This window comes from Tateyamaria algicola, assembly GCF_047715485.1.
Classification (GTDB): Bacteria; Pseudomonadota; Alphaproteobacteria; order Rhodobacterales; family Rhodobacteraceae; genus Tateyamaria.
Genome location: NZ_CP180422.1, coordinates 4,071,943 through 4,184,315 on the forward strand (window position 1 = coordinate 4,071,943; position 112,373 = coordinate 4,184,315).

Consider the following 112,373-nt stretch of genomic DNA (forward strand, 5'->3'; position numbering starts at 1 on the left):
GGGCAAGGTCGTGATTGACGGTACGCGCATTGCTTTGGTGCCCGTATTTGATACAGGCCCTTGATGCCTCAACATCCTTTCTGAAACATTAACGCAATGCAACCTCGGGTCGTAAGGTGTTCGCCCCCTTTACCTTAGACGGTTGTCCCCGATACACCCCCGCGCAATGACACTGACCCACGACCCTGAGTTTCGCGTTGCCCTTGCACGTGGTGACGCCGATCTGCGCGCGGCGCAGGCGCTGCGCTATGACGTGTTCGTGCGCGAGTTGGGCGGGGGCGGTGCGCTGGTGGATCACGATCAGGGGTTGGAGCAGGATCGGTTCGATCCGTTCTTTGATCATCTGCTGCTTTATGATGATGCCGCGGGGCAGGTGGTAGGTGTCTACCGGATGCTGCGCGCGGAACAGGCCACAGCGGTCGGGCAATTCTATTCCGAGGATGAATACGACCTGACCCCTTTGCGCGCCACGGGGCGGCGGCTGTTGGAACTGGGGCGGTCCTGCCTTCTGCCTGCCTATCGCGGCGGGGCGGCGATGTATCATCTGTGGAACGGCCTTGCAGACTATGTCGCCCGCCACGAGATCGAGATCATGTTTGGCGTCGCCTCCTTTCACGGCACCGATGTGCAGGCGCTGGCGCAACCGCTGTCCCTGTTGCATCACCGCCACCTTGCCCCTGAACACTTGCGCGTCACGGCGCGCACACCTCACGGGGCCGACATGAACCTGATGGCCGCAGACCAGATCGACCGACGGGCCGCGATGGTGCAGATTCCGGCGCTGATCAAGGCCTATCTGCGCCTGGGGGGCGTTGTGGGTGCGGGGGCCTATGTGGATCATGCCTTCAACACCACCGATGTCTGCTTGATCATGGACACAGACGCGATGTCCGGGCGCCAGAAACGTATCTATGGGGCTGCATAATGACGATGACATGGGACGGGGGCGAGCCGCCGGAACCGTTGAAAATCAGTGCCTTGGGATGGGTGCGTGTCATCGCGCGGGGCGTGATGATCGTGCTGACGATCCTGTTGGGGCTGGCCTTGCTGCTGCCCCTGCGCCTGATCGAACGGCCACTGTTCGGCATGGCCCGGCCGTGGACGCCGTGGATCACGCAAGCTGTCTGCCGGATATCGCTGTTCTGGATGGGCATGGGGTTCGCGCGCAAGGGCGCGCCGATGCGGGGCCAGGGGGCGGTTGTGGCCAATCACTCCAGCTGGCTCGATATCTTTGTGCTCAACGCATCGGATCGCGTGTGTTTCGTATCGAAATCCGAAGTGTCGGGCTGGCCCGGCATCGGGTTTCTGGCCCGCGCTGTCGGCACCGTGTTCATCGCGCGTGACCGGCGCGAGGCACAGGCCCAGACTGCTCTGTTCGAGGATCGTTTGCAGGCCGGGCATCGCCTCTTGTTCTTTCCCGAAGGCACCAGCACGGACGGTCTGCGGGTGCTGCCATTCAAATCGACGCTCTTTGCGGCCTTCTTTCGCCACGAGTTGCGGGCGACACTTTCGGTGCAGCCGGTTTCGGTCACCTATCACGCGCCCGCAGGCCAGGATCCGCGTGCCTATGGTTGGTGGGGCGATATGGATTTCGGCGCGCACTTGCTGAGCACGCTGGCGCTGCCCCGGCAAGGCCGGGTCGAAGTGGTCTATCACCCTGCGCTGTCTGTGGCACAAGCGTCCGATCGCAAGGCCCTGGCCGCAGAGGCTGAGGCCCTTGTGCGTGCGGGTCACGGGCTGGCAACGGCGCGTGTGGGCGCATCCGAACAGGTCTGAAAGCAGTCTCCTCAAATGGCGAAACGTGGTTAAGAAAACTGCACGTGTTGCGCATCCTGCCAAACCGGCGTGCGCCGTCCATCAGGGCTGACGTTGACATTCCTTAGCTGTGCACGTGCCTTACCCAAAAGAATCTGCACAGCGCACGACCGCAAAGCAGACTTGGCCCTTGCCATTGCCCGCATAACCCCCTAAAGCGCGCCCATTCAATCCGCAGTTCGGGGCGGGCGCATGGGGGAGACATCCCCATATCGTCCACCGGTTGGTGCATCCGCACTGATACCCCGGGCAAGGCGAAAACCGGAAAAGGAAAACGCACATGGCTCTTCCCGAGTTCTCCATGCGCCAGCTGCTCGAGGCAGGCGTACACTTTGGTCACCAGACACAACGCTGGAATCCCCGTATGGGCCCATTCATCTACGGCGCGCGTAACGGCATCCACATCATGGATCTGACCCAAACCGTTCCCATGCTGGATCAGGCCCTGCAGGCCATCCGCGACACCGTTGCCAAGGGCGGTCGCGTGCTGTTCGTGGGCACCAAGCGCCAGGCGGCACAGCCGATTGCGGACGCGGCAGAAAACTGCGCCCAGTACTACATGAACCACCGCTGGCTGGGCGGCACGCTGACCAACTGGCAGACAGTGTCCAAGTCGATCCAGCGCCTGAAATCCATCGACGAGCAGGCCGAGATCGGGTTCGAAGGCCTGACGAAGAAAGAGCGTCTGGGCATGGAACGTGACCAGGGCAAACTGCAAGCCTCGCTGGGCGGTATCCGCGAAATGGGCGGTCGTCCCGACTTGCTGTTCGTAATCGACGTGAAAAAAGAAGCGCTGGCGGTTGCCGAAGCCAACAAGCTGGGTATCCCGGTTGTGGCCGTGGTTGACACCAACTGCTCGCCCGATGGTGTGGATTACATCATCCCCGGCAACGATGACGCGGCACGCGCCATCGCGCTGTACTGCGATCTGGCGGCCCGTGCGGCGCTGGACGGCATGAGCGCCCAACTGGGTGCGGCTGGTGTTGACCTCGGTGCCATGGAAGAGGCCCCCGTCGAGGAGGCCGTAGCCGAAGAGGCACCTGCCGCCGAAGCGGCAGCCGAAGAGGCCCCCGCAGCGGACGCGCCGACCGCAGGCTGAGCCCTGTCACGAACCTGATACATGCGGCGGTCATAGGCACCGCCGCACACCACTCGTATTTTGAGGAGAGCCAAGATGGCAATCACAGCAGCATTGGTCAAAGAACTGCGCGACTCGACAGGCGCGGGCATGATGGACGCAAAGAAAGCGCTGACAGAAACCGACGGCGACATGGAAGCCGCCGTAGACTGGCTGCGCACCAAGGGCCTGGCCAAGGCCGCCAAGAAATCGGGCCGTACCGCTGCCGAAGGCCTCGTCGCCGTTGTTGTGGACGGTGGCACCGGTGTCGCGGTCGAAGTGAACTCGGAAACCGATTTCGTCGGCAAGAACGCCGAATTCCAGGAGATGGTCGCCGGTATCGCCAAGGCCGCACTGGGTGTTGACGATGTCGAGGCGCTGGTCGCTGTCGACATGGGCGGCAAAACTGTCGGCGACGTGGTCACTGACAAGATCGCCACAATTGGCGAGAACATGAGCGTGCGCCGCATGGCCAAGCTGTCGGGCGGCACCGTCGTGTCCTATGTCCACAACGCGGCAACCGCAGGCATGGGCAAGATCGGCGTGCTGGTCGCGATGGACGGCGGTGACGAAGCGTTCGGCAAGCAGGTTGCGATGCACATCGCGGCTGTGAACCCGGCCTCCCTGTCCGAAGACGATCTGGACGCGGCTGTCGTCGAAAAGGAAAAGCAGGTCCAGATGGACATCGCCCGCGAAAGCGGCAAGCCCGAAGCGGTCATCGAGAAGATGATCGTGGGCCGCATGAAGAAGTTCATGGCGGAAATCACCCTGCTGAACCAATCCTTCGTGGTGAACCCCGACCTGACCGTGGCCAAGGCTGCGGAAGAGGCTGGCGCGACCATCACAGGCTTTGCCCGCCTCGAAGTGGGCGAAGGCATCGAAGTCGAAAAGGAAGACTTTGCCGCCGAGGTTGCCAAAGTCGGCCAAAGCTAAGCAAACCGCTTGCATCTGAAATGAAACGGCGTGCCCATAGGGTGCGCCGTTTTGCTTTTGGAGGGTCTTTCATGTTCGACGTCGGGAATGGTCATCGTATCCACGTCGAACAAGCCGGGCAGGGGATGGATGCCCTTGTCCTGCATGGCGGGCCGGGATCGGGGTGCCAGCCGGGACACTACGATCTGTTCGACCTGGGCTGTTACCGCGTGACATTGATGGATCAGCGCGGCTGTGGGCGCAGTCTGCCCCACGCTGGTCACGACCTCTCGGCCCTGGATCATAACACCACCGCGCATCTGATCAGTGATATCGAGGCTGTGCGCGTGGCCTATGGGATCGAGGCCTGGGTGCTTTTTGGCGGCTCGTGGGGATCAACGCTGGCCATGGCATATGCTCAGGCGCATCCGACCCGCGTGCGTGCCATGGTGTTGGCGGGTGTGGCGACAACGGCGGCGCGGGACCTGCAGTGGCTCTATGGGGACGTCGGCAATATGTTCCCCGAGGCCCATGCCGCGTTCTGCGCGCATGTGGCAGAGGTTGGCACGTTGCCTAGCGACACGCCTGCGCGCATCGCGGCCTATGCCGCGCGGCTGCGCAACCCGGAACAGGCACAGGCGGCAGCGGACGCATGGTGTCAGTGGGAGACAGCGATTTTCGGTGGTGATATCCACGACCCCGGTTCGCGCTATGCTGACCCTGCATTCCGGCTGGGGTTTGCCCGGATCGTCACGCACTACTTTGCGCACAATGCATGGTTCAGCGACGATCAACTGCTGCGACAGGCCGCGCGCATGGCGCACATCCCGTGCACAATGATTCATAGCCGTTTTGATCCGTCCTGCCCCTTGCGCGGGCCGTGGGAACTGGCGCAGGTCTGGCCCGCCGCGACGTTACAGGTGCTCGGAGGCACAACACATTCGGCCCTCGATACAGACATGCGCGCCGCCATACGCGCGGCCACGGATGCCTTGCCGGTTTAAAAAAGATCTCTGCAAACGAAAACGGACGGGATCGCGTTTGGGGTCGCGATCCCGTCCTTTTTGTCGGCGTCCTTGGCCACGGGGATGAGACACGTGGACGCTTTCAAAGTCCGACCCGCCTGTGGATGAATACACAGACGAGCCGGGTCCGGTTAGACCGGTCAGGACAGCCTGCCTTTGAAATCACAAAGGGTCTGCCCCGCTGTTCCCTGGCTAAAGCCACCACTCACGGAACATGGCTAGATTGCCAAATTTACCTTACGTTAAGAAAGTGGGGGATTCCTTACCTCTCGGTCAAAAAATTTCTAATGACGTTGGGTAAAGGGTTCTTTTCTGTCGTGCGGCGACAGTCTGACGGGTCAGAAATCTCTTACACGATTGCCGAGTTTTCCGGGATCAGTGTTTCGATTTCAAGCCACATGCTCAGTGGTTTAAGTGATTGTCGGTAAAAGGAAAAATAGTTGCCTCCACCACCAGAACCCTGGTCGAATTCGCGGCTGATCGGCTGGCCAGAGAAGGCACAATAGAGCAGTGTTCCGACCGCCCCATGCCCTACGATCAAGATGTCTCCGGTCGGTGCAATTTTAGTGATTTTAGTCACACTTTGAACGATGCGTTCTTGTGCATTTTCCGCCTTTTCCCAACCATGGATTGAAATCTTCGGCTGCGCAAAAAACGAATCTGCTGTGGTTTCGAACGTTTCTGGCGGCAAATACCCGGTTGCGGAACGGTCGTTTTCATAGCTGTCTTCGGCAATCTGCACAGGACAGCCGAGAGCCCGCGCCAAAGGTGCCGCCGCATCGCGTGCTTTTCGTTCGGGACTGGTAAAAACGCTCGTGGTCCCGGCAAGGGCCTGTTTGGCCACAGCGCTCAGTGCGTCGATGCGTGCAGTCCCGACATCGCTCAACGCCCATTCCGTAATCGGCACATTCGGATCTACCACGACCTGCGGATGGCTGAGGTAACGCACAAGGGCAGGACGCGACATCGCCTAGGCCTCGAGGATGAACATCTGGTTGGCGAACGCGGCCTTGAGCACAGCCTGCGCGGTTGTTTCAACGGCGAGGGCCTCACGCGCAAGGCGCAGATGTTTTTCGACCGTGGCCGAGGTCAAACCCATCAGAACTGCAATATCCTGCATTGTTTTGCCATCGCCGACCCATTCAAGCGCCTCGCGCTGCCGCTTGGTGAGCGACCGATTTGGCGCGGTGTAGGGCAGGGTGAGAATCTTGAGATGGGCGACATTGTTCATAAGGTGAATGTCACGGCCATGTTCGGCCCAGATCGCATCCACCTCGTCCTGGGTCATGCCCTTGCGCGCCGTCAGCGCGATGGCGCCTTTTGAGCGGGCCGAGACCGATTTGAAGCTGATCGTGTACCCGGCTGTCACATCCATCGAGTAGTTGAACTCGAGCACGCGCTGTTCGGCGGGTGTCAGCGTCTTGGTCGACTGCATCTGGGCCAGGATACCCCAACTGCACGCGCCTTCGTTGTTGAGCGCCCAATTGACCATGGGCGCATGGACATAGTGCTGCTCGCCCATGAACACGTTCGAATAGGATTTGTCATGGTTGGTCAGGATGATGAAGTCTTCGGGATCACCCAGCGAGTTGCCGGAACGGTAGCGGGTAAAGCCGTATATTAGTCGATCGAAGCCATACTGGTTCATCTTGCGCGTGTGGGCTTCCCAAAGCTCTTCTATAGTTTGGCAATTTGAAAGCCTGTGCAGATAGCTTTTCACGTGGTCCTCCCCAAATGGCCCAGCAATGCGTCAAGCGCCAGAGTATAGCCAGCGGCACCAAATCCGCAGATCATGCCCACTGCCACAGGAGCAATAAAGCTTTTGTGCCGGAATGTCTCGCGCGCGTGTATGTTTGACAGGTGCAATTCAACAACCGGCAATTGTGTGCCGACGATGGCGTCGTGCAACGCAATGGAGGTGTGAGTGTAGGCACCTGCATTCAGCACAATGCCGTCATGTTTACCCTTGGCCGCATGAATGGCGTCCACCAACGCGCCCTCATGGTTGGATTGCAGGCAGGTCACGGCAAACCCGTGCGTTTCGGCGTGGGCCGCGCACATGTCCTCGACATCCGCGAGCGTGGTGTGCCCATAGATTTCGGGCTGCCGCGTGCCAAGCAGGTTCAGGTTTGGTCCATTGAGAACAAGGACGGAAGTCATTGGAAAATACCCTTGATTTGCAACGGTGTTAGCGAGTTATCGCATGGTCTGTCCAGTGCCGCATTCAGCCGGGTTGGTCAAAGATTGCCAAACCGAGCCATTCTGCCACAAGTGCGGGGGTGTCTTGGCCGTCGATCTCGATCGTCAGGGTGGTCTCGCGCATCAATTCCGTGGCCGCGCGCATGTGGACGCCAGTCAGCGTGAACCGCCCCCGCAGACGGCTGCCTGCCCGCACCGGTGACAGAAATCGCAGGCGGTTGAAGCCGTAGTTGATGCCCATGGTTTGCCCCGGCAGCACTGGAAAGCAGTCATAGGCAAAGCGGCTGGCAAGGCTGAGCGTCAGGAACCCATGCGCGATCGCGCCGCCAAAGGGCGTTTCGCGCGCGGCGCGGTCCGGGTCTGTGTGAATCCATTGCGTGTCATGGGTGATGGTGGCGAACTGGTCGATCATGGGCTGATCGACAGTGATCCAGTTCGAGACACCGACCTCTTGCCCGATCTGTGCGCTCAGCGCTGCGTGGGCGTCTTTGATGCTCATGTCGGATCTGCCCCGACCCGTACCATGCGTTTGCCGCGATTGTCGCCGCTCAGCAGGCCGATCAGGGCGGCGGGTGCGTTTTCGAGCCCGTCGACGATGTCCTCTGTCACCTTGATCTGACCGGAGGCCACCCAGCGTTGCAGCGCGCGTGTGGCCTTGGCGTCGTTATGGGCGAAATCCATCACGATGAACCCTTCCATCCGCAGCCGTTTCACGACGATCACGCCGGGCAGGTTGCGCGGACCTGTCGGGGTGGTCGTGTCGTACTGGCTGATCGCACCGCAGCAGACCACGCGTCCGCGTTCATTCATCAAGGCCAGCGTGGTTTCCAGGATGTCGCCGCCCACATTGTCGAAATAGACATCGACGCCGTCGGGGCAGGCGGCGCGCAGTGGTTTGAAGATGTTGCCCGCGCGGTAGTCGACACAGGCGTCAAAGCCGAGTTCGTCCGTCACGTAGGCGCATTTCTCTGGCCCCCCTGCGATGCCCACGACACGGCACCCCAGCGCCTTGCCGATTTGACCCACATAACCGCCCACGGATCCGGCTGCGGCGCTCACCACGATGGTTTCGCCGGCCAGCGGTTGGCCGACACTCAACAGCCCGTGGAACGCGGTCTTGCCCGCAATACCATAGACGCTGAGCAGATGGCTGAGCGGTTGCACCTTGGGCAGTTTCTGCACCTTGTGTGCGGGCCGCGTGACGTGGTCGGCCCAGACGCTTTCGGCGGCCACGATGTCGCCGGGCGACAGGCGGGGCGAGCGGCTGTTGATGACTTCGCAAATCGCATAGGTGGGCATGGGATCACCCGCCTTGACCGCATCGCGATAGGTCGCCCCCTGCATCCACGAGCGGTTGGCGGCATCAATGCTCATCAGGATGGTGCGCAGCAGAACCTCGCCGTCCTTCGGCTCGGGCCTGGGCGCGTCCTGCATCTCAAAGTGCTCGGGCCCCAGCGCGCCTTGCGGCAAGGCGGCGACAGTGATCTGGCGGTTGGTCATCTCGAGGCTCCTGTGTATGAGGGGATATGACGCAGGAATACCGCCAACCCGTTTATGCGCCACCCAAAGGGGCGGCTGAACTCTATCTGATCCGACATGGGGAAAGCGCGCCTGCACGGGCCGGAGAAAGTTTTGCGATGCGCGATGGGCACGGCGACCCGCGCCTGCATCCGCAGGGCGAGCGGCAGGCCATCGCCGTTGGTTTGCAATTGCAAAAGACAAGCTTTGCAAGGCTCTACGTGACGAAGTTGATCCGAACTCATCAGACGGCGGCCCCATTGGCAGCGCATCTGGGGATGGAGCCGGTTGAAAACCCGGACTTGCACGAGGTGCATCTGGGCGACTGGGATGGCGGCCTCTACCGGATCAAGGCGGCAGAGGGTGACCCCGTCTACCGCAAGGTGTTTGAAGCGCAGGACTGGTCGCCCATACCGGGGGCCGAAACGCGAGACGCGTTCTTTGGCCGGGTGCGGCGCGGGCTGATGGAGATTGCCGCCAACCACGCGGATGAACGTGTTGCGGTGTTTGTGCATGGTGGTGTGATCGGCGCGGCGATGGCGATGGCCACGGGGTCCGAACCCTTTGCCTTTCTGGGTGCGGCCAACGGCTCGATCAGCCGCCTTGTGATCCACGGCGAGCGGATGATCGTGCGCGGGTTCAACGAGACGCAGCACCTCGACCACCTCTAAGGGGCCGTAAGAACGACTTTGCCCAGCACCTTGCGCTCTGCAATCAGGTTCAGGGCCTCGGCTGCATCTGTCATGGGAAAGCTGGCCGAGATGCGCGGCTTTACCAGACCTTTTCCATACATCTCAAACAGTTCCGACATGTTCTGCATGTGGCCTGCCGGGTCGCGATAGATGGAGGCACCCCAGAACACACCGACAATCTGGCAGGACTTGAGGAGGGTCAGGTTCAGCGGGATGGCCGGGATGCCCGCCGGGAACCCCACGACTAGGAACCGCCCGCCCCAGGCCATCGAGCGGATCACCGGTTCTGCATAATCCCCACCCACCGCGTCATAGGCGACGTGGACGCCATCGGGCCCGGCCACTTTCTTGATCTCTGCCGAAAATGCCTTTTGCGCAGAGCGATCCATATCGCGCGGGTAGATGATCGTCTCATCCGCGCCGAGGTCCTTGCAAAACGCCGCCTTGTCCTCTGAACTGACACCGGCAATCACGCGCGCCCCCGCGGCCTTGCCCAATTCGATGGCGGCCGCCCCGACACCGCCAGCCGCACCAAGGATCAGAAGTGTTTCACCCGATTGCAATTCCGCCCGATTTTTCAATGCGTAATGCGACGTTCCGTATGTAAAGACAAAGCAGGCAGCCTCGTCAAACGGCATGCCATCGGGGATGGGCAAGCACGCGGTCGCAGGCGCACAGATATGCGTGGTGAAGCCGCCAAAGCCGGTCATGGCGATCACGCGGTCGCCCTCGGCCAATCCGGTCACACCCTCGCCAATGGCGTCCACGACGCCTGCCACCTCTCCGCCCGGCGCGAAGGGGCGCGGCGGCTTGATCTGGTAGAGGTCGCGGATGATCAATGTGTCGGGAAAGTTCACGCCCGCCGCCTTCACGGCAATCCGTACCTCGCCCTTTTTCGGCGTCGGGTCGGGCTGTTCGGTCCATTCCAGCGTCTCCGATCCGCCGGGTGCCGTGCTGAGCATTGCGTGCATTTTCAGTGATCCCCCTCGTGACGTAACGGCAGGGGTGCAATACACCTACCCATGCGGGCATCGTGGCCTTGAGCGGCGTGCCTGTAAAGCGGCGCAGGCGGCGACGTTGCGACAACGCGCCCAAGGGAGGAGACGATCATGGACCCCAACACATTGTTTTCATTGGAAGGAAAAGTTGCCCTTGTGACCGGCGGCGCAACCGGCATCGGGCGGATGGCCGCCACTGGCCTGATGATGGCGGGTGCGCGGGTCCTGATTGCGAGCCGCAAGGGCGATGCCTGCGAGGCAGTCGCGGCAGAGCTGAACGCCATGGGCGGTGCGGGCTCAGTCGAGGGGTTTGCGGGCGATGTCGGCTCGGAAGAAGGGATCGCGGCGCTGGTCAAGGAAGTCACAGACCGCACCGATAGCCTGCACATCCTGATGAACAATTCCGGCGTCACCTGGGGCGCGCCCATGGGACAGTTCCCCCATGCGGCCTGGGAAAAGGTGATGAACGTGAACGTGGCGGGTCTGTTTCACCTGACGCAATCCCTGCTGCCTGTCCTGATCAAGACGGCAACGCCAGACGACCCCGCGCGCGTGGTCAATGTCGGGTCTGTCATGGGCGAGGTGGCCTTGGGCGACGGTGCATATTCCTACGCGGCCTCCAAGGCGGCGGTGCTGCACATGACCAAGATCATGGCCAAGGAGCTTGCACCCTATCAGGTCACCGTCAATGCCCTCGCGCCGGGCCCCTTTGTCAGCAAGATGACCGCCTTCGCCACCGCCGATGAGGGGATGCGCGAAAAGGTGGGCGCGGATGTGCCTTTGGGACGTGTAGGCCGGGACGAGGATATCGCGGGCTGCATGCAGTTCCTGTGCGGCAAGGGCGGGTCCTACCTGACCGGGGCTGTGCTGCCAGTCTCGGGCGGTGTGCAGGTGATGAGCGGGCCGAACCTGTTTCGCGCAGCGCTAGAGGGCTGAGTGATGATCCGTTTCGACAACCGCGTCGCGATCGTTACGGGGGCTGGGGCCGGTCTTGGGCGCTGTCACGCTTTGGGTCTCGCGGCGCGCGGTGCGCATGTGGTGGTGAACGACATGGGCGCGGGGGCCAATGCAGTCGTTGCCGAGATTGAGGCCGCAGGTGGCACCGCTATGGCATATCATGCCGACGTGTCGGATGAGACCGCCGTTGCGGCTATGGTTTCACAGGTCATGAACCGTTTTGGGCGCATCGACATCCTGATCAACAATGCGGGCATCCTGCGGGACAAGACATTCGCCAAGATGGAGATGGCTGATTTCCGCAAGGTGATCGACGTGCATTTGATCGGCAGCGCCAATTGCTGTCACGCAGTCTGGCCGATCATGCGCGAACAGGGATTCGGGCGCATCGTGCTAACGGCCTCCGGCTCGGGCCTTTACGGCAATTTCGGCCAGTCGAATTACGGGGCGGCCAAGGCGGCCATGGTCGGGCTGATGAAGGTGCTGCACCTCGAGGGCGCGCGTGACGATATCCGGGTGAACACGCTGGCCCCCACTGCGGCGACGGCGATGACCGAAGGATTGCTGCCAGAGGTTGCACTGGCCCTGCTCCGGCCCGAAACGATCACGCCCGGTGTGCTCTACCTCGTCAGCGATGACGCGCCCAGTCGCACGATCCTGTCGGCAGGCGCTGGCACATTCGCCGTGACACGCATCACCGAAACGCAAGGTGCGCTGATCGAAGGCGATATCACGCCCGAGGCCATCGCCGACCACTGGGATCAGATCACCGATCCGAAAGATGCCGAAGACCTCGAAAACGCTTTTGCCCAGACGCGCAAGTACGCCTTGCGTGCTGCCCGAGCGCAGGGCGTGACACTTGACTGGTAGGACAGGGTGCTCCTTCATCTTGCCAGATAAACTCCGGGGAGTGTGAGGGGCTGGCCCCTCACGCCCAACCTTGAAAACACAGAAAAGAAGGATGCCAGATATGCGCGACGCCGTCATCGTCTCCACCGCCCGCACCCCCATCGGTAAGGCCTATCGCGGCGCGTTCAACGCCACCACGCCCCAGGCACTGGCGGCACATGCCATTGAACATGCCGTGTCGCGGGCGGGTGTAGAGGGGGGCGAGGTGCAGGACGTGATCCTCGGCGCCGCGCTCCAGCAGGGGCACACGTCCAGCAACATCGCACGGCAAGCGGCGATCCGCGCCGGGCTGCCGGTGACAGTCGCGGGCATGAGCGTCGATCGCCAATGCGCCAGCGGCATGATGGCAATTGCCGCAGCCTCCAAACAGGTGGTGCAGGACGGCATGGACGTGGTCATCGGCGGCGGCGTCGAAAGTGTGTCCATGGTCCAAACACCCGAGATGCGCGCCCATGGCGATCCCTGGCTCAAGGCGCACAAGCCCGAGATCTACATGACCATGCTGGAAACGGCCGAGACGGTGGCCGTACGCTATGGCGTAAACCGTGAAGAACAGGACCGCTATGCCGTTCAGTCCCAGGCCCGTACGGCCGCTGCGCAAGAGGCGGGCAAGTTCGATGACGAGATTGTGCCGCTAGGCACCGTGATGAAGTTTCAGGATCGCGAGACCAAGGCGATCTCGGAACATGAGGTCACGCTGGACAAGGACGAAGGCAACCGGCCAGGCACGACATATGAGAACGTCGCGGGCCTCAAACCAGTCTTCTCGAACGGAATCCACATCGACCAAGGCGCGTTCATCACGGCTGGAAACGCGTCGCAGCTCAGCGATGGCGCCTCGGCCGCCGTGGTGATGGAGGCGACGCTTGCCGAGAAAAAGGCCTCACCCCCCTGGGGCGGTGCGTCGGAGTGATGGCGGCGGGGTGCGAGCCGGACGAGATGGGCATCGGGCCGGTCTTTGCCGTGCCCAAACTTCTTGAGGCGCATGGGCTGACGATGGACGATATCGGCTTGTGGGAGTTGAACGAGGCCTTTGCGGTGCAGGTGCTTTACTGTCGCGACACGCTGGGTATCCCGGACGACTTGCTGAACGTGAATGGCGGTGCGATTTCCATCGGTCACCCTTACGGCATGTCCGGCGCGCGCATGGTTGGGCATGCGCTGATCGAAGGAAAACGGCGCGGCGCGCGCCATGTCGTGTGCACCATGTGTGTGGGTGGCGGCATGGGGGCGGCTGGCCTGTTCGAGGTGCTTTGATCGTGGCGCCGCTGTCCGATGTCGGAGCCTCCGGCGGGGATTTTTTGGGAACAGAGACTGTAGGACCGATATGCGAGATATGACGTCTGTGCCCGCTTTGCCGATGGCTTTGCAGGGGTTGCGCATTCCGATGATTGCGGCGCCTTTGTTCATCATCTCGGTGCCTGAACTGGTGATTGCGCAATGCAAGGCGGGCATCGTCGGGTCGTTTCCGGCTTTGAATGCGCGCGAGGCGGACGGCGAGCCACCGCTGCTGGATTCATGGCTGACCCAGATCAGCGAAGAGCTGGACCGCCACAATCAGGCCAACCCGGACCATCCCGCAGCACCCTTTGCGGTGAACCAGATCGTGCATCGATCGAATGCCCGGCTGGACCGCGATCTCGAGATTTGTGTGCGCCACAAGGTGCCGATCTGGATCACATCGCTGGGCGCGCGGGTCGAGGTGAACGAGGCCGCCCATTCCTGTGGCGGTGTGGTTCTGCACGACATCATCAACAACACATTCGCGCGCAAGGCGATTTCCAAAGGCGCCGACGGTCTGGTGGCCGTGGCCGCGGGGGCAGGTGGGCATGCGGGCCAGCAATCCCCCTTTGCGCTGATCGGCGAAATCCGCGAATGGTTCGATGGCCCACTGGCCCTGTCTGGCGCCATCGCGACCGGTGAGGCGCTGCTGGCCGCCCGCGCTATGGGGGCTGATTTCGGCTATACCGGCTCGCCCTTCATCGCCACGGACGAGGCCAATGCCCAGGCCGACTACAAGCGCATGATCGTCGACAGCGGGGCCGAGGACATCGTGTACTCCTCGCTTTTCACCGGGGTTTGGGGCAACTACCTGCGCGGCTCTGTCGAAAATGCGGGCATGGACCCCGACAACCTGCCACAAGCGGATGCGTCTTCGATGAACTTCTCCTCCGGGTCCTCCAAACCCAAGGCGTGGAAGACGATCTGGGGATCGGGGCAGGGCATCGGGGCCGTCAAATCCGTAGGCCCGGCAGGCGACATTGTGGATCGCATGGCGCAGGAATACCGCGCGGCTGGCCGCGCATTGGCGCAGGAGTTCAGGGACTGATATGAGCGACACACAATCACTCGATACGCGTGCGGTTGCCGCCTTTCTCAAGAATCGCTTGCCGGGGTTTGACGGCCCCGTAGAGGCGGTGAAGTTCGAAGGGGGCCAGTCGAACCCGACGTTCCTGCTGAAGACTGGGGCGGGCAATTATGTGTTGCGGCGCAAGCCGCCAGGGCAGTTGCTCAAATCCGCGCATGCGGTTGATCGCGAGTTTCGCGTGCAAAGCGCGCTTTACGGCTCTGACGTACCGGTCGCGCGCATGCATGTGCTTTGCGAAGACCCGGATGTGATCGGGTCGGATTTCTACGTGATGGACCACGTGGCGGGCCGTAACTTTAACGAACCGACCATGGATGGCATGACGCCAGAGGGGCGTGGCGCCGTCATTGATGACATGAACCGTGTTCTTGCGGCGTTGCACGAGGTGGATATCGACGCGGTTGGCCTCACGGATTATGGCCCGCCCGGTCACTACCTTGCGCGGCAAGTGGGACGCTGGAGCAAGCAATACCGTGCCTCGCAAACCCAGGATATCCCGGCCATGAACACCCTGATGGACCGGCTGGCTGCCGAGATGCCTGCAGATGATGGGCAGCGCACCCTGGTGCATGGCGACTACCGGATCGACAACATGATCTTTGAGGCCGAGGGCACCAAATGCCTCGCCGTTCTGGATTGGGAGCTGAGCACGATCGGCCACCCCTACGCCGATCTCGCCAGTGTCATCATGCAGTGGCAACTGCCTGCGGGCGCGCAGGGCCGAGGGTTGATGGGCGTGGACCGCGCCGCCCTTGGCCTGCCTTCGGATGAGGCCTTCATCGCCGCCTATTGCGGACGCCGGGGCCTGAGCGGGATTGACGATTTCGGCTACTATCTCGGCTTTTGCTTTTTCCGCATGGCGGCGATCATTCAAGGCGTGCTCAAGCGCGCGCTGGATGGAAACGCCTCCAACCCGGAGCGGGCGATGCAAGTCGGCGCTTTTGTGCCGGTCTTTGCACAGAATGGCTTGAAAGCGCTAGATAGTGATTAAAAACAATAGGTAGGAGGCTGTAGCTAAAGTCGGTTTTCTGCTGCCGATTATGCTCGTAAAGATTGAATTTCCGTAAGCCAGAACGCTTGACATATCCCGTACGTGTGCAACGCTAGCACCATCCCGAACTTGAATTGCGCGATCAACAGCGCACCCGCTTCGGGACCATGTTCTAGGGAGGAACTCATGCGTACATCCATCACGCTTGGCGTGGCCACGGCCCTGACACTGTCTGTCAGCGCATTTGCGGCGACCGCTGACACCGTCAAAATCGCCTTTATCGATCCACTGAGCGGCCCCTTTGCGGGCACCGGTGTGAACGGCCTGCACCAGTATGAATTCGCTGCCGAAGAACTCGTGAACAAGAAAGGTGGCGTGCTGGATGGCGACATGTTCGAAATCGTCGCCTTCGACAACAAGATCAGCCCCAAGGAATCGCTGATCCAGCTTCAGGTCGCCATCGATCAGGGCATTCGCTACATCGCGCAGGGCAACAGTTCTGGCGTGGCCAACGCCCTGACCGAGGCCATCAACAAGCACAATCGCCGCAACCCGGAGGATCGGGTGCTGTTCTTGAACTATTCCGCCGTCGATCCGGCCCTGACCAATGACAAGTGCAACTTCTGGCACTTCCGCTTTGACGCCAATGCCGACATCAAGATGGACGCGCTGACGGATGTGATCGCCAAGGATGACGCGATCAAGAAGGTCTATATCATCGGGCAGGACTATTCCTTTGGTAAGGCCGTTGCCTCGGCTGCGGTGCGTTTCCTGGGCGAAAAGCGACCCGATATCGAGATTGTCGGGAACGAGCTGCATCCCATCGGCAAGGTCAAGGATTTCACGCCCTACAGCCGCAAGATCGTGGCATCGCAAGCGGATGCGATCATCACGGGAAACTGGGGCGCTGATATGCTGGGTCTGGGCAAGTCGGTGTTGGAAAACGGCTATCAGGGTCCGATCTTTACCTACTATGCCGCCGCTGATGGCATCACGGCCGCCTTTGGCGAGACGGGCGATGGATCATTGCGTCTTGTAGCCGAGGGGCAGATCAACCCGCCTGCCAATGATGCCGCTGCCGCCTATTACGAGGCGTTCAAGGCCAAATATCCCGATGGCAATATCAGCCAGGCGCGGATCACCAACGTGATCGAAATGCTGGCCAAGGCCATCAACGAGGCGGGCACGGCCACCGACGTCGTGCCGGTCGCCTACGCGCTGGCGGGGATGGAGCATGAAAACATCTGGGGCGGCACCGTGAAGATGCGCGAGATCGATCATCAGTTGATCCAGGATGTCCATATCCACGCCCATACCGATGACGGCATCACCTTCGACTATGACAATTCCGGCTACGGCGTGAAAGTCGAGGAAACGGTGACGATGGCGGCCATGGACAGCGAAACCAGCTGCAAGATGCGGCGCCCGTAAATGCTTGGGTGCGGCGCGCAACACGGGCCGCACCTTACTTCTTCTGACCCGAAATACCACGGGGGAGCCCGCAAGGGCGGGGGCAGAGCCCCCTGAAAAATCGCGTGGCGCAGCCTCAATTGGATCAAGCAGAGAAGGCCCTAGATGGATCTCATCCTTGTTAACCTGATCGACGGCCTTGTGACGGGCTTGCTCTTGTTCATGCTGTCGGCGGGGCTGACGCTGATCTTCTCCATGATGGGCGTGCTCAACTTTGCCCATGCCAGTTTCTACATGCTGGGGGCCTATTTCGCCTTTCAGATCAGTCTGGCCCTCGGCTTCTGGATGGGGCTGCTGCTTGCGCCGCTGATCGTCGGGGTCATGGGCGCCGGGGTCGAACGGTATGGCCTCAGGCGCGTGCATCAATATGGCCATGTGCCCGAGCTGATCTTTACCTTTGGCCTTGCCCTGCTGATCGAGGAACTGGTGCAATTCATCTGGGGCAAGAACCAGATGCCCTATGCCGCGCCCGAGATCCTGCAATTCACTGCCTTCTCCATCGCGGGCAATTCGATCCCGGCCTACAAGATTTTCATGATCTTCATCTCGGTGGCGATCTTTATCGGCCTTTTGTGGGTACTGACCCGCACGCGCGTTGGCATGATCATCCAGGCGGCCCTGACCTATCCCAAGACGGTCGAGGCACTGGGCCACAACGTGCCCCTGATCTTCATGGGCGTCTTTGGCGTCGGCACGGCCTTGGCCGGTGTGGCGGGGGTAATCGCGGGGCCTGTTCTGGGCACATTCCCGGGCATGGCCTTCGTCCTCGGCTCCATCGTCTTTGTCACCATCGTGATCGGGGGCTTGGGCAGCCTTTGGGGCGCGCTGGTCGCCTCGCTGCTGATCGGCTGGATCACCACCTTTTCCAAGGCCTACAACCTGCGGATGGAGGATGTGCTGACCACGCTGGGTTTCACCAAGCCCGAGAACATCTGGGACAGCCCGTGGCGCGATTTGTGGAGCATCACCAGCCCCCAGATCGCTGACATCCTGCCTTACATCCTGATGGTGTTGATCCTGATTTTCCGCCCCTACGGCCTGTTCGGAAAGCGTGACGCATGAGTGATCAGCTGACTACGGACCCGACCAAACCCGCACAGCGCATGCGGGCCGGATCGCTGAGCATTCCGCTCATCCCCTGGGTCATTGCCGCACTGCTGTTGTGTGTGATGCCTTTCATCTTCACCAACAATTCCGCCATCACGATCATGAACCAGATGGCGATCACCATCATCTTTGCGCTGGCCTACAACATGCTGCTGGGGCAGGGGGGCATGCTGTCCTTCGGCCATGCGGTCTATGCCGGGGTGGGTGGCTTTGCCTGTATGCACATCATCAATTCGGATGATTTCTTTTCCTCCCTACCACTGCCCGTGTTGCCGATCTTTGGCGGTCTGTTCGGCATGGGGCTTGCGATGATTGTGGGCTCATTCTCGACCCGCAAGGCGGGCACGGTATTTGCCATGATCAGCCTTGGCGTGGGTGAGTTGATCGCGGCCTGTTCGGTCATCATCGTTGCGTTCTTCGGGGGTGAGGAAGGCATATCAGGGGATCGCACCTATGGCCTGCCCTTCTTGGGCGTCGAGTTCCTGCAGCAGATCGAGGTCTATTACCTGATCGTGTTCTGGCTGATGCTGTCAGCCGCGCTGATGTACCTCTACTCTCGCACGCCCATGGGGCGCATGGCCAATGCTGTGCGCGACAATCCCGAACGGGCCGAGTTCCTGGGCTATTCCGCGCGCTGGGTGCGGTTTTACAGCTTTGTCGCCTCCGGCTTTTTCGCAGGGATCGCGGGCGCGCTTTTTGCCATCAACTACGAAATCCTGACCGAGGAGAACCTGAACACGACCCAATCCGGTATCATCCTGTTGGTGACGTTCCTGGGGGGTGTCGGTTTCTTCTTTGGCCCGATCCTCGGGGCCATCGTTTTCACGCTGGTGCAGACCGTGCTCAGCCTTCAGACGGAATTGTGGGCCTTCTATCTCGGCATCATTTTCGTGGCGACGGTCATGTTCTTTCCCGGCGGGTTGGCCGGTCTGATCATGATGCACGTACCCGCAATGCGGCTGGGCAAGTTGGGGCGCTTGTGGCTGCCCTATCTCAAGACGCTGGGCGGCGGGGCCATCGGGGCATTTGGGGCGGCCGCACTGATCGAGATGACCTTTCATGTGCGCCATGCCTCGACCGGCGATCACGAGATGACGCTGTTCTGGACCAGCTTTGACAGCCACACGGTACTGCCCTGGATCGTTGCTGGCGCGGTCACGGTTGCAGGCTTTGCCCTTGCCAAAGTCACGGCCCCCGGGCTGGTCGAAGCCTGGAATGAGGCCAACACACCTGACGGGGCCACGCGATGACGGCGGCGCTGGAACTGGACGGGCTCAAGAAGTCCTTTGGCAAGACAGAGATCATTCGCGGTGTCGACCTCTCCATTGCCAAAGGGGAACGCCACGCGGTGATCGGCCCCAATGGCGCGGGCAAGTCGACGCTGTTCAACCTGATCACGGGCCGGTTTCCCCAGACCGAGGGCGCGATCCGCCTGCATGGGCAGGATCTGGCGGGCAAGGCCCCGTTCGAGATCAACCGCATGGGCCTGTCGCGCAGTTTCCAGATCACCAACATCTTTCCCAAAATGAGCGTGTTCGAAAACGTGCGCTGTTCGCTGCTCTGGTCGATGGGCTACCGCTATAACTTCTGGTCGATGGTTGGGCGCAGTCGCGCGCTGACCGACGGGGCCGAAGAGATCCTCGAACAGATCAACCTGACCGCCCGGCGCGATCTGCCCGCCGGTGTGCTCAGCTACGCCGAACAACGCGCGCTCGAGATCGGGATCACCATCGCAGGCGGCGCGGATGTGATCATGCTGGACGAGCCGACGGCGGGGATGAGCCATTCCGAAACTGACTACATCGTCGAGTTGATCCGCACGGTGACAATGGGCAAAACGCTGGTGATGGTCGAACATGATATGGGCGTCGTCTTTGGCCTGGCCGATCAGATCTCGGTGCTGGTCTACGGCGAAATCATCGCCTCGGGCACGCCCGAAGCGGTGCGCGCCGATCCGCGTGTGCAAGAGGCCTATCTTGGCGCCGCGTTGGAGGATCACTGATGCTGGATGTGACGGACCTGCACGCCTATTACGGCAAATCCCATATCCTGCAGGGTGTGAACCTGCGGATCGGCGAGGGGGAAATCGTGGCCCTTCTGGGCCGCAACGGCGTAGGCCGCTCGACCACCTGCAAGGCGGTGATGGGAGAGGTGGAACCGCACGGATCGGTCATGTTCAAGGGGCAGGAGATTGCTGGGCGCAAAGCCTTCGAGGTGGCCAATCTGGGCATCGGGTATGTGCCGGAAAACCGCGACATCTTTCCCGGGCTGACCACACGGCAAAACCTGATCCTGGGGCTGAAGCCGGGGCAAAAGGATGGGGCCGGGCGCTGGTCGATGCAGGACATGTTCGAGATGTTCGAAAACCTCCAGACCCGCGCGGATGTCGAGGCCTCGGTGCTGTCGGGGGGCGAGCAGCAGATGCTGACCATGTGCCGCACGCTTATGGGCGACCCGGATCTGGTGATGATCGACGAACCCACCGAAGGTCTCAGCCCGCAGATGGTGCAGCGTGTGGCGCAACTGCTGCAAGAGATCGCGCGGCGCGGGATTGCAACCCTGCTCGTGGAGCAGAAGCTGTCCATCGCGCTGGATATCGCGCACCGCGTCTATGTGATGGGCCATGGGCAGGTCGTGTTCGAGGGCACGCCGGCCGAGTTGAAAGCGCGCGAGGATGTGCGCAAGGAATGGCTGGAAGTCTGAGGTGCGCGGAGACCGACACGGTCTCCGGCTGTTTTCCGAAGCGGAAAACCGCTCGTGGAAAGCGTGTCGCTTTCCAGCCGGTCTTTGTGTCAAAGACCGCCTTCGTTACAGCGCTGCCGCCTTTTGATAGGCGGGTCGTGCCTCCAGCCGTTCGATGTAGGCGCGCAAGGATGGCAGGTCGGAAAAGTCCAAACCGATGGTGCGCGCGCTCATGACCGCTGATCCGGTCATGATATCGGCCGCGGAAAAGTCTCCCGCCAGATAGTCCCGCCCCTCCAGCGCGTCCTCCACCGCACCCAACATGTGTCCCAACAGCTTCTTGGCCCGCTTGGCATGTACCTCCGACTGCCGTTCAGGCGGCAGGAAGAACGTCTCGACCATGTAGGAATTCACTGGCGGCATCAGCATGCCTTCGGCGTAGTGCAGCCATTGCAGGTAGGCCGGATAGTCAGCGCTGTCCGCGGCGGGGCGAAACCGACCATCGCCATGGCGCGTAATCAGGTATTCGAGGATGGCGCCGCTTTCCATGACCCGCACATCGCCATCCTCAAGCACGGGCACGCGGCCCATCGGGTGGATCGCGCGGAATTCAGGCCCGCGCATGGCCGGATCACCCAAGGCATAGCTGATCAGCTCGTACTCCAACCCCAACTCTTCCAGCATCCACGCTGCGCGCACCGCGCGGCTTTTGGGGGCGAAGTAAAGTTTGAGCATGGGGAACCCTCCTGTTCGCGCCCACGCTATCGCCCCAGGTTTTGCCTTGGCAAGCGGTAGTGGCGCGGTATCGTGCAGGCAGACAACTCACGAGGCGCGCATGGCACTGACACTTGATCCCACCCGGCTGGCGCGTATCCCCACCTGGGCCCAACGATATGTGGACGCGCGCAAATATGCGGGCCTGTCGGTGCTGATCCGGCAAGGGGGAGAAGAGGTGTTTTTCGACGCACAAGGCCTGCGCGATATCAGCGCCGAAACCCCGTTTGCGCGCGGCACGGTGGCCCGCATTTATTCCATGACCAAGCCTGTGACATCGCTGGTGCTGATGATGCTGGTCGAGGAGGGGCGCTTGCATCTGGATGCGCCATTGTCCCGTTTCTTGCCTGAATTCGCGACCCCCCGCGCGCTGGTTCCTGGCGCAACGACATTGTCGGAGACACAGCCCTGCGCGGTGCCCACGCTGCACCAGCTTCTGACCCACCAATCCGGTCTCAGCTATGCGTTCAATCCAGGCCTCGTGCCCGAGGCCATGGATGCGGAAAAGGTGTTCTTTTCGCCCGGTTCACCCGCTTCGGCCGATCAATGCGCTGCATTGGCTCAATTGCCGCTGGCCTTTGCGCCGGGCGCGCGGTGGGAGTACTCGGTCGGGATCGACGTCATTGGCCGCGTGATCGAAGTGGTGACGGGACAGAGCCTGTCAGAGGTGTTTCAGTCCCGCGTGTTTGATCCGTTGGGGATGCGCGAAACGGCCTTCGCCGTCCCCACTCATGCACGCGACCGGTTTGCAGCGCTCTATACGCCATTGGCTGGCAACGCGATGGCCTTGGGCAGTGCCGAAACGGGTGCCGATCCTTTGCGTGAAGTGGATGGTGCGACCCAATCCCCTTTCTGAACCCGACCTGCCTGAGCGGCGGCGGCGGGTTGGTCGGCACCATTGACGACTACATGACCTTCACCGAATGCCTGCGCGCGGGTGGCAAGGGCCTCGTGTCACCCTCCGTCGCCGATTTCATGATGTCCAATCACCTGTCGGGCGACATTGCCAGCCGCGGCCCCTCCAGCTTTGCCGAGCAGCCCATGGAAGGCATGGGCTTTGGCATCGGCGGGGCTGTGGTGATTGATCCGGCGCGCAGCCGCACGCCCAGTTCGGTGGGGGATTTCAGTTGGGGCGGGATGGCGTCCACGTTTTTCTGGATCGACCGGGTGCATGACATCTCTGCTGTGATGTTCACCCAACTCAGCCCCTCGTCGAGCTATCCTGCGCGCGCGGAACTCAAGGCGCTGGTGCATGGCGCGTTGATGTGACAGGCAAGGCCAGCAACAGACGGAGCCTGCAATGACCGACGCACACCAGACATTGATGGACCTGTTGGCTGTGGAGCGGCTTGAGGTGGATTTGTTTCGCGGCACGGGGCAGGGCGGCGAGACGCCCACGCGTATTTTTGGCGGGCAGGTGATCGGGCAGGCGCTGGCGGCGGCCTATCGCACGGTCGAGGACCGGTTGTGCCACAGCCTGCACGCCTATTTCATCCGGCCCGGTGATCCGGCCATTCCCGTGGTCTACCAAGTGGACCGCGCCCGCGATGGTGGCAGTTTCACCACGCGGCGGGTCGTGGCGATCCAGCATGGGCGGCAGATTCTGAACATGTCGGCCTCGTTCCACGTGGCCGAAGAGGGCTGGCACCACCAGCACCCGATGCCCGAGGTCGAGGGCCCGGACGATCTGGCGGACCGCAACACGCTGCGCCAGGGCGTTGTTGATCGCATCCCCGAAAAGTATCACGAGGAATTCCTGCGTCCGCGCCCCATCGACATCCGCGAGGTCGCGCCGCGCGATTTCTTTACGCCCGATCCAGTGGAGGATCGTAGCCACCTGTGGTTCCGCATGGCCGCCGCGCGCGGCATCAGTCCGCAATTGCAGCATTGCCTGCTGGCCTATGCCTCAGACCTGAACCTGCTCGGCACGGCCCTGCGCCCGCATGGGCAGACGTGGTTCACGGGGCGGGTGATGGCCGCCAGCCTTGATCACGCCATGTGGTTTCATGCCCCGGCCGAGTTCTGCGATTGGCACCTCTACACGATGGACAGTCCATGGTCGGGCGGCGGGCGCGGGTTCAATCGCGGGATGATCTATGACCGCAACGGCACCTTGGTGGCGTCGGTGGCGCAGGAGGGGCTGATCCGACCCATCACGCCAAAAAGCTAGCGGTTGCCGTAGATGCGGTTGAGTTTGCGCATACCGCCGATCCAGCGGTCATAGTCGGCCGTCTTGTGGCGCATGTACTCGCGCACATTGGGGTGGGGCAGGACAAGGAACGTCTCCTCGCGGATCGCATCCACACAGGCCTGTGCTGCGTCATCCGGTTCTAACATACCGTCGATGGCGGCCACATGTTCTTCGAACCCATCGGTCATGGCGGTGCGCACAGCCTGTGGGCACAGCACGGACACCTTGATCCCGTCATCGCCGTGGGTCATCGCCAACCATTCGGCCAGTCCAACAGCAGCGTGCTTGGTGACGCCGTAAGGGGCTGACCCGATCTGGTTCAGCAGCCCGGCGGCAGAGGCGGTGTTGAGCAGGTATCCACCGCCGCGCGCAATCATGCGCGGGACAACGTGGCGCGCCGCCCAGACATGGGCCATCACGTTGATCTCCCACAGCTTTTGCCATTCGCCATTCGGAACCTCCATACCGCCTTCGGTCAGGACGCCCGCGTTTGAACAGAACAGGTCAATCGGGCCAAGCGTTTCTTCGACTTGCTCGATCATCGCGGCAATCTGTTCTTCATGTGATACATCCACTGCGAATGCCAAGCCTCTGATTTCGCTGGAGATAGACTGAGCGCCGGCCAAGTCACGATCCACGCAGGCGATAGCTTTGGCGCCTTCAGTCGCGAACGCGGAACACAACGCGCGCCCGATCCCGCTGGCCGCGCCCGTCACGACGATGATCTTGTCCTTGATCTCCATAACGCCACCTGTGGTTCTGCGGTTTGTGCCGCTTTCAGTAAGGGTTACAATTCGATTTGGCGCAAGCCTGACCCTGCGACGAATCCCATTGCGCCGCGCCTGTGGATTCCCGACAGTGCGCAGATGTGATCCATCCAGCGACGGGGGCAAAGATGAGTGGTTCGGCATATGACCCCGGTACGGATGGGGCCAAGATGCAGTTCAAGGATGCGATGTCCTATGGGGACTATCTGCACCTTGATGGTCTGCTGACCAAACAGCATCCGATCAGCGCCGCCCATGACGAGTTGCTGTTCATCATCCAGCACCAGACCAGCGAGTTGTGGATGAAGCTGGCCATTCACGAGATGAATGCCGCCCGCGATGCGCTGATTTCCGGAGATATGAGCCACATGTTCAAGATGCTGGCGCGGGTCAGCCGCATCTTTGAGCAACTCAACAGCGCATGGGACGTTCTGCGCACGATGACGCCCGCCGATTACACGGCCTTTCGCGAGACGCTTGGCCCGTCCTCGGGCTTTCAATCGCACCAGTACCGCCTGATCGAATACATCCTGGGCAATCGGAACCCGAACATGCTCAAGCCACACGCCCATGTGCCCGACCTGCAAGCGGGTCTTGAGGCGGAACTGGCGCGTCCGAGCCTTTATGACGAGGCTGTTGTGTTCCTGTTTGCCGCAACGGGTGGTGGCGCGCCGCCCGCACCGCAACTGCGCACGCCACATGCTGCTGACCCTGCGATCCAGTCCAGGTGGAAACTGGTCTATGAGGATGTGGACACGTATTGGACCCTTTACGAGTTGGGAGAGAAGCTGGTGGACCTTGAGGACTACTTTCGCCGCTGGCGCTTCAACCACGTCACAACGGTCGAACGGATCATCGGGTTCAAGCGCGGCACGGGCGGTACGTCTGGCGTGAGCTATCTGCGCCGCATGCTCGAGGTCGAACTGTTTCCCGAACTCTGGCACCTGCGAGGAGAGCTGTGAGCATGGCACAATACCTGCCCAAGACCGAGATGTTCGATATCCCCGATGGGATCATCTACCTCGACGGCAATTCGCTGGGGCCGCTGCCCAAGGGGGCAGGGGCGCGGGCTACCGAGGTGATCGCACAGGAGTGGGGCCAGCAGCTGATCAAGGCGTGGAACACGGCCGGTTGGATGGCGCTGCCCGCCAAGGTCGGCGATCAGATCGCCGGTCTGATCGGCGCCCCGGCGGGGTCGGTCGCCACGGGTGACACGCTGTCGATCAAGGTCTACCAGGCGCTGGCGGCTGCACTGAAGATGCGTCCGGAGAGGCGCGTGATCCTGTCGGACGACGGCAACTTCCCCAGCGATCTCTACATGGCCGAAGGGCTGATTGGTACTATCGACAAGGGCTATGCCCTGCGCACCCCTGCGCCCGAGGACGTGTTGGGCGCGATCACGGATGAGGTCGCGGTTGTCATGCTGACCCAGGTCGATTACCGCACCGGGCGCATGCACGACATGAATGCGATCACCAAGGCCGCACATGCCGCCGGGGCCGTAATGATCTGGGATCTGGCACATAGTGCGGGTGCGGTGCCGGTGGACCTGACAGCCAGCAATGCCGAATTCGCGGTCGGGTGCAGCTACAAGTATCTCAACGGTGGCCCAGGCGCGCCGGCCTTTATCTATGCGCGTCCCGATATCACGCTTGATCTCGAACCCGCGCTGTCAGGCTGGTTGGGGCATGACGCACCCTTTGCGATGGAGCGTCATTACCGTCCTGCCATGTCGACCGAGCGTTTGCGGGTCGGGACGCCGTCCATCGTGCAACTGGCCATTCTGGAAGAGGCGCTCAAGATCTGGGAAGGCGTGGACATGGCCGAGCTGCGCGCCGCCTCTATCGAGCTGTCCGAACTGTTCATCGCCGAGGTCGAGGCCCGGTGCCCCGCGCTGACGCTTGCCTCACCCCGGGATGCACCCGTGCGCGGCTCGCAAGTCTCGTTCGGGTTCGAGCATGGTTATGCCGCGATGCAGGCGATCATTGACCGCGGCGTCATCGGCGACTTTCGCCAGCCCAATATCATGCGCTTTGGCTTTACGCCGCTCTATCTCGAAAAGGCGCAGATCGTGCGTGCGGCGGAAATCATCGAAGAGGTGATTGGCCAGGAACTCTGGCATGATCCCAAGTACCAGGTTGTGTCACGCGTGACCTGATCCTTTGGCGTCGGGCTGCGCCAATCCCCGTCGCATTTGCACGTCAGCAACTGGTTCCGAGTGGCTTTTGTGCGATTCGAAGTGATTGCTAGACCGTCCTCCTTCCGTTCTCGGATTGGGATGGGCCATGCCTTGGCTCTTCTCTGAGGAAAGGGTCAGAATATTTAAAAGCAACGCCTTAGGGCACGTATTTGAAGTGATTTTCGGCGCGGGGTAACTTTGACTTGCGATTTGTGGAACGTTCCAGTAGTTATTTGTGGAACGTTCCAGTTCCGAGCGAACGTGCGGGGGCAACCATGAACAAAATCGTTCCAGTCGATGAGGCAGTGCGCCGTATTCCGGACGATGCCGTCTTGTCTGTGTCCTCGTCCTCGACCCTTGGATGTCCTGACGCGGTCCTCAAGGCGATAGGCGCGCGGTTTGACGGCGAAGGGCACCCGCGCAACATCACGTCACTGCATCCGATCGCGGCGGGCGATGTCTATGGCGTCAAGGGCATGGACCATATCGCGAAAGACGGCCTGCTGACACGCGTTCTGGCCGGGTCTTATCCTTCAGGTCCGTCGAGTGTGGAGATGCCGGAGATCTGGAAAATGATCGTTGAGAACCGCGTTGCGGCCTACAACGTCCCGTCCGGCATCATGTTCGACATGCACCGCGAGGCGGCAGCGCATCGCCCGGGCGTGTTGACCAAGGTTGGTCTCGACACATTCGTGGACCCGATCCGGCAGGGATGTGCGATGAACGACCTCGGCGCCTACACGCCCATCGTGTCGCGTACCGAATTTGCGGGCGACACCTGGCTGCACTTTCCCAACATCGTGCCCGATGTCGCCATCATTCGCGCCACGACGGCGGATGAACGGGGCAACCTGACATACGAACACGAAGGGGCCTATCTGGGCGGCCTCGAACAGGCGATTTGCGTGCGCAACAATGGCGGCCTCGTCATCGCGCAGGTCAAGCGCGTGACGGCCAAGGGCAGCCTACGGCCCCATGACGTGCGCGTGCCCGGCCATCTGGTCGATTGCGTGGTGATCGACCCGGATCAGAAACAGACGACCGAGACCCTCTATGACCCTGCGATTTCGGGTGAGATCATGCGCCCATGGGACAGTTTCACGGCTGCCGAGATGGGGGTCGAGAAGGTCATCGCGCGCCGTGCGGCGCAAGAGCTGCGCCGCGGCATGACGGCCAACCTCGGCTTTGGGATCAGCGCGATGGTGCCGCGCATCCTGCTGGAAGAAGGGCACCCGGACGCGGTGACCTGGGCCATTGAGCAGGGTGCCGTTGGCGGCGTGCCCCTGACCGGGTTCGCCTTTGGCTGTGCCTCGAATGCGGATGCGTTCATGCCCTCGCCACAACAATTCATCTATTTTCAGGGGGCCGGGTTCGACATGTCCTTCCTGTCCTTTCTCGAGGTCGACACCGAAGGCAATGTGAACGTCTCGAAACTGGGCAAGAAACCCTATCTGACCGCTGGCTGCGGCGGGTTTGTCGATATCACGTCGCGCGCCAGAAACATCGTGTTTTCGGGCTGGTTCGAAGCCGGGGCCAAGATCAACCTGACCGAGGATGGCATCGACATCGCCGCGCCGGGCAAGTTCACCAAGATGGTGGACGAGGTCGAGCATGTCACCTTTTCAGGCCGTCGCGCGCGCGCGCAGGGGCAGAACGTGATCTATGTGACGGAGCGCTGCGTTATCCGTCTGACGGGCAACGGGTTGCTGGCCACCGAGATCATGCCCGGCATCGACCCGCAGGCCCACATTGTCGGCCCGTCACAGGGCCGTGTGCAAGTGGCAGAAAACGCCACGGTCATGCCCAAATCACTGTTGGCCGACAAACCGATGGGGTTGCAGCTGTGAGCGAGGTAACCTGCACATATGTCGGCAACGTGGCGGTTCTGACCCTCAGCAACCCGGCCAAGTTGAACGCGCTGACCACCCAAATGCTGCGCGCGCTCGAGGCTCATCTGATCGACCTTGAACGCAATGACGACGTGCGCGCCGTGATCGTGACCGGTGCGGGCCCCAAGGCGTTTTGCTGTGGTGCGGACATTGCCGAATGGGGTGCGCTTGGCCCTGCGGAGTTTGCCCGCCACTGGGTGCGCGAAGGCCACCGCGTGTTTGATCGTCTGGCGCGGTTTTCCAAACCGACCATTGGCGCCCTCAACGGCCACGCCTTTGGCGGTGGCCTGGAACTCGCCGCCTGTTGCGACATCCGCGTGATCGCACCCCGTGCGACGCTGGCCCTGCCAGAAGCAAAGGTTGGTATCGTTCCGGGCTGGTCTGGTACGCAGCGCCTGACGCGCCTGTTGCCCGAACCAGTGGTCAAGGAACTGGCGCTCTTTGGTTGTCGCATTCCGGCGGACCGCGCCGTTGCATTGGGCTTTGCCGCTGAGGTGGCGGACGACACCTTGGGCGCCGCCAAGGAGATCGCGGGATCCCTGGCCGAGACCTCTCCGCGCGCCAATGAATTGGCCAAGGCGATGATCCATGCCGCTGTTGGCGAAGATCCCGGCGCCGCCATCGAAACGCTGGGCAGCGCGGCCGCCGCGGCCAGTGCAGATCGCGACGAAGGCGTGCAGGCCTTTCTCGAAAAACGCGCCCCCAAATTCAACGGACAGTGACCCATGAAAGACCTCACCATAAATGACGCCATCGCGTTCGACCTGCCGGCGGTCTTTGAGGGCAGGCACCTGATCGCAGGGGAATGGGTCGACAGCGCAGAGACGTTCGAGCGCCGGTCGCCCTCCCACGACATGGTGGTCAGCGTCTCCGTCAAGGGAGACGCGGCTGTGACCGAGCGGGCAATCCGCGCCGCACGCCATGCGTTCGATACCGGGGAATGGAGCCGCCTGTCCGGCAAGGACCGGGCCACGGTTCTGCTCAAGGTCGCGGACCTGATCGAGGCGAATGTGGATCGCATCGCCCTGCAGGAAACACTGGAAAGCGGCAAGCCGATATCGCAATCGCGCGCTGAAGTTGGCGGGGCCGCCGATCTGTGGCGCTATGCTGCGGCGCTGGCGCGCACCATGCACGGCGACAGTCACAACACGCTGGGCGACGATATGCTGGGCGTTGTGCTCAAGGACCCCATCGGCGTTGTGTCCATCATCACGCCGTGGAACTTTCCGTTCTGGATTTTGTCGCAAAAGCTGCCCTTTGCGCTGGCGGCGGGCTGCACCGTGGTTGTGAAACCGTCTGAGATGACGCCGTCTTCGACCGTGATGCTGGGCGAGTTGCTGATCGAGGCGGGCCTGCCGGCCGGTGTGTGCAACATCGTACTGGGATATGGCGCGCCTGTTGGCAGTCTGATGTCAACGCATGATGCCGTGGACATGGTGACGTTCACCGGCTCGACCGCCGTTGGCAAGCTGATCACCCAAGCCGCGTCCCATACACTCAAGAAGGTTGCGCTGGAACTCGGCGGCAAGAACCCGCAAGTGATCTGCCCCGATGCCGATCTGGACAGCGCGGCGGATGCCGTGACCTTCGGTGTCTATTTCAACGTTGGCCAGTGCTGCAACTCGTCCAGCCGGATCATCGTGCACGAGGACATCGCCGAGGCGTTTGTCAAACGCGTGGTCGACCTGTCCCGCCACGTCAAATTCGGCGATCCGCTGAACCCTGACACGCAAGTCGGGGCCATCGTCACGCCAGAGCATACCGCCAAAATCGACGCTTACGTCAAGGCGGCGGTCGCCGACGGGGCCACGCTTGAACTGGGAGGCGGTGCGCTGCCGGTCGGCGGGTTGGGCGCACAATTCTATCAGCCGACCGTCATCAGCAATGTCACACCCGACATGGCCATCGCGCGCGAAGAGGTGTTTGGCCCGGTTCTGGCGGTGCTGACATATCGCACGCTGGACGAGGCTATCGCCCTGACGAATGACAGCGAATACGGGCTTTCCGCAGGTATCTGGAGCGAAAACGTCCACACCTGCCTCGCATTCGCGCGCCGCGCGCAGGCTGGCACGGTTTGGACGAACACCTGGATGGACGGCTACCCCGAGCTTGCCTTTGGCGGGGTCAAGCAATCCGGGCAGGGCCGCGAGATCGGCCGCTACGGTTTCGAAGAATTCCTCGAGGTCAAATCACTGGTCATGCGCGTCGGGCGCAGCCGGACACCTTGGGTACAACATGGCGGCTGACACAGGCGTCAAAACCAGGACACGCAAAATGGGAGGATACCATGCGTTCATTCTTGAAGACGAAGACGGCAATTGCACTTGCACTGTCCGTGACAGCGGGCACTGCGTCTGCTGATGGTCATGGCGGCGTCGAGGTGCTGCACTGGTGGACATCCGGTGGTGAAGCGGCTGCGCTGAATGTGCTGAAGGAAGACCTCGAAGGGCAGGGGATCGGCTGGACCGACATGCCCGTGGCCGGTGGCGGGGGCGAGCAGGCGATGACCGTTCTGCGCGCCCGCGTGACGGCCGGAAATGCGCCTACAGCTGTGCAGGGCCTCGGCTTTGACATCCTCGACTGGGCGAACCAGGGCGCCCTGGCGAACCTGAACGACGTGGCTGCTGCCGAAGGGTGGGACGAGGTCATTCCCGCCGCCCTGCAAGGCTTTGCCAAGGTCGACGGCCAATGGGTGTCCGCACCCGTCAACGTGCATTCGACAAACTGGGTCTGGGCCAACAAGGCCGTGCTGGACGCCAATGGCATCGCGCAGCCCACCACATGGGACGAATTCGTTGCCGCACTCGCCACGTTGGAGGCGGCAGGCATCACGCCGATCGCCCATGGTGGTCAGGCCTGGCAAGAGGCCACTGTGTTCGACAGCATCGCAATGTCGGTGCTGGGGCCGGACGGCTACAAGGCCGCGTTCATCGATCTCGATTCCGAAACCCTTGGCGGCGACGGTATGAAAGAAGCGTTCGAGCGCATGGAAGTGATCCGCGCGAATGTCGACGATAACTTTTCCGGGCGCGACTGGAACCTCGCAACATCCATGGTCATCAACGGTGAGGCCGGTTTCCAGATGATGGGCGACTGGGCCAAGGGTGAATTCATCAATGCGGGCAAAGTCCCGGGCGAGGACTTCCTGTGCTTCCGCTTCCCCGGCACATCCGAACAGGTGACGTTCAACGCCGACCAGTTCATGATGTTTGACCAGGGTGGGGCCGTGTCGCCCGAGCAGGCCGCATTGGCCACGGCAATCCTGTCGCCCTCGTTCCAGTCTGCGTTCAACGTGGTCAAGGGCTCGGTGCCTGCGCGCACAGACGTCTCGGACGAAGCGTTCGATGCCTGCGGCAAGAAAGGCATGGCCGATCTGGCAGCCGCTGCATCCTCGGGCAACCTGTTCGGGTCCATGGCGCATGGTCACGCGAACCCCGCGTCGATCAAGAACGCGATCTACGACGTGGTGACCGCGCATTTCAACGGCGAATACGACAGCGAAACGGCTGTCGCGGAACTCGTCGATGCGGTTGAAATCGCCAAGTAAGCGCTGCGGGGTGGGGCGGCACCTGCCGCTCCACCCCGCGTACCTGCCCCTGTCCAATCAGCCCAAGGAGGGTGCGTGATGGCCATGTCTGCCAACGCGGATTTCAAAACACGGCTGCAGTCATGGCTGCCCAAGCTGGTGCTGTCGCCGTCCTTGGCCATGGTGCTGGTCTTCGTCTACGGCTTCATCCTCTTTTCGGTGTACCTGTCATTCACTGACAGCCGCCTGCTGCCTTCATTCGGCTGGGTGGGATGGGAGAACTACTCAAAACTCTGGCGTCTCAGCCATTGGGAAATCTCGCTGATGAACATGGGCGTCTTTGCCGCGCTCTACATTGGCATCTGCACGATCCTGGGCCTCGGCCTCGCCATCTTCCTCGATCAAAAGATCCGGGGCGAGGGGATGATCCGCACGATCTACCTCTACCCGATGGCACTGAGTTTCATCGTGACGGGCACCGCTTGGAAATGGTTCCTTGACCCCGGAATCGGCCTTGAAAACGTTATGCAAAGCTGGGGGTGGACCAGTTTCGAGTTCGACTGGATCAAGAACCGGGACTATGCGATCTACACCGTCGTTCTGGCCGCCGTCTGGCAAACCAGTGGGTTTGTCATGGCGATGTTCCTGGCCGGACTGCGCGGCATCGACAACGAAATCCTTAAGGCCGCGCAAATGGACGGGGCCTCGAACTTCAGCTTGTACCGGCGCATCATCATCCCGCAACTGCGCCCTGCATTCCTGTCGGCCTTCGTGATCCTGAGCCATCTCGCCATCAAGACATTCGATCTGGTGATCGCCCTGACAGGGGGCGGGCCGGGACGGGCGACGGAACTGCCCGCGACGTTCATGTATTCCTACACGTTCTCACGCAACCAGATGGGGATCGGGGCCGCCTCGGCAACGATCATGCTGATGACGATTGCCGCCATCATGATCCCCTACCTCTATGCCGAACTGCGGGAGAAGAAGTGATGTCAGTTGCATCCCAGGATACCGCCATTCGCACAGGCCGCGTCATGCGCACGCTGATCTACCTTGTGCTGCTGCTGTTTGCACTGTTCTACATGCTGCCGCTTTACGTGATGCTGGTGAATTCGGTCAAACCGCTGGATGAGATCACGGGCGGGGGCATGATGAACCTGCCGCAGGTCTTCACGCTCGAACCATGGGCCAAGGCCTGGTCATCGGCGCAGATCGGGGTAGAGCCGACAGGCCTTGAGCCCTATTTCTGGAATTCGATCAAGATGGTTGTGCCAGCGGTTGCCATCTCCACCGTTCTGGGTGCGCTCAACGGTTATGTGCTGACCAAATGGCGGTTCAAATACGACACGATCCTGTTTGGACTGCTGCTGTTTGCCTGCTTCATTCCATTCCAGATCGTTCTGATCCCCATGGCCAAGATGCTCGGGCTGATGGGGGTGGCGGGAACGACCTGGGGTCTGGTGCTTGTGCACGTGGTCTATGGGATCGGGTTCACGACGCTGTATTTCCGCAACTACTACGCTGTCTTCCCAACCGAACTGGTGCGTGCCGCGCAAATTGACGGGGCCGGGTTCTTCCAGATTTTCTGGCGCATCCTGCTGCCGTCTTCGGGGCCTATCGCGGTTGTGTCGATCATCTGGCAGTTCACCAATATCTGGAACGACTTTCTGTTCGGGGCGTCCTTTGCGGATGCCAACAGCCAGCCGATGACAGTGGCGCTCAACAACCTGGTGCAGGCCAGCCACGGCGTGAAGGAATACAATGTTCATTTCGCCGGCGCGATCCTGGCCGCACTGCCAACTCTCCTCGTTTACATCGTCGCGGGTCGCTATTTCGTGCGCGGTCTGATGGCGGGCTCAGTCAAAGGATAAGACCCATGGGCTTTCTCGAAATAGACAACACCACCAAGTCCTATGGCGCGGTCGAAGTTTTGCACAAGGTCGACATCTCGATTGAGGAAGGGGAGTTCCTTGTCCTCGTCGGCCCCTCGGGATGCGGCAAGTCCACGCTGCTCAACATGATTGCGGGGCTCGAGGAAATCTCGAGCGGGGAAATCCGGATCAAGGGCGATGTGATGAACGGGGTGCATCCCTCGCGGCGCAACATCGCGATGGTGTTCCAATCCTACGCGCTCTACCCGAACATGACGGTCGGGCAGAACATCACCTTTGGTCTCGAGATGCACGGCACGCCCAAACCCGAACGGGAAAGGGCGATGAAAGAGGTGGCGCAACTGCTCCAGATCGAGCCGTTGTTGGGGCGCAAGCCCGGCGCCCTGTCAGGCGGTCAGCGTCAGCGGGTGGCAATGGGGCGCGCATTGGTACGCAACCCGGATGTGTTCCTGTTTGACGAGCCGCTGTCGAACCTTGACGCCAAGCTGCGCGTCGACATGCGCACCGAGATCAAGAAGCTGCACCAGAAACTGGGCACGACCATCGTCTACGTCACCCACGACCAGATCGAGGCGATGACCCTCTCGACCCGGATCGCGGTGATGAACGGCGGCTATGTGCAACAACTGGGCACGCCTCAGGACATCTACGACGCGCCTGCCAACATCTTCGTGGCCACCTTCATGGGCTCACCCGCCATGAACGTCGTCTCCGCCATGGTCGCGATCGAGAACGGCCGCCCCGTGGCGCAGGTGAGCCTGCACGATGGCGTCATCGCAACCTTGCCGTTCAGCCAGGACAACATGGCCGAGTGGGCGGGGCAGGACATCCTGCTCGGCATTCGGCCCGAGACGATCACGGACGAGGACGCGGCGGATCGCAAATCCTCGAACATCGCCCATATGACCAACCGGATTGTCGTCACCGAACCCGCCGGGTCCGACACGTTTGTGACAATGACGCTCGGCGGCAAGGACGTGATTGCCCGCATGCGTTCGGATGCGGATGTGCGCCCGGGGGCCGATTTCACCTTTGCTGTGAACATGGAAAAGGCCGTCGCCTTTGATCCCGCAACCGAGGCGCGGATTGCCCCCTGATGCAACCGGATGTCATCATAATCGGCTCTGGCATGGGGGGCGCATCCCTGGCCGCCGCACTGGCCCCCTCGGGGCGGCGCATCCTGATCCTTGAGCGGGGTGTGCATTTGCAGGCCTCTGCCCAAGACCGGGATACGCGCGCGATTTTCGCGGATGGCGTCTTTCGCCCGGATGAACAATGGCTGGATGGCACAGATACCCCCTTCAATCCCGGCAATTACTACAATGTGGGCGGCAATTCGAAGTTCTACGGTGCGGCCCTGATCCGCTATCGCGCGAGCGATTTCGCACCGGTGCAACACATGGGTGGAACGACGCCCGGTTGGTCAATCGCTTACGATGATCTTGAGCGTGACTATCAGGCGGCCGAGCAGCTTTATGCCGTTCGCGGAGCCGTTGCAGGCGACCCGACAGAGCCGCAACATTCCGAAAGCTACCCCCATGGCCCCATCCCTGATGAGCCTGACATTGCAGCCTTGCGCACGCGCTTGAAGGCGGTCGGTCTGCATCCGTCCTCGATCCCTTTGGGCGTGGACCTTGATCGCTGGCTCGCGGCGGGGCGGACCACGTGGGATGCCTATCCCGACACCTGCGGCGGCAAGATGGATGCGGAAAGCTGCGGGCTGGAGGCCGCGCTTGCGCATCCCAATGTCGAACTGCGAACAGGCTGCCACGTGACAGCGCTCAAGGCGGCATCTGACAGCCGCATCACCGGGGTTGTGGTCGCGCAGGGTGGCCGGTTGCAGACCATGACCGCTCCGATCATCGTGGTTGCCGCAGGCGCCGTGCAAAGCGCAGCGCTGTTGCTCGCCTCGGCCAACGACAATTGCCCAACGGGCCTTGCGAACCGCTCGGACCAGCTTGGGCGCAATTTCATGAACCACAACTGTTCTGCCGTCTTGGCGATGCATCCCTTCAGGCGCAACCGGGCAATCTATCAAAAGACGCTGATGGTAAACGACTTTTACCTCCGCGCGGGTGATGAACCGCCCTTGGGCAATGTGCAGATGCTGGGCAAGATCACCGGGCCGATCCTGGCCGCCAACTCGAACCTTCCGGGATGGCTGGCCCACATGGTCGCCGCGCGCAGCTTTGATTTCTATGCCATGTCCGAAGACCTGCCTGACCCGAACAGCAGGGTCACCTTGCAAAACGGGCAAATCAAGCTCGATTGGCAGCGTTCAAACTGGGACACGCATTTGCGTCTCGTCGCCAGGCTGAAGCAGTCGCTGCGCAAGGCGGGATTTCCGATAGTCATGTCCCAACCCTTTGACCGGCGCACCCCGTCGCATCAATGCGGCACTGCGCGCATGGGGATCGACCCGGCGTCCAGCGTCGTCGACACCTTCTGCCGCAGCCACGATCACAAGAACCTGTTCATTGTTGATGCGTCCGTGCTGCCGACATCGGCGGCGGTGAACCCCGCACTCACCATCGCCGCCCTCGCGCTGCGCACTGGTCGGCATATCCTTCAGACGGAGTTTGCCGCATGACCGGGACGGGATACGACTTTATCGTGATTGGCGGCGGTTCTGCCGGGTCCGTTGTCGCGGCCCGTCTGTCCGAGATGCCAGAGGCGCGTGTCCTGTTGCTGGAAGCGGGGGGCAGTGACCGGCACCCGTTTTTCCACCTGCCCGCGGGCTTTGCCAAGATGACCAAGGGGATCGGCTCTTGGGGATGGTCCACGACACCGCAGCGCGCGATGCAGAACAAGGTGTTCAACTACACCCAGGCCAAGGTGATCGGGGGCGGCTCGGCCATCAATGCACAAATCTACACCCGTGGCGCCGCGCAGGATTATGACGAATGGCTGCAGATGGGCTGCGTCGGGTGGAGCTTTGAGGATGTGCTGCCCTATTTCAAAAAGTCCGAGGACAATGACGTTTATGCCGGAAAGTATCACGGCACAGGTGGCCCTTTGGGCGTGTCGATGCCTGCGGCCCCTCTGCCCATTTGCGATGCTTTCATCGCGGCGGCGGGGCAGGTGGGCATCCCCACAACCACGGATGTGAACGGCGCCCAGCAGGACGGGGCAGGGTATTACCAATTGACCCAGCGCAATGCGCGCCGATCCTCGGCCGCCATGGCATTTCTCGCACCGGCCAGATCACGCCCGAACCTCACCATCCAGATGAACGCACAAGTGCGGCGGATCACGGTCGAACATGGCCGGGCCACGGGCGTCGAAATGGCGGATGGCAGCAGGATCACGGCGGATCGCGAGGTGATCTTGTCCTCGGGTGCGATCGGGTCGCCCCGTTTGCTGCAACTCTCGGGCATCGGTCCTGCCGATGATTTGAAAGCGCTCGGCATCAATGCAGTGTTGGACCAACCCGAGGTTGGGGCCAATCTGCAGGACCATCTGGATCTCTACGCGATTTGCGAGGTCACGGGCCCGCACACCTATGATCGCTTTGCCAAGCTGCACCTGTCTGGGCTGGCCGGGCTGCAATACCTCTTCACCCGCAAGGGGCCCGTGGCCTCCAGCCTCTTTGAGACGGGTGGCTTCTGGTATGCCGACGAAAATGCGCGCTCTCCCGATATCCAGATGCATCTGGGCCTCGGTACGGGCATCGAGGCGGGGGTCGAAGCCATGCCCAATGGCGGTGTGACGCTGAACGCATGCCACCTGCGCCCGCGTTCCCGAGGCACCGTGCGCCTGCGCAGCGACAACCCCGCCGACATGCCATTGATCGACCCGAACTACCTGTCGGACCCCTATGACCGCGAAATGTCGATCCGGGGGCTGAAACTGGTGCAAGACATCCTCTCTCAGGACGCGCTGAAACCTTACATCGTGGCCGAGCGTCTGCCGGGGCCGGATGTGAAAACGGATGAGGACTACTTCAACTTCATCTGCGTGCACTCCAAGACGTCGCACCATTGCGCCGGAACCTGCCGTATGGGGGCCGATGCAAAGGCCGTTTTGGACCCGCGCCTGCGCTTTAACGGGATCGACGGGCTTCGGGTGGTTGATGCCTCGGTCATGCCGACCGTCAATTCATCCAACACCAACGCCCCCTCGATCATGATCGGGGAAAAGGCCGCAGACATGATCAAACAAGACCAGGGACTGACACCATGATCCGCCACATCGTTCTGACCCGGTTCAAACCGGACACGCCCGAAAACAAGATCGCGGACATCTATGCGGGCCTCTCTGCACTGGCCGACAGGTTGCCGGGCGCGCAGAACTTTACCGGGGGCGTTCAGAAAGCCCCGAACAGATCGAACGCGGTTACATGCACGGCTTTGTCATTGATTTCGACAGTTGGGACGCGTTGCAGACCTATGCGGACAACGCAGAGCACAAGGCCTTGGGTGGCCAGCTTGTCGCGAATGCCGTGGGCGGGATCGACGGAATCCTCGTGCTTGATCTGGACGTTTGAAGGCAATCTCGCTTAGCAAGGTCGGTGCAGGATGAGTGCAATCAAAAGGCGGCGGAATGAAGGCTCGACCCACGATCTTGGATGTTGCAAAACAGGCTGGGGTGTCAAAATCGACCGTCAGTCTGGTTCTCCAGGGCAACTCCGCCGTCAAGGAAACAACGCGCGTGGCCGTGCGTCAGGCAATGGCGGATATCGGCTATGTCTACAACCGCTCGGCCGCTACGCTGCGATCTTCATCCTCGGGCCTCATTGGTCTGGTGATCAACGATCTGCGCAACCCGTTCTTTACGGAATTCGCCGCGCTGTTTCAGATGGAGCTTGCCCGCAACGGGTTTGCGACCGTCCTGGCCAATACGGATGAGGATCCCGATTTGCAGACCCGCATGATCTCTTCCCTGGTTGAACACGGCGTGTCCGGCTTCATCATTTCGCCCAGCTATGGCGGTGAGGCGGATACGCTGAGCGTGCTGAACACGGCGAATACGCCGACGCTTCAGGTGTTCCGCTCGATCAAACCGGACGATCCCAAGTTTCCGTTCATCGCACCGGATTACCTGCGTGGTGGGCGCCTCGCGGCGGAACATCTGCTCGAGATGGGGTGCAAACGGATCGCCTTTCTTGGCGGGCTCGACGGGCGCCCCGTGACCGAAGAGCGCATGAACGGATACTTGTCCGTGCTGGCCGAGATCGGGGCAGAGCCCATAGTGCTGACCGGGCAGGCGACGCGGTCCTTTGGCAAGGTCATGGCGGCAAAGCTGCAAACCGACTATCCGGATGTGGACGGTGTGATCTGCTTCAACGATCTGGTCGCCCTCGGTGTCTTGTCAGCCTGCCCCGAACTAGGGGTGCAGGTGGGCCGCGACCTGCGTGTCGTGGGCTTTGACGATATCGAGGATTGCCAGGACAGCTATCCGCCCTTGACCTCGGTCAGCTGCAACATCCCCGATTTCGCAAAGTCGACGGCGGCGCAGATATTGGCGTGGATCAAGGATGGCAAAGCCCCGCAAATGGCAGCGCGCAGCCCCGTGGAACTGATAAAGCGCGCCTCAAGCGGGGCCTGAGGGAACACGTGAAACACCAAGGTTTTTCACAGCTGAATTATGGAACGTTCCACACAGGAACATGACAAAAGGAACAGGGATATGACAGAGGTAAGAGTTGCTGTTTTGGGCGCATCCGGATGGATGGGCAAGGTGCACACGATGGCTTATCAGGCCTTTCCCCATTTCTTTGGTGACGGGGGTGGTACAGCCCGCGTGGTCGCGCTGGTCGAGGCGAATGCGGATGCGGCCCAGGGTCTCGCATTCCGCGCACCGGGCGCGAAGATACTGACCAACTGGCAAGAGGCCGTCGCGGACCCGGACGTTGATCTGATCGACATCTGCCTGCCGGACCTTCTGCACTATGACGTGGCCAAGGCGGCGTTGCTGGCGGGAAAACACGTCTTTTGTGAAAAGCCGCTGGCCGACACCGCGGCACAGGCGCGCGAACTGGCCGACATCGCGCGCGAGAAAGGGGTGATCACGCGCGTCGGGCACGCCTTTCCCCGCAATCCCATCCACGACGTCGCCAAGGATATCATCGAGGCGGGCGAGATCGGCGAGATCAAGATGTTCAAGGCCTGCCAGCACGTCGACATCTTTGCCGATCCGCTGGCCCCCTACATGTGGCGCGCCAATGGCGATCTTGCCCCGACCGGCATTGTTGGTGACACGGGCAGCCATGTCTTCAGCTTTATGGAGTTTCTGGTCGGCAAGGTCAGCGCGCTGATTGCCGACAACTTCATCGTCACCCCCAGGCGCCCTGTTGTGGAGGGTGTCGATTTTGGCGGCTCAGCCGAGTTGACGGGCGACGAGACGTGGTCCGAGGTCACCAATCCCGATGGTTCGAACATCCTGTGCAGTTTTGCCAATGGCGCGCGCGGGCTGGTCGATTTCAGCCGGGTCGCCACCGGGCGCAAGTTCATGCAGACCTACGAGGTCTATGGCACGAGGGGCAGCCTTGCCTACACGTTCGACGAGGTGAACCGCCTGCGGTTCTACTCCAACGACGACGAGGTCGGGCGCCGCGGGTATCGCGAGATTGATGTTGGCACCGAACATCCGACCTACCGCGCGTTCCTGCCACTGCCCAACTTTGCGCTGGGTTACAACGAAAGCAAGATCATCGAAGTGGCGGAGGTCGTGCGCTCCATCGTCTCGAACCAGCCGATGTGGCCCACTTTCGAAACAGGCCATCACATTTGCCAGATCGTGGACGCCTGTATGGAATCCTCGCGCCTCAAGCGTTGGGTTGAGATTGATTGAGCCGTAGCGCGCATAACAAGGAGGCTGCGGTATGAGCCTGTCCGTTCCCCAACATATCCTCGATGCGCTGACCGATGTGGTCATGCCGCGCCTTGGCCCCGAACCGGGGGCCGTGGGCCATGTCGCGGTGGCGGGCCATGACATTCCGGTGTTCCAGTGCGGCAGCCTCGTGATCGGCAGCGGCGCGGCCGGACTGCGCGCGGCTGTCGAGATGAAGCGGCGCGCGGTGGATGTAACAATCATCAGCCAAAGCGCCTGGGGTGGCACCTCTGCCTGTTCGGGGTCGGACAAACAGACCCTGCACACCGCCAATACCAAGGATCAGGGCGACAATTTCCAGGCCATGGCCCAGTCCATCCGGGCCGGTGGCGCGATGGACGAGGATACGGCCTATATCGAGGCGGTGGGATCCATCCGCGCCATGGCGTCGCTGCAATATCTGGGCCTGCCGCTGCCGCAGGATCACTTGGGCGGCACGTTGCGTTATCAGACAGACCATGACGAGGTGGGGCGCGCCACCTCCTGCGGGCCGCGTACCTCGCGCCTGATGGTCAAGGTTCTGGCCGAAGAGGCGTTGCGGCTGCACATTCCGTTTTACAACCACACCACGGCCGTGAAGGTGCTGACCGACGGGCAGGGGGATCAGAGCCGCGTTGCGGGTGTGCTCACCATCCGGCCCAAGACTGCGACTGACACCAACCCGCTGGGGCTGGCGCTGTTCACATGTGCGGCACTCGTCTTTGCCGCTGGTGGCCCGGGCGAGTTGTACCGCGACAGCGTGTTTCCCAATGGCTGCTTTGGCACGCTTGGCCTTGCGCTGGAAACCGGGCTGGAACTGGCGAACATCACCGAAAGCCAGTTCGGCATTGGCACCCGCCGCGAGGGGTTCCCCTGGAACCTGTCGGGCACCTATGTGCAGGTGATCCCGCACATCTATTCGCGCGATGCGGACGGAAAAGAACATCACTTCCTCGCAGACTATTACCGCAGCACGCAAGAGATGGCGTCGAACATATTTCGCAAAGGGTATCAGTGGCCCTTCCACGCCAGCCGGATGCTGGACTTTCAATCGAGCCTCGTCGATCTGGCGATTTTCCGGGAAGGCCAGAAGGGGCGGCGAGTCTTCATGGATTTCAACCGGAACCTGCTGCCTGTGCCCTGCGATCAGGACTTCAGCCTCGATCGGCTCGACGACGACGTCCGCAGCTACTTGATGAACGCAGGTGCAAAGCACGCTCTGCCTATCGACAGGTTGCGCCACATGAACCCGCTCGCGATCGAACTCTACAAGCGTTACAAGGTCGATATCACCACCGACCCCCTCGAATTTGCGGTGAACAATCAGCACATGAACGGTGGCATCGCGGTCGACACATGGGGGCGCACGAATGTCGCGGGCATCTATGCGGTGGGCGAGGCTGCTGGCACGCATGGCGTGACCCGTCCGGGTGGATCGGCCCTGAATGCCGGTCAGGTCTTTGGCACGCGCGTGGCCGAACATGTCGCTGCCAGCGGCCGGGCGCATGTGCGCTCCACGCAGGATCTGACGCGCCAGACCGGCAAGGCCCTCGCTGAAATAGATGCAGTCCTCAAGGCCGACAGCCCGCACAGCACCCGCGACGTGCGCGCCGACATTCAGGCCCGGATGAGCGATCATGCAGGCATCTTGTGCACCCCGCAAAACGTGGCGCAGGCGCGGGCAGAGGCGGCACAGCTGAACAGCGCCATCCGGCAGCACGGCATTTCACATACGCGCCCAAACGAGGTCGCGCGTGTCGTGCAATGGCAGCAGATGGCGTTGGCATCCGAGGCCGTATTGGCAGCCCTCGACCACTACATCGCGAACGGCGGCGGAAGCCGGGGCGCACGCGCAATCTGCGATCCCGACGGCAGCGCCTTGCCACAGGCCCGCACTGGCCCGCTGCCCGATGCGCGGTTCCGGCCCGAGCGCACAGAGGACATGCAGGCACAAATCATCGTCCGTCTGGACAAGGACGAGATGGTGATCACCACCCGTCCCAACCGCGCCTTCGATGCGACCGCAAAGTCGTTCTTTGAGCGCGATTGGCCCGCATGGTTGACCGGCGCCATCTACGACTGCGACGCAGACCAGTCCGGTTAGTCGCGAGGCGGCACGCTCACGCCTTGGCATAGTCCTCCATCGGTGGGCATGTGCAGGACAGGTTCCTATCGCCCCAGACGTTGTCCACGCGGTTGACGGGTGGCCAGTACTTGTCGACCCGGAAGGACCCGGCAGGGAAACATGCGCTTTCCCGGCAGTAGGGGCGATCCCAGTCCCGGACCAGATCCTCCATCGTGTGGGGGGCGTTCTTGAGCGGGTTGTTTTCGGGGTCCATCGTACCGTCCTCGATCGCGCGAATTTCCGCGCGGATGCCCAGCATCGCGTCGCAGAAGCGGTCCAGCTCGGCCTTGGTTTCGGACTCGGTGGGTTCGATCATCAGCGTACCCGCGACAGGCCATGACATGGTCGGCGCGTGAAATCCGCAATCAGCGAGCCGCTTGGCGATATCATCCACCGAGATATGAGCGCTGTCGGCAAAGGGGCGCGTGTCGATGATGCACTCATGCGCGACCCGCCCTGTCGGACCCTTGTACAGCACGTCGAACGCACCCTCGAGGCGCTTGGCGATGTAGTTGGCATTCAGGATCGCAACCCGCGTCGCCTGTGTCAGCCCCTCGCCGCCCATCATCAGGCAATAGGCCCATGAGATCGGCAATAGGGACGGGGAGCCAAAGGCCGCCGCACTGACAGCGCCTTCACCACCGTTTGGGTCGCCCGGCAGATGCGGGGTCAGGTGCGCCTTGACCCCGATGGGGCCCATGCCGGGGCCACCGCCGCCATGCGGAATGCAGAAGGTCTTGTGCAGGTTGAGGTGGCTGACATCGCCGCCCAGGTCGCCCGGACGGCTCAGACCCACCATGGCATTCATGTTGGCTCCGTCGATATAGACCTGCCCGCCCGCGTCATGGGTGATCCTGCACACCTCGATCACCGTTTCCTCGAACACACCGTGGGTCGAGGGGTAGGTGATCATGCACGCGGCAAGGGTGTCCTTGTGCTCTGCAACCTTGGCCTTGAAGTCATCTACGTCGATGTCCCCGTTCGGGGCTGATTTCACCGGCACAACCTTCCAGCCGACCATCTGGGCCGAGGCCGGGTTGGTGCCATGTGCGCTCATCGGGATGAGGCAGATATTGCGATGGCCCTGCCCATTGGCCCGGTGCCAGCTTGCGATGCTCAAAAGGCCGGCATATTCGCCCTGCGCGCCCGAATTGGGCTGCATCGAGATGGCGTCATAGCCGGTGATATCGCACAGCTTGGCCGACAGATCGTCGATCATTTCGATGTACCCGGCGGCCTGATCCTTGGGGCAATATGGATGCAACAGTGAAAACTCGCGCCAACTGACCGGCATCATCTCGGCCGCCGAATTCAGCTTCATCGTGCAGGATCCCAGCGGGATCATCGCGCGGTCCAGCGCCAGGTCGCGGTCCGCCAGCCGCCGCATGTAGCGCATCATTTCCGTCTCTGCCCGGTTCATGTGAAAGATCGGGTGCGTCATGAAATCCGACGTGCGGATCAGCTTGTCGGGCATGTTGTAATGCGGGGTGTAATCCTTGTCCTGCCGCTCGACCCCGAAGGCGCGCCAGACCTTTTCAATGGTTGCGGGCCGGGTGCGCTCGTCCAGCGTGATCCCGATAGAGGTCTTGCCGACGGCCCGCAGATTGATCCCTTCATCAACCGCAGACTTGATCACCGCCGATTGCAGCGGCCCCACATCCACCGTGATCGTGTCAAAGAAGGTCGCGGGGCGCACATCGAACCCGGCCTGCTTCAGCCCCTCGGCCAGCCGCGCGGTCTTGCGGTGGATGCGTTGGGCAATTGCCTTGAGGCCGTCGGGGCCATGAAAGACGGCGTAAAAACCCGCCATGACGGCCAGCAACGCTTGTGCTGTACAAACGTTGGATGTCGCCTTTTCCCGGCGGATGTGTTGTTCGCGCGTTTGCAGCGACAGGCGATAGGCGCGGTTGCCAAGGCTGTCGACAGACACGCCCACGATGCGGCCGGGCATGCTGCGCGCATAGTTCGCTCGCGTCGCCATATAGGCCGCGTGCGGGCCGCCATATCCCAAGGGCACTCCGAAGCGTTGTGTCGTGCCCACAGCAATATCCGCGCCCATCGCGCCCGGCTCTTTCAACAGGGTCAGCGACAGGGGATCGGCAGAGATGATGCCGATGGCTTTATGCGCATGCAGCCCCTCGATCTGGGTCGTGAAATCCCGAATGTGGCCATACGTGCCGGGATATTGGAAGATCGCGCCAAACACTGTGCTCGGGTCCAGATCGTCGGGACTGGCAACCGTGATCTCGATGCCGAGCGGCTGGGCCCGCGTCTTCATTACCGCGATGTTCTGCGGGTGGCAATTTTCGTCGATGAAAAAGCCGTTCACTTTCGATTTGCTGATCCGCTGCGCCATGGTCATCGCCTCGGCACAGGCGGTGGCCTCGTCCAGCAGGGACGCATTGGCGATCTCCAGCCCCGTCAAGTCAGACACCATGGTTTGGAAGTTCAGCAGCGCCTCAAGCCGCCCTTGGCTGATTTCGGGCTGATAGGGCGTGTAGGCGGTGTACCATGCCGGGTTTTCAAGAATATTGCGCTGGATGGCAGGGGGCGTGACCGTCCCGTGATACCCTTGCCCGATCAGCGAGGTCAGCACCTTGTTCTTCGATGCCGTCACGCGCATGTGGTGCAGCAATTCGCGTTCCGACTTGGCCTTGCCGAAATCCAGCGGCTCTTTCTGCCGGATATCCGCGGGAATCGTGTCGTCGATCAACGCGTCGAGGTCTTTCGCCCCCACCACTGTCAGCATCTCGTCCATTTCTGCGGGGGATGGCCCGATATGGCGGCGGTTCGCGAAATCATAGGGCAGGTAGTCGGTGGGTTTGAAAGTCATCGGGCGCGTTCCTCAGCCGATCATTGCGGTATAGGCGTCTTCGTCCATCAGGCCGTCGACCTGGGATGCGTCGGACGGTTTGATCTTGAAAAACCAGCCCTCTCCCAACGGGTCGCTGTTGGCGAGGCTGGGGTCTTCTGCCAGCGCCTCATTCACCGCGGTGATGACGCCATCTACCGGCGCCATGATGTCCGAGGCAGCCTTCACGCTTTCGATCACGACGATTTCGTCGTCCTTGCTGACCTCTGTGCCAACCTCTGGCAGCTCGACAAAGACCAGATCGCCCAGCTGTGATGTCGCATGTTCGGTGATGCCGACCACATAGGCGTCTCCATCGGCGCGCAGCCATTCATGCTCTTCAGTGTATTTCATCGGTTTTCCTTTCCCTTATCTTTTGAAATTGGCAGGTGTGAAGGGCAGTTGCGCCACCGTCAGGGGGTGCCGTTTGCCGCGCAATTCACCGAATAGCGGTGTGCCGAGGCGCGCGTGATCCACGCCGACATAGCCCATGGCCACCGGCCCGCCGATTGTCGGCCCAAAGCCACCAGACGTGATTGCGCCGATGGTATCGGTCGCATCCTCGCTTGCAAACAGGGCCACGCCTTCGCGCATGGGGGCGCGGCCCGTAGGGCGCAGCCCAACGCGCTTGCGCGCTGCACCGTGCGCCATTTGCTCAAGGGTGCGCGCGGCCCCGGGAAATCCGCCCGCCCGCGCACCGTCTGCACGCCGCACCTTCTGGATGGCCCATGTCAGCCCGGCCTCGACCGGCGTGGTGGTGGCATCAATGTCGTGCCCATAGAGGCACAGGCCCGCCTCGAGCCGCAGGGAGTCGCGTGCACCAAGGCCAATGGGCGCGACATCCGGGTGATCCAGCAATGTCTTGGCGATGGCCTCGGCAGCATCGGCCGGTACCGAAATCTCGTACCCGTCTTCGCCCGTGTAGCCCGAACGCGAAATCCACGCCTCGACACCCTGCACATCAACCGATGCCACATCCATGAACGCCATGTCCGCCACCCGCGCATTCAAGGTGGACAGCACCTGTTCGGCGGCAGGGCCCTGCAAGGCCAACAAGGCGCGGTTGGTGATCTCTGTCACCGTCACGTCCGGTTCCAGGGCGTCCTTCATGCGGGCAATGTCTGCGGCTTTGCAGGCAGCATTCACCACGGCGAAAACGTGATCGCCCCGGTTCGCCAGCATCAGATCATCCTCGATGCCCCCATCGGCATTTGTGAAAACCCCATACCGTTGCCGGTTGTCGGCGAGGCCCAGAACATCGACCGGGATCAACGTCTCGAGCCCTCGTGCCGCCGCCTCGTAGGTCCGGCCTTGGATGATGACCTGGCCCATATGGCTCACATCGAACAGACCGGCCTTCGCCCGGGTGTGAAGATGTTCCTTCATCACGCCCAATGCATATTGCACCGGCATGTCATACCCGGCAAAGGGCACCATCTTGGCCCCAAGTGCCAGGTGCAATGCGTGCAACGGGGTCTGTTTGAGATCGGACATATCGCACCGCCTTTTTCAAGCCGACGTGATTTGTGTCAAATCAGGCGGCACCAGATCGTGCGCGGACCATCGCCCGCGCGTCGGTGCCTCCTCTGTCCGGGGTGCCTGAGATCATTATCCCTTCGGCGGATGCGCGCGGCATCACTCTCCAGAGTACTCTGCGAAACGTTGGTCCTTTGGCCTGAGAGTTTCCGAGGCAGTTGCTCCTTCGGCACCAGTGATCTGGTTCTCCCAACGTCCGGCTTTGTAAGTTTCGTATAGGAAACTTCAGCAATCTGGCAAGTGGAATCTGTGACCTGTTCGCGCAGCCGCACGCCCTACGCGATGCGCCGCCCACGTTCACAGGCCCTTGCGATACCCCAAACCTGCCTAGGCAAAATCCCGGCTAAAGCGCGTCCACATCCATCTCCGCCGGTCGCAACCTGATCGCAAACAGCACCGCCACAAGCCCTGCGGCGGACGCGGCCAGCATCAGGATCAACAGCATTCGCGCCGGGTCGTCGGGCGGCAGCACAGCCCCCGTGAGCGTGGTCAGAATGGCCCCGCCTGACACGACCAGGGCACCGTTCAAACCCGCCGCGCTGCCTGCAAGGTTGGGGCGCACCGACATGGCCGCGGCATTGCTGCTCGGCATCGTGATGCCGTTGCCAAGGCCCACGAAGATCGTGCTGCCAAAGAAGACAAGCGGTGACAGGACTCCCGCGAGGATGGCCAGAACACCCAGCGAGAGACCGGCGCACGCGACCAGCCGCCCGGCCATCATCATGGTCGTCGGCGCATACCGCGCCGCAACGCGCCCCGCTATGAAACTGCCCGTTACGAAACCGCCCGTAATGGTCCCGATGTAGAAACCCAGCTCCGCCGTCGACACGCCAAATTGCGACTGTGCGACCAGCGGCGCGCCCGTTAGAAAGATGTAAAACGCCCCGGTCGAGAATGCGCTGCACAGGGAATAGGCCCAGAACAGGGGGGCAGTGAGCAGATCAGCCACGCGCTCGGGGTGGGCGCCATCGGCTTTGCCGCCCGCCTGCCGTGTCTCTCCCAGATCCACCCAGCACAGCGCAAACAGCGCAACACCCACAAGCGCATAGAAACAGAAGGTCGCACGCCACCCAAACGCCGTGTCGAGCACGCCGCCCAGCATCGGCCCCAACATCGGCGCGATGGCCATCGCCATGCTGATGTATCCGATCAGCCCGGCCGCCTTCCGCTCGGAATTGGTGTCGCGGACAATCGCCAGCGACAGAGCGTATCCGGCGATCATGCCGCCCTGCAACATCCGAAAAAAGAGAAAGGTCCACACATCCGTCGCAAGGGCGCAGGCAAGCGATGCAACCGCGAAAACGAGCAATGAGGCCAGCAGCACAGGACGACGGCCCACCCGGTCCGACAACGGTCCAACGACCAGCTGGATCACGGCCGTCACCGCGAGGTAACCCGCAACGGCAAGGCTGACCGTAGAGTAACGCGCATCCAGATCCGTCGCGATATTGGCAAGCGAGGGCAGGAACATGTTCAGCGACAGCGTCGACAGCGCGGTCAAAAGGATCAGCGTCAACAGGGTAGGAGGGGTCTTGGCGTTGGTCATTTTCGTCTGGCCTTGGTCCTGAAACAAAAAACCCCCGAACGAGGTTCGGGGGGCGCATGGAAACGAGTATGGAAACCGTTATCGGACCATGCACCTCTCGGATACGACGACAGCGATTGCAGGTTTCATTTCACGTCTCCTTTGGTGGTGAGGCTAGTGATAGTTCGGCGACATGGCAACGCCTGCGTTCCGGACGGGTTAGGTTCGGAAACCAGACATGGTTCATCGTCGTGTTCGAGGTCCGCGCGGCATTGTGGTGGGTCGCGTTAGCGACGGCGCTACCCTCGGCTCCTTTGACCAAAGAGACATTTGAGGTTGCTTAATTTCCTGGCTGAATGAAAGCCAGCGCAGCGAATAAAGCTACTGTTCGGTTCAAAGCTCGCGGTAGCTGATCAGTTCTATGCCAAGCTCTTCAATGCGCGCTCGCAGCACCGCGCTTGTCAGTGTCTCCAGACACGTCACACGATCTTCTGCGACGTCCTCGTAACCATCGTGCCCCGTTGCGCTCAACTCGGGTGAGGCAACGGCCGGATGGTCGATGAAGATGTAGGTGCCAGCGTCAAGCTCATCGAGTTGCTGCGCGAAGGATTTGACCCTCCGCTCAGTGTCCCTCGGGAACTTGGGATAGCCTTCGATCCGGGGAAGGCCGTGGCCAAACGCGTCGTCTTTGAGGCCAAATTCCCTGCAAAGATCAGAAATAACATCACCAAGCCGCGCGTCGAAGTCTTTGAAGTGCTTCAACATGTGGGAGCTGACATGCGACGCATTTCGGAACCTTGCGACTCCAAGCGAGATTTGAGCCCTGAATTCATTGGCAATCTCGTCGAGTGACCAATCCGCATTTGCCAAACACTGCGTTCCGTCACCGTCGCGTGGGGTCAGCATTGGCAGGAAGTTCCCTATGTCGTCGGTGAAACTCTTCGCCTGTGTCAGCGGTCGCCACTTCACCGCGTCCCACTCGCTTGTCAGGGTCAAGTGAATACCGACGTCTATGTCAGGCTGGTTGTTCAGTATCTCCGCGGCATGGAAGGTCCATGCACAGGGCATCATCACCTCCACACTTCGCGCAATACCCTCGGTGCAGGCGCGCAGACACCCGACGTTGGACGACCAACTCGATCCTGCGTCATCTACCCTTACAAGTATCCGAACTTTGCGCATCACCATCCAACCCAATCATTTTCTCAAAGATCAGAATTACACGCGAAGGTCCTGGTTGCACGCAACTCACTTGCCCTGAAATGTCGCGCCGCGCCCACCATTCGGCGAGCGCGCAACTTGCTTGCGCGTTGTTGGGTTTGATTTAACATGGATTTAAATCACACAGGCCATCCCACATGACCCTCGATCTCGACTTTGTGCGGGCACAATTCCCCGCGTTTTCCGAACCCTCGCTGCAAGGGCAGGCGTTTTTCGAGAATGCCGGGGGCAGCTATGCCTGTCGACAGGTCATCGACCGGCTCACCCGGTTTTACACGCAACGCAAGGTGCAGCCCTATTCCGACTACGACGCGTCCCGTCTGGGCGGGGAAGAGATGGATGAGGCGCGCACGCGCATGGCTGCCATCCTGGGTGTTGAGGATGACGAGTTGAGCTTTGGCCCGTCCACCACGCAGAACGCCTATGTGCTGGCGCAGGCCTTTGCCGAGATGATGCAGCCGGGCGAGGCGATTGTGGTCACCAACCAGGATCACGAGGCCAATTCCGGCCCTTGGCGCCGACTTGCGGATCGCGGGATCGAGATACGCGAGTGGCAGATCGACCCGGGCACTGGCCATCTTGACCCCGCAGCGCTTGAGGATCTGCTGGACGAGTCCGTGCGCCTTGTCTGTTTTCCCCACTGCTCGAACGTGGTGGGAGAGATCAACCCGGTGACCGAGATCACGGCATTGGCCCACGCCGCAGGTGCCTTTGTCTGCGTGGACGGGGTGTCCTATGCGCCGCACGGGTTCCCGGATGTGGGCAAACTTGGCCCCGACATCTACCTGTTCTCGGCATACAAGACCTATGGGCCACATCAGGGTCTGATGGTGATCCGGCGCGCCTTGGGGGAACTGCTGCCCAACCAGGGGCACTATTTTAACGCGGGCAGCCTTTACAAACGTTTCACCCCTGCGGGCCCGGATCACGCACAGGTCGCGGCCTGTGCGGGTATGGCAGATTATGTGGACGCCTTGTTTGATCACCATATGGGTGGGGAGGACACACAAGTGTCCCCGCGGGGACAGATCGTGCATGACCTGATGCGCGTCAGAGAGGTGGAGGCCCTCGCGACCCTCATGAGTGCCCTGAGGCAGCGCAACGATTTGCGCGTGATCGGCCCAACGGATGCCGCGACACGCGCGCCCACTGTCGCTCTTGATCTGGGCCGTGACCCGGTTGCGGTGGCCGCAGACCTCGCCGGTCACGGCATCATGGCGGGGGGCGGTGATTTCTATGCTGTGCGCGCCTTGCAGGCGATGGGGGTTGACCCGAACCGAGGTGTTTTGCGGCTGAGTTTCACGCATTACACGAACGACGCGGAAATCGAACAGCTGCTGCATGCGCTTGACGCAGTGTTATGACGTCCTGGCGTTGATCCATACGCGCGCGGGCTACGTAAGTCTTAGCAACAAAAGGGTTACGGGCGTTGAGCAGCACTCCGATTATCATGTGGTTTCGTCGCGATTTGCGGCTAAGCGATCATCCCGCATTGAGCGCGGCCTGCGCCACTGGCCGCCCCGTGATCCCCGTGGTGATCCGCGACGCCCAGGTTGATGCGCTGGGTGCCGCGCCCAAGTGGCGCTGGGGGCTGGGTGTGTCCCATCTGGGCGAAACGCTGAAAGGCGCTGGCAGCCGCTTGATCTGCCGCTCCGGTGACGCGCTGGAGGTGCTTGAAGCATTGATCCGCGACACCGGGGCAGGGGCCGTGTACTGGACACGTCTTTACGATCCGCAGGCCGTGGCGCGCGACACCAAGGTCAAAAGCACGCTCAAGGAGGCAGGCATCGAGGCGCGCAGTTTCGGCGGGCATCTGATGTTCGAGCCCTGGACAACCGAGACGAAGACGGGCGGGTTCTACAAGGTCTACACGCCCTTCTGGCGCTCGGTGAAAGATCGTGATGTGGACGCGCCGCTGATCACGCCGGGCCAGATCGCCACACCGCAAGACTGGCCCGCTTCCGAGGACATTGCCGATTGGGCCCTTGGGGCGGCCATGAACCGCGGCGCGGATATCGTGCGCCCGCATGTGCGTCTGGGCGAAAGCGCGGCGCAGTCCCGGCTGGGGGCGTTCATTGCCCACAGAGTGGCAAGCTATGACACAGGCCGCGACCTGCCCGCCACGGACGGCACATCGAACCTGTCCGAAAACTTGGCCCTGGGCGAGATCAGCCCGCACCAGTGTTGGCATGCCGGGATGCGCGCGATGCACGAAGGCAAGCCGGGTGCCGAAACCTTCCTGAAGGAGTTGGTGTGGCGCGAATTCGCGTACCATCTGATGCACCACACGCCCCACATCCTTGATGGCAACTGGAAGCCGGACTGGGATGCGTTCCCTTGGAACACCGACGACACAAGCGAAGTTATGTCGTGGAAACAAGGGCGTACGGGTATCCAGTTCGTCGATGCCGCCATGCGCGAGATGTATGTGACGGGCCGGATGCACAATCGCGGGCGCATGATCGTGGCCAGCTACCTCACCAAACACCTGCTGACACACTGGAAGGTCGGGCAGTCATGGTTTGACGACTGTCTGATCGACTGGGACCCGGCGGCCAACGCCATGGGCTGGCAGTGGTCGGCGGGGTCGGGGCCTGATGCGACGCCCTATTTCCGTGTGTTCAACCCTGTCACACAGCTCGATAAGTTCGACAAGAACCGCGATTATGTCAGCCGCTGGATTGCCGAGGGACGGCGCAACAAACATGCGGATGCGCAGGCCTATTTCGACGCGATTCCGCGCAGTTGGGGCCTGTCACCGGATGACACATACCCTGACCCGGTGGTGCCTGCGGATCAGGGCCGCAAAATTGCGCTAAGTGCCTATGAAAACCGGGGATTTTAGACCCAAACCCACTCGCACGGTTGCGTGCGGCAATGTGTCAAGCTAGCCTGACAAAAATGCGAACGGGGAGACCGCATGATCAAGACCACAACCGACGGCGAACAGAACTTGCCGCGTTACTTTGCCCGCGCGTTCGGCATGCTGCAAAGCATGAACCGGGGCCGCGTCGACTTCGTACTGCAGGATGGCCGCCGGTTTCGCGCCGAGGGGTCCAATCCCGGCCCGATTGCCGAAGTCTACATCCACAACGACGATCTTTTTGCCCGTCTGATCCGCGAGGGCGATCTGGGATTCTGTGACGCCTATCTTGACGAGTGGTGGAGCACGCCCGATCTGCAAGCCTTCATGGATTGGGTGCATGCGGACAACGACGACATCTACGACGGCTTTCCCGGCATGGGGCTGGTGCGCCGCTTTGAAAAGTTCCGCTTTTGGTTGCAACGCAATCACAAGGAACAGGCGCGCAAGAACATCAGCTATCACTACGATCTGGGCAATGAATTCTACCAACTGTGGCTCGACGACACGATGACCTATTCCAGCGCCTTGTTCGAAACCGGACAGGAAAGCCATGAGGCAGCGCAGATCGCGAAATATGCCAGCATGGTCGATCAGATGGGTGCGCAGCCCGGCGATCACATTCTGGAAATCGGCTGTGGCTGGGGTGGATTCGCAGAATATGCGGCCAAGGAGCGTGGGCTGAAAGTGACAGGGCTGACCATCAGTCAGGAACAGTTCAACTACGCGCAGGAACGTATTGAAAAGGCAGGTCTTTCGGGGCAGGTCGATTTCAAGTTGCAGGACTACCGGGACGAGACGGGCACCTATGACGGCATCGCCTCGATCGAGATGTTCGAGGCGGTGGGCGAGAAATACTGGCCGACTTACTTCGAGACGGTGAAGGAACGTCTGAAGCCGGGCAAGAACGCGACGCTTCAGATCATCACCGTGCAGGATCGGCGTTGGAAGGTCTACAAACGCGGTGTCGATTTCATCCAGAAATACATCTTTCCCGGTGGTATGCTGCCGAGCCCCTCTGTGCTGCGCCAGCAGATCACGAAGGCGGGCCTGGGCATCGAGAGGTCCATCGAATTCGGTCAAAGCTACAACATTTCGCTGCGCCGCTGGCACGAGACATTCAACGAAAAGTGGGACCACATCGCCGAGATGGGTTTTGACGACCGGTTCCGCCGGATGTGGAATTTTTACCTGACCTCTTGCGCGGCGACCTTTGAAAGTGCCAACTGCGACGTAACGCAGATCACGATCAAACGACCCGGATAGGATATGAAGGAAGACGCCCATGCCTGACGCAGCCAAACTGGTGGCGGCCCTCGGCATGGCTGTTCTTGCCTTTATCGTGTCCGGCATGATCATGCCCCTGTTCGAGGAAGACACGAATTTCGGCTGGTTCACCGAGGTGAACGTGGTTGTCGCGATCATCGTTGGTTGGCTGGTGATCGGTCGCCGCGCCGGGCGCGGTGTGATTTCCGCAGTCAACGTGGGTCTGACGGCCCCGGTTGTTCTGGTGTTCTGGGCCATCTTTATCCAGTCCTGCAACGAGATGACGCGCATCGCCATGAAGAACCGCTATGACGGCGCGTTCGAAGCTTTGGTTGCCATCTTCGAGATCGGGGCGGAATGGGCGTTGTTGATGAGCACGATACCGGTATGGGCCGTGTTGTTTGCTGGTGGCATGTTGGTCGGTCTGCTGACTGAATTCGCCTGGCGCACCTGGCGGTAAGCACATGAGAACCCTCTTTTTCTATGGCACGTTGCGCCATATCCGGCTGCTGGAATCCGTTCTGGACCGCGCGGCAGATGATCTGGATTTTGCCGATGCGACCTTGCCCGCCCATGCCGTTCTGGCTGCGCGGGATGGGCCGTTTCCGGTGTTGTTGCCCGACGCGGAGGCGCAAGCCCCCGGCGTCGTCGTGCGCGGCTTGTCAGAGCGCGATATTGCGCGTCTCGACTATTACGAGGCCGGGTTTGACTATGATTTGCAGCGCCTTGCCCTGGCGTCTGGCGAAGTTGCGGATGTCTACGTGCCCACAGGCACGCCCAGCCCGACCGACGGGCCGTGGGATCTGGCGCAATGGGTCGAGATGTGGGGCGCGATGAGCGTTGCGGCCTCGCAGGAGGTGATGGACGGGTTTGGCACCGTAACGGCGCAAGAGGTTGCGCGCCGCTTTCCCCGCATCCGCGCCCGCGCCTGGAGCCGGTTTTTGGCCCAAAACAGCCGCCATGGCAGCGATGTTCTGGCGGGCCGGGTCGAGATCGTGAACCGCACCCGCGCCTATACCGGTTTTTTCGGCTTGGACGAAATTCAACTGCGCCACGAAACCTTTGATGGCGGCATGTCCGAGGTGCTGGAGCGCGGCGTTTTCATTTCCTCGGATGCGGCCATCGTGTTGCCTTACGATCCTGTGCGCGATCGTGTGCTGCTGGTTGAACAGATCCGGCTGGGTGCCATCGGGCGGCATGACCCCGTGATGTGGCAGATGGAGCCTGTGGCCGGGCTGATCGATCCTGGCGAGAGCCCGCAAGACGCAGCGCATCGCGAGGCCCACGAAGAGGCGGGCCTGATCTTTGACCGGCTCGAGGCGGTCGGGGAATGCTATGCCTCGCCTGGTGCGGCGACCGATTTCTTTCACCTTTACGTGGGCCTGTGCGCTTTGCCCGATGGCAGCGCCGGTGTCAGTGGAGAGGTGGAGGAGGGCGAAAACATCCGCTCGCACATCCTGTCCTTTGATGCGCTGATGGAATTGGCCGAGGCGCGGCGCACTGCCAACGCTCCGTTAACTCTGCTCACCTATTGGCTGGCCTATCACCGCGACCGGTTGCGCGGTCCGGTGGGTTGAGGTCACGGTTTGCCCCGGCTACACCTGAACCAATGACATGAAGGAACGCTGCCATGCACTATGCCTCTGATCTGGCTGCCGCCATCGGAAACACCCCTCTGATCAAACTGCGCCAGGCCAGCGAGGAAACCGGCTGTACCATTCTGGGCAAGGCAGAGTTCATGAACCCCGGTCAGTCGGTCAAGGATCGCGCGGCCCTGTCGATCATTCAGGAGGCTGTGGCCTCGGGCGCGCTGCGCCCCGGTGGCACAATCGTCGAAGGCACGGCCGGGAACACAGGCATCGGCCTTGCGCTGGTGGGCGCGTCGATGGGGTTCAAGACGGTGATCGTCATCCCCGAGACTCAAAGCCAGGAAAAGAAGGACATGCTGCGCCTTGCCGGGGCGGAACTGGTGCAGGTGCCTGCGGCCCCCTATCGCAACCCGAACAATTTTGTACGCTATTCCGGGCGCTTGGCAGAGGAACTTGCCAAGACGGAGCCGAATGGCGCGATCTGGGCAAACCAGTTCGACAATGTCGCCAACCGCAAGGCCCATGTCGAAACGACCGGCCCGGAAATCTGGGAACAGACCGAGGGCAAGGTCGACGGCTTTATCTGCGCTGTCGGATCGGGTGGCACGCTCGCCGGAGTGGCCGAGGTGTTGCAGCCCAAGGGGGTCAAGATCGGCCTCGCGGACCCGGACGGCGCGGGCCTGTTCAGCTATTACACAACTGGAGAGATCGCGATGCAGGGCGGTTCTATCGCCGAAGGCATCGGGCAGGTCCGCATCACCAAGAACCTCGAAGGGTTCACGCCCGATTTCAGCTACAATGTGTCGGACGCAGAGGCGTTGCCCATCGTGTTTGATTTGCTGAAGAACGAAGGGCTGTGCCTGGGTGCCTCATCCGGTGTCAACGTGGCAGGCGCGATCCGGCTGGCCCGCGATTTGGGACCAGGCCACACCATCGTGACCATCCTGTGCGATTTCGGCACGCGCTATCAATCCAAACTGTTCAACCCTGACTTCCTCAAGGAAAAGGGGCTGCCGGTGCCTGACTGGCTGGACAAGGCGCCAGCCAGCATTCCCGGCGTGTTCGAGGACGTTTGATGCGTTTGGGCGCGCCCACGCGCGCGTTTGCGGCGTTGTGCCTGATCCTCTGGGCGGGCATGGCGTGGGCGCAGTCCAACGGCCCTGATTATGCGCAGTGGCAAACCGTTGCGAGCCGCGCGGAAGCGGCCGTAGAAGCAGCGCGCGCGTCCGATGCGGCCTTTGACACATTGCGCGGTGAGGTGGTCGAGTGGCGTCAGCAGTTTCAGGCCCAGCTCAACACCAATGACAGCCGCTTGCAGACCCTGCGCGAACAGATCGCCGCCCTGGGTGCCGCGCCTGCGGAGGGAGAAAGCGAAGCCCCCGAAATCGCCGCACGCCGCAGTGAATTGAATGCCCAGCTTGAACGGCTGAGCACACCCCGACGCACCGCCGAGGAGGCGTTCAGCCGGGCCAATGGCGTGATCGCCGAGATTGACGAGATCCTGCGGCAGCGCCAGGCCGATGAATTGCTGAGGATGGGGCCGTGGCCCGTCAATCCGGCAAACTGGGGTGGTGCCTTGCGCCACGTGGGCGAAAGTGTCGTGGCTGTCACCAGCGGCATCCGGCAAGCGTGGCACAACCCGTCGCGCCGGTCCAATGCGCAGGACAACCTGCCGCTTGTCCTTGTGTTGTTCGCGGTCGGCCTTGTTTTGCTCGTGCGCTCACGCCACTGGTCCGAATTGTTGGCCGAACGGATCCAGCGCGGCGATGCGCGTTCGGGGGCTGGTGTTGCCGGTTTCGTGGTGTCCCTTGGTCAAATCCTGTTGCCCATGCTGGGCCTGTTTGCGCTGGTGCGCGCCCTAGGTGCCACGCAAATCTATGGGCCACGTGGTCAACTGCTGCTCGACATCCTCGAGCCGATGGGGCTGTCGCTGTTCTTTTCGCTTTGGTTGGCAAGCCGGTTCTTTCCGCGCAGCGATGCGTTGCACCCCCTTGGACCTGCCGCCTGAGCGGCGCACTGAGGGGCGGATTTACACGCTGATCCTTGGTCTGGTTGTCGCGGTCTATATGCTGATCGACTCCTTTGCCGAGTTTGATCGCTATGACGCTGCTGCGGTTGCGGTTCTGCTCTTCCCCCTGATTGTTCTGGCAGCGCTGTTGTTGATCCGCATGGGGTGGTTGTTGCGGCGCACGGTGCGCGAGCGAGCAGAGGATGCGGGCCAAGAGCGGTTTTATTCCAACAGGTTCGTGGGGCTGCTGGGGCAGGGCGTGATCGCGGTGGGCCTTCTGGCGCCATTGCTGGCGGCCCTTGGTTACGGAGCGGCCGCGAATTTCCTGATTTTTCCGACGGTTCTGACCCTTGCCTTATGTGGTACGGTGGCGCTGCTGCAAGCGCTGCTGCGTGACATCTACGCTGCACTGCGCCCCGGTGATGGGGCGCGGGACAGCCTGATCCCGACGCTTGGCAGCTTTGTTCTGGTTCTTTTGTCTTTGCCCGTGCTTGCCCTGATCTGGGGCGCGCGCGTCACCGATCTGACCGAAGTCTGGGCGCAGGTGCGGGTTGGGCTGACCATCGGTGACATGACCATTTCACCGGGCAGTTTCTTTACGCTGATCATTGTCTTTGTCCTGGGCTATGTGATCACCCGCGCCGTGCAGGGGGCGCTGAAGACCTCGGTCCTGCCCAAGACCAAGATCGAGCCTGGCGGCCAGGTCGCCATCGTGTCGGGCCTTGGCTATGTTGGCATCTTCCTGGCGGCACTTGTGTCGATCACGGCGGCGGGTATCGACCTGTCCAGCCTCGCCATCGTGGCCGGTGCCCTATCCGTTGGCATCGGGTTTGGCCTGCAGACCATCGTGTCGAACTTTGTCTCGGGCATCATCCTGCTGATTGAACGCCCGATTGCCGAGGGCGACTGGATCGAGGTGGGCGGGCAGATGGGCTATGTGCGCTCGATCTCGGTCCGCTCGACCCGGATCGAGACCTTTGACCGCACCGATGTGATCGTGCCCAATGCCGATCTGATTTCGGGCACCGTGACCAACTATACCCGTGGCAACACGGTGGGCCGTGTGATCATACCCGTGGGCGTAGCCTATGGCACCGACACGCGTCGGGTCGAAAGTATCCTCAAGGAAATTGCCGACGCTCATCCCATGGCTCTCGCAAACCCCGCGCCGATGATCCTGTTTGCGGGTTTTGGCGCGGACAGCCTCGATTTCGAGGTACGCATGATCCTGCGTGATGTGAACTGGTCGCTGGCTGTGCGCAACGAAGTCAACCACCAGATTGCCGCGCGCTTTATCGAAGAGGGGATCGAGATACCCTTTGCCCAGCGGGATATCTGGCTGCGCAACCCCGAAGCGTTGCATCCCCAACCGGCGGCGGCCCCGCAGGCGGTGGATCCCGGTACGGCGCATATTCAACCCGAAGATCTGGGCGCGCGCCAGGACGGCGAAGATGGAGACGGGCGATGACCGAGATGATGTTCCGCGACGATGCCTATCTGCGCGATGCCCAAGCGGTGGTGCAGGCCCACACGCCCGAAGGTGGCATCGTGCTGGATCAGACCCTGTTTTATCCAACCGGGGGCGGGCAACCCGGTGACAGTGGCACGCTGAGTTGGGGCAGCACCAGCATGGCCATTGCCACGGCGGTGAAAGGCGAGGGGGACTGCATCGTACTTGTCCCTGCCGAGCCGCGCGCGTTGCCAACTGTGGGCAGCACGGTCACGCAAAGCCTCGATTGGGACCGGCGCTATGGCCACATGCGTGTCCACACTGCGCTGCATCTTTTGTCGGTGGTCATGCCCTTTGGTGTGACGGGCGGGTCGATTGGTGCGGCACGCGGGCGGCTTGATTTCGACATGGCCGATGCGCCCGAGGATCGCGACGCGCTCGAGGCGGCCTTGAACGCGCATGTGGCGTCCGACTTGCGGGTGAGCGAGGAGTGGATCACCCAAGCCGATCTGGACGCAAACCCCGGCATGGTCAAAACCCTGTCCGTGCAGCCCCCGCGCTCTGCGGGGCGGATACGGCTTGTGCGGATCGGGGACGGGGATCAGGTGATTGATCTGCAGCCCTGTGGCGGCACCCACGTGGCCCGCACGGGTGAAATCGGCGCGCTGCGCATCGGCAAGATCGAAAAGAAGGGGCGGATGAATCGCCGCGTCTATCTGCATCTGGACGGGTAGGGGCGGCGCGACGGCACAGTTTTGGGTTTGTGCCTAGAGGTGCGCCTTCCAGCGGTCAGCTGTACCCACCCGGTCAAGAAATCCGATAGGCAGAAAGCCGTTAGAGATGGCCGTGACCTTGGCTGCGCCGACGTAATGGGATTGCACGACGGGCCATACGGTCACGTGCTCAGAACACCTTGGGGCCGGCGTCAGTCACGACATCGCGGTCATGGGGTGGTCGGAGCATGGCGGTAAAATCGGAGAACGAACATTCTTTTTGCAACCGGCTTGCCATTGGGTGCCAGAATTGGGTAGACCGCGCGCACGGACAGGTGGCCGAGTGGTCGAAGGCGCACGCCTGGAAAGTGTGTAGGCGGGAGACCGTCTCCAGGGTTCGAATCCCTGTCTGTCCGCCACTCTCCCTCTTAGCTGGTTTCTGCGACGTTTCTGGTGCGCGCGCAGTGGGTTGATTCCGACCGGTTTGAAAGCGCAACGTCTCCACAACCCTTGGTCACATCACAGCGTTTGGGTTGCTCAATTTCTGAGACAACTGTATGTGCCGCCCATCTCATATTTGATTTTTCAACATATAGAGGCGCATGTTTTGGAAGGCATCCAAGGCTCCGCCATCCTGACTTGTGCGGTGAGCAACAGCGCTGATAACTAACGCTGACCGCGCGTGCTGGCCTGTATGCGCACCCGTCAAGATAGGGATCCCCACCACTCATGGCACGTGAATACCTCAAGAAAGCCACGCTGACCGCCCAATCCGGCGCGTCTGATGTGAGCGAAATCGTCACCAGCATTCTTTCGGATATCGAAAAGGGCGGCGATCAGGCTGCACTCGACTACGCGGCGAAATTCGACAAGTACGAAGGTTCGGTTCTGCTCAATGATGCGGAAATCGAAGCCGCCTGCGCATTGGTGCCGGAAAAGCTGAAGGCCGACATTCGCTTTGCCCATGAAAATGTGCGCAGCTTTGCCGAGGCGCAAAAGGGCACGGTGGCCAATTTCGAGGTTGAGGTCGTGCCGGGCCTGATCGCTGGTCAAAAGGCGATTCCGGTGGATGCTGCGGGCTGTTACGTGCCCGGCGGGCGCTATAGCCACATTGCGAGCGCCATCATGACGGTGACAACAGCCAAAGTTGCCGGCTGCAAGCATATCACCGCGTGCTCTCCTCCGCGCCCCGATGTGGGCGTTGCCCCGGCCATCATCTATGCGGCCCACATCTGCGGTGCAGACAAGATCATGGCCATGGGCGGTGTGCAGGGCGTGGCCGCCATGACATTCGGCCTGTTTGGTCTGCCCAAGGCCAACATCCTCGTCGGCCCCGGCAACCAGTTCGTGGCCGAGGCCAAGCGCATCCTGTTCGGCCGCGTCGGCATCGACATGATCGCGGGCCCGACCGACAGCCTGATCCTGGCCGATGGCCAGGCGGATGCGCATATCGTGGCCACCGATTTGGTCAGCCAGGCCGAACATGGATACAACTCGCCCGTCTGGCTGGTCACGGATGACCGCGAACTGGCCGTCAAGGTGATGGACATGGTGCCCGACCTGATCGACGATTTGCCCGAGGTGAACCGCGACAATGCCTTTGCCGCCTGGCGCGACTATGCCGAGGTGATAGTCTGTGCCGATCGTGAAGAGATGGCTGCGACCTCGGACGACTACGCGCCCGAGCACCTGACCGTGCAGGCCGAGGATCTGGATTGGTGGCTGAACCGCCTGACCTGCTATGGCTCGCTGTTCCTGGGCGAAGAGACCACCGTGTCTTACGGCGACAAGGCCTCGGGCACCAATCACGTGCTGCCCACATCCGGTGCGGCCGGGTATACGGGCGGACTGTCGGTCCACAAGTACATGAAGATTGTGACCTGGCAGCGCGCCACGCGCGAAGGGTCCAAGCCTGTGGCCGAGGCCACCGCGCGCATTTCTCGCCTCGAAGGCATGGAAGGGCACGCGCGTGCGGCGGATGTGCGTCTGGCCAAGTATTTCCCGGGTGAGAATTTCGATCTGTCCGCCGATGGCTGATCTGTCCGCAATAGGTGATAGACTGTCCCCGGAGCACGGGGGGCGCAGATGAAAGCACTTGTTTATGACGGCGTCGAAACGCTTGGCTACCGCGAGGTGGCCGATGCGCGAGCTGGCACCGGGCAAGAGCTGGTCCGTGTTGCAGCCTCGGGCATTTGCGGGTCGGACATGCATGCCTATTTGGGACACGATGAACGCCGCCCTGCACCGCTGATCCTCGGGCACGAGGCGGCAGGCACGATTGAAGGTGGCGCGCGCCATGGTGAGCGCGTGACAATCAACCCGCTGGTCAATTGCGGTAAATGCCCCGCCTGCCTGTCTGGCCGAGAGAACCTGTGCCCGGAGCGGTTGATCATTTCGATGCCCCCGCGCGAGGGGGCGTTCGCGCAATACGTGGCAATGCGCCCCGAGAACCTCGTGACGGTGCCCGAGGGCGTGTCGCTCGACAAGGCCGCGCTGGCCGAGCCCTTGGCTGTGAGCTGGCATGCTGCGCGCTTGGGTCTTGAGGCCTTGCATCCGGGCGCGTCCCGCACCGCGCTGGTGCTGGGGGGCGGTGCCATTGGTCTTGCGGCTGCGCTGGCGCTCAAGGCGCTTGGTCTGGATGACGTGACCATCGCCGAACCCAACGACATGCGCCGCGCCTTCCTGATCGAGCGTTGTGGCCAAAGGGCCGTGGCGGCGGGCGAGGGGGCCTATGGCCTCGTCGTGGATGCGGTGGGCTATGCGGTGACGCGCGGTGCGGCCTCGACCCTTGCAGAGCCGGGCGGTGTGATCCTGCATATCGGGCTGGGCGAGGACCTTGGCGGCCTCGATATCCGCCGTATGACCCTTCAGGAGATAACCTTTATCGGCACTTACACCTACACGGCGCAGGATTTCCGCGATACGGCGGCCGCGATCTTTGACGGGCGGCTTGGCCCGCTCGACTGGATCGAAACCCGCCCGCTGGCTGACGGTGCGGCCGCGTTTGCCGATCTGAGGGCCGGTCATGTGGCTGCCCCCAAGATCGTATTGCACCCCTGGGCCTGACCAGGCACCCATTTTGAAACCGGAGATGTCCAACAGATGAACATAGACAAGAAGATCACGGATGATCTGGTCGCCAACGACATTTCGTTCGTGACCACCGTGCCCTGCAAACAGCTTGCCGGGGTCATTGACGAGATCGACGCGCGTGACGAGATTTTTCACATTCCTTCCAACAAGGAAGACGAAGGCATGGGCCTGTGTGCGGGCGCCCATATGGGCGGCAAACGCCCCGCCATCATCATGCAGAACACGGCCATTGGCGTTACCATCAACACGCTGGCCACGTTGATCCAGTATTACCGGATGCCGCTGCCCATGCTGATTTCCTACCGTGGAGAGTTGCGTGAACCCGTGGCCTGTCAGGTGGAAATGGCGGTGCACACCAAGGCGCTGCTGAACCAGATGAACATTCCCACCTACCACTTCCACAAACAGTCGGATGTGGAAGAGCTGGATATGATCCTGAAATACACCTTCATGTGCAACAAACCGGTCGCGATCCTGACCGATGCCAACTTTTGGGGAGGCTACGGCGACCAATGATCCGTTCTGAAATCCTGAGAGACATTGCACCGATCCTGCGGGATCAACTGGTTGTCTGTAACATCGGTCTGCCCAGCCAAGAGCTGCACATGATCGACGACCAGCCCACGAACTTCTACATGCTGGGCACGATGGGCCTGTCGTCTTCCATCGGCCTCGGTCTGGCGCTGGCGCAGGACAAGACTGTGATCTCCATTGATGGCGATGGGTCGGTTCTGACCAATCTCGGCACCTTGCCGACCATCGCCAACAACGTGGCCGACAACTACATCCTGATGATCATCGACAACGGATCGTACGGGTCGACCGGCGATCAGCCGACCTATGCGGGCAAGAAAACCGCGCTGGAAAAGGTCGCAGCGGCCTGTGGCTGCGAGAATGTTGTGACCTGCCAGGACGTCGACACCGGCAAGGTGCTGCAGGCGGCCATCGACAGCAAGCAGATGACGATCATCGTGGTGAAATGCGACAGCGGCAACATCAAGTTGCCGGTCATCACCATGGATCCGGTTGTGATCAAGGACAGGTTCATGAAAGCCGTTCAGGCCTGAAAACGCGCGCGCCGACCTGTCATGGGTCGGCGCCGCTTTCCATTAATCTGCCCTTCATCCCTATGACTCTATGTTGCCCTGACACCATCGCAGGGGCGCGCACGCATCGGTATGAACTGGCCAGTTTCACTTCGTATTTCGCAAAAGCTTCCGCTGCTGATGTGCGCCATGGCGGCTGTGGCCATGTTGGTCACGGGTTTCTTTACCTACCGCGTCGCCAAAACTGCGCTGATTGCGCAAGGTCAGGCCCGTCTTGAGGCGACCACACATGCGCGCGTGGTCGAGATCGAGGAATGGATCGACTGGACGTTGCAAGACATTGCATTTCAGGCGGAAAACCCAAGTGTGATCAATGCGTTGCGCTCTTTTGATGGCGCTTGGGCAGCCCTCAAGGACAATCCGACGGACTATCTGCGCGACGTCTATGTCACGCAGAACCCAAATGGCGATGACGCGCGGGATGCCTTGGTCTATCCCGATGACAGATCGGCCTATTCTCGCAATCACCGCAAGTATCACGGCTTTTTTCAGTCGATCACACGCAAGCGTGCCTATCACGATGTGTTGCTGATCGGACGGGACGGTGCGGTTTACTATTCGGTCTTCAAGGGCCCCGAATTCGCCGCGTCTGAGCCATCTGATGCGGTGAAACGTGCATTTGACGCAGCGCTTGCTGCGCCGGAAGGGCAGGCTGCGCTGGTCGATTTTGCACCTGCTTATGAAAGGGCACCTGCAACGATGCAATTTGCCGCCGTGATCCGGGATGGTGGGGGTGATCCGATGGGCGCCTTGATCTACCGTTTGAGGGGCGACGCACTTGCCAAGATCCTCGCGCATTCCGTAACCGCCGGCGCGGATGGATCGAGTTATGTTTTGACCCGCGATGGTCAGTTTGTAGCAGTCAACGGGTCCCCGCCCATGCCGGAGGCGGCGTGGTCAAACGCGATGGGGCAGGCCAACGACACCGATGTTGTGTCTGCCGAGACAGTATCGGCCAAAGGTATCGAATGGCATGTGGTCACACAGGAACCCAAGACCCGGTTGATCGAACCGGCCATACAGCTGTTGCGCAACATGATCGACGAGGGCGTCATCGTTTTGGCTGTCATGACCCTGGCCGGGGTGTGGATGGCGCGCGGGATTACCCAAGCCCTGGAAAAAGTGCGCACCGCGATGCACAGCATAAGCAAAGGGCAGTACGAGACACAGGTGCCTGCCGTATCGCGACGGGATGAGATCGGTGACATTGCCATGACGCTCGATCAGTTTCGCGGTGCGCTACGCAGTGCGGATGCCGCCATTCAGGACAACCAACGCAAGAGCGCTGCGATGGACTCAAGCTCTGCCGCGGTGATGATCCTGTCGCCGATGGGCGGTGTCGACTACGCGAACCACGCAGCGCACACATTGCTGGGCAAGTTGGGTATCGATATTGAGGATGCCGCCAGTGATACGACACCGGATTGGCTTCCCGCTCCGATTATTGCGGCCTTAAATGATCCGTCAAAGGATCATGTCACATGTGACATCGTGCGCGGTGCTGCCTCGCTGACGCTGACCTTGAACGTGATCCGCATGCGCGCTGGCGATGTCATTGGATGGGTGCTGGAATGGGCCGATGTCACAGAGGTTCAGCGCGAAAAGGCTGTTCTGGAAACGCTCGACACGCACCAGATGCGGCTTGATTTTTGCCCGGAGGGTAAGGTTTTACGAGCAAATGCGTCGTGCAGGGAGGCGCTTGGCCTGGTCACCGATAGAGCGCATTGGGACGATCTGATCACCCCGGGCGCCGGGCCGGACTGGAACCGCGTCGTGGCGGGTGGCCATTGGTCGGGAAAGGCCGTGTTAAAGTCTGAAAGAGGCGATGTCATTTTGCAGGGCAGCCTGTCGGCTGTGCGGGATGCAAGCGGTGCGTTGCAACAAATGGTATTGCTGGGCACAGACGTCACGGACGCGGAAAACGCCCTGGAAAGAGCGGCGACTGCGCGAACGGACATGCAAGAGACCCAAGCCATGGTGGTCAACACATTGCGCGGCGGGCTTGCCGCGTTGTCTGCTGGTGATTTGACCGCCACGTTCGGCACGCCGTTCCCGAGCGATTACGAACAAGTGCGCCTTGATTTCAATTCTGCCACTCAAACACTGGAACATACGTTGATTGAGGTCGCGGACAGCAGCGCAACAATCCGCACGCAAAGTGACGAAATACACGCCAGCGCAAACCGACTGGCGCGTCAAAGCGAGACACAAGCGGCAGCGCTCCAACAGACCGCTCAGACGCTGGATGCGCTGACGCAAGGGGTCCAGGACGCAGCAGCCAAGGCAAAGACGTCCAATCAGATGGTAAGTGCGGCCAGTGCCCGCGCACAGGAACACAATGCCATGTTGCAAGACGCAGAAACAGCGATGCAGGCGATCCTCGACAGCTCTGACAGGATATCGCGGATCATTTCGGTCATTGATGACATAGCCTTCCAAACCAATCTGCTTGCCCTAAACGCAGGCGTCGAAGCGGCCCGCGCCGGTGATGCCGGGCGCGGCTTTGCCGTTGTCGCCTCCGAGGTGCGCGCGCTCGCCATGCGCAGCGCCGACGCAGCGTCGCAGATCGCGGCTTTGATCGATACCAGCGGTACGCATGTGCGGCGTGGCGTCGAGTTGTTTCGCGAGACCGGCGGGGCGCTCAGTGACATCGCGACTTCCGTGTCAACGCTCAGCTCTCACATGTCCGACATCGCGGCAGCAGGCGAGGCGCAATCGCGCTCCATTGCAGAAGTGAACCTGTCAGTAGCAGAGATCGATCGCGCCACTCAATTGCACGCCACAATGTTCGAGCAGACCTCGGCCGCCGGGCAGATCCTGATTGCACAGTCCCAATCTCTGACCGCGACACTTGAGAAGTTCACCCTGGGCCTCAGGCACGATGGTGTTGCCGCCTTGAAAGCGGCGAGTTGAAGCCGTGGGATATCGGCACTCTCCATCGGGGCGGTCCAACGCTTTCAAAACCGTGGTGGTCGATGACTCGATCACCATGCGCCGGTGGCTGAGCAGCGTAATCGCAAAGGACAAGCGCCTCGATCTGGTCGGCATGGCCGGGTCGGCCCAGGAAGCGCGCGAAGTCATCAAGGCGACCAATCCTGATGTTCTGACCCTGGATGTCGAAATGCCCGGCATGAATGGCCTAGAGTTCCTAGCACATTTGATGCGCTTGCGACCGATGCCTGTGGTCATGCTTGCCGCATCAATCAGCAGCGATAGCCTGTATGCCCGACACGCCATGGAAATCGGCGCTGCGTGCTGCGTTGCCAAGCCAAGTCTACCAACCCCCGATGCGATGCAAGCGCTTTGTGACACCATCGTCGCCGCTGCCAGTGGGGAAAACGTGGCGGGCGCCAAGGAGGAAGAAAAAAGCAGCAGCTTTTATGGAAAGATCCTGCTGATCGGTGCCTCGACGGGTGGCGTAGCCGCGATTGAAACTGTTTTGAAACAAATGCCGGCCGACTGTCCACCAATTGTGATTGCCCAACACATGCCGCAAAGCTTCCTTGAAAGTTTCGTCAAACGGCTCGACCGGCAGGGGCCACACAACGTTGGTTTTTCAAGTAACGGCCTGCGGCTGTCGACGGGAGATATCAGACTCGCCCCATCCCGGGACAGCCAAACATGCGTGACGTGGCACAGCAATGCCTGGCACATCCAAGATGTCCCGCGGCGATATGATCACGCATTCTGCCCGTCGGTCGATGTGCTTTTTGCGTCCGCCACCCCGTGGGCCAGACAGGTCGGGGCACTGCTCCTCACAGGTTTGGGCAGTGACGGTGCCAAGGGTATGCTGGCCTTGCGTCAAAATGGAGGGCGCACGATCGGGCAATCGGAATCCAGCTGCGTGGTCTATGGCATGCCCGGCGCGGCCCTTGCGATGAACGCGTCGGAAGAAGAAGCGGACATTGATCAGATTGGTAAAATTGCGCTTTCGCGGATGGCAGAACCAACCATTGGGCAGGTTGCAGGATGACAGAGCATAGATTGCACATAACGCAAGGTGAATATGCGACGGGCCAGGACCCGGACGTCGTAATTTCCACCCTGTTGGGGTCGTGTGTTTCCTGTTGTCTCTGGGATCCATTGGCTGGAGTTGGCGGGATGAACCATATGCTGCTGACCAAGCCGTCGGCGGGCGAGACTGCGCGGACGCTGTCAGGGATCAATGCGATGGAAATCCTGATCAACACCTTGATCAAGCTGGGCGCGAAGCGCAGTCGCTTGCAAGCCAAGGCTTTTGGAGGCGCCAGAATGGTGACGGGGCTGTCTGACATCGGCGCGCAAAATGCCGAATTCACTGTCTCGTTTTTGCGGCAAGAGGGCATATCGCTCGTGACCCAATCGTTGGGAGGGAGCAGGGCACGCAATGTACGGTTCTGGCCGGCAACAGGGCGCGTGATGCAAAAGCTGACAGATGTGACGGTGCGCGAAGTTGAGATCGAAGCACCCATGAAGCGCGATAACGGGATCGAGTTCTTCTAGTCTACGTGTTGCGAGAGCGCACTCACGGGCAGGTCAGAACCAGTCAACGCTCCCTGTGACAGTCTGTTCGGACGGCGGCACGCCGTCCAGCAATCCACGCGTCGTTTCCATTTTCAGCTGCTTGAGCACTGCCAGCCGATTTGTGCCGCTGGTGGCTAAAGCATCGCTCAAACGGGCCAAATCCTGCAGCGACTGATGCAAGTGATCGATTTTCTGAAGTTGCGTTATGTGCTCCGGCGACAGACAAGCGGTTTTATCTGCCTGCACCACCACAGACACAGCATTGCCAAGGCCTGAAAATTCATCGGCCATCCTTCTGAGATGCGCGGCAATGTTTTCCAAAACGACACTGTCGTCACTGCGCGCACTGCTCTCTGGCATCAAAGTGGTCCGACGACAGTCTCGATGCATTTGCGCAAATCAGTCGCTTCAAAGGGTTTTTTCAGATAGTTGTTCATTCCGAGTTTGCGCCCGTAATCAATAATCTGCTGCTCTGCGCGCCCTGTGATGAGAATGAAACCAATGCCTTTCGTCTTCGGTGCACTGCGCAAATTGTGGAGCAGCTTGAGCCCGTCCATGTTTGGCATGTTGTAGTCTGAAATTACCAGGTGCACGGGTGCTTTCGCCAGTATCTGCAGCGCATTTGCGCCATCTTCCGCAGTGGAGACATGGCGTATGCCGAAGCTGTCCAGGCTCTGGCTGATGATGCCGCGGCTGGTCGACATGTCATCCACCACCATGATGCGGATTTGATCACGAAGTGCCATGAATGTCCCCTTTCTCGCCTGCTGGCATGTATGTTTGTTTCGAAACCTTCGTGTAGGCCGTTGGCCCGATCGATCGGAACCCGCGAGACGCAGGTTCGGCGATGCGTTCGGAATGCCCCAGGAAGAACATCCCATCTTCTTTCAGGGCGTTATGAAATCGTGGCCACAGGCGGTTTTGGGTCGAGGAATCGAAGTAAATGACAACGTTTCGGCAAAAAATCGCATCAAATTGTGACCGCATTGGCCATTCCGACAGCAAGTTCAGCTCTCGGAATGTCACGCAGGCCTTGACCTGCTCTGAGATTGCAACGCAATTCGAGTCTTGGTCAGGTTGTGTGAATTCGTCGATGTGCGCCTCGCGTAAACTCGACGCTTGCTGTGCCGTATATACACCCCTCTGTGCGTACGCGACGACGCGTGGGTCAATGTCTGTTGCCAGAATCCGAAAATCTACTCCTGCCAGATCAGGCTCCGCTCGCAACAAGTGCATCGCGATGGAATACGGCTCCTGCCCATTTGAACATCCTGCAGACCAGATCCGGATTCGTTGCCCAGATCGTACGCGGTCTTGCAAAACAGGCTGCAGAGCCTGCTGCAACAGGTCAAAGTGATGTCGCTCGCGGAAGAAGTGGGACACGTTGGTGGTCAATGCGGAAATCAGGTATCGACGTTCCGAAAACCCGTCGGAAGAACAGACAAACTCTGCATAGGTCTCAAAATCCGAAAGGGTCAGGGCGCGCAACCTGTGGCGCAGACGTGACTGGACCATCAGCATCTTTTCCGGCGCCAGCTTTAGTCCGCTTTCGCGGTAAGCCAGTGCAGCCAGCGCATCGAATTCGCGCTTGTGCAAGATCGCCTGGGCGCCGCCGTTGATCATCAGGCAGCATCACTTTGTGAAAAAACGACAATATTGGGCAAGTCCAGAACCCGGATCATGCGCTCGTCGATCAAGGTCAGCGACTTGATAACGCTCAGCGCCCCTTGCGTTGCGCCGTCAGGCGGGGGCTGCATGTCGGAAACATTCAGGGCGATGATGTCGGAGACCGCATCGACAAGCAGACCGGTCATCACCTCGTCATGCTTTACCACGATGATCACGTTGCGATCGGAATGTGCGCGTGGTGGCAGGCCCAGACGCTCGGCCAGATCCATGACGGGGAGGACCGTGCCGCGCAGGTTGATCACCCCGCGCATGAAACTGGGCGCATGTGGCAACGGTGTTGCCTTGGTCCAGCCGCGAATTTCCCGCACGGACATGATGTCCAGGGCGTATTCCTGATCGCTCAGCTGGAATGTCAGCAGTTCTACCGGGTCCATGTCTTGGTTTTCGGCCATTTCAAGCCTCCGCTTTCAGGGGAGCCGCAGCGCTGATAGTGGGGTCTGCGCTTTGGGCAATGATGTCGGATGGGTCGAGAATCAGGGCGATTTGACCGTCACCGAGAATGGTGGCCGCGGCGATGCCCGGCGCGCGGTAGAACGTATCGTCGAGCCCCTTGATAACGACCTGCCTTTGGTCCTGGATTTCGTCAACGATCAACGCGGCGAGCCGCCCGTCTTCGTGAGAAATCAAAAGTGCGACGGCGTCCACAAGTGAGTCGAGCTTGTCCCGATAGCCAAGATGAAACCCAAGATCAAAGAGCGGGACAAACCCGTCGCGTACCCGCACAACATCTACACCGGGTTGGATCGCGTTGAGGTTGGCATCCGTCAGGGTGAGAGTTTCGGCAACCATGTTCAGAGGAAGGACCAGGGTTTCCTGCGCAACCTCCACCACCATACCGTCAAGCACGGCCAGTGTCAGGGGCAGAGAAATCGAGAATGTCGTGCCGACACCTTGTTCGGATGTTATGGAAATCCGCCCTCCCAGCGCCTGGATGGCCGTCCGCACAACGTCCATACCGACCCCGCGCCCGGACAGGTCAGACACCGTGCTGGCCGTCGAAAATCCGGGCAGGAACAAGAGATTGTCGATTTCAGTGTCACTTAGCGGGGCATCTGCCGGCACCAACCCTTTGTCGATCGCAATTTGCAGGACCCGCGCGCGATCAATCCCGCCACCGTCATCGGCCACTTCGATAATAACCCGCCCCGACCGATGCGCTGCACTCAGCCTTACCTGACCCTCAGTCGATTTACCTGCGGCCAGCCGGTTTTCGGTCGTTTCAAGCCCGTGATCGACGGCGTTGCGGATCATATGCGTCAGCGGGTCGGCGAGCCGCTCAATGACGGTCTTGTCGACTTCGGTTGTTTCGCCGTCGGTTATCAAGCGCACGTCCTTGTCAACGGCGGCAGAGGATTCGCGGACGATCCGCGACATCCTCTGGAAGAGCGATTTCACGGGCTGGGCGCGGATCATCATGACACTGTCCTGAATGTCGCGGGTGAGGCGCTGAAACTCTTCCAGACCGTTCATGGCATCGGAGTGAGGCGAGAGGCCTGCGCTTTGCAGACTTTGCGCGAGCATGGCCTGATTGATCACCAACTCCCCCACAAGATTAACGAGCCGTTCGATCCGATCCAGATCGACGCGTACGACGGATTGTGCCGGGTTCGGCAGTGATGTTGTAGGGCGCGCTGCGTCCTTTGGGGGCTCCGCTTGCGCAGGCGCAGGCTGCGGACTGTCCGGCATCTGTGCAGTTTCGCCCGCTTCCAAGTCCGGCAGCGTGGCCACGGCTGTTGTGACATCGTCTTTGGGCGCCGCCTCTGATCTTGAGATCGTGTAGATACATAGCCCTTCCACAAACTCGAAGATCGACGCGATTTCCGCCTCATCTACATCCGTGGTGAGGTGAATTGTCCAGCTGAGGTAGCATGTTTCCGGTGCAAGTTTGCCTAAGTCGGGCAGCTTCGATGCGTCGCATGAGACCTCGCAGTCCCCCAGGTTCGCCAGGGCGCGCAGGATTGAGGGCGCGTCGTTGCCATTCTCGAACATCTCTGTGTCTGGGGCAAAGTATATCTCGAAACACGGAGATTGTGGGGCATCATCCTCATCCGCGTCTTCAAAATCCAGGCTCAAATCCAGCCGCAAGGGCTGAAAGTCGATCTCAACCTCCTCATCCGCCTGCGCTGCATCAGCTTCGGTGTAGGTATCCAGCGCAACCACCAGCGCTTCGCCCTGTGCAACAGGGATTTCGGTGCTGTCACGGGATGCGCGCACCAGATCGGCAAGGTGATCGCTGGCGCGAAAGAACAGCTTTACCAGTTCAGGGTCGACCGAGATCCTTTCGGCGCGCACGGCGTCAAGCACGGTCTCGTAGCGGTGCGCGAAGCGCACGATTGCTTCCAGACCAAAAGCGCCAGCGCCGCCCTTGATCGAATGTACGGCCCGAAACACGGTATTCACCATGTCGGCGTCGGCAGTGCCGTCTTCCATCATCTGCAGGCCGTCCTGCATCGCTTCCAACAGCTCTTCGCACTCAATGAAGAAGGAGGCGCGGATTTCGGTCATGGGATCAACTGGCGCCACGAATGCCGTCCTATCCCGCAACCATCTGCAATGCCTTGACCAGTTTGACAGGGTCAAACGGCTTGACGATCCAACCTGTCGCGCCAGCAGCACGCGCACGCATCTTGAGTTCCGGCGCCGCCTCGGTTGTGAGCACGAGAATGGGGGTCGTACGGTAATCGGTTTTGTGGCGCACAGCGTCGATAAAGCCGAACCCGTCCATGCGCGGCATGTTGATATCCGTGATGATCACGTCCGGTGCAATTTCACCCAACACTTCGGTTCCATGGACGCCATCATCGGCGGTATGCACGGTGAACCCGGCAGGTTCGAGGGCGAGGCGGATCATGTCACGCATCGTGCGGCTGTCGTCGACGGCCAGAATTTCGAGGCTCATGTTGCACCCTCCGAAAGCATGGTTGGGGTCAGGCCCATTGCGGCCAGTTGGTTGGTGGCGCGATCACTGATGGCGACAAAGCTGACGCTTCCTCCTGCGGAACGCGCAGTGCGCGACGCGCACAGGATAAGCTGTGTGCCGAGCGCACCCATGTGAGAGACGTTGGAGGCATCAAGTTCGATCTGCCCTCCGTCGGATGCAACCGAAAGCTGACGCGCCAGATCAGTCACGACGGACACGTCCAGCCGGGGGGAAGTGAAATATGCTCAGGCATCCGAGCCCCGCACAATCGCCAGTTTTTGTTTCCGCATCGCGCATCTCCGCATCCAACCCAATCGCGGGTTGGTGTAGCGGACGCTCTGTTAAGACGGCGTTACTGAATTTTCAGTGCTGACGATTTTTCGAAGTGCGGCGCGCATAGAAAACCCCGCTGCCGTATTCGGCGCGGGGTTTCCGTCACGGTATGGGAATTGCGTCAGGCGCGGCGGCGCCCACCGGTGCGCCCGGCGCGACCGCGGCCTTCGTGGCCCGCTTTCGGGGCGACGCGGTTGAACTTGATCCACTCACCGCCCCCCTCGTCATTGTTGGTGAGGAAGTTGGCCGCCCGGATCGCTTCCATCTCTTTGCCCGCGCGCGGCTTGGTCGATCCAAGGCCAAAGAGCTGCACAAGCGTTTCGTCATCCATGCCCGCGGGCAGAACAACGCCGGCGGCTTCGATTTCGGCCCGCTTTTCCGCGATCTTGGTCGGGCCGACGGGCAGGGCGACGGGGTTCATGATGGCCGACGTCATGCCAGCCCCCATGGCCATTGGCAGAAACGCGTTGTTGATGCCGTGCCGGTTGGGCAGCCCAAAGGAGATGTTCGAGGCACCACAGGTCGTGTTCACGCCCAGTTCCTCGCGCAAGCGGCGCACAAGGGTAAAGACCTGCAAACCTGCGGTGCCCATCGCGCCGATGGGCATCACCAGCGGGTCAACCACGATGTCATGGGCCGGAATGCCGAAATCGGCGGCGCGTTCCACGATTTTCTTGGCAACAGCAAAGCGCACATCGGGGTCTTCGGAAATGCCGGTGTCATCGTTTGAAATCGCCACCACGGGCACGTTGTACTTCTTGACCAGGGGCAGAACCAGTTCCAGCCGCTCTTCCTCGCCGGTGACCGAGTTCAGAAGCGGGCGCCCCTCGGCAGCGGCCAGCCCGTTTTCCAGCGCGCCGGGGACCGAGCTGTCGATGCAGAGCGGGCAATCGGTGACCGCCTGTACACGCTCAACCAGTTCCTTCATCAGCGTTGGTTCGACAAAGTTGTTGTCGGCATAACGCGGATCTTCGGCCATCTTGTTGGAAAACACAGCGCCGGAGTTGATGTCGAGAATGGTGGCACCGGCGGCGACCTGTGCCACGGCATCCGCCTCGACGCGGGAAAAGTCGCCGCGCTCCAGCTCTTCGTTCAGGACCTTGCGGCCTGTGGGATTGATGCGTTCGCCAATCACGCAAAAGGGCTGGTCAAAGCCGATTAGGGCAGTCTTGGTCTTGGATTCGACGACAGTGCGTACCATTTCAGGGTCCTTTTAGGCGTTGGCTGGAACGGCGGACGCGCCACCATTCTCGATGGCCCAATTGGCATTGGTCTTGATCCCGCCCAGCGGGAAAAAGTGCACTTGGGTGATGTTGAAGTCGGGGTTTGCGGCCTTGTGGGCGGCCAGTTGGCTGATCACATCCGTAGGCTCGAAGGGTAGCAGCAGCTTGGTCACATCCTTGGCGCGCTTTTGCAGCACTTTGAACGAGGCGCCGACACCGCAGGCAATCGCGAACTTGATCATGGTCTGCAGCTTGGCCGGGCCGGCAATGCCGATGTGGATCGGCAGGTCGATGCCTGCGGCCTTGAGGCCATCGGCCCAGGCGATGATCGGCGCGGCCTCGAACGCGAATTGGGTGGCCAGCGCCATCTGCGCGTCAGTGCGGTTGGAAAAGTCCTGTTTCCAGCGCAACGCCTCATCGACATTTTTCATGCTGCCATCGGGGTCGATGTCCTTGTTGCCCTCGGGGTGGCCCGCGACATGCAGGTGCTTGAAGCCTGCCGCGTCGAAGGCTCCGGTTTCGAGCAGCTGCATCGAGCTGTGAAAATCACCGTGGGGCTTGTCGACACCACCGGCGAGCAGCAATGCCTGATCCACATTCGCCTCGCCCTGGTAGCGCGCGATCCAGTCGGCAAGGGTCGCTGCATCCTTGATGATGCGCGCGGGAAAGTGTGGCATGACCGGAAAACCCTCGGCATTCAGCCGCTTGGCCGTGGCAACCATGTCCTCGATTGGCGTGCCTTCGATATGGGCGATGTAGACACGGGTGCCTGCCGGCAGGATGTCACCGAAGTTTTCGACCTTTTGCGCGGTGCGCGGCATGACCTCTATCGAGTAGCCTTGCAGGAAGGCTTCGACTTCGGGGCTGAGTGTGCCGGCCACGGGCCCGGTGTCTTTCTTGAAGTTCAGCAATGCCATAACGGCACCTCCGTGTTCAGGATGCGGGCGCTATGCCCAGCCTTCGTTGTCGATCAGCGCCTTGATGCGCGCGGTGTCATATTCCGTCTCCAGGCGCACCGCTTCGGCCTCGGCCACGGCATCGGGATCACCGTCCATGGGGTAGGGGGCGGCCTTGCGCCACTCTGCCAGATAGGCGTCGGCATCCTTGGCGTTCACCTTCATCGCGGCGCGGTCGATAGCCTGTTCAAAGCGTTCGGCCAATTGCCGTTTAGAGCCACGACGCCCTTTGCCCACAATCACTTGGGCGGGGATGTCGCGCCAGTAGACGATGGTGACGTCAGGCATGTGATTCCTCCATGGCAGTTGGCCCTGAATACGGCACGCGACCGGATTGCCGCGGCTTGTTTTCGACAAATGCAGCGACTGTTGCGACGCGCACAGACAACGTGAGTCGCATCTGCAACAGGCGCGTAAAATCATCCCCTGAACCCTTCGCGGAAATGAGCGATGCGGTAAACTTCAAAAAATTCATAAAAAACATCGAGCAGGTTGAAATGGTTATTCGGGTCGATCCCCTCACACTGGCATACATGGCCGTTCCAAAGGCGGCGTGTTCCTCGGTCAAGGCGGCGCTGGCGTCGGTTGATCCAGCGGTTGACATATGGGATGCCGCAGCCTTCGGGCAAAAAGAAGTGCATGGCATTTATCCGACGCAGCGCTTTCGCATGCATCGCTGGGCGCGGGCGCAGGGGTATTTCCGATTTACGGTTGTGCGCGACCCGGTGAAACGGTTGCTGGCGGTCTACACAAACAGGGTGCAGGGCCTTAACGAGCTGCATAACTGTCGCAATATCAGGCAGGAGCGCGTGGCGCTGCCAGCCGATCCGGACGCTGATTTTTTCTTTCAGAACCTGTCCAGCTACACCTCTGCCTCGTCGGTGATCAAGCATCACGCGCTGCCTCAACTGGTGTTCACGGGCCACGATCTGAGCCGGTACAGCAAGGTTTACCGCACCTCGGACTTGCCGCATCTCGGTGCCGATCTGAGTGCGCATATCGGACAACAGGTCGACATCCCGCATTTCAACTCGAGCCAGGCGCCTTTGACATTGAGTGACCTTGCGCCGGAAACGCACCGGGTGCTCAGGGCACATCTTGCCGATGAGTACGAGCATCTTGGCGCGTTGTTCTCTAACCCGTTCGAAAGAAAGTCCTTTGCGGTGGCGGCCTGACCCGCGCCACCCCCTTGCGCGATAGCGCTGCAGGTCATATCGTTCGGGTAACTCGATATGAAAGGCGCGAAAGATGGCGCCAAAGCGTCCCCAAGGTGCGGGCGCGTTAAACAAACGGGGCCCGGGACAGGGGCCTCAGCCCGTGCCGCGTGCCCCAGGATCGCCCGAGCTTTATGCCGCGCTGGATCTGGGCACGAACAGTTGTCGTATGTTGATCGCCGAGCCGCGAGGCGCGGGGTTTCACGTTATCGACAGTTTCTCGAAATCCGTGCAGCTTGGGCTGGGGCTTGAGCGGTCCGGGCGTTTGTCGCGTGGTTCAATGACGCGCACGGTACAGGCGCTGCGGATTTGCCAGCAAAAGCTGAAGCGTCACAAGGTGCGCCGCATGCGTCTGGTGGCAACAGAGGCCTGTCGTCGTGCCGTGAATGCCAAGGAGTTCATCGAGCGGGTGCACCGCGAAACCGGCCTGCGCCTCGACATCATCGAACCAGAGGAAGAGGCACGCCTTGCCGTGATCTCTTGTGCGCCCTTGGTCAGCCCCAAGACGGAAAACCTGCTGGTGGTCGATATCGGCGGCGGGTCGACTGAACTGGTCTGGCTGGATCTGTCTGCCGTGCCGCAGCGCGACCGGCCACAGGCGATCATGCGCCTGCATTCGGGCTTTATCAAATCGGTCGGTGACGTGCCCGAAGCGCGGGTGGTCGACTGGATCAGCGTGCCCCTTGGGGTCGCCACGCTGCGCGAGCAATTCAACGATGTCGAAGATGACGCTGCGCGTTTTGCCCTGATGAGCTGGTATTTCGAAGAGAACCTCGCCGATTTTTCGCCCTATCACGCGACCGAACCGACCGAGCGGTTTCAGATCGTGGGCACCTCTGGCACCGTCACGACGGTTGCGGCCTCGCATCTGGGGCTGAAACGCTATGACCGGACCAAGGTGGACGGGCTGCGCATGACCTCCGAACAGATCGACACGGTGATCCGCACCTACCTCACCATGGGCCCCGGCGGGCGTCGGGCCGATCCTCGCATCGGGTCGGATCGGCACGCGCTGATCATGTCGGGCGCGGCCATTCTACAAGCGATGATGCGCTGCTGGCCGACGGACCGTCTGTCGGTGGCGGATCGCGGCCTGCGCGAGGGGCTGCTATATGCGCAGATGAGCGCGGATGGTGTGCTGGACGAACAATCTGTCTGACGCAGGGCATGTAATGGCGCGGGTGGTATCCTAGATAGGGTGTCTTGATGTGGGCATGCGCGGCCTGTATCGGGACGGATCAAACGAAAGGTGGCGACGTGGCCAAGACACCCACAGGCAAGAACACATCCGGGCGCGGACAGCGTGACCTCAAGGTCAAGGTCAAGTCGGCGCGTGGTCGGAAACTGTCGTCCACCCGGTGGTTACAGCGGCAGTTGAACGACCCTTATGTCAAACGCGCCCAGGCCGAGGGGTATCGCGGACGCGCGGCCTACAAGATCCTCGAGTTGGACGACAAGTTCCGCTTTCTCGTGCCGGGTGCGCGGGTCGTGGACCTCGGGGCCGCCCCCGGTGGCTGGTGCCAGGTCGCGGTCAAGCGGGTCAATGCGCTCAACGAACGCTCGGGCAAGGCCGTGGGCACGATCCTTGGGATCGACCTGCAAGAGATGGAGCCCATCGCGGGCTGTGAGCTGCATCAGCTTGATTTTATGGAAGATGACGCCGATGTGCAGGTCAAGGAATGGCTGGGTGGCAAGGCGGACGTGGTGATGTCGGATATGGCGGCCTCATCCTCGGGTCACAAGCAGACCGACCACCTGCGCATCATTTCCCTGTGCGAGGCAGCCGCCTATTTCGCATTCGACGTTCTGGATGATGGCGGCACCTTTGTGGCCAAGGTTCTGGCGGGCGGGGCCGAGGGCAGCCTGCAAAAGCTGCTGAAACAGCGTTTCACCAAGGTGGCCAACGTCAAGCCGCCCGCATCGCGATCCGACAGTTCAGAAAAGTTTGTTGTTGCGACCGGGTTTCGCGCCGACCAGGCCGACGTCTGAGCGCACAAGCGACTTCAGCGCCACGCGCTTGAGCGTATCCACATCCGCGACACTCAGGGGCCGTACCGGATGCGCCTTGATCTGTTCGGACGTGTCGATGGCCGCATCGTTCTGGCGCAGCAGCTCGAAAATACGGGTATGACGCGGGTTCTTGAGGTGGTGCAGGGACATGGGCAGCAGATACCGACAAACGGCTTAATGTTTGGCTAAAGCTGGCAGGCAAAAGCATATGGCAGACCCTGTAATTTTGCCCTTTTCACTGCGAGGCTGCAAGGCAGTTAATACGCATTCGTATGGTTTATCTGCCTGCCTGCCACCCATATGGGCAAACGCTTCCCGCAGGGATTGAGCGCTCCACACTCACCGCTTGAGTGAGGCCAGCGCCCGCTGCCTGACGCCCTCTGTACGTTCGGCGCTGCAAGACTCCGAATGCCAGCCTTGCGCATGTCGGCACAATTCCTGCTGACGGATCAGTTCAAACAGGCGCATGTGTCGTGGAGTGTTTTCATCAAATAGCCACATGACCGCGAAGCATATCGCGCAAAAACGGCAGGTGAATGGAACCTCGATGGCATCTTTTCGGCCAAGGCCTAAACGCTTCACAACCGCAAGTACGCCCGCTACCCTTCCTGAACCTGTTTGAGAAGGATGATTTTCGATGCGCCGTTTTCTGATTGCCTGCCTGTTTCTCTGGCCCGGAGTGCTTGCCGCGCAGGACTCCCTGTTCACGTCCTATGAAGACTACGAAACCTATGTGAACAAACACATGATGTCGCGCGACTTCATACCCCTTATCCTGCGGATGGGTGGGCGAGATGAACACACCCAAGAACAATTGGCAGGCTTTCAGCGCCAGTTTGACGGGATTTATCGCCGTGATTTAGAAAACACGGCCTTTTTCAAGAAGGTCAAGCTTTCAGACCAGTTTGAGCAGGAAGCCAGGGTATTCTGGGTGAACTCAACGACTTACATCTACTACTACGCCCTGCTGCACCATCGTGGGACGGAGGTTGTCGTGATGGAGTTCCTGATCAACTCCTCACCCAAACCCATTCTTGATCGGTTCTAGGTCTCAGATCGACAAGCGGGCCGCATGTGTGCCGCGCTCGCGGTAGGGTGTTGTGTCGTAATGCGCGCGGTAGCATTTGGAAAAATGCGAAGGTGAGGCAAAACCACAGGCAAGCGCCACGTTGATCACGCTCATATCCGTCTGCATCAGCAGGTTGCGCGCCTTTTGCAGGCGCAACTCCATGTAGTAGCGCTTGGGACTGCGGTTGAGATAACGGCGGAACAGGCGTTCAAGCTGGCGGGTGGACATCCCCACATCCTTGGCCAGGATCGAGGGGCTGATCGGCTCTTCGATGTTCTGTTCCATGATCTGGATGACCTGGCTGAGCTTGGGGTGGCGCACACCGATGCGGGTGGGCACCGACAGGCGCTGCGTGTCCTGATCCGTCCGGATCGAGGAATAGATCAGCTGGTCGGCAACCGCGTTTGCCAATTGCTCATCATGGTCGTCGGCAATCAGTTTCAACATCAGATCAATGGACGAGGTGCCGCCCGCCGTGGTGAGACGCTTGTCATCCACCACAAAGACGGATTTGGTCAGCTCAACATCCTGGAATTCCTCGGAAAAGCTGTCCTGATTTTCCCAGTGGATCGTGGCGCGCTTGCCATCCAGCAACCCGGCCTTGGCCAATGTGTAGGCGGCCGTGCACAGGCCGGCGACGGGCACGCCCTTGCGCGCCTCGCGGCGCAACCAGCCCAACAACCGCTTTGTCGTGGCCGCCTGCACGTCGATCCCGCCGCAGATCATCACCACATCGTCGCGGGTCACTTCGTCCAGATCGCCATCCAGCTTGAACCCGGTTCCGGCCGAGCAATAGGCGATGTCGCCGCCATCCCCGATGATGCGCCAGCTATACAACTCTTTTTCGGCCATACGGTTGGCGATGCGCAGACTTTCAAGTGCCGCGGAGAAGCAAAGCAAGGTAAAATTGTCGAGCAGTACAAACACAAATCGTTTGGGTTTGTCGACCTCTTGGCGGGTCTGTATGGCCGGGCGCGTGGTGGACATCGCGGCAGTGTTCCTGATCTGGCGGGCAGCCCCATCGGACCATCCATGTTTTCAGCCTGACGCGGAGCATGACCATGCGGCAAACGCCACGTCAAGAGGGCGCATTTGTGATATGGTCACTGCCAAGCTGCTTTTGTATAGAGGGTCCGCGATCATGGGATCGCTAACATATTTTGCGGAGAGACAAGATGAGCGATTGGACGAAATCTGACTGGCGCGCCAAGCCCCGGATCCAGATGCCCGATTATACCGACACTGCGGCACTGAACGCGGTCGAGGCGCAACTCTCCAAATATCCACCGTTGGTATTTGCAGGCGAGGCGCGGCGGCTCAAGGCACATCTCGCCGATGCATCCCGTGGTGACGCGTTCCTGCTGCAAGGCGGGGACTGCGCCGAGGCGTTTGACCAGTTCAGCGCGGACAGCATCCGCGACACGTTCAAGGTGATGCTGCAAATGGCCATCGTGCTTACCTACGGCGCCAAGGTGCCGGTGATCAAGGTTGGCCGCATGGCGGGCCAGTTTGCCAAGCCGCGTTCGGCCCCGACTGAAACGGTCGATGGCATGGAACTGCCAAGCTACCGCGGTGATATCATCAACGATCTGGCCTTTACCCCGGAATCCCGCATTCCGAACCCGCAAAAGATGTTGCAGGCCTACACGCAGGCGGCGGCCACGCTGAACCTGTTGCGCGCGTTTTCGACGGGTGGTTATGCCGACGTGCACCAGGTGCATGGCTGGACTCTTGGCTTTACCGAGGGCGAAAAGGCCGAGCGTTACCGCGAGATGGCGGGCCGCATCAGCGACACGCTCGATTTCATCAAGGCGGCTGGCGTGACCAATGAACAGGCGCACACACTGGAAAGCGTCGAGTTCTACACCAGCCACGAGTCTCTGCTGCTCGAGTATGAAGAGGCCCTGACGCGGATCGACTCGACCTCGGGCAAATGGCTGGCCGGGTCCGGCCACATGATCTGGATCGGCGACCGCACCCGTCAGCCTGACGGCGCCCATGTGGAATTCGCACGGGGCGTGCAGAACCCCATCGGTCTGAAATGCGGCCCCAGCATGACATCCGAAGACCTCAAGCTTTTGATGGCCAAGCTGAACCCCGAAAACGAAGCGGGCCGCCTGACCTTGATCGCGCGCTTTGGCGCCGGATCGGTGGGTGAGCATCTGCCGCGTCTCATCAACACGGTGCGCGAAGAGGGTGCCGACGTGGTCTGGGTCTGCGACGCGATGCATGGCAACACGATCAAATCGTCGACGGGCTACAAGACGCGCCCCTTCGATTCCGTGCTGCGTGAAGTGCGCGAATTCTTCGGGGTGCATGCGGCAGAAGGGACAACGCCGGGTGGTGTGCATTTCGAGATGACCGGCCAGGACGTGACCGAATGCACCGGTGGCGTGCGCGCCGTCACCGAAGAAGATCTGAGCGACCGTTACCACACGGCCTGCGATCCACGGCTGAATGCGTCGCAATCGCTGGAACTGGCATTCCTAGTTGCGGAAGAGTTGTCGAACCTGCGCAATACCCGCGCCAAGGCACGCGCCGCGGGCTAAGGCGCAAGAAACAAACGCAAAAAGGGCGCTTGGCTGGTCTGGCCAAGCGCCCTTTTTCTTTGGTGTTCAGACTTTAGTCGTCCGACGACACAACCCTGAGATAGGGGACATCGGGGCGCGGGGTGCGGCTTTTGAACGTTGCTGCGGGTTCTGCAAATCCGGCCTTGAAGGCTTCGGCACGTGCCGATGCGGGCGTTGGTTTCGGCGGGGCAGGGAGCGTCGAGGGCGCAGTGATGGCCCGGATCTTGGCCCCGACCACGTCAAAGCGGCGCGGGGTGTGGCCGATCTCGCCTTGCGCGATCATGCAGCCTAGGATGCGGCTGACGTCGCCCAGATCGCTCTTGAGCGGCAACAGCATAAGTCGCGCGTCCAGGTGCGGCTTGGTCGCGGAAATCTCGGCGCTCATGCGCAGCTCGCACACGGCGGGGCGCTGGCACACGTCTTCCAGCACATCATTGATCTGGCGACGGCACGGTGGTGTGATCAGCGACGTCAACGGCATGCCGCGCACTTCCATGCCCATCAGATCGCTCAGATGGCTGCCCGCAATGCGGATGCGTGCCATGCCGGGCGCGATGCGTTCCAGCACAAAAGTGTATTCCAAAGCCGACTCGATCCCGCGCGGATCAATCTCGGAGCGCTTGGGCATCAGCCGCGCGCCGCGCAGCCCGTCCCAGTAGGCTTCGACCTGGGAAAGGGCGGAATATCCGATGTCTGCGCTAAACTCTGTCATGGCTATTATATTCTGCGTGTTCAGGTCTGATTTGTCCATCGCTTGCGTCTTTCACTCACTCTTTAGACGGGACCCGGCGAAACTGTGCCTAGGCTTGGCACGATATGTATCAAATTCGCCCGGCCTTTTGTGCGATATCCTAACGATTGGTTAACCTCGCGCCGTGCAGGTGAGCGGGCACTGTCGCGGGCAGGCTTTGGCTTGCTTGGGTCTGCTGGAGGCCCTAAACGCAGTTTCATGACCAAAACTTCCAAAGCGACCCCATTGCGCTCGATGACCGGCTTTGCCGCCGGAACCGGTGCAATGGACCCGTTCCGCTGGTCGTGGGACATCCGCTGCGTGAACGGCAAGGGGCTTGATCTGCGCTTGCGTGTGCCCGACTGGATCGATGGGCTCGAGGCGGCGGTCCGCCCGTTGGTGAGCGCCCACGCGCACAGGGGCAACCTGACCTTGTCCCTGCGTGTCTCACGCGATGACGCGGTCGCGGCCGTCACCCTCAACACCGCCCAGATGAAGGCGATGATCGCGGGCCTGCTCGAGATCGAGGCCGAGGCGATGGAGCAGGGCCTGTCGCTTGCCCCCTCGCGCGCCAGTGACATTGCAGCGATGCGCGGCGTGATGGAACAGGGCGTCACACAGGACGACCCTGTGCCGCTGCGCGCGGCGCTGCTGGCGGAATTGCCGGACCTCCTCGCCGCTTTTGACGCCATGCGCCGAAGCGAAGGAACGGCCCTGCTCGAAGTGTTGCAAGCGCAATTGAGCGACGTGGCAGCACTGACCGAAGAGGCGGCGGTACTGGCCGAAGCGCGCAAGGCCGAAGTGGCCGACGCCCTGAAACGCAACCTTGCCCGTGTTCTGGACAATGCCGACGGCGCTGACCCGGACCGCGTGGCGCAGGAACTGGCGCTGCTGGCCGTAAAGGCTGATGTGACCGAGGAAATCGACCGCCTGCATGCCCATGTGAAGGCCGCGCGCGATTTGTTGGGGGATGGCGGGCCGGTCGGGCGCAAGCTCGACTTCCTGATGCAGGAATTCAACCGCGAGGCAAACACGCTGTGTTCCAAGGCGCAGAACGCGGACCTCACCCGTGTCGGCCTCGCGCTCAAGGCGTTGATCGACCAGATGCGCGAGCAAGTACAGAACGTGGAATAGGCTCATGACGACCGACCAAATCAAACGCCGTGGCCTGCTGATCATCCTCAGTTCACCATCTGGCGCAGGCAAAAGCACATTGGCGACCCGTTTGCGCGCCTGGGACAACGACATCGCCTTTTCCGTTTCGGGCACGACACGCAAGGCCCGCCCAGGGGAAGTCGACGGGCAGCACTATCACTTTACATCCGAGGCGGATTTCAAAGGCATGGTCGCGCGCGGCGAGATGCTGGAGCATGCTCATGTCTTCGGACACTTCTATGGCTCGCCCCAACGCCCCGTCGAGGACGCCATCAATGCCGGGCGCGACGTGTTGTTCGACATCGACTGGCAGGGCGCGCAGCAGATCCGCAACTCTGCCCTTGGCGCACACACATTGTCGATCTTTCTGCTGCCGCCTTCGATCACCGAATTGCACCGCCGTCTGGTCAGCCGGGGACAGGACAGCGACGAGGTCATCGAAAAGCGGATGCGCAAAAGCTGGGACGAGATCAGCCGCTGGGACAGCTATGATTTCGTTCTGGTCAATGACGATCTGGACCACACCGAGGATCAGCTTAAAACCATCATCAAGGCCACGCGCCTGCGCCGTTTGCAGCAGCCCGACCTGACCGATCATGTCCGCCTGCTGCAAACCCAATTCGAGGAGCTGGAATGACCCTATACGCATTGGGCGACAAGCGCCCCAACATCTATTCCGACACGTGGGTTGCACCGGATGCCAACCTGATCGGCCAGGTTGTTTTGGAAGAGGGGGCCAGCGTCTGGTTCGGCTGCACCATTCGGGCCGATCACGAGGAAATCCGGATCGGGGCAGGCACGAATGTGCAGGAAAACTGCGTGATGCATATCGATGCAGGCTTTCCCCTGACCATCGGGGTGGGGTGCACCATCGGCCACAAGGTCATGCTGCACGGCTGCACGATTGGTGAGAATTCCCTTATCGGGATGGGGGCCACGGTGTTGAACGGCGCCAGGATCGGCAAGAACTGCCTGATCGGGGCAGGGGCGCTGATCACCGAAGGCAAGGAGATACCGGATGGATCGCTTGTGATGGGCGTGCCGGGCAAGGTTGTCCGCGACCTTGATGACGCTGCCATTCAGGGCCTGCGCGCCTCAGCCCTTCATTACCAGGACAACATGCGCCGCTTTCGTGACACGATGACCGAGGTGGTGGGCTGATGCCGCATTGCGAACTGAGCTATTCGTCCGACCTCGACATAGACGTCCACACCATTCTGGCCGAGATCGAGGCCTGTATCCTGCGCCACGATGATGGGTCTGGAGAGACGAAGGGGCGGGCCTATCCTGCGCCCACGTTCCACCACACCCATCTCAAGGCGTCTGTGTCGCTGCTGCCCAAGCCGCATCGCGGTGCCGTGTTTGTTGCCGCCTTGCAGCAGGACATCGTCGCGCTGATCGCTGCCCATTTGCCGCGCCCCTGCTGGCTGAGTGTCGATATCGGGTTCAGCGGGCCGGGCTATCACACGGAATTCCTGACATGACCAAGAATACCACAGGATCGCTGATGCGCCCCACGCCGCTGCCAGAGAGTGCGTCGCACCCGGTTGTGACCCCGCTCAGCCCCTCGGTCGTCTACGCCTCGGACACGCCCGACATGCTGGATGCGCAATACGAGGGCGATCTGCACGGCTACACCTATAGCCGCGAGGGGCATCCCAATGCCGATGTGGTCGCACAGGCCATCGACCGGATGGAGGGGGCACCGCATATGGGCGTCGTGACCGCCAGCGGGATGGCAGCGGTCTCGGCCGTTCTGCTGGGCCTCACGCAAGCGGGCGATCACGTGATCGGGGGCAATCAACTCTATGGTCGTTCCTTGCGCATGATGTCCGAAGACCTGCCGCGTCTTGGCATCGAAACCTCGATGGTCGATCCCGGCGATGTGGAGGCCGTGCGCGCCGCCATCCGGCCCGAGACCAAGCTGATCCTGGTCGAGGTCGTGTCGAACCCGACCTTGCGGGTTGCCGACATTCTCGGGCTCTCGGCGCTGGCCAAGGAAACGGGTGTTCTGCTGGTGGTCGATAACACGTTCACCACGCCGCGCGCCTTCCGTGCTTTCGATCACGGGGCGGATATCGTGATCCACTCGATCACCAAGCTGTTGGCGGGGCATTCGGATGTCATGCTTGGCTATGTGGCGGCCCGCGATCAGGCGCTGAATGACCGGCTGCGCGTCTTTACGGTGACGGCGGGCATGACCCCCAGCCCCTTTGACTGCTGGCTGGCCGAGCGTGGTATGCTGAGTTTCGAGTTGCGCTTTGATCGGGCGCAATCCACGGCCATGCAGTTGGCCGACCACCTGGCGGGTCTCGCAGGGGTCAAGCGGGTGATCTACCCAGCGCGCCACGACCATCCCGATCACCACCGCGCTGAAGCCTTGCTGAAGGGCCATTACTGCAACATGGTCAGCTTCGAGATCGAAGGGGATCGGGCCGCCGCCAATGCACTGGCGCGCGGTGCCGAAGGGTTGCGCTTTGCGCCGACACTGGGCGATGTGGGCACCACGATTTCGCATCCTGCGTCCTCTTCGCATCGCGCATTGACCGCCGAGAAACGGGCTGAACTGGGCATGTCCGAAGGGTTCTTCCGAGTCTCGGTCGGTTTGGAGGACCCAAGCGCCCTGTGCGATGTGTTCACAGCCGCCATTCAGGCGGCGACGGAGTAGGACACGCGCAATGGGCGATGACGTGCTTGAGGCGATCCTGTCGGCCATTCCTTTGCCCGCGCTGTCTATCGACGCCTCTGAACGGATCGCCGCGGCCAACGCAGAGGCCCTGACCCTGATCGGGCAACAGGCCATCGGGCGCAACTATGTGACCATGCTGCGCCAGCCCGCGCTGCTGGATGCAATCGAGGCGACGCTGACAGATGGGCGGCCCCGCACAACCCGCTATCTGGGCAACGACGGCGCACAGGACACGACGTTTCGCGTCAGTTGCCGGGCTGTGCAAGGCATCGGGGCCGGGACTGCGATCCTGACCTTCGAGGATGTAACCCATGTCGAACAGGCCAGCCAGATGCGTCGCGATTTCGTGGCCAATGTCAGCCACGAGCTGCGCACACCCCTGACCGCCCTCATGGGGTTTATCGAGACCTTGCGCGGACCGGCCCGGAACGACCCCAAGGCGGCCGAGCGGTTTCTGGATATCATGCAGGACGAGGCCGAGCGCATGAACCGTCTGGTCGGTGACCTCATGTCACTGAACCGGGTCGAGGGGGACGAGCGGGTGCGGCCGACCGAAACCGTGGTCTTGAATGATGTGCTCGATTCGACACTTCGCACCCTGCGGTCGCTTGCCACCGAGGCCGGTGTTGTGATCGAGCCGGAGTTTGGCGACGCTCCGGTGCAGTTGAACGGGGATGCCGACCAGCTCAAGCAGGTGTTCACGAACCTGATCGAGAATGCGATCAAATATGGCGGGGCAGGCGGGCGCGTGACCGTGCGCATGATGACCAGCCCGCGAGAGCCTGGGCTGCGCGCCCCCGGCGTGCGGATTCAAGTAGTGGATTACGGCCCCGGCATCGATCCCGTGCATTTGCCGCGCATCACGGAGCGTTTTTATCGCGCCGACGACCACCGCAGTCGCGCGCTTGGCGGCACCGGGCTTGGGCTGGCCATCGTCAAGCACATCATCAACCGCCACCGTGGGCGAATGCGGGTCGAGAGCGTGCTGGGCGAGGGGGCGACCTTTACCGTGATCCTGCCAATGCAGGAAAACTTTCAGGTGACGCAGGGGTAAGTCAGCCCTTGTCATAAAACTGTTACGAACTTGTCACAAAAGCATTGCGCGGACTGCCTAGACGGGCGGCAAGATCCTCATGGGGGGGATCACGATACTTTCTCAGACAGGAGACATTCATGTCCTTTGTGAAACTCACCACATCGGCGCTGGCCATTTCGGCTGTTGCTGCAACCGCCGCTGTGGCGCGTGACCAGGTTCAAGTCGCTGGTTCGTCCACCGTTCTGCCCTACGCTTCGATCGTGGCCGAAGCCTTTGGCGAAAACTTCGACTTCCCGACACCGGTTGTGGAATCGGGTGGTTCATCCTCGGGCCTCAAGCGGTTCTGCGAAGGTGTTGGCGAAAACACCATCGACGTGGCCAACGCCTCGCGCAAAATTCGCGACAAAGAGATCAAGGCCTGTGCCGAAGCGGGTGTGACCGACATCATCGAAGTGCGCATCGGCTATGACGGCATCGTGTTTGCCTCGCAAATCAACGGCCCGGCCTACAACGCATTCGAACCCTCGGACATCTTCAACGCCCTGGGCTCCAAGGTCCTCGTTGACGGCGCCATCGTCGACAACCCGCACGAGCAATGGGCCGACTTCAACAGCGAGCTGCCTGCCGCTGACATCGTCGCCTTCATCCCCGGCACCAAGCACGGCACACGTGAAGTGTTCGAAGACAAGGTGCTGCTGGAAGGCTGCGAAGCCACAGGCGCCATGGAAGCGATGATCGCGGGTGGCATGTCCGAAGATGACGCGGAAGATGCCTGCATCGACGTGCGCCAGGACGGCAAGTCGGTCGACATCGACGGTGACTACACCGAGACGCTGGCACGTATCGACGCCAACCCCAACGGCATCGGCATCTTCGGTCTGGCGTTCTACGAGAACAACACAGACAAGCTGAAAGTGGCCACAATGGGCGGTGTTGCACCGTCGACCGAGACCATTTCGACCGGTGAATACCCCGTGTCGCGCCCGCTGTTCTTCTACGTGAAGAAAGCGCATATCGGCGTTATCCCCGGCCTGAAAGAGTACGCGTCGTTCTTTGTCGCGGACGAGATTGCCGGCCCCGATGGCCCGCTGTCGGCCTACGGTCTGGTTGCTGACCCTGAACTGTCTGCCACCCAGGCAGCAGTCGATGCCGAAGCCACAATGGGCGGCGGCAGCTGATCGCGCCACGCTTTCCGGGGGTGGCGTCCGCGCCGCCCCCACACACCACTCTGCTCTCTTGCCCTCTGCCAGGGCATCCCTATTTTTCGCGCATATCGGAGCCGTCATGACTCTCTCCTGGCTCGTCCTCAGCATTCTTGCGGTTTCAGCGATCGGTTATGTTCTTGGGCGCCAGCGCGCGTTGAACAGCGCCGGTGGTGACAGCCGCGGCCTGCATTCCCTCCCCAGCTATTACGGCGCGAACGTCGCGATGTGGACGATTGTCCCGGCCTTTGCCGTGCTGATCGTCTGGCTGCTGGCGCAACCGATCTACGTCAATTCCCGCGTTCTTGACCTGCTGCCCGACAGTGCTGTTGCCGAAGGTGGTTCGCTGGGCCTCGTGATGAGCGACGTGCGTCGCGTGGCGGACGGCCTTGACGTTGCGGTGAGCCAAGGTGCCATGACGCGCGAAGAGGCTCGTTTGATCAGCAACGAAGCCACCGATGTGCGCGAACGGCTTGGCGAAGTGGGCGTGGCACTGGGTTCGACTGTCAGCGATGACGTTTTGGTGGGTGCGCAGCAGTACCGATCCCTGAACGCCACCGGCTACACGATCATGAGCATCGTGGTTGTGCTGATCGCCTTTGGCGGTGCCGCCTATTCCTTCATGCGCTCGAATGCGGCGTTTCGCGCACGCAACGTGGTGGAGAAGGGCATTCTGGCCCTGCTGATGTTTGCCGCATCGGTCGCGATCCTGACCACCATCGGCATTCTCTTTGCTCTACTGTTCAACACGATCGAATTCTTCCGCCTTTATCCTGCGTCCGAGTTCTTTTTCGGCACCCGCTGGGCGCCGAGCTTTTCGGGACGGGGCGGGGCCTCTGACCTCGGCGTGCTGCCGCTGTTGTGGGGCACATTCTACATCTCGATCATCGCCTTGTTGGTGGCGGTGCCTGTCGGTCTGTTTTCCGCCATTTACCTGTCGGAATATGCCAGCCCGCGTGTGCGCAGCATCGCCAAACCGCTAATCGAGATCCTCGCCGGGATCCCCACCATCGTTTACGGCCTCTTTGCCCTGTTGACGGTCGGCCCGTTGCTGGTGTCCATGTTCGGCAAGGACACGCTGGGCTGGATGTCGGGCGGAACGGCCGTGATGACGGCAGGCCTTGTCATGGGCATCATGTTGATCCCCTTTGTCAGCTCACTGTCCGATGACATTATCAACGCGGTGCCACAGGCGATGCGCGACGGCTCTTACGGCCTTGGCGCGACCCAGTCTGAAACCATCCGCCAGGTGATCCTGCCCGCCGCCTTGCCCGGTATTGTGGGTGCCATCCTGCTGGCAGCCAGCCGCGCGATTGGTGAGACCATGATCGTTGTGCTTGGGGCAGGGGCCGCGGCACGGCTCAGCCTGAACCCGTTCGAGGCCATGACAACCATTACCGCCAAGATCGTGAGCCAGCTGACGGGGGATGCCGACTTTGCCTCGCCCGAGGCCCTCGTCGCCTTTGCCTTGGGCATGACACTGTTTGTGCTGACCCTCGGCCTCAACGTCTTTGCCCTCTACATCGTGCGCAAATATCGGGAGCAGTACGACTAATGACCGACGCAAGCATGGATAACGCCGCCGCACCCAAAAGCGGACTGACGGTCACCGACGCCCGCACGCGCAAGCGCAACGCAGCCGAAAAACGGTTCCGCGCCTACGGCATTGCCGCGATCAGCGTGGGCCTGTTGTTCCTTCTGTTCCTGTTCGGATCGATCCTCCGGTCGGGCATTCCTGCCTTTACGCAAACCGTTCTGGATATCGAATTCACACTGACGCAAGAGCAGTTTGACGAGGCCGAGAGCAAGATGCTCAAGACCAAGGCCTATGAGAACATCTTTATCGCCGCCCTGCAGGGCCAGTTGCAGGAGAGCGGGTTCGAAGTTGCTTTCGACGCCAAGGCGATCGAGCGGATCGTGGGTAAGCCCGGTGGAACAATCCGGTCCCATTTCCAGGAAAACCCTGACGATGTGGGCACACCCGTCAGCTTTGAACTGGCAGCCTCCTCGCGCGTGGATGGTTATTTCAACGGGCGTGTGACCCGCGAAACGCTGGTGGACAGCCGGTTCCTGCAACTGAGCGACCTTGATCTGGTCGATGCGCTGCATGATGCGGGCATCATCCACGGCGCGTTCAACTGGAACTTTATCACCGGCACTGATTCCGGCGTGGACAACCCCGGTGGCGCGGGCCTTGGCGCGTCTGTGATCGGGTCGTTCTTCATGATGCTGGTGGTGTTGTTCCTGTCGCTGCCCATTGGGGTCGCCGCGTCGATCTACCTTGAGGAGTTTGCCCCCAAGAACCGCTGGACCGACCTGATCGAGGTGAACATCTCGAACCTCGCCGCTGTCCCGTCCATCGTGTTCGGCATCCTGGGCCTTGCCGTGTTCATCCAGTTTGCGGGCCTGCCGCAATCGGCGCCGCTGGTAGGTGGCCTTGTGCTGACGCTGATGACGCTGCCGACGATCATCATTTCGACCCGCGCTTCGCTTGCGGCTGTGCCACCGTCGATCCGGGACGCGGCGCTGGGGGTAGGGGCCTCCAAGATGCAATCGGTGTTCCACCACGTGTTGCCACTGGCCATGCCGGGCATCCTGACGGGCACCATCATCGGACTGGCACAGGCCCTAGGTGAGACTGCACCGCTGCTGTTGATCGGCATGGTCGGCTTTGTCGCCCGCGAGTATCCCGAGGGGTTCATCGCCGGCTTCACGGATGCGAACTCCGCCATGCCCGCACAAATCTACACTTGGGCCAGCCGCGCCGATCCGGGCTTTTACGAAAAGGCCTGGGGTGGCATCATCATCCTGCTGCTGTTCCTGATCACTATGAACACCATTGCCGTGATCCTGCGGCGCCGCTTTGAACGCCGCTGGTAGGGGGCCGCCATGAACGACATGAGAATTGTGGAGAGAGACGTGGAAACAAACGACGTCAAGATCGCGGCCAAGGACGTGCAGGTCTATTATGGCGACACGCATGCCATCAAGGATGTCAGCGTCGATATCGAGGACAAGACCGTGACCGCGTTCATCGGCCCGTCGGGCTGTGGCAAGTCGACTTTCTTGCGTTGTATCAACAGGATGAACGACACAATTGATGTGTGTCGGGTCGAGGGCGATATTCGCATCGACTCTCAGGACATCTATGACTCCAAGGTGGATCCCGTGCAGTTGCGCGCCAAGGTCGGCATGGTGTTTCAGAAACCCAACCCGTTCCCGAAATCGATCTATGACAATGTCGCTTACGGCCCCCGCATCCATGGGCTGGCGAAGAACAAGTCGGAACTTGATGAAATCGTTGAAAAATCCTTGCGCCGGGGCGCGATCTGGGATGAGGTCAAGGACCGGCTGCACGCCCCGGGCACAGGCCTGTCAGGTGGTCAGCAACAGCGTCTGTGCATTGCGCGCGCTGTGGCGACCGAGCCCGAAGTGCTGCTGATGGACGAACCCTGTTCGGCGCTTGACCCGATTGCTACCGCCCAGGTCGAGGAACTGATCGACGAATTGCGCACCAACTACTCGGTTGTCATCGTGACACACTCGATGCAGCAGGCCGCGCGCGTCAGCCAAAAGACCGCCTTTTTCCACCTCGGCAATCTGGTGGAATACGGCGAGACGGGCCAGATCTTTACCAATCCCGTCGATCCCCGCACTGAAAGCTACATCACTGGCCGCATCGGCTAAGGAGCAGACCCATGCAAGACCAACACATCGCCTCGGCCTTTGACCGGGACCTAGAAGCGATCCAGGCGCAGATCATGAAGATGGGCGGGCTGGTCGAAAACGCAATCCTCGAGGCCGCGATCAGCCTTGAAAGCCGCGACGAGGAACGGGCCGAGCAGGTGCGCAAGGCCGACAAGGCCATCGACGCGCTCGAAGAGACGATCAACGAGGAAGCCGCGCGCGTCATCGCGCTGCGGGCGCCAACGGCCATCGACCTGCGCCTAGTGCTGTCCGTGATGAAGGTGAGCGCCAACCTGGAACGCATTGGAGACTATGCGAAAAACATGGCCAAGCGCACAAGCGTTCTGTCGCAGATGGCGCCGGTCAATGACAGTGCAGGGGCCTTGCGGCGCATGGCCAAGGAGGTCGAGCGGATGCTCAAGGACGCGCTGGACGCTTATGTCGCGCGTGACGCTGAACTGGCGCAGGACGTGATCGACCGCGACACGGATGTGGACCAGATGTACAACGCGCTGTTCCGCGAGTTCCTCACCTTTATGATGGAAGATCCGCGCAACATCACGGCCTGCATGCACCTGCATTTCATCGCAAAAAACGTGGAGCGCATGGGCGACCATGTCACGTCGATTGCCGAACAGGTTGTCTATCTCGTGACTGGCGCTGTGCCAGACGAGTCACGCGAAAAAGCCGACAAGACTTCACTTCAAGTCTAGGAGACACGCATCATGTCCGTCGACCAACCCCGCGTTCTGGTTGTCGAAGATGAGCCCGCACAGCGCGAAGTGCTGGCCTACAACCTGGAAGCCGAAGGATTTGCCGTGAGCCGCGCGCAAAACGGCGAAGAAGCCTTGCTGCTTGTGGATGAAGACCTGCCGGACATCATTGTGCTGGACTGGATGATGCCGAACCTCAGCGGGATCGAAGTGTGCCGACGGCTCAAGATCAGACCAGAGACGCGCAGCATACCGGTTATCATGCTGTCTGCGCGCTCTGAAGAGGTCGACAAGGTGCGTGGCCTTGAAACAGGTGCGGATGACTATGTTGTCAAACCGTATTCGGTGATCGAGCTGATGGCACGCGTGCGCAGCCAGTTGCGGCGTGTGCGTCCGTCAACGGTCGGGCAGCGGCTCGAATTCGATGACATCATGCTGGACGCTGAAAGCCATAAGGTGACCCGCGGGCCTGACGAGTTGAAACTGGGGCCGACAGAGTTCCGGTTGCTGAGCACGTTCATGGAAAAGCCGGGCCGTGTCTGGAGCCGCGAGCAGTTGCTCGACCGTGTCTGGGGGCGCGATATCTATGTCGACACACGTACCGTCGACGTTCACATCGGACGGCTGCGCAAGGCGTTGACGCAACACGGTGGCGGCGATCCAGTGCGGACAGTGCGAGGCGCGGGTTACGCATTAGGGTGATCTTACTGGATCAGGTGTTGACCGCAGATCATTGATTTATTGATGATTTCTGGATTTTCGGTCATATCAATACATTACATAATGTGGATTATAAGCTTTATATATGCTGGTCTGGAAAATCGCTTCCAGACTTGTGCGAGCAAACAAATGCCTCCCCTTTGGGACATCAACCCCAAATGAAAAAAGCCCCGACGCATCTGCATCGGGGCTTCTCTTACTTCGCGATCAACCGAGTTTACTCGGCTGGTGACAGACCATTCCCGGTTGCACCCGGAATTTCCGAATGAACAGCCGGCACGCCTGCCGCCTCACGACGACCGTCATTGTAGATCGCCTTGATCAGTGCGATGCACATCAGCGCCATCACGATCGAGAACGGCAACGCCCCGATCACCATGGCCGTCTGAATGGCCCCGGTCCCGCCCGAAATCAGCAGACCCGCCACAACAAGACCGAGGGCCGAACCCCAGAACAGGATGTGGGGACGCGCCTTGGGACCTTCGTCGCCCGCAGCGTTGATCGTGTTCACGATCAGGACCGCGGAGTCAGCGGATGTCACGAGGAACGTCATCAGCAGCACAACGATCACAACTGCCATGGCCCAGGCCAGGAATTGTGCAATCGGCGCCAGCATGAACTCGGTCATGGCAAAGATCTTGTCGCCATTGGCCGCGTCCAGAATGACACCACCCGCATCACCATTCAGTTCCAGGTCAATCGCTGTGCCACCGGCCCAGGAGAACCAGACAAAGCACATCAGCGATGGCACGATCATGGCACCCAGCACGAACTCGCGGATCGTCCGACCGCGCGAGATGCGCGCCAGGAACAGGCCCACGAAGGGTGCAAAGGCAATCCACCAGGCCCAGTAGAACACAGGCCACCAGCCCTGCCACTGTGCCAGCAGGAACGCTTCGGACCCGTCGACACCGTCAGAGGCATAGACGTTGAAGCTGAGCCATGGCAGCGCGATCAGGTAATCCCAGATGCCGACGAAGAATGCCGCGGCCCCAAAGAAGGTCGCCCCGAACAGGATGAAGAAGCTCAAAAGGAAGATCGACAGCACCATGTTGATGTTCGACAGCCATTTGATGCCCTTGCCCACACCGGACAGTGCCGACAGGGTCGATGCGCCCATGATGACAAGCAAGGCGATGACAATCCCGAGTGTCGTTGCAGACCCATCATCAAGCACCAGACCACCGATCCCGATCCGGGTCAGACCAGCCACGAACTGTTCCACGCCAAAGCCGAGCGTTTGCGCCACCCCAAGGATGGTCGCAACCACAGCGACGATATCGATCAGGTTGCCGAGGAAACCCGACAGTTTCGCGCCAAAAAGCGGTGTCAGCGACGACCGGATCGTCAGCGGCAAACCACGGCGATAGCTGAAGAACGCCAGCGCAAGTCCTGCAATCGCGTAGCAGGCCCAGGCGCCAAGGCCCCAGTGCAAGAAGGACCAGACATAGGCCTCGCGCACGTTGTCTTCACCCAGTGCCGTAGTGGCGCCCTGGATGACCGACGGGTTGTTCTTGAAATGCGCGACCGGTTCGGCCACGGCCCAGGTCAGCATGCCGACGCCGATCCCGGCACCGAACATCATCGAGAACCACGAGAAGTTGGTGAATTCGGGCTTTTCGCCCGGCTGGCCCAGGTTCATGCGCCCTGCCGTTGGCCAAAGAGCAAGTCCAAGACAGACCAGGACAAAGAACGTAACAACCCAGATGTACCAGGCGGCGAAGTTTTCCAGGATCACGCTGTTCCAGTCGCCCAGAATGGTGCCGGCCTCGGTCGGCCAGACGATACACCAGACGACGAGCATACTGATGATGATCTTACTGATCACCGCAACGTTGACACTGAAGCCACGATAAAACCCCGAATCGGCGGTCTTGATCGGTAGCTCCGTTAATGGAGGTTGGATGGACATGTATAGCGTTCCCTGTTGTCGTTTTTATGACAGCAGCAGAACACGACATGCGTCATTTGCGAAACGTTAATTGCGCGTTTTCCGGGCGAAAATGTCTGGCAGATGTCGTTTTTTGGCGGATCGTGAAAAAATCAAGAAAATTTTCGGGACAGGCGGCGTTTTGTTGCAGATCGGAAACCGCCGCACCCCTGCCCTTTGCGACTATAGAGCCGCTGAAATCTTCTTTGCATGCGCCTTGATCGCATCCATGTCGCCCATTTGTCCGGCCGGGCGCATGCGCACGCCCTCGTGCCGGGGATGGATGTGGAAGTGCAGGTGGAACACCTCCTGCCCGCCTGCCGTTTCGTTGAACTGCTGCAGCGTTATGCCGTCAGCGTCAAAGGCGACCTTGGCGGCGTTCGATACCTTTTTGACTGTCGATATGACCGCGGCCAGCTGTGCATCGGATGCGTCCAGCACGTTGCGGCACGGCGTTTTGGGGATCACCAGGCAGTGCCCGTCCGTGCGTGGCATGATGTCCATGAAACACAGCGTTTCATCGTCTTCATACACCTTGAATGACGGGATTTCGCCGCGCAGGATTTGGGCAAAGATGTTTGTGTCGTCATAGGCGGGCGTGGTCATGTGGGTCTCCGATCTGGCTCGAAGACCCACATAGAATGCTTAGGCGTTGACGTCTACGACGACGCGCCCCTTCACCTGACCGTTCAGGATGTCCGCGCCCAGTTGCGGCAGGTCAGACAGGGTCGCGGGCTGCACCATCGCTTCGAGCTTGTCCATCGGCAGGTCCTTGGCAATGCGGGCCCAGGCGCGGACGCGGTTGTCATAAGGCTGCATGACGGAATCGATGCCCAAGAGGTTCACACCGCGCAGCAGGAACGGGATGACGGTCGCAGGCAGCGCCGCACCGCCAGCAAGGCCAACAGCGGCGACGCTTGCCCCGTACTCCATCTGCCCCAGCACGCGGGCCAGCATCGCACCGCCTACGGCGTCAACGCAGCCGCCCCAGGTTTCGCCCTCAAGCGGGCGCTTGGTGGTTTCGTTGATCTCTTCGCGCGCGACGATCTGTGTCGCCCCAAGCGATGTCAGATAATCCGCGGTTTCGGGGCGCCCAGTGACACCCGCGACCTTGTGGCCAAGGTTGGCCAGGATGGCCGTCGCGACCGAGCCGACACCGCCAGCGGCCCCTGTTACCAGAACCGGCCCTGCCTTGATCCCGTGATCTTCCAGCGCCATCACCGCCAGCATCGCCGTGAATCCGGCCGTGCCCACCGCCATCGCCTGGCGGGTGTCGAGGCCGTCGGGCAGTGGCACCAGCCAATCCGCCTTGACCCGCGCCTTCTGAGAGTACCCGCCCCAATGCGCCTCGCCCACGCGCCAGCCGGTCAGCACGACCTTGTCGCCGGGTTTGTAGCGGTCATCGTCAGACGCCTCGACCGTTCCGGCAAAGTCGATGCCGGGCACATGTGGATATTTGCGCACCAGACCACCGCCGGGGCCGATACACAGGCCGTCCTTGTAGTTCACGGTCGAGTATTCGACGGCAACAGTCACATCACCGGCGGGCAGATCGTCCAGCGACAGCTGCGCCACCGCCGCAGAGGTCTTGCCGCTGTCTTCATCCTTGTTCACCACCAGTGCATCAAACATATTGCTCTCCATTCCGGGGGATGTCCCCTTGCTTCATTTCGCCAGATAAACCGCGGGGTCCGGGGCAGCGCCCCGGTCCAGTGCTTTAAATCCAGAACGCGTTTTGCACAGTTGCGCTGCGCATACCATCGGGCGTATCGACCTCCAACACCGTGCCGGGGTCCCAATGAGTCATTTTGACCATGCCGATGGCCACATTCGTCTCAAAGTCCGGCGACCACGCGGCCGACGTGACCTGCCCCACCCGTTTGCCGCCGCCAAAGATCGGCCAGGGCCGATCGCTTGACGGCACTGCGTCGCCATCAATCGCGATGGGTCGCACCTGCTGTACCGGGCCTTCCTTGGACACGCGCAACAGCGCATCGCGCCCGATACAGCCGATCGCCGTCTGGGTATCACAGAACCGACCCAGGCCGCATTCATGGGGCGTGTTGTCGTCGGTCATGTCATTGCCGTAGGACAAAAGCCCCCCCTCGATCCGTTCGATCGCGTTGGGGCACCCTGCCCGCACGTTCAGATCCGCGCCTTCTGCAAACAGTTCGTTCCACAGCGGCATGCCGATGTCTGACCCATCAACGTAAATCTCGAACCCGCCCTGTTTGGAATAACCCGACCGCGCAATCGCCAGATCGCGTCCCGCATATTGGAACATGTCAAAGCGGAAAAACCGGATGTCGCGGATACGGTCCCCAAAGACGCGCGACATGAGGTCTTCGGATTTGGGCCCTTGCACAGCCAGCGGCGAGATGTCGGGCTCGTCCACCAGCACGTCCAGACGGTACCCATTGGCGATGCCCTTGACCCACAACAGCAGGTCAGAATCTGCAATGGAAATCCACCAACGGTCTTCGCTCAGCTTCACGGCCACGGGGTCGTTCAGCATGCCGCCCGTTTCGTCCACGATAGGCACGTAATAGCACTGGCCCGGCAGCATCGAGCGCAGGTCGCGCGGTGTCAGCATCTGCATCAGACGGCCCGCGTCGGGCCCGCGCAGCTCGACCTGGCGTTCGACCGAGACATCCCAGATCTGCACGTGGTCCTTGAGGTGGCGATAGTCGGCCTCGACGCTTTCGAACACTGTCGGCAGCAGCATGCGGTTGTAGACGGTGTAGGCTTTGACACCCGCCGCTTCGACACCATCGGAAAAGGGCGTGCGGCGCAGCCGACGCGAGGGGGAAATCACGGCCATCAATCGTCCTCGGGCATGAATACCAGGTCTGTCACAGGGGCCTCGAGCCCTGCTGCGGTCATCATTGCGTGCACCTGCCCGCGGTGATGTGTCTGGTGGTTGAAGAGTTGCACAACGCACTTGTCCAAAGCCATCTGCATGTCGCGTTGCGTCATGCCGGAATACCAGGACAGTTGCCCCTTGAGGTCGAGCCCGCGCAGCGTATCGGCCCACATGCGTATCGCGCCGTCCATACGAAAGCGCTCCGCGCTCCAGACGGCAAATGTCGGTGTGAATGTCGCATGTTCGCTGGGGGGCACGCCGGGTGGTGCCATGGTCCGGTCAAACCGGCTCATCCAGAGGGTATCACCCCACAGGATGTGGTTCAGCGTCGCCATGATCGAGCCAAAGAAGGCACCGCGGTCAGCCCGCAACACGTCCTCTGCCACCCCCGTCAGCGCTTGCGTGATCTGACGGTTTTGCCAGGCGTTGTAACGGGCCATGGTGCGGACATAACCCGGCTCGATCAAGGCTTGGGGCCTTTCCAGTCGATCGGGCAGATCTCGGCCGACTTGCCGCCGAAATCCCAGATGCGGCCATAGTCGCGCACTTTGGACTTCACACCGCGCGCGGCGATGATGTCGGGGCCCATCCAGTATTTGGAGTTGGTGATCATCACCGGGTGATCTTCGGACTTGCCGGTGATCATCTCGATCTCGCCCTGGATCTTGCGCCCGATGTAGAGGCCGCGTTTTTTGCCCTCGCGCACGATCTCGACCTTTTCCCGTTCAGCGCCCACGATGTCACTGACCAGCATCGTGAACAGGCCCGTCGTGCCGCCCGCAGCGCCCGAGAAGATTTGCAGGATACCGTTATAGGCCTTGCCGCTTGCGCGTTCGTCCACATAAGCCGCGACGCGCCAACCGCCCTCGCCCATCCGGCCAGGGATGTCGACCATCAGGCCGACGTTCAGGCCCGACAGGTCCTCGCCCTCGAAATGCCCCTCGTCAATCGCGATGGCCATCCAGGCGTGGCAGTGCCCTTCGGTGGGAGGATGCGCGCCTAGGCTGACAACGCAGGGACAGAACAGCTCGCACGAGCAGTTCAGGAACAACTCGCCCTTGATCGCCCATTCGGTGGGCGTCATCTGGCGGCGGCCCGGATTGGGCATGCGGCTGTCGATGCGCTGACTGATCGGCAGCTTGTCTGCGTCGGGGCGTCGTTTCACGGCCATCTCATAGTCCTCCGAAATTGGGTGCGATATACGGTTGGGCCAACACGGCCAGACCAGCGGCGACCAGGATCACCCCCATGGGTTTGGTCACAACATGCCCGATCTGCGGCAGCTTTTCGAGCACCATGAACAGCGTCGCAAGGCCCATCCACAACAGGCTCATCACCCCGCCGACAAAGCCAAGCGCCATGAAACCCCAGCAGCAGCCCACGCAGAACGCGCCAAGGCCGAGGCCCATGCGCAGCCCGCCTGCCGCGCCGGTTTTCCAGTGGCCAAGAAAATAGGTCATAGGGCTATGGCAGACGCCATGGCAGATTTCCTTTGCTCGGGTGAATTGAAACAGACCGACGGCCAGCAACAGCAGGCCCGCAAATGTGGTGGTCTTGGATATGCCCAGCATGTCGATAATACCGCCATAAAGCAAGGCCAGTTGTACGCCAGTGATCAGCGCCGCAAAGGCGACCCACACGATGAAGTATCCCAGCAAGACACCCAGCCACCCTGCCCGCGTGCCGTCCGCCGACACCATCAAGTCCTCATAGCTGCGTAATGTGGGCACCAGCGTCGGCAGCATCATCGCCGCCATCATGATCGCCCACATCGCAAAGAGCGGGCCAAAGTTGGCCATGGGCATATACATCGGCATGCGCGGGTCCATCGCGGCCATGCGCGCACCCATCTCTCCGGGTCGCCCGATCAGATCGACATCCATGTCGATGCTCATCGAATACATGACCCACCACGCCGCAAGGATCAGGCCAAAGAACCCGAGCCAAAGCATAGATCGAACCAGATGCGGCATATGTCCTCCCTGACAGTGCTGCGACTCAATGCTTGCCAGATTAAATGTCAGACATTAAAATGCCAGACAATTGAAAAAAGTGCTCAAATGAAAATTGATCCGGACAGCAGCGCAGATTTTTCGGCCCAGATCGCCAAGGCGATCCGCGATGCCATCATAGCGGGTGACCTGATCGTGGATCAGCGCCTGCCGTCGGAGGCGGAACTGGCCGAACAGTTCGATGTGTCCCGCCCCACGGTGCGCGAAGCGCTCAAGCGTCTGGCCGCGCAATCGCTGATCCGCACACAGCGCGGCGCAACAGGCGGCGCATTCGTCAACAGGCTGAAATTCGAAGATGCCTATGCCCAGCAGGTCACCACCTCGACCCTGCTGCTGTCCATGAACGCCGTCAGTTTCGATGTCGCCTGCGAGGCCCGCTATGCGCTGGAACGCGCCTGTGCGCCGCTATCTGCGCAGCGCCGCACACCGGACCAGTTGGCCACCATGCGTGCCGAAATCCACCGCCAGTCCCAGCCCGGTCTCACGGACGAAGCGTTCTGCGCCTCCGACGTCACCTTTCACCGCGCGCTGGTGGACGGAGCGGGCAACAAGGTGCTCAGCTATCAACTCGCCAGCGCGGTCGAGGCGATGCAGCCCTTGATGAACATGATCACCTTCACCGCCCGATCGCGCGAGGCGATCGTGGCACTACACACCGATATCGCGGATGCGGTCGAGGCGCAGGATGCCGTCACCGCCGATGCGACCCTCATCAAACTAGAAGCCTACACACGGGAACTGGCGCACAGCGTCGTCACCGCCCGTGCAGAAAGGGCCGCCAAAAAGGAGACCAAGCCCGCCTGATCCCTCCCAACGACGTCAACTAACGACCGCTGAGGGGCCGGGCACCGACAGTCAACCATACGTCAGGGAGGACGCTATGAATTTAAGACCAGACCCAACATTTCACCCCTCGCCCAAGATGGCCATGGAAGCCCCGGTTGAGACGCTCGCATTTACGCTGATGCTCAGCCCCGATGGCACCAAACCCGACGGGCTGGCCGTGGTCGATGTCGACCCCGCCAGCGACACCTACGGACAGATCGTGCATTCGCTGTTCGTGCCGAACCTGGGCGATGAATTCCATCACTTTGGCTGGAACGCCTGTTCGTCTTCGCTTTCGCCCCTCACCGGTCATGCGTTCCTCGAGCGCCGCTACCTGATCATCCCCGGCATTCGGTCTTCCCGCATCTACATCATCGACGTCAAGGACCCACTGGATGCCAAGATTCACAAGATCATCGAACCCGAAGAGTTGATGGCGAAGACGGGCTATTCCCGCCCCCACACCATCCATTGCGGTCCCGAGGGCATCTATGTCTCGACCCTTGGCGGTGGTGGCGAGGATGGCACAGACGGTCCTCCTGGCATCTTCATCATGGATTGCCAGACCTTCGAAATTCAGGGCCGGTACGAGATGGACCGCGGCATTCAGGACAAGCACTATGACTTCTGGTGGAACCTGCCGCGCGACTACATGGTCAGTTCCGAATGGGGCCTGCCGCCGCAGTTCGAGAACGGCGTCGTGCCAGAGGATCTCCTGAGCAACAAATACGGCCACACGATCCACTTCTGGGACTTGCGCGCGCGCAAGGTCGTCAAGTCGCTGGACCTTGGTGAAAACCACCAGATGGCGCTGGAAATCCGGCCCGCCCACGACCCGGTCAAGGAATACGGGTTCTGCGGCGTGGTGGTCGACACCACCAACCTGCAAGGCGCGATCTTTACCTGGTGGCGGGATGACAATGGCGAATGGCAGGCGAAAAAGACGATCACGATTGATCCCGTGCCCGCCGATGCCGACGACCTGCCTGACCTCTTGAAAGGGTTCGGCGCGGTGCCGCCACTGGTCACCGACATCGACCTGAGCCTTGATGACAAGTACCTTTACGTCGCCTGCTGGGGCCTGGGCGAGATGCACCAATACGATGTGTCCGACCCGATGAACCCCGTTCTTGCGGGCAAGGTCGAGCTGGGCGGCATCGTGGCCAAGCACAAGCACCCCAATGGCGAAGCCTTTGGCTACGGCCCCCAGATGGTCGAGATCAGCCGCGACGGCAAGCGCGTCTATTGGACCAACTCGCTGTATTCCACCTGGGATGACCAGTTCTATCCCGGAGATCGCGGGGCTGCGATGGTCATGGCCAATGTCGGTGAAAACGGCGGTCTGACGCTGGATGAGAAGTTCTGGACCAAGTTCCCGGAAGGCTATCGCAGCCACCAGATCCGGCTGGAGGGCGGTGACTGTTCCACAGACAGTTTCTGCTACCCCTCGGTCTAGATGGACCTGACGACCGCGGCGGGCCTATGGCTCGCCGTGATCCTTTCGGGCCTTTATCACGGGCTGAACCCGGGCATGGGCTGGCCGCTGGCCGTCTCGTCAGCGCTGTTCGAACGGCGCCGCTCGGCCCTTTGGCCCGCGCTCGGCGCGCTCAGCCTGGGCCACTTTGCTGCGATGCTCGGCATCCTGCTGCCCTTTTCGATGATGACGCTGCTGATTGACTATCAGCGCGAAATCCGTATCGGAGCCGGGCTGATCGTGATCGCCATGGGCCTCTACCTCGCCATCACGCGCCGCCATCCCCGCTTTCTGGCGCGCATCCCGCCGCATCGGCTGGCGCTCTGGTCCTTCCTCGTCGCACTCGCCCATGGTGCCGCACTGATGCTGGTGCCCATTTACCTCGGCCTCTGCGCGATCGAGGAGCTGGATGCAGGCCACCGCGCCGCATCGGCCCTGATGGCCACCACCGCCCTTGCCCTCGGTGTCGCCATCCTGCACACCATCGCCATGATCGGATCGGGCGGTGCGCTGGCCTATGCGGTCCACCGCTGGCTCGGGCTGCAATTCCTCAGCCGCAGTTGGTTCGACCTCGAACTCGTCTGGGCGCTCAGCCTGGTCGTGGTTGGTGTCGTGGGGCTTTGGACGGCGCTCTGACAATTGCCATTGACCTTGCGGCACCTGCCCGCAACTGTCGGCGCAAGAAAGAACAAGTTCAGGTTCCCAAGGCATGGTGCGGTTTATCGACAATACGCTGGGCAAATGGCTGCGCCATTTCTTCTTTGCCATCGTGCGCAGCTATTTCTCTCTGTTTTACAATGTCAGCTGCTCCGGCAAGCACCTGTTGCAGGATTCGGCAGGTACGCTGATTCTGGCGAGCCACGTGAGCCGCTTTGACGGCCCACTGATCGCCGCCATCCTCTACACCACGCAGCGCATAAGGCCCGTGGTGCACTACAATGAATACCACAACTGGATGCAATGGTTTCCGATGTTCGTGGCCCGAGCGATCCCGGTCAGTTCGCCCAAGTCATGGCCCGCGGAAAAACGCCAGGCGCAGAAAGTGGCGAGCATGACGCGCATCTTTGCGGCACTCGATCGCGGAGAAAGCATTCTCTTGTTTCCGGCGGGCCATACCCGGCAGCAGGAACCTGAGGTGATTGCCCCGCACCTGTCGGGGGCCCGCGACATCCTGGAAAGGAAACCCGACCGCACTGTGCTTGTCCTGCGGATCGAAGGGTTGGGCCGGTTTCAGTCGGCACGTTACGACTACTTCTGGAGCTTCATCGGGCGCACCAAGGGGCGGCGCCATATCTCGGTCGATATCAAGCGGGCAGATGACCTTGACCCAACCACGGACCTTGCCGCCTTCAATCAGACGCTTGAAGAAAAGCTGAACACGCCCATAAGCGATCACTTCTGATCTTGCCTCCCCCTGCGGCGGGCCCTACGTGCAAGCCATGATCGACGTCCTGAACATCATCGCCGCCCTGCTGACCATCGCCTTCGGGCTCTTTGGGTTTGTTGCACCGCGCTACACGGCCTCGGCGCTCGACCTCGCCCCGACGACCAGCACCATGGGACTGAGCGAAATGCGCGCCAGCGTCGGGGGCTTGTTCGTCGTCGCAGGTCTGGCCGCAATCTGGCTTGGCCACCCACTGGCCTATGCGATGATCGGTTTTGCCTTCATGGGCGCGGCCATGGGGCGCGTGCTGTCACTGATCTTTGACAAACCACCCCTGCGCAAGGTGCTGATCTTTGGCGGGATCGAGGCAGTGCTTGCGGCGTGGTTCCTCGCGGCCAATCTCTGAACATGTCGCGCGCGACGGTCGGCAAGATTTGATTTTATATGTTTTTCAGAACCCTAAGCGCATGAGTTAAAGTGCGGCACACACGTTCTCTGTTCCAAAAAAATCCCCGCCGGAGGCTCCCTCCGATTGCAACGCGTCCCGCACTCGCCTATATATGGCTCGTCCTTCGGGACTATGGACATAAACGCGCTCGTAATAAGCGGATCGGACCCGGGGGCGGTACCCGGCGACTCCACCAAACATCCTTCATTTGGGGATCATGGGGTCGAAATAGGATCGACGGACGTCTAAAGGGGTTAGCTTTGTCTCGGCTGTCTGCCACCGTTACCGGCGAAACTTGTACAATTGCAAATGACAATCGTGCTCCGATGGCAGTAGCGGCGTAAGCCGTTCCTAATATCGAAAATTAAGTCCTTGCGCCTAGCCGCGTAAGGCGGGGTTCGCAGGCACCTGGCAACAGAAGCCTGCATTTTCCTTTTCACTTCAATCTTTGTTAATGCGCGGTTGGTACGACTGCTCAACCCCAGCGCGATTGGCGGAGAGCCGTGGAATGCCACATAAGGTCAAGACCTTGCAGACCTATTTCACTGAAATCTGGGTCAATGGAAATCTGGAAATCTTGCCTGAAATCCTCGCGCCCGATGCCCGCACGCGGGGTATCATGGGCGAAATGCCCTTTGACGCGGATGAGTTTTCCGAACTGGTCACGATGGTGCGCGAGTTGCTGGGCAGTATCGAGGTGTCCTATCCCATCCTCGTGGAACAGGGGAACTGGCTGTCCGCCGTCGTAGAAATCAAGAGCCATGCGGCCCTGACCGGCGATCCGATCCACGTATTCAACCACTTCACCGCGCGTTTTGAGGGACACCGGATGCAGGAAATCTACAGCGGCGTGGATTCCATGGTCCTGTTCGAACAGCTGGGCCTGCTCCCCGAAAACGCGATGGCGGTGATGCTGGGCGGAACGCGGCTGCGCTGACGCACGCGCAAGGACGAATGACACATCTGCACCGATGGGAGAGATATGGAACCGACATCGCACATCCTGCGCCGCTTTTACACGGAGGTGTGGGAACAGGGCAGACTGGATGCGATCTCGGGCTATTTTCAGCCGGACACATCCAGCCCCATTCTGATCGAAGACCGGGCAGTTGAACCTTATGAGGTGCGCGAATGGATGGAGATTTTGCGGGGCCTCGTCTCGCATCTCAAGGTCACGTTCATCCACACCATCGACAAGGACGACTGGACCGCTGCCTTTCTCAAGATTACCTGCAATTGCCGCCGCACCAACAAGCCGGTGGCGGTCTACCAACAGATTATGTGTCGCCAGAACAACGGCTTACTGGTGGAAAGTTATCCACTGTTTGATCTGTTGCGCTTCTTCGAGCAACTCGATCAACTGCCCGAGGATGCCTATGCCCTGTTGATGGCCGGTACACGGCTGCGGTGAAGGGTTGACGCAAACCGACCCCGTCCGTTACCACACTTGCATGGGGTACCCGCGAACACCCCGTGAGGCGCCAGCCCAACGTTCGCATGTTTCCAGATCAAAGGATGCATGCATATGGCTGCCCCGAACGAAATCACACCCGCCCAACTGTTGCGCCTGATCGGCACGCCTGAAGCGCCCGTTATCGTTGATATTTCCATCGATCCCGACTTTGCTGACGACCCTTACCTGATCCCCGGTGCGTTCAGGCACCCGCACACGGACCTGCCCGGCCTCAAGGACAGGCTGCAAGACCGATCCTGTGTCGTGACCTGTCAGCGGGGGATCAAGCTGAGCCAAGGTCTGGTCGCACGGTTGCGCGCCGATGGGCACCACGCCGAATACCTGTCGGGCGGCATGTATGGCTGGCGCGATATGGCAGGCATGATCCGCGTGCCCGCTGCCAACGTGCCGCCGCCTGTAGACGGCGCGACACTCTGGGTCACACGCCACCGCCCCAAGATCGACCGTATCGCCTGCCCCTGGCTGATCCGCCGCTTTGTCGATCCGGGGGCGCGGTTCCTGTTTGTGTCACCGGGCGAAGTCATGGGCGTGGCCGACCGCTATGGTGCCACCCCGTTTGATGTCGAAGACGTGCTCTGGACCCACCGCGACGACCGTTGCACGTTTGACACCATGTTGGACGAGTTCGCCCTGCACACCCCTGCCCTGAATCGTCTGGCCCGCGTCATCCGTGCCGCTGACACCAACAAACACGACCTCGCGCCACAAGCCGCGGGGCTGCTTGCCCTGTCGGTCGGCTTGTCACGTCAGTACCGTGATGATCAGGCACAGCTCGATGCAGGTATGGCGATCTATGACGCGCTGTATCGCTGGGCCCGGGATGGCGCAGGTGAAGGACATGACTGGCCGACAGGGCGCGGCAAATGACCCAATTGCCACTTTCTGACCTGTTCAAGGTCTTTGGCCGCATCGGCCTTTTGTCCTTTGGCGGGCCTGCCGCGCAGATCGCGCTGATGCATGACGCGCTTGTCAGCCGCCACAAATGGCTGAGCGAGGATCAGTACCTGCGCGCCCTGTCCCTGTGCATGCTGTTGCCGGGACCCGAGGCGATGCAATTGGCCACCTATGCCGGGTGGCGCTTGCGCGGCACGTTGGGCGGGCTGCTGGCAGGTTTGTTGTTCGTGGTGCCCGGCGCGCTCGTGATCCTCGCGCTGGCCATCGGTTACGTCCAGTTTGGCGATGTGCCTCTGGTGCAGGCGGCCTTTCTTGGCGTCAAGGCGACGGTCATCGTTGTGGTGCTGCAAGCCCTTTTACGCCTCGGCAAAAAGGCACTGAGCGGGCGCGCGGCTTGGGGTTTGGCCGGGGCCGCCTTTGTCGCGCTCTTTGTCTTTGGCCTGCCCTTCCCGCTGATCGTGATCGCCGCGGGTGTGTATGGATACATCACCGCCGATGCCGCTGACACTTCACATACCGCCACGCCAGTGCGCACCAACACGTGGCGCACTGTGGCGATCTGGGGTGGCTTGTGGGCTGCGCCGCTCATCACGCTCTGGGCTACCGCGCAGGACTTTCTGCTGCAAATCGGGCTGTTCTTTTCCAAGCTGGCGATTGTCACCTTTGGCGGGGCCTATGCAGTCCTCGCCTACATGACGCAGCAGGTTGTGCAGGATTATGGCTGGATCACGACCGGGCAGATGATCGACGCGCTGGGGCTTGCCGAAACCACGCCGGGGCCGCTGATCCTTGTCACTGAATTCGTGGCCCTGTTGGCGGGGTTCGCTCAAGGGGGACTGAGCCTTGCGCTTGCTGCGGGTGCGCTGACCCTCTGGGTCACGTTCACGCCGTGTTTTCTGTGGATTTTCGCCGCCGGTCCCTACCTCGATCAGATTGCAGCCCGCCCGCGCCTGTCCGCCGCTTTACAAAGCATCACGGCCGCCGTGGTGGGCGTGATCCTGAACCTGTCTGTCTGGTTTGCGTTGCATGTGCTTTTTGGCACGATCAAAAGCGTTCCCGGCGTCGCCCTGCCCTTGCCCGATTTCCCATCACTCGACATCTGGGCGATAGTTCTGACGCTGGCTGCGATGGTACTGATGCTGCACTTGCGACTTGGTCTGTTGGTCACATTGGCGTTGATGGCGATGGCGGGGTGCGCAATATCCTTGCTTGGACTCACATAAACCCGCACCAAAGTGTCAGGCCCTCTTTTCACCGCCTGAAATTGGGATATGGTGAGGTCGAACCGCACGAGGACTGCCATGAGCCGGAGCATTGATTACGGCAACCTGATGCATGAAGCCATGCGTGGCCTCATCCGCAAAGTGCTGACAGACGTGGCCGCCAACGGCCTGCCGGGCGCGCACCACTTTTTCATCACGTTTGACACCAGCCATCCGGACGCCGAATTGGCGGACTGGCTAAGCGACCGGTATCCGGGCGAAATGACCGTGGTGATGCAGCACTGGTATGACAAGCTGGATGTGGGCAGCGAAGGGTTTGCGGTCACGCTCAATTTCGGGGATGCGCCCGAGCCGCTTTACATCCCCTATGACGCGATCAAGACCTTTGTCGATCCATCGGTCGAGTTCGGTCTGCGCTTTGAAACGCAAGGTGAGGACGAGGACGAGGCTACGCACACCGCCCCGCCTGAAATTCTGCCCAGCCCGGCGGCGGCAACGCCGAAACCTGTGGACGAAGACATCGAGGAAAAAGATGGCAAGGATGCGGAAATCGTGTCTTTGGACAGCTTCCGCAAGTAAGGTGGCGCGCTACTTGCGTTCCAGAAACGTCTCGACGGCCCGCTGGATTTGACCGTCGCGTATGGTCTGGAACCGCAGGTCAAGCCCTCCATCGGCCAATGTGCGATCGTATTGCTGCAGGCTGTAGCCGCCGTCGACATCCACGAACAGCGAATAGACGGTCAAGGTCTTGTCGATGATGCGCGCCCAGACATAGGGCTCGCCCTTCATCGGGTCGAGCTGCACCTCGTGGCCAAACACGTTGCGCCGCTGTGCGGCTGCGTATACCGCGTCACGGTCACTGCCGACGAAGTCGATGGCATAGGATTTCTCCTTGCTGCGCCCATCCTTGCGATAGCTGACGGATGTCCACTTGACCTGGAACCCTTCCTTGGTCTCGGACACTTCGACGCTCATATCCCGCGGAATCTTGCTACCATCCAGCGCCGTCACTTCCGCAGATCCGACATATGTCCCAAGGAACGGTGCCACATCCGCACGTACCTGTGTCGCCATCAGAACCAGCGCAGCAGACAAGGCGATCAGGGCGCCGTGCAGGTATTGGAACGTCGGCCTTGTGGCGGTGCGGGTGGCGATCATCTGCATTCTTCCTTCACTGCGCGCATATACTGACATCAATATAGGATGGCGCGCTGTGACTTGCACCTGTCTTGCAATGATTTGATCGCGTCAATGGTTCGCGTATGAGCCGTGCTGCGTGCTTGTCTGTCGGATGCGTGCCCGGTACATGCTGGAGGGGACCAACAGACCATCTAAGGAGCCACCCCATGGCCGACACCCGCACCGAATCCGACAGCTTTGGACCGCTTGAGGTTCCGGCCGACAAGTACTGGGGCGCGCAGACCCAACGTTCGATCATGAATTTCCCCATTGGGTGGGAGAAACAGCCTGTCGCCGTGGTGCGCGCGCTGGGTGTGATCAAGAAGGCCTGTGCCATGCAGAACAAGGCGCAAGGCACGCTGGACGCCCGTTTGGCCGACGCGATCATCGAAGCGGCGGGTGAAGTGGTCGATGGCAAGCTCGACGACAACTTCCCCCTCGTCGTGTGGCAGACCGGCTCCGGCACGCAATCCAACATGAACGCCAACGAAGTGATCGCGAACCGCGCGATTGAGCTGCTGGGCGGCGTGATAGGCTCCAAAGACCCCGTACACCCCAACGATCACTGCAACATGGGCCAGTCGTCCAACGACACATTCCCGACAGCCATGCACATCTCGACCGCGATGACGGCGCGTGATGTGCTGTTGCCGGGCCTCGAGAAGCTGCATGGCGCGCTGGAGGCCAAGGTCGCTGCGTTCGACGGCATCATCAAGATCGGGCGCACCCACACACAGGACGCCACGCCGCTCACGCTGAGCCAGGAGTTTTCCGGCTATGCCCACCAGGTCGCCATGGGCATCCAGCGGGTGAAGGACGCGTTGGGGCGTATCTATGAATTGGCGCAAGGCGGCACCGCCGTCGGCACTGGTCTGAACACGCAAAAAGGCTGGGCCGAAGCCGTGGCTGCCCATATGGCCGACATCACCGCCCTGCCCTTTGTCACCGCCCCCAATAAGTTCGAGGCCCTGGCCGCCCATGACGCCATGGTCGAGATGTCGGGCGCGCTCAAAACCGTCTCTGCCTCGCTGTTCAAGATCGCCAACGACATCCGCCTGCTGGGTTCCGGCCCACGCTGCGGTCTGGGTGAGTTGGTGCTGCCAGAGAACGAGCCGGGTTCCTCTATCATGCCGGGCAAGGTGAACCCGACCCAATGCGAGGCGCTGACGCAGGTCTGCGCGCATGTGATGGGCAATGATGCCGCTGTCGGCTTTGCCGGATCGCAGGGCCATTTCGAGCTGAACGTCTACAAGCCCATGATGGCCTACAATGTGCTGCAATCCATGCAGTTGCTGGGCGATGCGGCCTCGGCCTTTACCGACAACCTCGTCGAGGGATTGCAGGCAGATGAGGTGCGCATCGACAAGCTGATGCGCGAGTCACTGATGCTGGTCACGGCGCTGGCCCCCGAAATCGGGTACGACAACGCCACCAAGGTCGCCAAGACGGCGCACAAGAATGGTACGACCCTGCTGGAAGAGGCGATTGCCCTCGGCTTTGTCGATGAAGAAACGTTCAACCGTGTCGTGCGCCCCGAAAACATGATTGGACCCAAGTGAGCACGCCCATAAACCTCAACAAAGTCCGCAAGGCCCGCGCCCGTGCAGACAGCAAAGCGCGGGCCGATGCCAATGCGGTGGCGTTTGGGCGCAGCAAGGCCGAGAAAGACAAAACGCGGCAAGAGAGTTCCCGCGCGGCGCGAGAACTGGACGGGAAGGCCCTTGAAACGCCCCCGTATGGTGCGGATAGCGACGACAAAAAGCCATAAAACCAAGGCAAAGTGTTCGATGTTAAGAGGTATAGGTGTTTCATGACCCAGGAAACCGACATCGACAAGGAAGCGCGCAACCGCATTCGTGCACTGCGCCGGGCACGTCGTTACATTCGTGCGAACGAAGGTACGCTTGCGCGCCTTTTGAACACATATGCGCGCATTGCCGATCTTGATCCCGCGCGGCGGTTCTGGGCCGAGCATTGAGCACGGGCCCGCAAAAGCATTCCCTGACCCTGAAGGGTCACCGCACCAGCGTCACACTGGAGCCCGAGTTCTGGGACGCCTTTCGCGAGATTGCCGCGTCGCGCGGCACCCCCATCAACGCACTGGCGAGTGA

Annotated in this window: 115 protein-coding genes, 1 tRNA gene, 1 other RNA gene, 2 pseudogenes and 1 riboswitch (2 of these 120 only partly in view); of the genes and pseudogenes, 84 read left to right on the top strand and 35 right to left on the bottom strand. The window is 61.0% G+C overall.

The features are described from left to right. From ACMHLQ_RS22585 to ACMHLQ_RS22610, 6 genes are all read left to right on the top strand, one after another. Positions 1-64 carry the 3' end of a DUF3553 domain-containing protein gene (locus ACMHLQ_RS22585; protein WP_415402908.1) on the top strand. 125 nt of this gene lie to the left of the window's left edge, so only the last 64 of its 189 coding nucleotides appear in the window; its start codon lies beyond the left edge, outside the window; its stop codon occupies positions 62-64. A 102-nt stretch (positions 65-166) separates the two neighbouring features. Next, entirely contained in the window at positions 167-925 is a 759-nt protein-coding gene (locus tag ACMHLQ_RS22590; protein ID WP_415402910.1) for a GNAT family N-acetyltransferase, read from the top strand. Beyond that, positions 925-1,776 (top strand): lysophospholipid acyltransferase family protein, encoded by an 852-nt coding sequence (locus ACMHLQ_RS22595; RefSeq protein ID WP_415402911.1) that lies wholly within the window; start codon positions 925-927, stop codon positions 1,774-1,776. The genes ACMHLQ_RS22590 and ACMHLQ_RS22595 overlap by 1 nt, the downstream gene beginning before the upstream one ends. 319 nt (positions 1,777-2,095) lie before the next feature. Next, positions 2,096-2,914, top strand: coding sequence for a 30S ribosomal protein S2 (rpsB, locus tag ACMHLQ_RS22600; protein ID WP_415402912.1), 819 nt, complete (start codon positions 2,096-2,098; stop codon positions 2,912-2,914). Positions 2,915-2,989: 75 nt separating this feature from the next. Then, the gene (gene tsf, locus ACMHLQ_RS22605; RefSeq protein WP_415402913.1) at positions 2,990-3,865 is read left to right on the top strand and encodes a translation elongation factor Ts; all 876 of its coding nucleotides are present in this window, start codon (positions 2,990-2,992) and stop codon (positions 3,863-3,865) included. 71 nt (positions 3,866-3,936) lie between these two features. Further along, positions 3,937-4,848, top strand: coding sequence for an alpha/beta fold hydrolase (locus tag ACMHLQ_RS22610; RefSeq protein WP_415402914.1), 912 nt, complete (start codon positions 3,937-3,939; stop codon positions 4,846-4,848). 370 nt (positions 4,849-5,218) lie between these two features. On the opposite strand, the gene ACMHLQ_RS22615 is transcribed toward ACMHLQ_RS22610, so the two are convergent. The 5 genes from ACMHLQ_RS22615 to ACMHLQ_RS22635 all read right to left on the bottom strand — a co-directional run bounded on the left by ACMHLQ_RS22615 (position 5,219) and on the right by ACMHLQ_RS22635 (position 8,568). Then, the gene (locus ACMHLQ_RS22615; protein ID WP_415402915.1) at positions 5,219-5,836 is read right to left on the bottom strand and encodes a histidine phosphatase family protein; all 618 of its coding nucleotides are present in this window, start codon (positions 5,834-5,836) and stop codon (positions 5,219-5,221) included. Between the two features lie 3 nt (positions 5,837-5,839). Then, positions 5,840-6,517 carry a helix-turn-helix transcriptional regulator gene (locus ACMHLQ_RS22620; protein WP_415402916.1) on the bottom strand — a complete coding sequence of 226 codons (678 nt, stop codon included), beginning with the start codon at positions 6,515-6,517 and terminating at the stop codon, positions 5,840-5,842. Positions 6,518-6,585: 68 nt separating this feature from the next. Further along, positions 6,586-7,029, bottom strand: coding sequence for a type II 3-dehydroquinate dehydratase (gene aroQ, locus ACMHLQ_RS22625; RefSeq protein WP_415402917.1), 444 nt, complete (start codon positions 7,027-7,029; stop codon positions 6,586-6,588). A gap of 64 nt (positions 7,030-7,093) precedes the next feature. Then, positions 7,094-7,567 carry a MaoC family dehydratase gene (locus ACMHLQ_RS22630; RefSeq protein ID WP_415402918.1) on the bottom strand — a complete coding sequence of 158 codons (474 nt, stop codon included), beginning with the start codon at positions 7,565-7,567 and terminating at the stop codon, positions 7,094-7,096. Then, positions 7,564-8,568 carry an NADP-dependent oxidoreductase gene (locus ACMHLQ_RS22635; protein ID WP_415402919.1) on the bottom strand — a complete coding sequence of 335 codons (1,005 nt, stop codon included), beginning with the start codon at positions 8,566-8,568 and terminating at the stop codon, positions 7,564-7,566. The genes ACMHLQ_RS22630 and ACMHLQ_RS22635 overlap by 4 nt, the downstream gene beginning before the upstream one ends. A gap of 26 nt (positions 8,569-8,594) precedes the next feature. Here ACMHLQ_RS22635 and ACMHLQ_RS22640 point away from each other — a divergent pair, with 26 nt between their 5' ends. Then, positions 8,595-9,257, top strand: coding sequence for a histidine phosphatase family protein (locus ACMHLQ_RS22640; protein ID WP_415402920.1), 663 nt, complete (start codon positions 8,595-8,597; stop codon positions 9,255-9,257). Here the strand turns inward: ACMHLQ_RS22640 and ACMHLQ_RS22645 are convergent. Continuing rightward, a complete protein-coding gene (locus ACMHLQ_RS22645; RefSeq protein WP_415402921.1) occupies positions 9,254-10,249 on the bottom strand; it encodes an NADPH:quinone oxidoreductase family protein in 996 nt (331 codons plus the stop codon). The genes ACMHLQ_RS22640 and ACMHLQ_RS22645 overlap by 4 nt on opposite strands. A 138-nt stretch (positions 10,250-10,387) precedes the next feature. Here ACMHLQ_RS22645 and ACMHLQ_RS22650 point away from each other — a divergent pair, with 138 nt between their 5' ends. From ACMHLQ_RS22650 to ACMHLQ_RS22695, 10 genes and pseudogenes are all read left to right on the top strand, one after another. Beyond that, positions 10,388-11,212, top strand: coding sequence for an SDR family NAD(P)-dependent oxidoreductase (locus ACMHLQ_RS22650; RefSeq protein WP_415402922.1), 825 nt, complete (start codon positions 10,388-10,390; stop codon positions 11,210-11,212). After that, positions 11,213-12,103, top strand: coding sequence for an SDR family NAD(P)-dependent oxidoreductase (locus tag ACMHLQ_RS22655; RefSeq protein ID WP_415402923.1), 891 nt, complete (start codon positions 11,213-11,215; stop codon positions 12,101-12,103). It abuts the gene before it with no gap. Positions 12,104-12,203: 100 nt separating this feature from the next. Then, positions 12,204-13,399, top strand: a pseudogene (locus tag ACMHLQ_RS22660) (acetyl-CoA C-acyltransferase). Positions 13,400-13,478: 79 nt separating this feature from the next. Beyond that, positions 13,479-14,471 (top strand): NAD(P)H-dependent flavin oxidoreductase, encoded by a 993-nt coding sequence (locus tag ACMHLQ_RS22665; RefSeq protein WP_415402924.1) that lies wholly within the window; start codon positions 13,479-13,481, stop codon positions 14,469-14,471. A gap of 1 nt (position 14,472) precedes the next feature. Then, positions 14,473-15,501: a phosphotransferase family protein gene (locus ACMHLQ_RS22670; protein ID WP_415402925.1), complete on the top strand. Its 1,029-nt coding sequence runs from the start codon at positions 14,473-14,475 to the stop codon at positions 15,499-15,501. A gap of 186 nt (positions 15,502-15,687) precedes the next feature. After that, positions 15,688-16,932, top strand: coding sequence for a branched-chain amino acid ABC transporter substrate-binding protein (locus ACMHLQ_RS22675; RefSeq protein WP_415402926.1), 1,245 nt, complete (start codon positions 15,688-15,690; stop codon positions 16,930-16,932). Positions 16,933-17,076: 144 nt separating this feature from the next. Next, the gene (locus tag ACMHLQ_RS22680) at positions 17,077-18,033 is read left to right on the top strand and encodes a branched-chain amino acid ABC transporter permease (protein ID WP_415402927.1); all 957 of its coding nucleotides are present in this window, start codon (positions 17,077-17,079) and stop codon (positions 18,031-18,033) included. After that, entirely contained in the window at positions 18,030-19,328 is a 1,299-nt protein-coding gene (locus tag ACMHLQ_RS22685; protein ID WP_415402928.1) for a branched-chain amino acid ABC transporter permease, read from the top strand. Before ACMHLQ_RS22680 ends, ACMHLQ_RS22685 begins: the two co-directional genes overlap by 4 nt. Continuing rightward, complete coding sequence (locus ACMHLQ_RS22690) at positions 19,325-20,080, top strand: ABC transporter ATP-binding protein (protein WP_415402929.1); 756 nt, start codon at positions 19,325-19,327, stop codon at positions 20,078-20,080. The genes ACMHLQ_RS22685 and ACMHLQ_RS22690 overlap by 4 nt, the downstream gene beginning before the upstream one ends. Next, complete coding sequence (locus ACMHLQ_RS22695; protein WP_415405338.1) at positions 20,077-20,781, top strand: ABC transporter ATP-binding protein; 705 nt, start codon at positions 20,077-20,079, stop codon at positions 20,779-20,781. The genes ACMHLQ_RS22690 and ACMHLQ_RS22695 overlap by 4 nt, the downstream gene beginning before the upstream one ends. Positions 20,782-20,886: 105 nt before the next feature. Here ACMHLQ_RS22695 and ACMHLQ_RS22700 read toward each other — a convergent pair whose 3' ends face one another. Further along, on the bottom strand, positions 20,887-21,495 hold the full coding sequence (locus tag ACMHLQ_RS22700; protein ID WP_415402930.1) for a glutathione S-transferase family protein: 609 nt from the start codon (positions 21,493-21,495) through the stop codon (positions 20,887-20,889). Between the two features lie 100 nt (positions 21,496-21,595). On the opposite strand from ACMHLQ_RS22700, the gene ACMHLQ_RS22705 reads away from it, so the two are divergent. From ACMHLQ_RS22705 to ACMHLQ_RS22715, 3 genes are read left to right on the top strand one after another with little or no spacing between them, the layout of a single operon-like run. Continuing rightward, on the top strand, positions 21,596-22,390 hold the full coding sequence (locus ACMHLQ_RS22705; RefSeq protein WP_415402931.1) for a serine hydrolase domain-containing protein: 795 nt from the start codon (positions 21,596-21,598) through the stop codon (positions 22,388-22,390). Positions 22,391-22,443: 53 nt separating this feature from the next. Further along, complete coding sequence (locus ACMHLQ_RS22710) at positions 22,444-22,803, top strand: hypothetical protein (RefSeq protein ID WP_415402932.1); 360 nt, start codon at positions 22,444-22,446, stop codon at positions 22,801-22,803. 31 nt (positions 22,804-22,834) lie between these two features. Continuing rightward, positions 22,835-23,704 (top strand): acyl-CoA thioesterase, encoded by an 870-nt coding sequence (locus ACMHLQ_RS22715; RefSeq protein WP_415402933.1) that lies wholly within the window; start codon positions 22,835-22,837, stop codon positions 23,702-23,704. Here the strand turns inward: ACMHLQ_RS22715 and ACMHLQ_RS22720 are convergent. Next, a complete protein-coding gene (locus ACMHLQ_RS22720) occupies positions 23,701-24,468 on the bottom strand; it encodes an SDR family oxidoreductase (RefSeq protein WP_415402934.1) in 768 nt (255 codons plus the stop codon). The genes ACMHLQ_RS22715 and ACMHLQ_RS22720 overlap by 4 nt on opposite strands. A 152-nt stretch (positions 24,469-24,620) precedes the next feature. Between ACMHLQ_RS22720 and ACMHLQ_RS22725 the strand changes: the two genes are divergently transcribed. The 15 genes and pseudogenes from ACMHLQ_RS22725 to ACMHLQ_RS22795 all read left to right on the top strand — a co-directional run bounded on the left by ACMHLQ_RS22725 (position 24,621) and on the right by ACMHLQ_RS22795 (position 42,895). Continuing rightward, positions 24,621-25,454 carry a tryptophan 2,3-dioxygenase gene (locus ACMHLQ_RS22725; protein WP_415402935.1) on the top strand — a complete coding sequence of 278 codons (834 nt, stop codon included), beginning with the start codon at positions 24,621-24,623 and terminating at the stop codon, positions 25,452-25,454. A gap of 2 nt (positions 25,455-25,456) precedes the next feature. Further along, positions 25,457-26,650 (top strand): kynureninase, encoded by a 1,194-nt coding sequence (kynU, locus tag ACMHLQ_RS22730; protein WP_415402936.1) that lies wholly within the window; start codon positions 25,457-25,459, stop codon positions 26,648-26,650. Between the two features lie 296 nt (positions 26,651-26,946). Continuing rightward, on the top strand, positions 26,947-28,518 hold the full coding sequence (locus ACMHLQ_RS22735) for an acyl CoA:acetate/3-ketoacid CoA transferase (RefSeq protein WP_415402937.1): 1,572 nt from the start codon (positions 26,947-26,949) through the stop codon (positions 28,516-28,518). Next, complete coding sequence (locus tag ACMHLQ_RS22740) at positions 28,515-29,282, top strand: enoyl-CoA hydratase/isomerase family protein (RefSeq protein WP_415402938.1); 768 nt, start codon at positions 28,515-28,517, stop codon at positions 29,280-29,282. The genes ACMHLQ_RS22735 and ACMHLQ_RS22740 overlap by 4 nt, the downstream gene beginning before the upstream one ends. Positions 29,283-29,285: 3 nt before the next feature. Beyond that, positions 29,286-30,806, top strand: a complete 1,521-nt coding sequence (locus tag ACMHLQ_RS22745; RefSeq protein WP_415402939.1) for an aldehyde dehydrogenase family protein — start codon at positions 29,286-29,288, stop codon at positions 30,804-30,806. Positions 30,807-30,847: 41 nt separating this feature from the next. Then, positions 30,848-32,107 (top strand): ABC transporter substrate-binding protein, encoded by a 1,260-nt coding sequence (locus ACMHLQ_RS22750; protein ID WP_415402940.1) that lies wholly within the window; start codon positions 30,848-30,850, stop codon positions 32,105-32,107. An 84-nt stretch (positions 32,108-32,191) separates the two neighbouring features. Then, a complete protein-coding gene (locus ACMHLQ_RS22755; RefSeq protein ID WP_415405339.1) occupies positions 32,192-33,079 on the top strand; it encodes a carbohydrate ABC transporter permease in 888 nt (295 codons plus the stop codon). Next, a complete protein-coding gene (locus ACMHLQ_RS22760) occupies positions 33,079-33,960 on the top strand; it encodes a carbohydrate ABC transporter permease (RefSeq protein ID WP_415402941.1) in 882 nt (293 codons plus the stop codon). The genes ACMHLQ_RS22755 and ACMHLQ_RS22760 overlap by 1 nt, the downstream gene beginning before the upstream one ends. A gap of 5 nt (positions 33,961-33,965) precedes the next feature. Further along, a complete protein-coding gene (locus ACMHLQ_RS22765; RefSeq protein ID WP_415402942.1) occupies positions 33,966-35,078 on the top strand; it encodes an ABC transporter ATP-binding protein in 1,113 nt (370 codons plus the stop codon). Next, positions 35,078-36,571, top strand: coding sequence for a GMC oxidoreductase (locus tag ACMHLQ_RS22770; RefSeq protein WP_415402943.1), 1,494 nt, complete (start codon positions 35,078-35,080; stop codon positions 36,569-36,571). Before ACMHLQ_RS22765 ends, ACMHLQ_RS22770 begins: the two co-directional genes overlap by 1 nt. Continuing rightward, on the top strand, positions 36,568-38,163 hold the full coding sequence (locus ACMHLQ_RS22775) for a GMC family oxidoreductase (protein WP_415402944.1): 1,596 nt from the start codon (positions 36,568-36,570) through the stop codon (positions 38,161-38,163). The genes ACMHLQ_RS22770 and ACMHLQ_RS22775 overlap by 4 nt, the downstream gene beginning before the upstream one ends. Next, positions 38,160-38,467, top strand: a pseudogene (locus ACMHLQ_RS22780) (Dabb family protein). Before ACMHLQ_RS22775 ends, ACMHLQ_RS22780 begins: the two are co-directional and overlap by 4 nt. A 56-nt stretch (positions 38,468-38,523) precedes the next feature. Further along, entirely contained in the window at positions 38,524-39,528 is a 1,005-nt protein-coding gene (locus ACMHLQ_RS22785; protein ID WP_415402945.1) for a LacI family DNA-binding transcriptional regulator, read from the top strand. An 81-nt stretch (positions 39,529-39,609) separates the two neighbouring features. After that, the gene (locus ACMHLQ_RS22790) at positions 39,610-40,773 is read left to right on the top strand and encodes a Gfo/Idh/MocA family protein (protein WP_415402946.1); all 1,164 of its coding nucleotides are present in this window, start codon (positions 39,610-39,612) and stop codon (positions 40,771-40,773) included. Positions 40,774-40,804: 31 nt separating this feature from the next. Continuing rightward, positions 40,805-42,895, top strand: a complete 2,091-nt coding sequence (locus tag ACMHLQ_RS22795; RefSeq protein WP_415402948.1) for an FAD-binding protein — start codon at positions 40,805-40,807, stop codon at positions 42,893-42,895. Positions 42,896-42,911: 16 nt separating this feature from the next. Here ACMHLQ_RS22795 and gcvP read toward each other — a convergent pair whose 3' ends face one another. The 5 genes from gcvP to ACMHLQ_RS22820 form a co-directional block, all read right to left on the bottom strand. Then, a complete protein-coding gene (gcvP, locus tag ACMHLQ_RS22800; RefSeq protein WP_415402949.1) occupies positions 42,912-45,749 on the bottom strand; it encodes an aminomethyl-transferring glycine dehydrogenase in 2,838 nt (945 codons plus the stop codon). Between the two features lie 12 nt (positions 45,750-45,761). Beyond that, entirely contained in the window at positions 45,762-46,121 is a 360-nt protein-coding gene (gene gcvH, locus ACMHLQ_RS22805) for a glycine cleavage system protein GcvH (RefSeq protein ID WP_415402950.1), read from the bottom strand. A 15-nt stretch (positions 46,122-46,136) separates the two neighbouring features. Beyond that, a complete protein-coding gene (gene gcvT / locus ACMHLQ_RS22810) occupies positions 46,137-47,261 on the bottom strand; it encodes a glycine cleavage system aminomethyltransferase GcvT (RefSeq protein ID WP_415402951.1) in 1,125 nt (374 codons plus the stop codon). 159 nt (positions 47,262-47,420) lie between these two features. Further along, a riboswitch (glycine riboswitch) is annotated at positions 47,421-47,505 on the bottom strand. A gap of 141 nt (positions 47,506-47,646) precedes the next feature. Beyond that, positions 47,647-48,849, bottom strand: a complete 1,203-nt coding sequence (locus ACMHLQ_RS22815) for a multidrug effflux MFS transporter (RefSeq protein WP_415402952.1) — start codon at positions 48,847-48,849, stop codon at positions 47,647-47,649. Positions 48,850-49,221: 372 nt separating this feature from the next. Continuing rightward, positions 49,222-50,016 (bottom strand): ChbG/HpnK family deacetylase, encoded by a 795-nt coding sequence (locus ACMHLQ_RS22820; protein WP_415402953.1) that lies wholly within the window; start codon positions 50,014-50,016, stop codon positions 49,222-49,224. A 170-nt stretch (positions 50,017-50,186) separates the two neighbouring features. Between ACMHLQ_RS22820 and ACMHLQ_RS22825 the strand changes: the two genes are divergently transcribed. The 9 genes from ACMHLQ_RS22825 to ACMHLQ_RS22865 all read left to right on the top strand — a co-directional run bounded on the left by ACMHLQ_RS22825 (position 50,187) and on the right by ACMHLQ_RS22865 (position 59,959). Further along, positions 50,187-51,413 (top strand): aminotransferase class V-fold PLP-dependent enzyme, encoded by a 1,227-nt coding sequence (locus tag ACMHLQ_RS22825; RefSeq protein ID WP_415402955.1) that lies wholly within the window; start codon positions 50,187-50,189, stop codon positions 51,411-51,413. An 86-nt stretch (positions 51,414-51,499) separates the two neighbouring features. Further along, on the top strand, positions 51,500-52,894 hold the full coding sequence (locus tag ACMHLQ_RS22830; protein ID WP_415402956.1) for a cryptochrome/photolyase family protein: 1,395 nt from the start codon (positions 51,500-51,502) through the stop codon (positions 52,892-52,894). A gap of 75 nt (positions 52,895-52,969) precedes the next feature. Further along, a complete protein-coding gene (locus ACMHLQ_RS22835; protein ID WP_415402957.1) occupies positions 52,970-54,178 on the top strand; it encodes a class I SAM-dependent methyltransferase in 1,209 nt (402 codons plus the stop codon). Positions 54,179-54,197: 19 nt separating this feature from the next. Continuing rightward, entirely contained in the window at positions 54,198-54,638 is a 441-nt protein-coding gene (locus ACMHLQ_RS22840; RefSeq protein WP_415402958.1) for a TrgA family protein, read from the top strand. Positions 54,639-54,642: 4 nt separating this feature from the next. Continuing rightward, a complete protein-coding gene (locus tag ACMHLQ_RS22845) occupies positions 54,643-55,755 on the top strand; it encodes an NUDIX domain-containing protein (protein WP_415402959.1) in 1,113 nt (370 codons plus the stop codon). Positions 55,756-55,808: 53 nt separating this feature from the next. Further along, on the top strand, positions 55,809-56,843 hold the full coding sequence (locus ACMHLQ_RS22850; protein ID WP_415402960.1) for a cysteine synthase A: 1,035 nt from the start codon (positions 55,809-55,811) through the stop codon (positions 56,841-56,843). Next, complete coding sequence (locus ACMHLQ_RS22855) at positions 56,843-57,775, top strand: DUF3772 domain-containing protein (protein WP_415402961.1); 933 nt, start codon at positions 56,843-56,845, stop codon at positions 57,773-57,775. The genes ACMHLQ_RS22850 and ACMHLQ_RS22855 overlap by 1 nt, the downstream gene beginning before the upstream one ends. Next, positions 57,759-59,243, top strand: a complete 1,485-nt coding sequence (locus ACMHLQ_RS22860) for a mechanosensitive ion channel family protein (RefSeq protein WP_415402962.1) — start codon at positions 57,759-57,761, stop codon at positions 59,241-59,243. Before ACMHLQ_RS22855 ends, ACMHLQ_RS22860 begins: the two co-directional genes overlap by 17 nt. After that, positions 59,240-59,959 (top strand): alanyl-tRNA editing protein, encoded by a 720-nt coding sequence (locus tag ACMHLQ_RS22865; protein WP_415402963.1) that lies wholly within the window; start codon positions 59,240-59,242, stop codon positions 59,957-59,959. Before ACMHLQ_RS22860 ends, ACMHLQ_RS22865 begins: the two co-directional genes overlap by 4 nt. Before the next feature lie 33 nt (positions 59,960-59,992). On the opposite strand, the gene ACMHLQ_RS22870 is transcribed toward ACMHLQ_RS22865, so the two are convergent. Then, positions 59,993-60,124: a hypothetical protein gene (locus ACMHLQ_RS22870; protein ID WP_415402964.1), complete on the bottom strand. Its 132-nt coding sequence runs from the start codon at positions 60,122-60,124 to the stop codon at positions 59,993-59,995. A gap of 143 nt (positions 60,125-60,267) precedes the next feature. On the opposite strand from ACMHLQ_RS22870, the gene ACMHLQ_RS22875 reads away from it, so the two are divergent. The 8 genes from ACMHLQ_RS22875 (at position 60,268) to ACMHLQ_RS22910 (ending at position 68,619) form a co-directional block, all read left to right on the top strand. Continuing rightward, positions 60,268-60,357, top strand: a tRNA-Ser gene (locus ACMHLQ_RS22875). A gap of 310 nt (positions 60,358-60,667) precedes the next feature. Continuing rightward, the gene (gene hisD, locus ACMHLQ_RS22880) at positions 60,668-61,975 is read left to right on the top strand and encodes a histidinol dehydrogenase (protein WP_415402965.1); all 1,308 of its coding nucleotides are present in this window, start codon (positions 60,668-60,670) and stop codon (positions 61,973-61,975) included. Between the two features lie 48 nt (positions 61,976-62,023). After that, positions 62,024-63,004, top strand: coding sequence for an alcohol dehydrogenase catalytic domain-containing protein (locus ACMHLQ_RS22885; RefSeq protein ID WP_415402966.1), 981 nt, complete (start codon positions 62,024-62,026; stop codon positions 63,002-63,004). A gap of 36 nt (positions 63,005-63,040) precedes the next feature. Then, positions 63,041-63,547 (top strand): sulfopyruvate decarboxylase subunit alpha, encoded by a 507-nt coding sequence (gene comD / locus ACMHLQ_RS22890; RefSeq protein ID WP_415402967.1) that lies wholly within the window; start codon positions 63,041-63,043, stop codon positions 63,545-63,547. Next, positions 63,544-64,098: a sulfopyruvate decarboxylase subunit beta gene (gene comE, locus ACMHLQ_RS22895; RefSeq protein WP_415402968.1), complete on the top strand. Its 555-nt coding sequence runs from the start codon at positions 63,544-63,546 to the stop codon at positions 64,096-64,098. Before comD ends, comE begins: the two co-directional genes overlap by 4 nt. Positions 64,099-64,209: 111 nt before the next feature. Beyond that, a complete protein-coding gene (locus ACMHLQ_RS22900) occupies positions 64,210-67,050 on the top strand; it encodes a methyl-accepting chemotaxis protein (protein ID WP_415402969.1) in 2,841 nt (946 codons plus the stop codon). Positions 67,051-67,102: 52 nt separating this feature from the next. Further along, on the top strand, positions 67,103-68,110 hold the full coding sequence (locus tag ACMHLQ_RS22905) for a chemotaxis protein CheB (RefSeq protein ID WP_415402970.1): 1,008 nt from the start codon (positions 67,103-67,105) through the stop codon (positions 68,108-68,110). 128 nt (positions 68,111-68,238) lie between these two features. Beyond that, on the top strand, positions 68,239-68,619 hold the full coding sequence (locus tag ACMHLQ_RS22910; RefSeq protein WP_415402971.1) for a chemotaxis protein CheD: 381 nt from the start codon (positions 68,239-68,241) through the stop codon (positions 68,617-68,619). Between the two features lie 33 nt (positions 68,620-68,652). On the opposite strand, the gene ACMHLQ_RS22915 is transcribed toward ACMHLQ_RS22910, so the two are convergent. The 10 genes from ACMHLQ_RS22915 to ACMHLQ_RS22960 form a co-directional block, all read right to left on the bottom strand. After that, entirely contained in the window at positions 68,653-68,931 is a 279-nt protein-coding gene (locus ACMHLQ_RS22915; RefSeq protein WP_415402972.1) for a hypothetical protein, read from the bottom strand. A gap of 68 nt (positions 68,932-68,999) precedes the next feature. Then, on the bottom strand, positions 69,000-69,386 hold the full coding sequence (locus ACMHLQ_RS22920) for a response regulator (protein ID WP_415402973.1): 387 nt from the start codon (positions 69,384-69,386) through the stop codon (positions 69,000-69,002). Next, positions 69,373-70,263: a CheR family methyltransferase gene (locus tag ACMHLQ_RS22925; RefSeq protein ID WP_415402974.1), complete on the bottom strand. Its 891-nt coding sequence runs from the start codon at positions 70,261-70,263 to the stop codon at positions 69,373-69,375. Before ACMHLQ_RS22925 ends, ACMHLQ_RS22920 begins: the two co-directional genes overlap by 14 nt. Continuing rightward, positions 70,263-70,721, bottom strand: coding sequence for a chemotaxis protein CheW (locus ACMHLQ_RS22930; protein ID WP_415402975.1), 459 nt, complete (start codon positions 70,719-70,721; stop codon positions 70,263-70,265). The genes ACMHLQ_RS22925 and ACMHLQ_RS22930 overlap by 1 nt, the downstream gene beginning before the upstream one ends. Before the next feature lies 1 nt (position 70,722). Continuing rightward, positions 70,723-72,834 carry a chemotaxis protein CheA gene (locus ACMHLQ_RS22935; RefSeq protein WP_415405340.1) on the bottom strand — a complete coding sequence of 704 codons (2,112 nt, stop codon included), beginning with the start codon at positions 72,832-72,834 and terminating at the stop codon, positions 70,723-70,725. Positions 72,835-72,862: 28 nt separating this feature from the next. After that, the gene (locus ACMHLQ_RS22940) at positions 72,863-73,228 is read right to left on the bottom strand and encodes a response regulator (RefSeq protein ID WP_415402976.1); all 366 of its coding nucleotides are present in this window, start codon (positions 73,226-73,228) and stop codon (positions 72,863-72,865) included. Further along, positions 73,225-73,467 carry an STAS domain-containing protein gene (locus tag ACMHLQ_RS22945; RefSeq protein ID WP_415402977.1) on the bottom strand — a complete coding sequence of 81 codons (243 nt, stop codon included), beginning with the start codon at positions 73,465-73,467 and terminating at the stop codon, positions 73,225-73,227. The genes ACMHLQ_RS22940 and ACMHLQ_RS22945 overlap by 4 nt, the downstream gene beginning before the upstream one ends. Before the next feature lie 236 nt (positions 73,468-73,703). Next, the gene (locus ACMHLQ_RS22950; protein WP_415402978.1) at positions 73,704-74,783 is read right to left on the bottom strand and encodes a methyltetrahydrofolate cobalamin methyltransferase; all 1,080 of its coding nucleotides are present in this window, start codon (positions 74,781-74,783) and stop codon (positions 73,704-73,706) included. Positions 74,784-74,795: 12 nt separating this feature from the next. After that, positions 74,796-75,722, bottom strand: coding sequence for a methylenetetrahydrofolate reductase (locus ACMHLQ_RS22955; RefSeq protein ID WP_415402979.1), 927 nt, complete (start codon positions 75,720-75,722; stop codon positions 74,796-74,798). Between the two features lie 30 nt (positions 75,723-75,752). Then, positions 75,753-76,049, bottom strand: a complete 297-nt coding sequence (locus ACMHLQ_RS22960; RefSeq protein WP_415402980.1) for a virulence factor — start codon at positions 76,047-76,049, stop codon at positions 75,753-75,755. 155 nt (positions 76,050-76,204) lie between these two features. On the opposite strand from ACMHLQ_RS22960, the gene ACMHLQ_RS22965 reads away from it, so the two are divergent. From ACMHLQ_RS22965 to ACMHLQ_RS22975, 3 genes are all read left to right on the top strand, one after another. Continuing rightward, on the top strand, positions 76,205-76,936 hold the full coding sequence (locus ACMHLQ_RS22965) for a sulfotransferase family 2 domain-containing protein (RefSeq protein WP_415402981.1): 732 nt from the start codon (positions 76,205-76,207) through the stop codon (positions 76,934-76,936). Positions 76,937-77,009: 73 nt separating this feature from the next. After that, positions 77,010-78,134: a Ppx/GppA phosphatase family protein gene (locus tag ACMHLQ_RS22970; protein WP_415402982.1), complete on the top strand. Its 1,125-nt coding sequence runs from the start codon at positions 77,010-77,012 to the stop codon at positions 78,132-78,134. Between the two features lie 98 nt (positions 78,135-78,232). Continuing rightward, positions 78,233-78,964 carry an RlmE family RNA methyltransferase gene (locus ACMHLQ_RS22975; protein ID WP_415402983.1) on the top strand — a complete coding sequence of 244 codons (732 nt, stop codon included), beginning with the start codon at positions 78,233-78,235 and terminating at the stop codon, positions 78,962-78,964. Here the strand turns inward: ACMHLQ_RS22975 and ACMHLQ_RS22980 are convergent. Beyond that, positions 78,911-79,135, bottom strand: a complete 225-nt coding sequence (locus tag ACMHLQ_RS22980) for a hypothetical protein (protein WP_415402984.1) — start codon at positions 79,133-79,135, stop codon at positions 78,911-78,913. The two genes, ACMHLQ_RS22975 and ACMHLQ_RS22980, sit on opposite strands and share 54 nt — an antisense overlap. 487 nt (positions 79,136-79,622) lie before the next feature. Here ACMHLQ_RS22980 and ACMHLQ_RS22985 point away from each other — a divergent pair, with 487 nt between their 5' ends. Continuing rightward, entirely contained in the window at positions 79,623-80,033 is a 411-nt protein-coding gene (locus ACMHLQ_RS22985) for a hypothetical protein (RefSeq protein WP_415402985.1), read from the top strand. Positions 80,034-80,036: 3 nt separating this feature from the next. Here ACMHLQ_RS22985 and ACMHLQ_RS22990 read toward each other — a convergent pair whose 3' ends face one another. Continuing rightward, a complete protein-coding gene (locus tag ACMHLQ_RS22990) occupies positions 80,037-81,041 on the bottom strand; it encodes a GlxA family transcriptional regulator (RefSeq protein WP_415402986.1) in 1,005 nt (334 codons plus the stop codon). 188 nt (positions 81,042-81,229) lie between these two features. Between ACMHLQ_RS22990 and ACMHLQ_RS22995 the strand changes: the two genes are divergently transcribed. Beyond that, the gene (locus ACMHLQ_RS22995) at positions 81,230-82,603 is read left to right on the top strand and encodes a class II 3-deoxy-7-phosphoheptulonate synthase (RefSeq protein WP_415402987.1); all 1,374 of its coding nucleotides are present in this window, start codon (positions 81,230-81,232) and stop codon (positions 82,601-82,603) included. Positions 82,604-82,676: 73 nt separating this feature from the next. On the opposite strand, the gene ACMHLQ_RS23000 is transcribed toward ACMHLQ_RS22995, so the two are convergent. After that, the gene (locus tag ACMHLQ_RS23000; protein ID WP_415402988.1) at positions 82,677-83,336 is read right to left on the bottom strand and encodes a PAS domain-containing protein; all 660 of its coding nucleotides are present in this window, start codon (positions 83,334-83,336) and stop codon (positions 82,677-82,679) included. Positions 83,337-83,573: 237 nt separating this feature from the next. Here ACMHLQ_RS23000 and ACMHLQ_RS23005 point away from each other — a divergent pair, with 237 nt between their 5' ends. From ACMHLQ_RS23005 to phoB, 12 genes are all read left to right on the top strand, one after another. Further along, entirely contained in the window at positions 83,574-84,488 is a 915-nt protein-coding gene (locus ACMHLQ_RS23005; protein ID WP_415402989.1) for a YicC/YloC family endoribonuclease, read from the top strand. A 4-nt stretch (positions 84,489-84,492) separates the two neighbouring features. Continuing rightward, a complete protein-coding gene (gene gmk / locus ACMHLQ_RS23010; RefSeq protein WP_415402990.1) occupies positions 84,493-85,146 on the top strand; it encodes a guanylate kinase in 654 nt (217 codons plus the stop codon). Next, the gene (locus ACMHLQ_RS23015) at positions 85,143-85,670 is read left to right on the top strand and encodes a gamma carbonic anhydrase family protein (RefSeq protein WP_415402991.1); all 528 of its coding nucleotides are present in this window, start codon (positions 85,143-85,145) and stop codon (positions 85,668-85,670) included. The genes gmk and ACMHLQ_RS23015 overlap by 4 nt, the downstream gene beginning before the upstream one ends. Further along, positions 85,670-85,993, top strand: coding sequence for a hypothetical protein (locus ACMHLQ_RS23020; protein ID WP_415402992.1), 324 nt, complete (start codon positions 85,670-85,672; stop codon positions 85,991-85,993). The genes ACMHLQ_RS23015 and ACMHLQ_RS23020 overlap by 1 nt, the downstream gene beginning before the upstream one ends. Beyond that, positions 85,990-87,177 carry a trans-sulfuration enzyme family protein gene (locus ACMHLQ_RS23025; RefSeq protein WP_415402993.1) on the top strand — a complete coding sequence of 396 codons (1,188 nt, stop codon included), beginning with the start codon at positions 85,990-85,992 and terminating at the stop codon, positions 87,175-87,177. The genes ACMHLQ_RS23020 and ACMHLQ_RS23025 overlap by 4 nt, the downstream gene beginning before the upstream one ends. 10 nt (positions 87,178-87,187) lie before the next feature. Beyond that, positions 87,188-88,252 carry a sensor histidine kinase gene (locus tag ACMHLQ_RS23030; protein ID WP_415402994.1) on the top strand — a complete coding sequence of 355 codons (1,065 nt, stop codon included), beginning with the start codon at positions 87,188-87,190 and terminating at the stop codon, positions 88,250-88,252. 119 nt (positions 88,253-88,371) lie between these two features. Continuing rightward, positions 88,372-89,412 carry a substrate-binding domain-containing protein gene (locus tag ACMHLQ_RS23035; RefSeq protein WP_415402995.1) on the top strand — a complete coding sequence of 347 codons (1,041 nt, stop codon included), beginning with the start codon at positions 88,372-88,374 and terminating at the stop codon, positions 89,410-89,412. Positions 89,413-89,518: 106 nt separating this feature from the next. Continuing rightward, the gene (gene pstC / locus ACMHLQ_RS23040; protein WP_415402996.1) at positions 89,519-90,991 is read left to right on the top strand and encodes a phosphate ABC transporter permease subunit PstC; all 1,473 of its coding nucleotides are present in this window, start codon (positions 89,519-89,521) and stop codon (positions 90,989-90,991) included. Further along, positions 90,991-92,316 (top strand): phosphate ABC transporter permease PstA, encoded by a 1,326-nt coding sequence (pstA, locus tag ACMHLQ_RS23045; RefSeq protein WP_415402997.1) that lies wholly within the window; start codon positions 90,991-90,993, stop codon positions 92,314-92,316. The genes pstC and pstA overlap by 1 nt, the downstream gene beginning before the upstream one ends. Positions 92,317-92,325: 9 nt before the next feature. After that, positions 92,326-93,123, top strand: a complete 798-nt coding sequence (gene pstB, locus ACMHLQ_RS23050) for a phosphate ABC transporter ATP-binding protein PstB (protein ID WP_415402998.1) — start codon at positions 92,326-92,328, stop codon at positions 93,121-93,123. An 11-nt stretch (positions 93,124-93,134) separates the two neighbouring features. Beyond that, entirely contained in the window at positions 93,135-93,836 is a 702-nt protein-coding gene (gene phoU, locus ACMHLQ_RS23055) for a phosphate signaling complex protein PhoU (RefSeq protein ID WP_415402999.1), read from the top strand. Positions 93,837-93,848: 12 nt separating this feature from the next. Next, complete coding sequence (gene phoB / locus ACMHLQ_RS23060) at positions 93,849-94,538, top strand: phosphate regulon transcriptional regulator PhoB (RefSeq protein ID WP_415403001.1); 690 nt, start codon at positions 93,849-93,851, stop codon at positions 94,536-94,538. Between the two features lie 235 nt (positions 94,539-94,773). Here the strand turns inward: phoB and ACMHLQ_RS23065 are convergent, their stop codons facing one another. From ACMHLQ_RS23065 to ACMHLQ_RS23095, 7 genes are all read right to left on the bottom strand, one after another. Then, positions 94,774-96,468 carry a BCCT family transporter gene (locus tag ACMHLQ_RS23065; RefSeq protein ID WP_415403002.1) on the bottom strand — a complete coding sequence of 565 codons (1,695 nt, stop codon included), beginning with the start codon at positions 96,466-96,468 and terminating at the stop codon, positions 94,774-94,776. 201 nt (positions 96,469-96,669) lie between these two features. Next, positions 96,670-97,092, bottom strand: a complete 423-nt coding sequence (locus ACMHLQ_RS23070) for an HIT family protein (RefSeq protein ID WP_415403003.1) — start codon at positions 97,090-97,092, stop codon at positions 96,670-96,672. Between the two features lie 39 nt (positions 97,093-97,131). Further along, complete coding sequence (gene acuI / locus ACMHLQ_RS23075; protein ID WP_415403004.1) at positions 97,132-98,118, bottom strand: acryloyl-CoA reductase; 987 nt, start codon at positions 98,116-98,118, stop codon at positions 97,132-97,134. An 85-nt stretch (positions 98,119-98,203) separates the two neighbouring features. Beyond that, entirely contained in the window at positions 98,204-99,307 is a 1,104-nt protein-coding gene (locus ACMHLQ_RS23080; RefSeq protein WP_415403005.1) for a dimethylsulfoniopropionate demethylase, read from the bottom strand. Further along, entirely contained in the window at positions 99,307-99,816 is a 510-nt protein-coding gene (locus ACMHLQ_RS23085; protein ID WP_415403006.1) for a DinB family protein, read from the bottom strand. Before ACMHLQ_RS23085 ends, ACMHLQ_RS23080 begins: the two co-directional genes overlap by 1 nt. Then, positions 99,813-100,520, bottom strand: coding sequence for a DUF1326 domain-containing protein (locus tag ACMHLQ_RS23090; RefSeq protein WP_415403007.1), 708 nt, complete (start codon positions 100,518-100,520; stop codon positions 99,813-99,815). The genes ACMHLQ_RS23085 and ACMHLQ_RS23090 overlap by 4 nt, the downstream gene beginning before the upstream one ends. A 1-nt stretch (position 100,521) precedes the next feature. Then, the gene (locus ACMHLQ_RS23095; RefSeq protein ID WP_415403008.1) at positions 100,522-101,322 is read right to left on the bottom strand and encodes a DUF2182 domain-containing protein; all 801 of its coding nucleotides are present in this window, start codon (positions 101,320-101,322) and stop codon (positions 100,522-100,524) included. 87 nt (positions 101,323-101,409) lie between these two features. On the opposite strand from ACMHLQ_RS23095, the gene ACMHLQ_RS23100 reads away from it, so the two are divergent. The 11 genes from ACMHLQ_RS23100 to ACMHLQ_RS23150 all read left to right on the top strand — a co-directional run bounded on the left by ACMHLQ_RS23100 (position 101,410) and on the right by ACMHLQ_RS23150 (position 109,662). Further along, entirely contained in the window at positions 101,410-102,165 is a 756-nt protein-coding gene (locus ACMHLQ_RS23100; RefSeq protein ID WP_415403009.1) for a FadR/GntR family transcriptional regulator, read from the top strand. A 76-nt stretch (positions 102,166-102,241) separates the two neighbouring features. Continuing rightward, on the top strand, positions 102,242-103,642 hold the full coding sequence (locus tag ACMHLQ_RS23105) for a selenium-binding protein SBP56-related protein (RefSeq protein WP_415403010.1): 1,401 nt from the start codon (positions 102,242-102,244) through the stop codon (positions 103,640-103,642). After that, a complete protein-coding gene (locus ACMHLQ_RS23110; protein ID WP_415403011.1) occupies positions 103,643-104,296 on the top strand; it encodes a hypothetical protein in 654 nt (217 codons plus the stop codon). It begins immediately after the preceding gene. Positions 104,297-104,369: 73 nt separating this feature from the next. Further along, positions 104,370-105,062, top strand: coding sequence for a lysophospholipid acyltransferase family protein (locus tag ACMHLQ_RS23115; protein WP_415403012.1), 693 nt, complete (start codon positions 104,370-104,372; stop codon positions 105,060-105,062). 37 nt (positions 105,063-105,099) lie between these two features. Then, positions 105,100-105,450: a DUF4345 family protein gene (locus tag ACMHLQ_RS23120; RefSeq protein ID WP_415403013.1), complete on the top strand. Its 351-nt coding sequence runs from the start codon at positions 105,100-105,102 to the stop codon at positions 105,448-105,450. A 122-nt stretch (positions 105,451-105,572) separates the two neighbouring features. Then, positions 105,573-105,921, top strand: a transfer-messenger RNA (tmRNA) gene (gene ssrA, locus ACMHLQ_RS23125). 79 nt (positions 105,922-106,000) lie between these two features. Next, positions 106,001-106,429: a hypothetical protein gene (locus tag ACMHLQ_RS23130; protein WP_415403014.1), complete on the top strand. Its 429-nt coding sequence runs from the start codon at positions 106,001-106,003 to the stop codon at positions 106,427-106,429. Positions 106,430-106,474: 45 nt separating this feature from the next. Next, a complete protein-coding gene (locus ACMHLQ_RS23135; protein WP_415403015.1) occupies positions 106,475-106,903 on the top strand; it encodes an ester cyclase in 429 nt (142 codons plus the stop codon). 114 nt (positions 106,904-107,017) lie between these two features. After that, positions 107,018-107,833 (top strand): chromate resistance protein ChrB domain-containing protein, encoded by an 816-nt coding sequence (locus ACMHLQ_RS23140; protein WP_415403016.1) that lies wholly within the window; start codon positions 107,018-107,020, stop codon positions 107,831-107,833. Then, positions 107,830-109,083: a chromate efflux transporter gene (gene chrA / locus ACMHLQ_RS23145; protein WP_415403017.1), complete on the top strand. Its 1,254-nt coding sequence runs from the start codon at positions 107,830-107,832 to the stop codon at positions 109,081-109,083. Before ACMHLQ_RS23140 ends, chrA begins: the two co-directional genes overlap by 4 nt. Before the next feature lie 78 nt (positions 109,084-109,161). Continuing rightward, a complete protein-coding gene (locus ACMHLQ_RS23150) occupies positions 109,162-109,662 on the top strand; it encodes an SspB family protein (RefSeq protein ID WP_415403018.1) in 501 nt (166 codons plus the stop codon). 9 nt (positions 109,663-109,671) lie between these two features. Here the strand turns inward: ACMHLQ_RS23150 and ACMHLQ_RS23155 are convergent, their stop codons facing one another. Continuing rightward, positions 109,672-110,241: a hypothetical protein gene (locus tag ACMHLQ_RS23155; protein WP_415403019.1), complete on the bottom strand. Its 570-nt coding sequence runs from the start codon at positions 110,239-110,241 to the stop codon at positions 109,672-109,674. A 188-nt stretch (positions 110,242-110,429) separates the two neighbouring features. On the opposite strand from ACMHLQ_RS23155, the gene fumC reads away from it, so the two are divergent. The 4 genes in view from fumC to ACMHLQ_RS23175 are tightly spaced (at most 42 nt apart) and all read left to right on the top strand, a layout consistent with a single transcriptional unit that may run on beyond the window. After that, positions 110,430-111,821, top strand: coding sequence for a class II fumarate hydratase (gene fumC, locus ACMHLQ_RS23160; protein ID WP_415403020.1), 1,392 nt, complete (start codon positions 110,430-110,432; stop codon positions 111,819-111,821). Further along, entirely contained in the window at positions 111,818-112,030 is a 213-nt protein-coding gene (locus tag ACMHLQ_RS23165) for a DUF4169 family protein (RefSeq protein ID WP_415403021.1), read from the top strand. Before fumC ends, ACMHLQ_RS23165 begins: the two co-directional genes overlap by 4 nt. 42 nt (positions 112,031-112,072) lie before the next feature. Further along, on the top strand, positions 112,073-112,240 hold the full coding sequence (locus tag ACMHLQ_RS23170) for a hypothetical protein (RefSeq protein ID WP_415403022.1): 168 nt from the start codon (positions 112,073-112,075) through the stop codon (positions 112,238-112,240). Then, positions 112,237-112,373, top strand: partial view of a ribbon-helix-helix domain-containing protein gene (locus tag ACMHLQ_RS23175; RefSeq protein WP_415403023.1) — the 5' portion only. The gene runs 82 nt beyond the window's last position; only the first 137 of its 219 coding nucleotides appear in the window; its start codon is at positions 112,237-112,239; the stop codon falls past the right edge of the window. Before ACMHLQ_RS23170 ends, ACMHLQ_RS23175 begins: the two co-directional genes overlap by 4 nt.

Bases quoted from the DNA above. Each gene is read 5' to 3' on its own strand.
- ACMHLQ_RS22670 (WP_415402925.1), top strand. From the start codon at position 14,473: ATGAGCGACACACAATCACTCGATACGCGTGCGGTTGCCGCCTTTCTC.
- ACMHLQ_RS23095 (WP_415403008.1), bottom strand. From the start codon at position 101,322: ATGCCGCATCTGGTTCGATCTATGCTTTGGCTCGGGTTCTTTGGCCTG.
- ACMHLQ_RS22845 (WP_415402959.1), top strand. From the start codon at position 54,643: ATGAGAACCCTCTTTTTCTATGGCACGTTGCGCCATATCCGGCTGCTG.
- ACMHLQ_RS23140 (WP_415403016.1), top strand. From the start codon at position 107,018: ATGGCTGCCCCGAACGAAATCACACCCGCCCAACTGTTGCGCCTGATC.
- ACMHLQ_RS22785 (WP_415402945.1), top strand. From the start codon at position 38,524: ATGAAGGCTCGACCCACGATCTTGGATGTTGCAAAACAGGCTGGGGTG.
- ACMHLQ_RS22995 (WP_415402987.1), top strand. From the start codon at position 81,230: ATGAGCGATTGGACGAAATCTGACTGGCGCGCCAAGCCCCGGATCCAG.
- ACMHLQ_RS22620 (WP_415402916.1), bottom strand. From the start codon at position 6,517: ATGAACCAGTATGGCTTCGATCGACTAATATACGGCTTTACCCGCTAC.
- ACMHLQ_RS22825 (WP_415402955.1), top strand. From the start codon at position 50,187: ATGACCCTCGATCTCGACTTTGTGCGGGCACAATTCCCCGCGTTTTCC.
- ACMHLQ_RS23130 (WP_415403014.1), top strand. From the start codon at position 106,001: ATGCCACATAAGGTCAAGACCTTGCAGACCTATTTCACTGAAATCTGG.
- ACMHLQ_RS22930 (WP_415402975.1), bottom strand. From the start codon at position 70,721: ATGGCCGAAAACCAAGACATGGACCCGGTAGAACTGCTGACATTCCAG.
- ACMHLQ_RS22765 (WP_415402942.1), top strand. From the start codon at position 33,966: ATGGGCTTTCTCGAAATAGACAACACCACCAAGTCCTATGGCGCGGTC.
- ACMHLQ_RS22830 (WP_415402956.1), top strand. From the start codon at position 51,500: ATGTGGTTTCGTCGCGATTTGCGGCTAAGCGATCATCCCGCATTGAGC.
- ACMHLQ_RS22630 (WP_415402918.1), bottom strand. From the start codon at position 7,567: ATGAGCATCAAAGACGCCCACGCAGCGCTGAGCGCACAGATCGGGCAA.
- ACMHLQ_RS23000 (WP_415402988.1), bottom strand. From the start codon at position 83,336: ATGACAGAGTTTAGCGCAGACATCGGATATTCCGCCCTTTCCCAGGTC.
- ACMHLQ_RS22950 (WP_415402978.1), bottom strand. From the start codon at position 74,783: ATGGTACGCACTGTCGTCGAATCCAAGACCAAGACTGCCCTAATCGGC.
- ACMHLQ_RS22750 (WP_415402940.1), top strand. From the start codon at position 30,848: ATGCGTTCATTCTTGAAGACGAAGACGGCAATTGCACTTGCACTGTCC.
- pstC (WP_415402996.1), top strand. From the start codon at position 89,519: ATGACTCTCTCCTGGCTCGTCCTCAGCATTCTTGCGGTTTCAGCGATC.
- ACMHLQ_RS22775 (WP_415402944.1), top strand. From the start codon at position 36,568: ATGACCGGGACGGGATACGACTTTATCGTGATTGGCGGCGGTTCTGCC.
- ACMHLQ_RS22745 (WP_415402939.1), top strand. From the start codon at position 29,286: ATGAAAGACCTCACCATAAATGACGCCATCGCGTTCGACCTGCCGGCG.
- ACMHLQ_RS23110 (WP_415403011.1), top strand. From the start codon at position 103,643: ATGGACCTGACGACCGCGGCGGGCCTATGGCTCGCCGTGATCCTTTCG.
- ACMHLQ_RS22645 (WP_415402921.1), bottom strand. From the start codon at position 10,249: ATGCACGCAATGCTCAGCACGGCACCCGGCGGATCGGAGACGCTGGAA.
- ACMHLQ_RS23005 (WP_415402989.1), top strand. From the start codon at position 83,574: ATGACCAAAACTTCCAAAGCGACCCCATTGCGCTCGATGACCGGCTTT.
- ACMHLQ_RS22820 (WP_415402953.1), bottom strand. From the start codon at position 50,016: ATGGTGATGCGCAAAGTTCGGATACTTGTAAGGGTAGATGACGCAGGA.
- pstA (WP_415402997.1), top strand. From the start codon at position 90,991: ATGACCGACGCAAGCATGGATAACGCCGCCGCACCCAAAAGCGGACTG.
- ACMHLQ_RS22640 (WP_415402920.1), top strand. From the start codon at position 8,595: ATGACGCAGGAATACCGCCAACCCGTTTATGCGCCACCCAAAGGGGCG.
- ACMHLQ_RS22915 (WP_415402972.1), bottom strand. From the start codon at position 68,931: ATGGCCGATGAATTTTCAGGCCTTGGCAATGCTGTGTCTGTGGTGGTG.
- ACMHLQ_RS23065 (WP_415403002.1), bottom strand. From the start codon at position 96,468: ATGTCCATCCAACCTCCATTAACGGAGCTACCGATCAAGACCGCCGAT.
- gcvP (WP_415402949.1), bottom strand. From the start codon at position 45,749: ATGACTTTCAAACCCACCGACTACCTGCCCTATGATTTCGCGAACCGC.
- ACMHLQ_RS22795 (WP_415402948.1), top strand. From the start codon at position 40,805: ATGAGCCTGTCCGTTCCCCAACATATCCTCGATGCGCTGACCGATGTG.
- ACMHLQ_RS22715 (WP_415402933.1), top strand. From the start codon at position 22,835: ATGACCGACGCACACCAGACATTGATGGACCTGTTGGCTGTGGAGCGG.
- ACMHLQ_RS23025 (WP_415402993.1), top strand. From the start codon at position 85,990: ATGACCAAGAATACCACAGGATCGCTGATGCGCCCCACGCCGCTGCCA.
- ACMHLQ_RS23155 (WP_415403019.1), bottom strand. From the start codon at position 110,241: ATGATCGCCACCCGCACCGCCACAAGGCCGACGTTCCAATACCTGCAC.
- ACMHLQ_RS22965 (WP_415402981.1), top strand. From the start codon at position 76,205: ATGAGCGATGCGGTAAACTTCAAAAAATTCATAAAAAACATCGAGCAG.
- ACMHLQ_RS23080 (WP_415403005.1), bottom strand. From the start codon at position 99,307: ATGGCCGTGATTTCCCCCTCGCGTCGGCTGCGCCGCACGCCCTTTTCC.
- aroQ (WP_415402917.1), bottom strand. From the start codon at position 7,029: ATGACTTCCGTCCTTGTTCTCAATGGACCAAACCTGAACCTGCTTGGC.
- ACMHLQ_RS22955 (WP_415402979.1), bottom strand. From the start codon at position 75,722: ATGGCATTGCTGAACTTCAAGAAAGACACCGGGCCCGTGGCCGGCACA.
- ACMHLQ_RS22940 (WP_415402976.1), bottom strand. From the start codon at position 73,228: ATGAGCCTCGAAATTCTGGCCGTCGACGACAGCCGCACGATGCGTGAC.
- ACMHLQ_RS22855 (WP_415402961.1), top strand. From the start codon at position 56,843: ATGCGTTTGGGCGCGCCCACGCGCGCGTTTGCGGCGTTGTGCCTGATC.
- ACMHLQ_RS22835 (WP_415402957.1), top strand. From the start codon at position 52,970: ATGATCAAGACCACAACCGACGGCGAACAGAACTTGCCGCGTTACTTT.
- gcvT (WP_415402951.1), bottom strand. From the start codon at position 47,261: ATGTCCGATCTCAAACAGACCCCGTTGCACGCATTGCACCTGGCACTT.
- ACMHLQ_RS22980 (WP_415402984.1), bottom strand. From the start codon at position 79,135: ATGTCCCTGCACCACCTCAAGAACCCGCGTCATACCCGTATTTTCGAG.
- ACMHLQ_RS22685 (WP_415402928.1), top strand. From the start codon at position 18,030: ATGAGTGATCAGCTGACTACGGACCCGACCAAACCCGCACAGCGCATG.
- ACMHLQ_RS22710 (WP_415402932.1), top strand. From the start codon at position 22,444: ATGACCTTCACCGAATGCCTGCGCGCGGGTGGCAAGGGCCTCGTGTCA.
- ACMHLQ_RS22985 (WP_415402985.1), top strand. From the start codon at position 79,623: ATGCGCCGTTTTCTGATTGCCTGCCTGTTTCTCTGGCCCGGAGTGCTT.
- ACMHLQ_RS23115 (WP_415403012.1), top strand. From the start codon at position 104,370: ATGGTGCGGTTTATCGACAATACGCTGGGCAAATGGCTGCGCCATTTC.
- tsf (WP_415402913.1), top strand. From the start codon at position 2,990: ATGGCAATCACAGCAGCATTGGTCAAAGAACTGCGCGACTCGACAGGC.
- ACMHLQ_RS23035 (WP_415402995.1), top strand. From the start codon at position 88,372: ATGTCCTTTGTGAAACTCACCACATCGGCGCTGGCCATTTCGGCTGTT.
- ACMHLQ_RS22935 (WP_415405340.1), bottom strand. From the start codon at position 72,834: ATGACCGAAATCCGCGCCTCCTTCTTCATTGAGTGCGAAGAGCTGTTG.
- ACMHLQ_RS22850 (WP_415402960.1), top strand. From the start codon at position 55,809: ATGCACTATGCCTCTGATCTGGCTGCCGCCATCGGAAACACCCCTCTG.
- gcvH (WP_415402950.1), bottom strand. From the start codon at position 46,121: ATGAAATACACTGAAGAGCATGAATGGCTGCGCGCCGATGGAGACGCC.
- ACMHLQ_RS22720 (WP_415402934.1), bottom strand. From the start codon at position 24,468: ATGGAGATCAAGGACAAGATCATCGTCGTGACGGGCGCGGCCAGCGGG.
- ACMHLQ_RS22865 (WP_415402963.1), top strand. From the start codon at position 59,240: ATGACCGAGATGATGTTCCGCGACGATGCCTATCTGCGCGATGCCCAA.
- ACMHLQ_RS23070 (WP_415403003.1), bottom strand. From the start codon at position 97,092: ATGACCACGCCCGCCTATGACGACACAAACATCTTTGCCCAAATCCTG.
- ACMHLQ_RS22840 (WP_415402958.1), top strand. From the start codon at position 54,198: ATGCCTGACGCAGCCAAACTGGTGGCGGCCCTCGGCATGGCTGTTCTT.
- ACMHLQ_RS22990 (WP_415402986.1), bottom strand. From the start codon at position 81,041: ATGTCCACCACGCGCCCGGCCATACAGACCCGCCAAGAGGTCGACAAA.
- kynU (WP_415402936.1), top strand. From the start codon at position 25,457: ATGGCACAATACCTGCCCAAGACCGAGATGTTCGATATCCCCGATGGG.
- ACMHLQ_RS22755 (WP_415405339.1), top strand. From the start codon at position 32,192: ATGTCTGCCAACGCGGATTTCAAAACACGGCTGCAGTCATGGCTGCCC.
- ACMHLQ_RS22735 (WP_415402937.1), top strand. From the start codon at position 26,947: ATGAACAAAATCGTTCCAGTCGATGAGGCAGTGCGCCGTATTCCGGAC.
- ACMHLQ_RS23150 (WP_415403018.1), top strand. From the start codon at position 109,162: ATGAGCCGGAGCATTGATTACGGCAACCTGATGCATGAAGCCATGCGT.
- hisD (WP_415402965.1), top strand. From the start codon at position 60,668: ATGGCACGTGAATACCTCAAGAAAGCCACGCTGACCGCCCAATCCGGC.
- acuI (WP_415403004.1), bottom strand. From the start codon at position 98,118: ATGTTTGATGCACTGGTGGTGAACAAGGATGAAGACAGCGGCAAGACC.
- ACMHLQ_RS23100 (WP_415403009.1), top strand. From the start codon at position 101,410: ATGAAAATTGATCCGGACAGCAGCGCAGATTTTTCGGCCCAGATCGCC.
- phoU (WP_415402999.1), top strand. From the start codon at position 93,135: ATGCAAGACCAACACATCGCCTCGGCCTTTGACCGGGACCTAGAAGCG.
- rpsB (WP_415402912.1), top strand. From the start codon at position 2,096: ATGGCTCTTCCCGAGTTCTCCATGCGCCAGCTGCTCGAGGCAGGCGTA.
- ACMHLQ_RS22700 (WP_415402930.1), bottom strand. From the start codon at position 21,495: ATGCTCAAACTTTACTTCGCCCCCAAAAGCCGCGCGGTGCGCGCAGCG.
- ACMHLQ_RS22725 (WP_415402935.1), top strand. From the start codon at position 24,621: ATGAGTGGTTCGGCATATGACCCCGGTACGGATGGGGCCAAGATGCAG.
- ACMHLQ_RS23015 (WP_415402991.1), top strand. From the start codon at position 85,143: ATGACCCTATACGCATTGGGCGACAAGCGCCCCAACATCTATTCCGAC.
- ACMHLQ_RS22960 (WP_415402980.1), bottom strand. From the start codon at position 76,049: ATGCCTGACGTCACCATCGTCTACTGGCGCGACATCCCCGCCCAAGTG.
- gmk (WP_415402990.1), top strand. From the start codon at position 84,493: ATGACGACCGACCAAATCAAACGCCGTGGCCTGCTGATCATCCTCAGT.
- ACMHLQ_RS22925 (WP_415402974.1), bottom strand. From the start codon at position 70,263: ATGATCAACGGCGGCGCCCAGGCGATCTTGCACAAGCGCGAATTCGAT.
- ACMHLQ_RS23105 (WP_415403010.1), top strand. From the start codon at position 102,242: ATGAATTTAAGACCAGACCCAACATTTCACCCCTCGCCCAAGATGGCC.
- ACMHLQ_RS22885 (WP_415402966.1), top strand. From the start codon at position 62,024: ATGAAAGCACTTGTTTATGACGGCGTCGAAACGCTTGGCTACCGCGAG.
- ACMHLQ_RS22610 (WP_415402914.1), top strand. From the start codon at position 3,937: ATGTTCGACGTCGGGAATGGTCATCGTATCCACGTCGAACAAGCCGGG.
- ACMHLQ_RS22680 (WP_415402927.1), top strand. From the start codon at position 17,077: ATGGATCTCATCCTTGTTAACCTGATCGACGGCCTTGTGACGGGCTTG.
- ACMHLQ_RS22900 (WP_415402969.1), top strand. From the start codon at position 64,210: ATGAACTGGCCAGTTTCACTTCGTATTTCGCAAAAGCTTCCGCTGCTG.
- ACMHLQ_RS22760 (WP_415402941.1), top strand. From the start codon at position 33,079: ATGTCAGTTGCATCCCAGGATACCGCCATTCGCACAGGCCGCGTCATG.
- ACMHLQ_RS22910 (WP_415402971.1), top strand. From the start codon at position 68,239: ATGAACCATATGCTGCTGACCAAGCCGTCGGCGGGCGAGACTGCGCGG.
- ACMHLQ_RS23090 (WP_415403007.1), bottom strand. From the start codon at position 100,520: ATGGCCGTGAAACGACGCCCCGACGCAGACAAGCTGCCGATCAGTCAG.
- ACMHLQ_RS22595 (WP_415402911.1), top strand. From the start codon at position 925: ATGACGATGACATGGGACGGGGGCGAGCCGCCGGAACCGTTGAAAATC.
- phoB (WP_415403001.1), top strand. From the start codon at position 93,849: ATGTCCGTCGACCAACCCCGCGTTCTGGTTGTCGAAGATGAGCCCGCA.
- comE (WP_415402968.1), top strand. From the start codon at position 63,544: ATGATCCGTTCTGAAATCCTGAGAGACATTGCACCGATCCTGCGGGAT.
- ACMHLQ_RS23030 (WP_415402994.1), top strand. From the start codon at position 87,188: ATGGGCGATGACGTGCTTGAGGCGATCCTGTCGGCCATTCCTTTGCCC.
- ACMHLQ_RS23135 (WP_415403015.1), top strand. From the start codon at position 106,475: ATGGAACCGACATCGCACATCCTGCGCCGCTTTTACACGGAGGTGTGG.
- chrA (WP_415403017.1), top strand. From the start codon at position 107,830: ATGACCCAATTGCCACTTTCTGACCTGTTCAAGGTCTTTGGCCGCATC.
- ACMHLQ_RS23120 (WP_415403013.1), top strand. From the start codon at position 105,100: ATGATCGACGTCCTGAACATCATCGCCGCCCTGCTGACCATCGCCTTC.
- ACMHLQ_RS23020 (WP_415402992.1), top strand. From the start codon at position 85,670: ATGCCGCATTGCGAACTGAGCTATTCGTCCGACCTCGACATAGACGTC.
- ACMHLQ_RS22650 (WP_415402922.1), top strand. From the start codon at position 10,388: ATGGACCCCAACACATTGTTTTCATTGGAAGGAAAAGTTGCCCTTGTG.
- ACMHLQ_RS22770 (WP_415402943.1), top strand. From the start codon at position 35,078: ATGCAACCGGATGTCATCATAATCGGCTCTGGCATGGGGGGCGCATCC.
- ACMHLQ_RS22590 (WP_415402910.1), top strand. From the start codon at position 167: ATGACACTGACCCACGACCCTGAGTTTCGCGTTGCCCTTGCACGTGGT.
- ACMHLQ_RS22920 (WP_415402973.1), bottom strand. From the start codon at position 69,386: ATGGCACTTCGTGATCAAATCCGCATCATGGTGGTGGATGACATGTCG.
- ACMHLQ_RS22690 (WP_415402929.1), top strand. From the start codon at position 19,325: ATGACGGCGGCGCTGGAACTGGACGGGCTCAAGAAGTCCTTTGGCAAG.
- ACMHLQ_RS22635 (WP_415402919.1), bottom strand. From the start codon at position 8,568: ATGACCAACCGCCAGATCACTGTCGCCGCCTTGCCGCAAGGCGCGCTG.
- ACMHLQ_RS22790 (WP_415402946.1), top strand. From the start codon at position 39,610: ATGACAGAGGTAAGAGTTGCTGTTTTGGGCGCATCCGGATGGATGGGC.
- ACMHLQ_RS22815 (WP_415402952.1), bottom strand. From the start codon at position 48,849: ATGACCAACGCCAAGACCCCTCCTACCCTGTTGACGCTGATCCTTTTG.
- ACMHLQ_RS22675 (WP_415402926.1), top strand. From the start codon at position 15,688: ATGCGTACATCCATCACGCTTGGCGTGGCCACGGCCCTGACACTGTCT.
- ACMHLQ_RS22665 (WP_415402924.1), top strand. From the start codon at position 13,479: ATGACGTCTGTGCCCGCTTTGCCGATGGCTTTGCAGGGGTTGCGCATT.
- ACMHLQ_RS23170 (WP_415403022.1), top strand. From the start codon at position 112,073: ATGACCCAGGAAACCGACATCGACAAGGAAGCGCGCAACCGCATTCGT.
- comD (WP_415402967.1), top strand. From the start codon at position 63,041: ATGAACATAGACAAGAAGATCACGGATGATCTGGTCGCCAACGACATT.
- fumC (WP_415403020.1), top strand. From the start codon at position 110,430: ATGGCCGACACCCGCACCGAATCCGACAGCTTTGGACCGCTTGAGGTT.
- ACMHLQ_RS22970 (WP_415402982.1), top strand. From the start codon at position 77,010: ATGGCGCCAAAGCGTCCCCAAGGTGCGGGCGCGTTAAACAAACGGGGC.
- ACMHLQ_RS22615 (WP_415402915.1), bottom strand. From the start codon at position 5,836: ATGTCGCGTCCTGCCCTTGTGCGTTACCTCAGCCATCCGCAGGTCGTG.
- ACMHLQ_RS22705 (WP_415402931.1), top strand. From the start codon at position 21,596: ATGGCACTGACACTTGATCCCACCCGGCTGGCGCGTATCCCCACCTGG.
- pstB (WP_415402998.1), top strand. From the start codon at position 92,326: ATGAACGACATGAGAATTGTGGAGAGAGACGTGGAAACAAACGACGTC.